General features: G+C 72.2%; 109 protein-coding genes (1 of these 109 cut by a window edge). 64 read left to right on the top strand and 45 right to left on the bottom strand.

Translation table 11 applies throughout. The features are described from left to right. The 3 genes from ABD126_RS24070 to ABD126_RS24080 form a co-directional block, all read left to right on the top strand. Window positions 1–167: the final stretch of a hypothetical protein gene (locus ABD126_RS24070; RefSeq protein ID WP_343936154.1), read on the top strand. The gene continues 868 nt to the left of window position 1, outside the view; 167 of the gene's 1035 nt are visible here — the last part of the coding sequence; its start codon lies beyond the left edge, outside the window; the stop codon is at window positions 165–167. Window positions 168–463: 296 nt separating this feature from the next. Continuing rightward, complete coding sequence (locus tag ABD126_RS24075) at window positions 464–1102, top strand: GntR family transcriptional regulator (protein ID WP_343936155.1); 639 nt, start codon at window positions 464–466, stop codon at window positions 1100–1102. Between the two features lies 1 nt (window position 1103). Next, on the top strand, window positions 1104–2099 hold the full coding sequence (locus tag ABD126_RS24080; RefSeq protein WP_343936156.1) for a 1-aminocyclopropane-1-carboxylate deaminase: 996 nt from the start codon (window positions 1104–1106) through the stop codon (window positions 2097–2099). 89 nt (window positions 2100–2188) lie between these two features. Here ABD126_RS24080 and ABD126_RS24085 read toward each other — a convergent pair whose 3' ends face one another. Next, window positions 2189–6745, bottom strand: a complete 4557-nt coding sequence (locus ABD126_RS24085) for an ATP-dependent helicase (RefSeq protein WP_343936157.1) — start codon at window positions 6743–6745, stop codon at window positions 2189–2191. 249 nt (window positions 6746–6994) lie between these two features. Between ABD126_RS24085 and ABD126_RS24090 the strand changes: the two genes are divergently transcribed. Together ABD126_RS24090 and ABD126_RS24095 are read left to right on the top strand one after the other, a co-directional pair. Next, window positions 6995–8893, top strand: a complete 1899-nt coding sequence (locus ABD126_RS24090) for an Hsp70 family protein (RefSeq protein WP_343936158.1) — start codon at window positions 6995–6997, stop codon at window positions 8891–8893. 50 nt (window positions 8894–8943) lie between these two features. Beyond that, window positions 8944–10179: an MFS transporter gene (locus ABD126_RS24095; RefSeq protein WP_343936160.1), complete on the top strand. Its 1236-nt coding sequence runs from the start codon at window positions 8944–8946 to the stop codon at window positions 10177–10179. Between the two features lie 184 nt (window positions 10180–10363). Here ABD126_RS24095 and ABD126_RS24100 read toward each other — a convergent pair whose 3' ends face one another. Next, complete coding sequence (locus ABD126_RS24100; RefSeq protein ID WP_343936161.1) at window positions 10364–10831, bottom strand: winged helix-turn-helix transcriptional regulator; 468 nt, start codon at window positions 10829–10831, stop codon at window positions 10364–10366. Between the two features lie 93 nt (window positions 10832–10924). On the opposite strand from ABD126_RS24100, the gene ABD126_RS24105 reads away from it, so the two are divergent. The 3 genes from ABD126_RS24105 (at window position 10925) to ABD126_RS24115 (ending at window position 13126) form a co-directional block, all read left to right on the top strand. Beyond that, window positions 10925–11119 (top strand): DUF3046 domain-containing protein, encoded by a 195-nt coding sequence (locus ABD126_RS24105; protein WP_309112877.1) that lies wholly within the window; start codon window positions 10925–10927, stop codon window positions 11117–11119. Window positions 11120–11291: 172 nt separating this feature from the next. Continuing rightward, the gene (recA, locus tag ABD126_RS24110; protein WP_337726069.1) at window positions 11292–12332 is read left to right on the top strand and encodes a recombinase RecA; all 1041 of its coding nucleotides are present in this window, start codon (window positions 11292–11294) and stop codon (window positions 12330–12332) included. Between the two features lie 299 nt (window positions 12333–12631). Then, complete coding sequence (locus ABD126_RS24115; protein WP_343936162.1) at window positions 12632–13126, top strand: regulatory protein RecX; 495 nt, start codon at window positions 12632–12634, stop codon at window positions 13124–13126. Here ABD126_RS24115 and ABD126_RS24120 read toward each other — a convergent pair. Continuing rightward, complete coding sequence (locus ABD126_RS24120; RefSeq protein WP_343936164.1) at window positions 13111–13794, bottom strand: YqeB family protein; 684 nt, start codon at window positions 13792–13794, stop codon at window positions 13111–13113. The two genes, ABD126_RS24115 and ABD126_RS24120, sit on opposite strands and share 16 nt — an antisense overlap. 84 nt (window positions 13795–13878) lie before the next feature. Between ABD126_RS24120 and ABD126_RS24125 the strand changes: the two genes are divergently transcribed. After that, the gene (locus ABD126_RS24125; protein WP_343936165.1) at window positions 13879–14508 is read left to right on the top strand and encodes an HAD family hydrolase; all 630 of its coding nucleotides are present in this window, start codon (window positions 13879–13881) and stop codon (window positions 14506–14508) included. Window positions 14509–14629: 121 nt separating this feature from the next. Here ABD126_RS24125 and eda read toward each other — a convergent pair whose 3' ends face one another. Beyond that, complete coding sequence (eda, locus tag ABD126_RS24130; RefSeq protein ID WP_343936166.1) at window positions 14630–15250, bottom strand: bifunctional 4-hydroxy-2-oxoglutarate aldolase/2-dehydro-3-deoxy-phosphogluconate aldolase; 621 nt, start codon at window positions 15248–15250, stop codon at window positions 14630–14632. Beyond that, window positions 15247–17112, bottom strand: coding sequence for a phosphogluconate dehydratase (edd, locus tag ABD126_RS24135; RefSeq protein ID WP_343936167.1), 1866 nt, complete (start codon window positions 17110–17112; stop codon window positions 15247–15249). The genes eda and edd overlap by 4 nt, the downstream gene beginning before the upstream one ends. Before the next feature lie 226 nt (window positions 17113–17338). Here edd and ABD126_RS24140 point away from each other — a divergent pair, with 226 nt between their 5' ends. The 4 genes from ABD126_RS24140 (at window position 17339) to ABD126_RS24155 (ending at window position 21127) form a co-directional block, all read left to right on the top strand. Beyond that, window positions 17339–17629, top strand: a complete 291-nt coding sequence (locus ABD126_RS24140) for a hypothetical protein (RefSeq protein WP_121221819.1) — start codon at window positions 17339–17341, stop codon at window positions 17627–17629. Window positions 17630–17732: 103 nt separating this feature from the next. After that, window positions 17733–18494: a hypothetical protein gene (locus ABD126_RS24145; RefSeq protein WP_343936168.1), complete on the top strand. Its 762-nt coding sequence runs from the start codon at window positions 17733–17735 to the stop codon at window positions 18492–18494. Window positions 18495–18504: 10 nt separating this feature from the next. After that, a complete protein-coding gene (locus tag ABD126_RS24150; RefSeq protein ID WP_343936169.1) occupies window positions 18505–20376 on the top strand; it encodes a fumarate reductase/succinate dehydrogenase flavoprotein subunit in 1872 nt (623 codons plus the stop codon). Window position 20377: 1 nt separating this feature from the next. Further along, window positions 20378–21127, top strand: coding sequence for a succinate dehydrogenase/fumarate reductase iron-sulfur subunit (locus ABD126_RS24155; protein WP_343936170.1), 750 nt, complete (start codon window positions 20378–20380; stop codon window positions 21125–21127). Here ABD126_RS24155 and ABD126_RS24160 read toward each other — a convergent pair. The 8 genes from ABD126_RS24160 to ABD126_RS24195 all read right to left on the bottom strand — a co-directional run bounded on the left by ABD126_RS24160 (window position 21079) and on the right by ABD126_RS24195 (window position 29145). After that, window positions 21079–21786 carry a ferritin-like domain-containing protein gene (locus tag ABD126_RS24160; RefSeq protein ID WP_343936171.1) on the bottom strand — a complete coding sequence of 236 codons (708 nt, stop codon included), beginning with the start codon at window positions 21784–21786 and terminating at the stop codon, window positions 21079–21081. The genes ABD126_RS24155 and ABD126_RS24160 overlap by 49 nt on opposite strands. Before the next feature lie 65 nt (window positions 21787–21851). Further along, entirely contained in the window at window positions 21852–22835 is a 984-nt protein-coding gene (locus ABD126_RS24165) for an ADP-ribosylglycohydrolase family protein (protein WP_343936172.1), read from the bottom strand. 11 nt (window positions 22836–22846) lie between these two features. After that, a complete protein-coding gene (locus ABD126_RS24170; protein WP_343936173.1) occupies window positions 22847–23806 on the bottom strand; it encodes an outer membrane protein assembly factor BamB family protein in 960 nt (319 codons plus the stop codon). A 143-nt stretch (window positions 23807–23949) separates the two neighbouring features. Next, on the bottom strand, window positions 23950–24309 hold the full coding sequence (locus ABD126_RS24175) for a cytotoxic translational repressor of toxin-antitoxin stability system (protein ID WP_343936174.1): 360 nt from the start codon (window positions 24307–24309) through the stop codon (window positions 23950–23952). Between the two features lie 65 nt (window positions 24310–24374). Then, complete coding sequence (locus ABD126_RS24180; protein WP_343936175.1) at window positions 24375–24791, bottom strand: prevent-host-death protein; 417 nt, start codon at window positions 24789–24791, stop codon at window positions 24375–24377. Between the two features lie 179 nt (window positions 24792–24970). Beyond that, complete coding sequence (locus ABD126_RS24185) at window positions 24971–27805, bottom strand: vitamin B12-dependent ribonucleotide reductase (RefSeq protein WP_343936176.1); 2835 nt, start codon at window positions 27803–27805, stop codon at window positions 24971–24973. A gap of 96 nt (window positions 27806–27901) precedes the next feature. Next, window positions 27902–28357: a transcriptional regulator NrdR gene (nrdR, locus tag ABD126_RS24190; protein WP_343936177.1), complete on the bottom strand. Its 456-nt coding sequence runs from the start codon at window positions 28355–28357 to the stop codon at window positions 27902–27904. Window positions 28358–28653: 296 nt separating this feature from the next. Then, window positions 28654–29145 (bottom strand): LysM peptidoglycan-binding domain-containing protein, encoded by a 492-nt coding sequence (locus ABD126_RS24195; protein WP_343936179.1) that lies wholly within the window; start codon window positions 29143–29145, stop codon window positions 28654–28656. Window positions 29146–29363: 218 nt separating this feature from the next. Between ABD126_RS24195 and lexA the strand changes: the two genes are divergently transcribed. Further along, window positions 29364–30062: a transcriptional repressor LexA gene (gene lexA, locus ABD126_RS24200; RefSeq protein WP_425542871.1), complete on the top strand. Its 699-nt coding sequence runs from the start codon at window positions 29364–29366 to the stop codon at window positions 30060–30062. Between the two features lie 458 nt (window positions 30063–30520). Here the strand turns inward: lexA and ABD126_RS24205 are convergent, their stop codons facing one another. Genes ABD126_RS24205 through ABD126_RS24215 form a run of 3 tightly spaced genes read right to left on the bottom strand, consistent with a single transcriptional unit; the run spans window position 30521 to window position 33536 of the window. Beyond that, the gene (locus tag ABD126_RS24205; RefSeq protein WP_343936180.1) at window positions 30521–31561 is read right to left on the bottom strand and encodes a hypothetical protein; all 1041 of its coding nucleotides are present in this window, start codon (window positions 31559–31561) and stop codon (window positions 30521–30523) included. 4 nt (window positions 31562–31565) lie between these two features. Next, window positions 31566–33008 carry a GTPase HflX gene (gene hflX, locus ABD126_RS24210; protein WP_343936181.1) on the bottom strand — a complete coding sequence of 481 codons (1443 nt, stop codon included), beginning with the start codon at window positions 33006–33008 and terminating at the stop codon, window positions 31566–31568. Window positions 33009–33050: 42 nt separating this feature from the next. Continuing rightward, window positions 33051–33536 carry a helix-turn-helix domain-containing protein gene (locus tag ABD126_RS24215; protein ID WP_343936182.1) on the bottom strand — a complete coding sequence of 162 codons (486 nt, stop codon included), beginning with the start codon at window positions 33534–33536 and terminating at the stop codon, window positions 33051–33053. 45 nt (window positions 33537–33581) lie between these two features. Here ABD126_RS24215 and ABD126_RS24220 point away from each other — a divergent pair, with 45 nt between their 5' ends. Continuing rightward, entirely contained in the window at window positions 33582–34808 is a 1227-nt protein-coding gene (locus tag ABD126_RS24220; RefSeq protein WP_343936304.1) for an MFS transporter, read from the top strand. Window positions 34809–34847: 39 nt separating this feature from the next. Here ABD126_RS24220 and dapF read toward each other — a convergent pair whose 3' ends face one another. From dapF to ABD126_RS24235, 3 genes are read right to left on the bottom strand one after another with little or no spacing between them, the layout of a single operon-like run. Continuing rightward, window positions 34848–35651 carry a diaminopimelate epimerase gene (gene dapF / locus ABD126_RS24225; RefSeq protein WP_425542872.1) on the bottom strand — a complete coding sequence of 268 codons (804 nt, stop codon included), beginning with the start codon at window positions 35649–35651 and terminating at the stop codon, window positions 34848–34850. 10 nt (window positions 35652–35661) lie between these two features. Further along, window positions 35662–36564 carry a tRNA (adenosine(37)-N6)-dimethylallyltransferase MiaA gene (gene miaA / locus ABD126_RS24230; protein WP_343936184.1) on the bottom strand — a complete coding sequence of 301 codons (903 nt, stop codon included), beginning with the start codon at window positions 36562–36564 and terminating at the stop codon, window positions 35662–35664. Window positions 36565–36568: 4 nt separating this feature from the next. Next, entirely contained in the window at window positions 36569–37258 is a 690-nt protein-coding gene (locus ABD126_RS24235; RefSeq protein WP_343936185.1) for a class III extradiol ring-cleavage dioxygenase family protein, read from the bottom strand. A gap of 183 nt (window positions 37259–37441) precedes the next feature. On the opposite strand from ABD126_RS24235, the gene ABD126_RS24240 reads away from it, so the two are divergent. After that, the gene (locus ABD126_RS24240) at window positions 37442–38764 is read left to right on the top strand and encodes a DUF349 domain-containing protein (protein WP_343936186.1); all 1323 of its coding nucleotides are present in this window, start codon (window positions 37442–37444) and stop codon (window positions 38762–38764) included. A gap of 56 nt (window positions 38765–38820) precedes the next feature. Here the strand turns inward: ABD126_RS24240 and ABD126_RS24245 are convergent, their stop codons facing one another. Together ABD126_RS24245 and miaB are read right to left on the bottom strand one after the other, a co-directional pair. Beyond that, window positions 38821–39294: an Rv2732c family membrane protein gene (locus tag ABD126_RS24245; RefSeq protein WP_343936187.1), complete on the bottom strand. Its 474-nt coding sequence runs from the start codon at window positions 39292–39294 to the stop codon at window positions 38821–38823. Continuing rightward, a complete protein-coding gene (gene miaB / locus ABD126_RS24250) occupies window positions 39291–40760 on the bottom strand; it encodes a tRNA (N6-isopentenyl adenosine(37)-C2)-methylthiotransferase MiaB (RefSeq protein WP_425542873.1) in 1470 nt (489 codons plus the stop codon). The genes ABD126_RS24245 and miaB overlap by 4 nt, the downstream gene beginning before the upstream one ends. Window positions 40761–40818: 58 nt before the next feature. On the opposite strand from miaB, the gene ABD126_RS24255 reads away from it, so the two are divergent. Continuing rightward, window positions 40819–41778, top strand: coding sequence for a TAXI family TRAP transporter solute-binding subunit (locus tag ABD126_RS24255; RefSeq protein WP_343936189.1), 960 nt, complete (start codon window positions 40819–40821; stop codon window positions 41776–41778). Window positions 41779–41781: 3 nt separating this feature from the next. Here ABD126_RS24255 and ABD126_RS24260 read toward each other — a convergent pair whose 3' ends face one another. Together ABD126_RS24260 and ABD126_RS24265 are read right to left on the bottom strand one after the other, a co-directional pair. Further along, a complete protein-coding gene (locus tag ABD126_RS24260; RefSeq protein ID WP_343936190.1) occupies window positions 41782–43158 on the bottom strand; it encodes a sensor histidine kinase in 1377 nt (458 codons plus the stop codon). 1 nt (window position 43159) lies between these two features. Then, a complete protein-coding gene (locus tag ABD126_RS24265; protein WP_343936191.1) occupies window positions 43160–43834 on the bottom strand; it encodes a response regulator transcription factor in 675 nt (224 codons plus the stop codon). A gap of 163 nt (window positions 43835–43997) precedes the next feature. On the opposite strand from ABD126_RS24265, the gene ABD126_RS24270 reads away from it, so the two are divergent. The 4 genes from ABD126_RS24270 (at window position 43998) to ABD126_RS24285 (ending at window position 47322) form a co-directional block, all read left to right on the top strand. Beyond that, on the top strand, window positions 43998–44726 hold the full coding sequence (locus ABD126_RS24270) for an amino acid ABC transporter ATP-binding protein (protein WP_343936305.1): 729 nt from the start codon (window positions 43998–44000) through the stop codon (window positions 44724–44726). Window positions 44727–44792: 66 nt separating this feature from the next. Beyond that, window positions 44793–45680, top strand: coding sequence for a glutamate ABC transporter substrate-binding protein (locus ABD126_RS24275; RefSeq protein WP_343936192.1), 888 nt, complete (start codon window positions 44793–44795; stop codon window positions 45678–45680). A 71-nt stretch (window positions 45681–45751) separates the two neighbouring features. Then, on the top strand, window positions 45752–46426 hold the full coding sequence (locus tag ABD126_RS24280) for an amino acid ABC transporter permease (protein WP_343936193.1): 675 nt from the start codon (window positions 45752–45754) through the stop codon (window positions 46424–46426). Next, window positions 46423–47322 (top strand): amino acid ABC transporter permease, encoded by a 900-nt coding sequence (locus ABD126_RS24285; RefSeq protein WP_343936194.1) that lies wholly within the window; start codon window positions 46423–46425, stop codon window positions 47320–47322. The genes ABD126_RS24280 and ABD126_RS24285 overlap by 4 nt, the downstream gene beginning before the upstream one ends. 56 nt (window positions 47323–47378) lie before the next feature. On the opposite strand, the gene ABD126_RS24290 is transcribed toward ABD126_RS24285, so the two are convergent. After that, complete coding sequence (locus tag ABD126_RS24290) at window positions 47379–48464, bottom strand: Rv2629 family ribosome hibernation factor (RefSeq protein WP_343936195.1); 1086 nt, start codon at window positions 48462–48464, stop codon at window positions 47379–47381. Window positions 48465–48512: 48 nt separating this feature from the next. Between ABD126_RS24290 and ABD126_RS24295 the strand changes: the two genes are divergently transcribed. The 8 genes from ABD126_RS24295 to ABD126_RS24330 all read left to right on the top strand — a co-directional run bounded on the left by ABD126_RS24295 (window position 48513) and on the right by ABD126_RS24330 (window position 56263). Next, a complete protein-coding gene (locus tag ABD126_RS24295) occupies window positions 48513–49238 on the top strand; it encodes an EcsC family protein (RefSeq protein WP_343936196.1) in 726 nt (241 codons plus the stop codon). 67 nt (window positions 49239–49305) lie between these two features. Further along, window positions 49306–50520 (top strand): MFS transporter, encoded by a 1215-nt coding sequence (locus tag ABD126_RS24300; protein ID WP_343936197.1) that lies wholly within the window; start codon window positions 49306–49308, stop codon window positions 50518–50520. Between the two features lie 178 nt (window positions 50521–50698). After that, window positions 50699–50836: a hypothetical protein gene (locus tag ABD126_RS24305; protein ID WP_343936198.1), complete on the top strand. Its 138-nt coding sequence runs from the start codon at window positions 50699–50701 to the stop codon at window positions 50834–50836. Between the two features lie 34 nt (window positions 50837–50870). After that, window positions 50871–51053 carry a hypothetical protein gene (locus ABD126_RS24310; RefSeq protein ID WP_343936199.1) on the top strand — a complete coding sequence of 61 codons (183 nt, stop codon included), beginning with the start codon at window positions 50871–50873 and terminating at the stop codon, window positions 51051–51053. A gap of 174 nt (window positions 51054–51227) precedes the next feature. Then, window positions 51228–53915, top strand: coding sequence for a helix-turn-helix transcriptional regulator (locus ABD126_RS24315; RefSeq protein WP_343936200.1), 2688 nt, complete (start codon window positions 51228–51230; stop codon window positions 53913–53915). Between the two features lie 49 nt (window positions 53916–53964). Beyond that, window positions 53965–54498 (top strand): NADPH-dependent FMN reductase, encoded by a 534-nt coding sequence (locus ABD126_RS24320; protein ID WP_343936201.1) that lies wholly within the window; start codon window positions 53965–53967, stop codon window positions 54496–54498. After that, window positions 54495–55787, top strand: coding sequence for an MFS transporter (locus ABD126_RS24325; RefSeq protein ID WP_343936202.1), 1293 nt, complete (start codon window positions 54495–54497; stop codon window positions 55785–55787). The genes ABD126_RS24320 and ABD126_RS24325 overlap by 4 nt, the downstream gene beginning before the upstream one ends. A gap of 47 nt (window positions 55788–55834) precedes the next feature. Continuing rightward, window positions 55835–56263, top strand: a complete 429-nt coding sequence (locus ABD126_RS24330) for a CBS domain-containing protein (RefSeq protein WP_343936203.1) — start codon at window positions 55835–55837, stop codon at window positions 56261–56263. Between the two features lie 76 nt (window positions 56264–56339). Here ABD126_RS24330 and ABD126_RS24335 read toward each other — a convergent pair whose 3' ends face one another. Continuing rightward, window positions 56340–56867, bottom strand: a complete 528-nt coding sequence (locus ABD126_RS24335) for a CGNR zinc finger domain-containing protein (RefSeq protein WP_343936204.1) — start codon at window positions 56865–56867, stop codon at window positions 56340–56342. Window positions 56868–56949: 82 nt separating this feature from the next. Here ABD126_RS24335 and ABD126_RS24340 point away from each other — a divergent pair, with 82 nt between their 5' ends. Next, on the top strand, window positions 56950–57600 hold the full coding sequence (locus tag ABD126_RS24340; protein ID WP_343936205.1) for a maleylpyruvate isomerase family mycothiol-dependent enzyme: 651 nt from the start codon (window positions 56950–56952) through the stop codon (window positions 57598–57600). A 31-nt stretch (window positions 57601–57631) separates the two neighbouring features. On the opposite strand, the gene ABD126_RS24345 is transcribed toward ABD126_RS24340, so the two are convergent. Then, window positions 57632–58855 carry an MFS transporter gene (locus ABD126_RS24345; RefSeq protein ID WP_343936206.1) on the bottom strand — a complete coding sequence of 408 codons (1224 nt, stop codon included), beginning with the start codon at window positions 58853–58855 and terminating at the stop codon, window positions 57632–57634. A 63-nt stretch (window positions 58856–58918) separates the two neighbouring features. Here ABD126_RS24345 and ABD126_RS24350 point away from each other — a divergent pair, with 63 nt between their 5' ends. From ABD126_RS24350 to ABD126_RS24360, 3 genes are read left to right on the top strand one after another with little or no spacing between them, the layout of a single operon-like run. After that, window positions 58919–59677 carry a Tat pathway signal sequence domain protein gene (locus ABD126_RS24350; protein ID WP_343936207.1) on the top strand — a complete coding sequence of 253 codons (759 nt, stop codon included), beginning with the start codon at window positions 58919–58921 and terminating at the stop codon, window positions 59675–59677. Continuing rightward, a complete protein-coding gene (locus ABD126_RS24355; RefSeq protein ID WP_343936208.1) occupies window positions 59677–60615 on the top strand; it encodes a DUF3500 domain-containing protein in 939 nt (312 codons plus the stop codon). The genes ABD126_RS24350 and ABD126_RS24355 overlap by 1 nt, the downstream gene beginning before the upstream one ends. Next, the gene (locus ABD126_RS24360; protein WP_343936209.1) at window positions 60612–61244 is read left to right on the top strand and encodes an endonuclease V; all 633 of its coding nucleotides are present in this window, start codon (window positions 60612–60614) and stop codon (window positions 61242–61244) included. Before ABD126_RS24355 ends, ABD126_RS24360 begins: the two co-directional genes overlap by 4 nt. On the opposite strand, the gene ABD126_RS24365 is transcribed toward ABD126_RS24360, so the two are convergent. Both ABD126_RS24365 and ABD126_RS24370 read right to left on the bottom strand, forming a co-directional pair. Beyond that, on the bottom strand, window positions 61232–62497 hold the full coding sequence (locus tag ABD126_RS24365; protein ID WP_343936210.1) for a 6-phospho-beta-glucosidase: 1266 nt from the start codon (window positions 62495–62497) through the stop codon (window positions 61232–61234). The genes ABD126_RS24360 and ABD126_RS24365 overlap by 13 nt on opposite strands. Then, on the bottom strand, window positions 62494–63360 hold the full coding sequence (locus ABD126_RS24370; RefSeq protein ID WP_343936211.1) for a LysR family transcriptional regulator: 867 nt from the start codon (window positions 63358–63360) through the stop codon (window positions 62494–62496). Before ABD126_RS24370 ends, ABD126_RS24365 begins: the two co-directional genes overlap by 4 nt. A 70-nt stretch (window positions 63361–63430) precedes the next feature. Between ABD126_RS24370 and ABD126_RS24375 the strand changes: the two genes are divergently transcribed. Both ABD126_RS24375 and ABD126_RS24380 read left to right on the top strand, forming a co-directional pair. Continuing rightward, entirely contained in the window at window positions 63431–64324 is an 894-nt protein-coding gene (locus tag ABD126_RS24375; protein WP_343936212.1) for an alpha/beta hydrolase, read from the top strand. Window positions 64325–64326: 2 nt separating this feature from the next. Further along, window positions 64327–65475, top strand: a complete 1149-nt coding sequence (locus ABD126_RS24380) for an MFS transporter (protein ID WP_343936213.1) — start codon at window positions 64327–64329, stop codon at window positions 65473–65475. On the opposite strand, the gene add is transcribed toward ABD126_RS24380, so the two are convergent. Further along, a complete protein-coding gene (add, locus tag ABD126_RS24385; protein WP_343936214.1) occupies window positions 65450–66457 on the bottom strand; it encodes an adenosine deaminase in 1008 nt (335 codons plus the stop codon). The genes ABD126_RS24380 and add overlap by 26 nt on opposite strands. Before the next feature lie 160 nt (window positions 66458–66617). Between add and ABD126_RS24390 the strand changes: the two genes are divergently transcribed. The 3 genes from ABD126_RS24390 (at window position 66618) to ABD126_RS24400 (ending at window position 70532) form a co-directional block, all read left to right on the top strand. Continuing rightward, complete coding sequence (locus ABD126_RS24390; RefSeq protein WP_343936215.1) at window positions 66618–68459, top strand: Xaa-Pro dipeptidyl-peptidase; 1842 nt, start codon at window positions 66618–66620, stop codon at window positions 68457–68459. A gap of 93 nt (window positions 68460–68552) precedes the next feature. Continuing rightward, window positions 68553–69305: a peptidoglycan DD-metalloendopeptidase family protein gene (locus ABD126_RS24395; RefSeq protein WP_343936216.1), complete on the top strand. Its 753-nt coding sequence runs from the start codon at window positions 68553–68555 to the stop codon at window positions 69303–69305. Between the two features lie 198 nt (window positions 69306–69503). Beyond that, window positions 69504–70532 (top strand): DUF4192 domain-containing protein, encoded by a 1029-nt coding sequence (locus tag ABD126_RS24400; RefSeq protein WP_343936217.1) that lies wholly within the window; start codon window positions 69504–69506, stop codon window positions 70530–70532. Between the two features lie 180 nt (window positions 70533–70712). On the opposite strand, the gene ABD126_RS24405 is transcribed toward ABD126_RS24400, so the two are convergent. From ABD126_RS24405 to ABD126_RS24430, 6 genes are all read right to left on the bottom strand, one after another. Beyond that, window positions 70713–71858: an RNA polymerase sigma factor gene (locus ABD126_RS24405; protein WP_343936306.1), complete on the bottom strand. Its 1146-nt coding sequence runs from the start codon at window positions 71856–71858 to the stop codon at window positions 70713–70715. Window positions 71859–71863: 5 nt separating this feature from the next. Beyond that, a complete protein-coding gene (locus ABD126_RS24410) occupies window positions 71864–72271 on the bottom strand; it encodes a YciI family protein (protein ID WP_343936218.1) in 408 nt (135 codons plus the stop codon). A 178-nt stretch (window positions 72272–72449) separates the two neighbouring features. Then, entirely contained in the window at window positions 72450–74675 is a 2226-nt protein-coding gene (locus ABD126_RS24415) for a prolyl oligopeptidase family serine peptidase (protein WP_343936219.1), read from the bottom strand. Next, a complete protein-coding gene (gene galE, locus ABD126_RS24420; protein ID WP_343936220.1) occupies window positions 74675–75640 on the bottom strand; it encodes a UDP-glucose 4-epimerase GalE in 966 nt (321 codons plus the stop codon). The genes ABD126_RS24415 and galE overlap by 1 nt, the downstream gene beginning before the upstream one ends. An 18-nt stretch (window positions 75641–75658) precedes the next feature. Further along, entirely contained in the window at window positions 75659–76831 is a 1173-nt protein-coding gene (gene galK / locus ABD126_RS24425; protein WP_343936221.1) for a galactokinase, read from the bottom strand. Beyond that, window positions 76828–77520: an iron-dependent transcriptional repressor DtxR gene (locus ABD126_RS24430; protein ID WP_343936222.1), complete on the bottom strand. Its 693-nt coding sequence runs from the start codon at window positions 77518–77520 to the stop codon at window positions 76828–76830. The genes galK and ABD126_RS24430 overlap by 4 nt, the downstream gene beginning before the upstream one ends. A gap of 61 nt (window positions 77521–77581) precedes the next feature. On the opposite strand from ABD126_RS24430, the gene ABD126_RS24435 reads away from it, so the two are divergent. After that, complete coding sequence (locus ABD126_RS24435) at window positions 77582–78430, top strand: sulfurtransferase (RefSeq protein ID WP_343936223.1); 849 nt, start codon at window positions 77582–77584, stop codon at window positions 78428–78430. Between the two features lie 36 nt (window positions 78431–78466). On the opposite strand, the gene ABD126_RS24440 is transcribed toward ABD126_RS24435, so the two are convergent. Continuing rightward, the gene (locus tag ABD126_RS24440) at window positions 78467–79084 is read right to left on the bottom strand and encodes a DUF3558 domain-containing protein (protein ID WP_343936224.1); all 618 of its coding nucleotides are present in this window, start codon (window positions 79082–79084) and stop codon (window positions 78467–78469) included. A gap of 164 nt (window positions 79085–79248) precedes the next feature. Here ABD126_RS24440 and ABD126_RS24445 point away from each other — a divergent pair, with 164 nt between their 5' ends. The 13 genes from ABD126_RS24445 to ABD126_RS24505 all read left to right on the top strand — a co-directional run bounded on the left by ABD126_RS24445 (window position 79249) and on the right by ABD126_RS24505 (window position 92986). After that, complete coding sequence (locus ABD126_RS24445; RefSeq protein WP_343936225.1) at window positions 79249–80439, top strand: acetoin utilization protein AcuC; 1191 nt, start codon at window positions 79249–79251, stop codon at window positions 80437–80439. Between the two features lie 4 nt (window positions 80440–80443). Next, window positions 80444–83095, top strand: a complete 2652-nt coding sequence (locus tag ABD126_RS24450) for a bifunctional acetate--CoA ligase family protein/GNAT family N-acetyltransferase (protein ID WP_343936226.1) — start codon at window positions 80444–80446, stop codon at window positions 83093–83095. Window positions 83096–83291: 196 nt separating this feature from the next. After that, complete coding sequence (locus ABD126_RS24455) at window positions 83292–84119, top strand: glutamate ABC transporter substrate-binding protein (protein WP_343936227.1); 828 nt, start codon at window positions 83292–83294, stop codon at window positions 84117–84119. A 58-nt stretch (window positions 84120–84177) separates the two neighbouring features. Beyond that, window positions 84178–84957, top strand: a complete 780-nt coding sequence (locus ABD126_RS24460) for a GntR family transcriptional regulator (RefSeq protein ID WP_343936228.1) — start codon at window positions 84178–84180, stop codon at window positions 84955–84957. 219 nt (window positions 84958–85176) lie between these two features. Continuing rightward, complete coding sequence (locus tag ABD126_RS24465) at window positions 85177–85695, top strand: SigE family RNA polymerase sigma factor (protein ID WP_343936229.1); 519 nt, start codon at window positions 85177–85179, stop codon at window positions 85693–85695. After that, window positions 85685–86689, top strand: a complete 1005-nt coding sequence (locus tag ABD126_RS24470; RefSeq protein WP_343936230.1) for a hypothetical protein — start codon at window positions 85685–85687, stop codon at window positions 86687–86689. Before ABD126_RS24465 ends, ABD126_RS24470 begins: the two co-directional genes overlap by 11 nt. 342 nt (window positions 86690–87031) lie before the next feature. Beyond that, a complete protein-coding gene (locus ABD126_RS24475) occupies window positions 87032–88150 on the top strand; it encodes a TIGR03364 family FAD-dependent oxidoreductase (RefSeq protein ID WP_343936231.1) in 1119 nt (372 codons plus the stop codon). Next, the gene (locus ABD126_RS24480; RefSeq protein ID WP_343936232.1) at window positions 88147–88794 is read left to right on the top strand and encodes a phosphonatase-like hydrolase; all 648 of its coding nucleotides are present in this window, start codon (window positions 88147–88149) and stop codon (window positions 88792–88794) included. Before ABD126_RS24475 ends, ABD126_RS24480 begins: the two co-directional genes overlap by 4 nt. A gap of 3 nt (window positions 88795–88797) precedes the next feature. Continuing rightward, window positions 88798–89802, top strand: a complete 1005-nt coding sequence (locus tag ABD126_RS24485) for a 2-aminoethylphosphonate ABC transporter substrate-binding protein (RefSeq protein ID WP_343936233.1) — start codon at window positions 88798–88800, stop codon at window positions 89800–89802. Between the two features lie 23 nt (window positions 89803–89825). Beyond that, window positions 89826–90872 (top strand): ABC transporter ATP-binding protein, encoded by a 1047-nt coding sequence (locus ABD126_RS24490; RefSeq protein ID WP_343936234.1) that lies wholly within the window; start codon window positions 89826–89828, stop codon window positions 90870–90872. After that, window positions 90872–91690, top strand: a complete 819-nt coding sequence (locus tag ABD126_RS24495; protein ID WP_343936235.1) for a 2-aminoethylphosphonate ABC transporter permease subunit — start codon at window positions 90872–90874, stop codon at window positions 91688–91690. The genes ABD126_RS24490 and ABD126_RS24495 overlap by 1 nt, the downstream gene beginning before the upstream one ends. Next, window positions 91668–92465 (top strand): ABC transporter permease, encoded by a 798-nt coding sequence (locus ABD126_RS24500; protein ID WP_343936236.1) that lies wholly within the window; start codon window positions 91668–91670, stop codon window positions 92463–92465. The genes ABD126_RS24495 and ABD126_RS24500 overlap by 23 nt, the downstream gene beginning before the upstream one ends. 194 nt (window positions 92466–92659) lie before the next feature. Continuing rightward, a complete protein-coding gene (locus ABD126_RS24505; protein ID WP_343936237.1) occupies window positions 92660–92986 on the top strand; it encodes a hypothetical protein in 327 nt (108 codons plus the stop codon). Between the two features lie 406 nt (window positions 92987–93392). Here the strand turns inward: ABD126_RS24505 and ABD126_RS24510 are convergent, their stop codons facing one another. The 5 genes from ABD126_RS24510 to ABD126_RS24530 all read right to left on the bottom strand — a co-directional run bounded on the left by ABD126_RS24510 (window position 93393) and on the right by ABD126_RS24530 (window position 97501). After that, window positions 93393–93860, bottom strand: coding sequence for a hypothetical protein (locus ABD126_RS24510; RefSeq protein ID WP_343936238.1), 468 nt, complete (start codon window positions 93858–93860; stop codon window positions 93393–93395). Continuing rightward, entirely contained in the window at window positions 93860–94423 is a 564-nt protein-coding gene (locus ABD126_RS24515; protein WP_343936239.1) for a hypothetical protein, read from the bottom strand. Before ABD126_RS24515 ends, ABD126_RS24510 begins: the two co-directional genes overlap by 1 nt. A 60-nt stretch (window positions 94424–94483) precedes the next feature. Further along, the gene (locus tag ABD126_RS24520; RefSeq protein WP_343936240.1) at window positions 94484–95638 is read right to left on the bottom strand and encodes an RtcB family protein; all 1155 of its coding nucleotides are present in this window, start codon (window positions 95636–95638) and stop codon (window positions 94484–94486) included. 97 nt (window positions 95639–95735) lie between these two features. After that, window positions 95736–96539 carry an ABC transporter permease gene (locus ABD126_RS24525; protein ID WP_343936241.1) on the bottom strand — a complete coding sequence of 268 codons (804 nt, stop codon included), beginning with the start codon at window positions 96537–96539 and terminating at the stop codon, window positions 95736–95738. After that, window positions 96536–97501, bottom strand: a complete 966-nt coding sequence (locus ABD126_RS24530; RefSeq protein WP_343936242.1) for an ATP-binding cassette domain-containing protein — start codon at window positions 97499–97501, stop codon at window positions 96536–96538. The genes ABD126_RS24525 and ABD126_RS24530 overlap by 4 nt, the downstream gene beginning before the upstream one ends. 100 nt (window positions 97502–97601) lie before the next feature. On the opposite strand from ABD126_RS24530, the gene ABD126_RS24535 reads away from it, so the two are divergent. Further along, a complete protein-coding gene (locus ABD126_RS24535; RefSeq protein WP_343936243.1) occupies window positions 97602–98030 on the top strand; it encodes a GNAT family N-acetyltransferase in 429 nt (142 codons plus the stop codon). Here ABD126_RS24535 and ABD126_RS24540 read toward each other — a convergent pair. Then, the gene (locus ABD126_RS24540; RefSeq protein ID WP_343936244.1) at window positions 98027–99049 is read right to left on the bottom strand and encodes a hypothetical protein; all 1023 of its coding nucleotides are present in this window, start codon (window positions 99047–99049) and stop codon (window positions 98027–98029) included. The two genes, ABD126_RS24535 and ABD126_RS24540, sit on opposite strands and share 4 nt — an antisense overlap. Before the next feature lie 121 nt (window positions 99050–99170). Here ABD126_RS24540 and ABD126_RS24545 point away from each other — a divergent pair, with 121 nt between their 5' ends. From ABD126_RS24545 to ABD126_RS24560, 4 genes are all read left to right on the top strand, one after another. Continuing rightward, entirely contained in the window at window positions 99171–100025 is an 855-nt protein-coding gene (locus ABD126_RS24545) for a helix-turn-helix domain-containing protein (protein ID WP_343936245.1), read from the top strand. Continuing rightward, on the top strand, window positions 100022–100201 hold the full coding sequence (locus ABD126_RS24550) for a DUF397 domain-containing protein (protein WP_343936246.1): 180 nt from the start codon (window positions 100022–100024) through the stop codon (window positions 100199–100201). The genes ABD126_RS24545 and ABD126_RS24550 overlap by 4 nt, the downstream gene beginning before the upstream one ends. Before the next feature lie 565 nt (window positions 100202–100766). Further along, a complete protein-coding gene (locus tag ABD126_RS24555; RefSeq protein ID WP_343936247.1) occupies window positions 100767–101591 on the top strand; it encodes a pentapeptide repeat-containing protein in 825 nt (274 codons plus the stop codon). 10 nt (window positions 101592–101601) lie between these two features. Further along, window positions 101602–101811, top strand: a complete 210-nt coding sequence (locus ABD126_RS24560; RefSeq protein ID WP_343936248.1) for a hypothetical protein — start codon at window positions 101602–101604, stop codon at window positions 101809–101811. Window positions 101812–101946: 135 nt separating this feature from the next. On the opposite strand, the gene ABD126_RS24565 is transcribed toward ABD126_RS24560, so the two are convergent. From ABD126_RS24565 to ABD126_RS24575, 3 genes are read right to left on the bottom strand one after another with little or no spacing between them, the layout of a single operon-like run. Continuing rightward, window positions 101947–103440 carry an aldehyde dehydrogenase (NADP(+)) gene (locus ABD126_RS24565; protein WP_343936249.1) on the bottom strand — a complete coding sequence of 498 codons (1494 nt, stop codon included), beginning with the start codon at window positions 103438–103440 and terminating at the stop codon, window positions 101947–101949. Next, the gene (locus ABD126_RS24570; RefSeq protein ID WP_343936250.1) at window positions 103437–104249 is read right to left on the bottom strand and encodes an NAD-dependent epimerase/dehydratase family protein; all 813 of its coding nucleotides are present in this window, start codon (window positions 104247–104249) and stop codon (window positions 103437–103439) included. The genes ABD126_RS24565 and ABD126_RS24570 overlap by 4 nt, the downstream gene beginning before the upstream one ends. Before the next feature lie 48 nt (window positions 104250–104297). Then, window positions 104298–105080, bottom strand: coding sequence for an IclR family transcriptional regulator (locus ABD126_RS24575; RefSeq protein ID WP_343936252.1), 783 nt, complete (start codon window positions 105078–105080; stop codon window positions 104298–104300). A 122-nt stretch (window positions 105081–105202) separates the two neighbouring features. Between ABD126_RS24575 and ABD126_RS24580 the strand changes: the two genes are divergently transcribed. Genes ABD126_RS24580 through ABD126_RS24610 form a run of 7 tightly spaced genes read left to right on the top strand, consistent with a single transcriptional unit; the run spans window position 105203 to window position 112154 of the window. Beyond that, a complete protein-coding gene (locus ABD126_RS24580; RefSeq protein WP_343936253.1) occupies window positions 105203–106531 on the top strand; it encodes an ABC transporter substrate-binding protein in 1329 nt (442 codons plus the stop codon). 5 nt (window positions 106532–106536) lie between these two features. Next, window positions 106537–107481 (top strand): carbohydrate ABC transporter permease, encoded by a 945-nt coding sequence (locus tag ABD126_RS24585; protein WP_343936254.1) that lies wholly within the window; start codon window positions 106537–106539, stop codon window positions 107479–107481. After that, window positions 107478–108353, top strand: a complete 876-nt coding sequence (locus ABD126_RS24590; protein WP_343936255.1) for a carbohydrate ABC transporter permease — start codon at window positions 107478–107480, stop codon at window positions 108351–108353. Before ABD126_RS24585 ends, ABD126_RS24590 begins: the two co-directional genes overlap by 4 nt. Before the next feature lie 8 nt (window positions 108354–108361). Beyond that, on the top strand, window positions 108362–109264 hold the full coding sequence (locus ABD126_RS24595; RefSeq protein ID WP_343936256.1) for a 5-dehydro-4-deoxyglucarate dehydratase: 903 nt from the start codon (window positions 108362–108364) through the stop codon (window positions 109262–109264). Next, window positions 109261–110517, top strand: coding sequence for a glucarate dehydratase family protein (locus ABD126_RS24600; protein ID WP_343936257.1), 1257 nt, complete (start codon window positions 109261–109263; stop codon window positions 110515–110517). The genes ABD126_RS24595 and ABD126_RS24600 overlap by 4 nt, the downstream gene beginning before the upstream one ends. After that, on the top strand, window positions 110514–111626 hold the full coding sequence (locus ABD126_RS24605) for a hypothetical protein (RefSeq protein WP_343936258.1): 1113 nt from the start codon (window positions 110514–110516) through the stop codon (window positions 111624–111626). The genes ABD126_RS24600 and ABD126_RS24605 overlap by 4 nt, the downstream gene beginning before the upstream one ends. A 51-nt stretch (window positions 111627–111677) precedes the next feature. Continuing rightward, window positions 111678–112154 (top strand): hypothetical protein, encoded by a 477-nt coding sequence (locus tag ABD126_RS24610; protein ID WP_343936259.1) that lies wholly within the window; start codon window positions 111678–111680, stop codon window positions 112152–112154. The last annotated feature ends 25 nt before the right edge of the window (window positions 112155–112179 follow it).

Below are 112179 nucleotides of genomic sequence, written 5' to 3' on the forward strand. Positions count from 1 at the left end.
CGCCCGAGCCCCGCCACTGGTGCGTCGACCCGAGCACGGTCACCGTGCGCGGCCGGATCGCCTACCCGTTCCCGATCGCGGGTGCGCCCCGGTCGGCGGGATCGGGCCGCTGGCACACGGTCGCCCCGGACGGTTCCGCCCTCCACTTCTGGGCGCTGGCCGACTGACGTCAGCGGACGTCGAGGGCGGCCACGGTGCGCAGTTCGCCGCGCCCGCGGCGGACGTCGCCTCGGTGGACGCCGGGGTGCGGTAGGTGGACCGGTCGGTCAGTTCCAGGCTCAGCGACCTGGCGACCAGCGCCCACACCGACAGGGCGCAGGCGAGCAGACCGCCGGGCACGCCGAGCCGGGGCGCGCAGTCGCGGGCCGGGTTGCCGCCGTCGAGGCAGCCAGTACGCGAGCGACCGGCGAGGCGGCCGTTCGGGGTGGCGGTGCGGCGGGCGGGTGGTCTACAGTGCCGCAGCATGCAATATATCAGTCGGGCGCTGTACCGTGACCAGGCGCTTTCGGCGATCCGCGACGCGATCCTGGGTGGCGACCTCGCGCCCGGCGAGGCGATCAAGGACGTCGAGCTGGCCGAACGGCTCGGGCTGTCGCGCACGCCGGTTCGCGAGGCGCTCGCCCGACTGGTCGACGAAGGGCTCGTGGAGTCCAAGCCGCACAGCTACACGCGCGTCACGCCGTTGCGCACGGCACCCGTGCGGGACGCTTTGGCTGTCGTCCAAGCGATGCACGCACTCGCCGCCCGCTTGGCCGTGCCGCGCATGAAGGACGCCGACCTGGTCGCGATGCGCACGGCCAACGCGCGGTTCGCCGCCGCGCTGGACGCCGGGGACGTGCCGGCGGCGCTCGCGGCGGACGACGAGTTCCACGGCGTGGCCGTGCGGTGCGGTGACAACTTCGCCGTCGCCGCCACGATCGACCGCTACACACCCCTGGTGCGCCGGCTGGAACGGCTCCGGTTCGCCGGTTCGACCGGGCGGCACTCCGTGGTGATGCACGACGAGATCGTCTCCGCGTGCGCCGCGGGCGACGCCGACCTGGCCGCGGACCTGGTCGAGCGGAACTGGGCGACCCTGTTCGACCTGCTGGAGGAGAACTGACATGGCGCTGCGCGACTTCCCCCGCTACCCGCTGACCTTCGGCCCCTCACCGGTGCACCCGCTGGAGCGGCTGACCAAGCACCTCGGTGGCGCGTCGGTGTGGGCCAAGCGGGAGGACTGCAACTCCGGGCTCGCCTACGGCGGCAACAAGACCCGCAAGCTGGAGTACCTGGTGGCCGACGCGCTCGCGACCGGGTGCGACACGCTGGTGTCCATCGGCGGCGTGCAGTCCAACCACACCCGCCAGGTCTCTGCCGCGGCGGCGCGCGCCGGGCTGAAGTGCGTGCTGGTGCAGGAGAGTTGGGTGGACTGGCCGGACGCGGTGTACGACCGGGTGGGCAACATCCTGCTCAGCCGGTTGATGGGCGCCGAGGTGCGGCTGGTGGAGGCGGGGTTCGGCATCGGCGTGAAACCCGCGTGGGAGCAGGCGATCGAGGACGTCCGCGCGGCCGGCGGCAAGCCGTACCCGATCCCGGCGGGGGCGTCGGACCACCCGTTGGGCGGGCTCGGGTTCGCCGGGTGGGCGGCGGAGGTGGAGCGGCAGGAGGTCGAATTGGGCGTGCGGTTCGACACGATCGTGGTGTGCTCGGTGACCGGCAGCACGCAGGCCGGGATGGTGGCCGGGTTCGCCGGCGCCGACCGGCGGGTGGTCGGGATCGACGCGTCGGCGGAGCCGTGCGACACGCGGGCGCAGATCACGCGCATCGCGCAGGCCACCGGCAAGCTGCTGGAGGTGGAGGTCGCCGAGTCCGACGTGGTGCTGGACGAGCGGTTCCACGAGGGCATCTACGGCGTGCCCGGCGAGTCCACCGTGGACGCGATGAAGCTCGGCGCACGCCTGGAGGGCATGATCACCGACCCGGTGTACGAGGGGAAGTCGTTGGCGGGCTTGATCGAACTGGTGGCCTCCCGCGAGATCCCGCGCGACTCGACGGTCCTGTACGCCCACCTGGGCGGCCAGCCCGCGCTGAACGCCTACAGCAGCCTGTTCCGGTAGCCGCCGGCACAGAGGACTGCCGACGCCGGTCGGTCACCGGTGCCGGAGGTCATGGGCCGTGTGACCGAGGGCACCCCCGGCTCTCCGATCTACGCGCGTAGGCGGAGGCCCTTGGGTGTCGCGCGGAAACCCGCCTCCTGGAGGATTCCGGCCAGTCGGGAGCCGAGGGCGATCTCGCCGTCGGCGCGTTGGACCGCGAGTTGGCCCAGCCAGCCGTCGCGGACCGCTCTGCCCAGTGCCTGGGCCGCGGCGCGGAGGACGGCTTCGTCTTCGCTGAACGACAGCAGGGAACGGCCGCCGCGTTCGACGTACAGGGTGGCCTGGCCGTCCACCAGCACGGTCAGGGCACCGGACTTGCGCGCCGGGCGGTGCTTGCCCTCGCCCACCGGGTCGGGCCAGGGCAGGGCCGCGCCGAACGGTTGCGCCGGGTCGGCGGCGGCCAGGACCACCGCCTCCGGTGTGCCCGTGTGCTCCTGGCCCGGCGGCCGGGACAGGGCCCGCAGGCGGTCCACCGCGCCGCGCGCCGCGAACTGGGCCGCGCCCAGCCCCTCGACCACGTAACCGCGCACCACCTGGCCGGACTCCTCCATCGCGCGCAGCACCCGGTACACGCCGGAGAACCCGCCGGTCACGCGCTCGGTGTCCAGCGCGCCCCGGGTCAGCACGCCGTGCCGCTCCAGGAACGCCTCCGCGCGGGCGTGCGCGCGCCGGGTCGGGTCGGTCGCCGGGACCACGGCCAGCGACCAGCGGCCGGCGACCGTGGGCGGACCGGTGCGGCTGGGCATGTCCGGCCGGCCGGCGCGCATCCTCGCGTACCGGCCGCGCGGGGCGGCGCGCTTGGGCTTGTGCGCGGTGCCGCCGCCCGCCACCAGGGCGCGCAGCGGCGCCAACGTGTCGTTGGTGACCACGCCCGCCCACACCAGGTCCCACAGCGCGCCCACAACCTCGCCGTCGGTCGTCGGGCCCTGGAGGGTCACGCGGTCGACGATCTGGCGGAAGAACAACGCACCGCCCGCCAGCGTCTCGACCACGGCCCGGTGCAGCGGCGAGTCCGGGGCCGCCTCGGGCACCAGGTCGGGCAGCAGCAGGTCGGCCACGTCCGCCGGGGCGAGCGCGATCCACCCGTCACCACCGGCCAGCGACCCGCAGCCGGTCCACGTCACCTCGCCGGACGCGGTCAGCTCGTCCAGCAGCGCCGGCTGGTAGCCGGGCAGCCGGGCGGGCAGCACCAGGGACTCCACCGCGCTGGCCGGCAGCGGCGCGCCCGCCAGTTGCTCGACCACCGCGTACACGTCGTCCACGGTCGGCGCGGCGCGCAGCCGGCGACCCACGCCGTGCCACGCGGGCAGGAACCGGCCCAGCGCCTCCGGCTCCACCGGCTCGACCTCGGCCCGCAGCCGCGCCAGCGACGCCCGCCGCAGCCGGCGCAGCACGTCGGCGTCGCAGTACTCGGTGTGCGTGCCGCCCGGCCGCAGCTCGCCGCGCACCAGCCGCCCGGTGGCCGCCATGCGCTCCAGCACACCGGTCACCACCGCGACGCCCAGCCCGAACCGCTCCGCCGCCTGCGCCGCGGGGAACGGCCCGTGTGTTCGCGCGTACCGCGCCAGCAGGTCGCCCAACGGGTCGGCCACCGGCTCGGTGAACGCCTCCGGCACGCCCACCGGCAGCGCCACGCCCAACGCGTCCCGCACCCGGCCCGCGTCCTCGATCGCCAGCACCCGGTCCTCGCCGGCGACGCGCACCCGGATCGCCCGCCGCGCCGCCACCAGCTCGACCAGCCACTCCGGCCGCACACCGCGCTCCGCCGCCTCCGCCTCGGACAGGTCGCCGAGGAACCGCAGCAGGTCGGCCGCGCCCTCCACGTCCCGGGCGTGCCGGTCGGGGACCAGCCGTTGCAGCGACCGCTCGACCTCCTCGACCACCTCCGGGTCCAGCAGCTCCCGGATGGCCTCGGAGCCGAGCAGTTCCGCCAGCAGCGTCGAGTCCAGCGACAGGGCCGCCGCCCTCCGCTCGGCCAGCGGCGCGTCGGCGTCGTAGAGGAACATCCCGACGTAACCGAACAGCAGGCTGCGCGCGAACGGCGACGGCGCCGGTGTCTCCACCTCCACCACGCGGACCCGCCGCGCCCGCACGTCCGCCATCAACTCGCGCAGCCCGGGCACGTCGTACACGTCCTGGAGGACCTCGCGCATCGCCTCCAGCACCACCGGGAAGCTCTCGTACTTCGCCGCCACCGACAGCAGTTGCGCCGCCCGCTGCCGTTGCTGCCACAGCGGTGTCCGCCGCCTCGGATCACGCCGGGGCAGCAGCAGCGACCGGGCCGCGCACTCCCGGAACCGGGCCGCGAACACCGCCGACCCGCTCACCTCGGCGACCACGACCTGCTCGACCTCCTCGGGGTCGAGCAGCACGTCGTCCGCGCCCGCCACCACCGGCGCGCCGTCGAGGTCCACCGCGTCCGGCAGGCGCACCACGATCCCGTCGTCGGAGTGCGCCGCCTGCACCTCGATGCCGCGCCGCTCGCGCAGCCGGGCCGCGATCGCCAACGCCCACGGCGCGTTGACCTGCGCCCCGAACGGGGAGTGCACCACCAGCCGCCAGTCGCCCAGCTCGTCGCGGAACCGCTCCACCAGCACGGTCCGGTCGTTGGGGACGTGCCGCGTGGCCTCGCGCTGCTCGCCCAGGTAGGCCAGCAGGTTGGACGCGGCCCACTCGTCCAGCCCGGCGTCCGCGGCGCGTGCCCTCGCCGAGTCGGCGTCCATCGTGGACACCTCGCGGAGGAACCCGCCCAGCGCCCGCCCCAGCTCCAGCGGACGACCCGGCGCGTCGCCCTTCCAGAACGGCATGCGCGCCGGCTGCCCCGGCGCGGGTACCACGATCACCCGGTCGTGGGTGATGTCCTCGACCCGCCAGGACGACGTGCCGAGCAGGAACGTGTCGCCCACCCGCGACTCGTAGACCATCTCCTCGTCCAGCTCGCCCACCCGCGAGCCCGGACCGCGTTCCGACGGCGGCGTCATCACCGCGAACAGGCCGCGGTCGGGGATGGTGCCGCCCGAGGTGACCGCCAGCCGCTGCGACCCCGGCCGCCCGCGCAGCTCCCCGGTGATCCGGTCCCACGTGATGCGGGGCCGCAGCTCGCCGAACTCCTCGCTCGGGTAGCGGCCCGCCAGCATGTCCAGCACCGCCTGGAGAGCCGACTCGGGCAGCGCGGCGAACGGCGCCGCCCGCCGCACCAACCCGGCCAGTCCCTCGACGGTCCACGGCTCCATCGCCGTCATCGCCACGACGTGCTGCGCCAGCACGTCCAACGGGTTGCGCGGGTACCGCACGGCCTCGATCGCGCCGTCCCGCATGCGTTCCGCGACCACCGCGCACGACACCAGGTCGCCCCGGAACTTCGGGAACATCACCCCGCGCGACACCGCGCCCACCTGGTGCCCGGCGCGGCCGACCCGTTGCAGCCCGGACGCGACCGTGGGCGGCGCCTCGACCTGCACCACCAGGTCGACCGCGCCCATGTCGATGCCCAGCTCCAGCGAGGACGTGGCCACCACGCACGGCAGCCGCCCCGACTTCAGCTCCTCCTCCACCACGGTCCGCTGCTCGCGCGACATCGAGCCGTGGTGCGCGCGGGCGATGGTCGCCGAGCGCTGGGTGCTCACGCCGGACTGCCCGATCGCCTCGGCCGGGAAGCGGTCCAGGTCCTGGGCGAGTCCGGCGGCCTCCTCGGCCAGCTCGTTGAGCCGGGAGGTGAGCCGTTCGGCCAGCCGGCGCGAGTTGGCGAACACGATCGTGGACCGGTGCGCGTGGACCAGTTCGAGGATGCGCTGCTCGACCGACGGCCAGATCGACGCCCGCTGCTCCGCGCCCGCCGCCGACCCGGACACCTCGCCGGTCGGCTCGCCCAGCACCGACATGTCCTCGACCGGGACCTCGACCCGCACCTCGATGGTCTTGGCCGTCTTGGGCTGCACGACCCGCACCGGCCGGCCGCCGGCGAGGAACGCGCCGACCTCCTCGACCGGCCGGACCGTGGCCGACAGCCCGATCCGCTGGGCGGGCCGTTCGAGCAGCGCGTCCAGCCTTTCGAGGGACAACGCGAGGTGCGCGCCGCGCTTGGTGCCCGCGACGGCGTGGACCTCGTCCAGGATCACCGTCTCGACGCCGCGCAGCGACTCGCGGGCCGAGGAGGTGAGGATGAGGAACAGCGACTCGGGCGTGGTGACCAGCACGTCCGGCGGTCGGCGGGCGAACGCGCGGCGGTCCTCGGCCGGGGTGTCGCCGGTGCGCATGCCGACGGTGATCGACGGTTCGGGCAGGGACAGGCGGTGCGCGGCCTGCCGGATGCCCGCGAGGGGTGCGCGGAGGTTGCGCTCGACGTCGACGGCCAGGGCCTTGAGGGGGGAGACGTAGAGGACGCGGCAGCGTTTCCCGGGATCGTCCGGCGGCGGCGTGGACGCCAGCCGGTCGAGTGCCCAGAGGAAAGCGGCGAGCGTCTTGCCGGACCCCGTGGGTGCGATGACCAGGGCGTGCTCACCCGCCGCCGCCGCTTCCCACGCGCCCACCTGGGCGGAGGTGGGCGCGGCGAACGCCCCGGCGAACCACTGCCGGGTCGCGGGGGAAAACGCGCCTGAAATCTCCATGCCAACCATCTTGAACGAGGGGTACGACAATTTCCGGTTGTGGCGACCGGGGGCGGCAGCGCGCGGGCTGCCCGCCACCTCAGCGAGGCCGCGTCGGCTTGTCGCGTCAGGGTTCTCGACGATCAGTTTTTCCGATCGTCGAGAACCCTGACGCGATGAGCCGACTTTCGAGCGGCCTCGCCGCGACGCCGGAGGCGGCGCCATCCAGCACAGTACGATCAGCGCGGTTCTCGACCGAAGGGGTGAGGCGTGCGCGTCCTGTCCATCGACCTGGGCACTTCCAACACCGTCGCGGTGCTCGCCGCGCACGGCAGGCCGCCCCGGGTTGTCGAGGTGGACGGGTCCGCCACCATGCCCTCGGCCGTCTACTGCGAGGAGGACGGCTCGCTGGTCGTCGGGCGCGACGCCGAGCGGCGGGCCCGGTTGGACCCCTCGCGGTTCGAACCCAACCCCAAGCGGCGGGTGGACGACGGCATGCTGCTGCTGGGCGACAACGTCGTCCCGGTCACCGACGCGCTGGCCGCCGTGCTGCGCCGCGTGCTGGAGGAGACCACCCGGCAGCTCGGCGGCGAGCCGCTGGACGAGGTCCGCCTCACCCACCCCGCGCAGTGGGGTCCCACGCGCCGCAACGTGCTGCTGTCCGCGGCCCGGCTCGCGGGCGTGACCTGCGACATCGTGCCGGTGCCCGAACCGGTCGCCGCCGCCTCCCACTACGCCTCGCTGTCCGTCGGCCAGGCGCTGGCCGTCTACGACCTGGGCGCGGGCACGTTCGACGTCGCCATCGTCGGCGCCACCCAGAACGGCTTCACCGTGCTCGCCGAGGACGGCCTGCACGACCTGGGCGGTCTCGACGTCGACCAGGCGCTGTTGGAGCACGTGGGCCGCCAGGTGTCCCACCGCGACCCGGCGGGGTGGCAGCGGTTGCTGCGCCCGGAGACCACGGCCGACCGGCGCGCCCGCCGCGCCCTCCAGGAGGACGTGCGGGCCGCCAAGGAGTCGCTGTCCCGGCACGCGCACACCGAGGTGCCGATGCCGGAGCCGTTCGAGGACGTCCTGGTCAACCGGTCGGACCTGGAAGCGCTGATCCGCCCCAGCATGCTGCGCAGCGTGGAGTTGCTGGCGGCCACGATCCGGTCCACCGGCATGGCCCCCAACCAGCTCGCGGGCATCTACCTGGTGGGCGGGTCGAGCCGGATCCCGCTGGTGGCGACCATGATCGCCGAGCAGGTGCGGGTGGTGCCGACGAGCCTGGACCAGCCGGAGACCGCCGTCGCGCTGGGCGCGCACCACGTGCCCAAGGACGGCATCACGCCGCGCTCCAAGGACCCGGTGAAGGTGTCCAACGAGCCGCCGACGGTGGTCACCAAGCCGGTGACCGGGCCGAACCCGGTCCAGAACCCGGCGCAGAGCGGCCCGTACCAGGTGAACCCGGGGGCCAGCGGCCCGTACCAGGTCAACCCGGGCGTGAGCGGGCCCTACCAGGTCAATCCCGCGGCCAGCGGTCCCTATCAGGTGAACCCGGCGGTCAGCGGGCCCTACCAGGTGCAGCAGCAGTTCAACTTCCCGAGCGTGTCCCCGCGCGCCCAGGAGAAGAAGTCAACCAAGAACGTCTACCTCGCCGTCGGCGCGGCAGTGGTGCTCGTGCTGGCCGTGGTCGGCGGCATCTTCCTGTTCAACGGCCCCGGCGAGCTGACCGCGCAGGACTGCAAGAACGACACCACCAAGGACGACAAGGGCTTCACGGAGTGCCTGCGGCGGCTCGCGGGCACCATCCCGGACACCAGCACGTGCAAGGCGGGCGGTTCGGCGGGCGTCTCGGGCATCGCCGAGATCAAGGGCACGGTGGTCAGCTGCGCCCTCAAGGACGACTACTCGGTGCAGTACGTGCTCACCGAGACCGTCACGGGCGCACAACAGAGCGCGGACGCGTTGGCGCGGTCCTTGAAGACGGACATGGTCGAGGCGGAGTGGGGCGGCAACGGTCTCAAGGGCAAGTACCGGGCCACCGCCAACGGCGGCGTGGGGCTGCTCGCGTTCACCGCGGACAACCTGCCGTTGCTGGGCATCGTGACCAAGAGCAGCGGTGACGACGTGAGCGCCGACAACGTCGCCGACTTCTTCGAAAACACCGTTCAGCCTGGTACCTGACCCGGACGGGGGCTGCGCCGCCACCCGCCGCCCTGGCACGATCCATGATCATGACCGCAGTCGAGGTGGTGCAGCGCAGGGTGCTCCGCGTGCTCGCGGCCACCCAGGTGCTGGGCGCCGCGGGCGTCACCATCGGCCTCGCGGTCTCGACCCTCCTCGCCGCCGCGCTGTCGGACTCCGACGCCGTGGGCGGCCTCGCGCAGACCGCGGCCGTGGTCGGCGCGGCCGTGTTCGCGGTGCCCGCGGCCCGGGTCGCCATGCGGCACGGACGCCGGCCCGCGCTGGTCTTCGGGTACGCCGTGGGTGCCGTGGGAGCGGTGCTGGCCGCGTGCGCCGTGGTGCTCCGGTCGTGGCACGTGCTGCTGCCCGCCCTGGTCCTGTTCGGGGCCGCCACCAGCGCGAACCTCGCCGCCCGGTACGCCGGCGCCGACCTGGCCGACCCGCGCGGACGGGCGCGGTCGGTGGCCCTCGTGGTGTGGGCGGCGACGCTGGGCGCGGTCGCCGGGCCGAACCTCGCCGACCCCGCCGGGCGGTTCGCGGTGACCCTCGGCCTGCCCGTCGGCTCGGGCCCCTACCTGCTGTCGGCGGCGCTGTTCGGGCTGGCGGCCCTGGTGGTGGCGCGGCTGCTGCGCCCGGACCCGTTGGTGGTGGTGCGGGACGCTGTAGTGCCCGCGCACTGCGCCGGGGGAGTGGGGGACACGCGCGGGTCCGGTGCGGTGTGGCGGTCGCTGCCCGGCGGCGCGAAGCTCGCGTTGGGCGGCATCACCTTGTGCCACACGGCGATGGTCGGGCTCATGTCCATGACACCGGTGCACATGGACCACGCGGGGTCGTCGCTGCGTGTTGTAGGGGTCGTCATCAGTCTGCACGTGGCCGCCATGTACATCGCGAGCCCGTTGTTCGGGTGGATGGCGGACCGGTTGGGCCGCGTGTCGGTGCTGGCGATCGGCGCGGCGCTGGTCGTGGCCGCGTCGGGCATCGCGGGCATGGCCCCCGCGCACGGCGCGCCGCAGCTCGCGGCCGGGTTGACGTTGCTGGGTTTCGGCTGGTCGGCGGGGCTGGTGGCCGGGTCGGCGCTGCTCACCGAGTCGGTCGCGGTGGCGGACCGGCCCGCCGCGCAAGGGCTGTCCGACCTGTGCATGAACGTCGGTGGTGCCGTGGGCGGCATCACGGCGGGCGTGGTGGTGACGGCGTGGTCTTACGCCGCGTTGGGGCTGCTGGTGGGCTTCACCGCGTTGCCGCTGCTGGTCGTGTGCTTGTTCTCGTCCTTGCAGCGGGTGCGTTGATCAGCGGTTGCGGTTGTGCCACCAGGCGCGCAGACCCACCACGAGCGCGGCGACGAGGCTCGCGAAGATCAGGATCTGGCCGATCGGCGAGGACAGGCCGGTGGGGTCTTCCATGCCTGTGAGGTTAGCGCGGTGTGGTCGGCGCGCGGCGGCGGCGAACCCGCGCGCGGCGACCGGTCCCGTTCTAGCGGTTCACCTGGACGACGAGGTCCTCGGCGGACAGGTCGTCGCCGCGGTCGTTGGCCACCTGCACCCGCACGGGTGAACCGGTCGTGTCGACCACGCGCAGCGGAGGGCCGTCACCCTGGAGGTGGCGGTCGCCCCACTGCATCAGGGCCAGGACGATGGGGAGCAGGTCGCGGCCCATCTCGGTGAGCGCGTACTCGTGCCGCGTGCGCTGTCCGGGCTCCTGGTAGGGGCGCTTCTCGAACACCCCGAGTTCGACCAGTTCGCGCAACCTGGCCGCCGCCGACGCCTCGGTGACGCCCACGCGGGTGGCGAAGTCGTGGAACCTGGTCGTGCCGTAGAACGCCTCGCGCAGCAGCAGGACCGCCGTCCGGTTGCCGATGGCGTCCATCGCCTTGCCGATCGAGCACCGCGTGGCGCGCCAGCGGTCCCGGTCGGCCAGGGGGCCGTCCAAGGTCATCGCCATGCGTCGAGCGTACCAACTGGCTTTGTGGCGCTATAGCCAGCGATCCGCGCCCGTGCGTCGGAGCCGTTCTTCGTGCGCGCTAGCCTGGGGCCGATGCGCAACACGGTGTTCCGCAAGCTGATGGCGAACGAGTTCGGCGAGGTCCGGGCGGAGATGGTGGCCAGGGACCACGTCCTGTCCGCCCTCGGCGGTCGCACGCCGGACCAGGCGCTGGACGCGGGCGTGCCGGCCAAGGAGATCTGGCTCGCGGTGTGCGACGCGTTCGACGTGCCGGAACACCGCCGGTGACCGCGCGTGTCGGACAGGCGGTCGAACACCTGTTCGGCTATAGTGCCCAGCACGACCGGGTGATGCATCCCCGCAGGTGACCCGGCCCCGCCGAAAAATGTCGTACCCCGCCCGTAACGTCGGCCCCGACATCGCAACGGCGAACCCGCAGACTCAACGAGGTGGACTCCAGATGGCACAGGCACCCGACCGGGACAAGGCCCTCGAACTGGCCCTGGCCCAGATCGACAAGCAGTTCGGCAAGGGCTCGGTCATGCGGCTCGGCGAGGAAGGCCGCGCCCCGATCGAGGTGATCCCCACCGGCGCGATCGCGCTCGACGTCGCGCTCGGCATCGGCGGCCTGCCCCGCGGCCGGGTCGTGGAGATCTACGGGCCGGAGTCCTCCGGTAAGACGACGGTCGCGCTGCACGCCGTGGCCAACGCGCAGCGCAACGGCGGCATCGCGGCGTTCGTCGACGCCGAGCACGCGCTGGACCCGGACTACGCGAAGAAGCTGGGCGTCGACACCGACGCGCTGCTGGTCTCCCAGCCCGACACCGGCGAGCAGGCGCTGGAGATCGCGGACATGCTGGTCCGCTCCGGTGCGCTGGACATCCTCGTGATCGACTCGGTGGCGGCGCTGGTGCCCCGTGCCGAGATCGAGGGCGAGATGGGCGACAACCACGTCGGCCTCCAGGCGCGTCTGATGAGCCAGGCGCTGCGCAAGATCACCGGTGCGCTGAACTCCTCCGGCACCACGGCGATCTTCATCAACCAGCTGCGCGAGAAGATCGGCGTGATGTTCGGCTCGCCGGAGACCACGACCGGTGGCAAGGCGCTGAAGTTCTACGCGTCGGTGCGCCTGGACGTGCGGCGCATCGAGACGCTGAAGGACGGCGGCGAGCCGGTCGGCAACCGGACCCGCGTCAAGGTCGTGAAGAACAAGGTCGCGCCGCCGTTCAAGCAGGCGGAGTTCGACATCCTCTACGGCCAGGGCATCTCGCGCGAGGGCTCGCTCATCGACATGGGCGTGGACCAGGGCATCCTGCGCAAGTCCGGCGCCTGGTACACCTACGAGGGCGACCAGCTCGGCCAGGGCAAGGAGAACGCGCGGAAGTTCCTGCGCGAGAACCCCGACGTGGCCAACGAGATCGAGAAGCGGATCAAGGAGAAGCTCGGCATCGGGGCGACCCTGGAAGCCGACGACGCCGCGCCCGCGCCGGTCGAGTTCTGAGGCTCAAGGAGCCGGGCCGCCGCCGGGCTCCGGTGCGCGGTGCCGGCCGTGGCGTGCCGGCGGTGCGGGCCGTGGTGTGCGGTGCGGGTGGCAGCGCGCCGGTGGCGGTGCGGGGTGCCGGCCGCGGCGTGCCGGGTGTGCGGGGCCGGTGGCAGCGTGCCGGTGGTGTGCGGTGCCGGTGGTGGGAGGCGTGAGCGGTGACTGAGACCTCGTCCGGGGGTCGGGGGCGGTTCGGTGGCTCTCGGCGGCGCGGTCGGTCGGCTGAGGGGTCTGGTGGTTCCCCGGAGTCGGCCGCGCCGGTGGACCCGGTCAAGGAGCAGCGCAAGGCGACCGACATCTGCTACGCGTTGCTGACCGCCCGCGCCCGGACCCGCGTGGAGTTGAAGGACGCCCTGCTGCGCAAGGGCATCCGCGAGGAGACCGCCGAACTCGTGCTCGCCAAGTTCGACCGGGCCGGGTTGATCGACGACGCCGCCTTCGCCGAGGTGTGGGTGCGGTCCCGGCACGCGCACCAGGGGCTGGGGCGGCGGGCGTTGGTGCAGGAGTTGCGGCGCAAGGGCGTGGCCGACGAGGTCGCGGCCGAGGCGCTCGCCGCCGTGGACGACGAGGCGGAGCAGGAACGGGCCCGGGAGCTGGTGCGCAAGAAGCTGCGCACCATGTCCGGTGTGGACGAGCAGGCGAAGCTGCGTCGGCTGGTGGCCGCGTTGGCGCGCAAGGGCTACGCCGAGGGCATGGCGTACCGGGTGGTGCGCGACGAGCTGAAGGCCGAGGTGGAGGACTACCTGCCGGACTGACCGGTCAGCCGCCAGAACTGGCGCTTGCGGTCGTCCCGCACGACCACGCCCAGGCGGGCCAGTTCGGTGCGCAGCTCGCGGGCGTCGTCCGCGTCGCTCTTCTTCAGGGCCTTGGCCCTGGCCTTGAGCAGGGCGTTCACGGCGGGCGGCAGGTCGGGCAGGTCCTCGACCCAGCGGCGGAACTCGTCGCGGTGCGGGTCGGCGTCCAGCCACGGGTAGCCGTGGGTCTGGAACGCGTCGGCCACCGCGCCGGCGGGCAGGTCGTGGGACTCGCGGGCCAGCTCCTCGGAGATCCGGCCCAGCACGACGAGCTTCTTGTCGTCGAAGAACACCGCGGAGATCTCGGTGCGGTCGATCGTGCGCGGCGTGCCGCCGCGGGTGAGCGTGAGGGTCTCGTCGGTCACCTCGACGGTGAGGCGTTCGTGCGCGGCCCAGGCGGCGAAGAACAGGCCGACCGCCGCGCCCAGCGCCAGCGAACCGACCGTGTCCCACGGCTCGGGGATCGAGTCGATCAGCCTCAGCGGACCGCGGAACGGTATCCAGGGCAGGGACAACAGCCACCCCGCCGCGGCCTGAACGCCCCACAGCAGACCGGCTCCGACGACCGGGAAACCCATCCACACCACGCCGACCTGCCAGCCGGGTTCGGCGACCGTGGTCGTCCGCATGTCCCCACCCCTCCCCGAGTGCGGTCCAAACCTAGCGCAGCGCGCATGGCAGGCTTGGCGGAACCGGGATCGTGGGGGAGTGCCGTGAAGCACGTGGTGTGGGACTGGAACGGAACGCTGCTGGACGACACGCACGCCGTGCTGCACGCGGTGAACCGGGTGTGCGGCCGGTACGGCCGGGCGGCGCTGACGCTGGACGAGTGGCGCGCGGTGTTCAGCCGGCCGCTGATCGCCTGCTACGAAGGGCTGCTCGGCCGGGCGCTGTCCGAACGGGACTGGGCCGACATCGACCTCGTCTACCACGTCGAGTACCGGGCGCTGCTGGACACGTGCGGCCTGGCGACGGGCGTGCCGGACCTGCTGCGCACGTGGTCCGGGACGCAGTCGCTGCTGTCGATGTGGTTCCACGACGAGCTGGTGCCGCTGGTCGAACGGCTGGGGCTCGCGGGTCTGTTCACGCGGGTCGACGGGCTGCGCGTGGACGTGGGCGGCGGGTCCAAGGCCGAACACCTGGCGGAGCACTTGGCGCGGCAGAGGCTGGACCCGCGGGAGGTGGTGGTGATCGGTGACGTGGTGGACGACGCCGAGGCCGCGCGGCACGTCGGTGCGCACGCGGTGTTGGTGACCACCGGGGTGGGCGACCGGGTGAAGCTCGCGGCGACGGGGATGCCGGTGGTCGACTCGATCCCCGAAGCGCTCGCGCTCATCGCCTGACCCGCGCGGACAGGACCTGGAAGAGCGGGACCCGGAAGAGCGGGACCTGGAAGGGCGGGACCGCCCGCGTGGGTGCCTCCCCCGAGCGAAGGCACCCACGCGGGCGGTCGGACAGCGGCGGTCAGAGGGACGCGGCGGCCTTGGCCAGGGACTCGATCCGGGCCCAGTCGCCGGCGGCCAGGGCGTCCTTCGGGGTCAGCCAGGAGCCGCCGACGCAGCCCACGTTGGGCAGCGCCAGGTACTTCGGCGCGGTCTGCGGGGTGATGCCGCCGGTCGGGCAGAAGCGCAGGCCCGGCAGCGGACCGCCGACCGACTTGAGGTAGTCCGCGCCGCCCGCCGCCTCGGCCGGGAAGAACTTCAGCGCCGTCAGGCCGCGTTCGGCGAGCTTCATCGCCTCCGACACGGTCGCCGCGCCCGGCAGGAACGGCAGGCCGGTGTCCTCCACCGCGTCCAGCACGCGGTCCGTCGAACCCGGCGTGACCAGGAACGACGCACCGGCCTTCAACGCCTGCTCGGCGTGCTCGGGCGCGGTCACGGTCCCCGCGCCCAGCACGATGTCGGGCACCTCGGCCGCGATCCGCTCGATCGCGGGCAGCGCGGCGGGCGTGCGCAGGGTCAGCTCGATGACCCGGACGCCCCCGCGCAGCAACGCCTGCGCCAGCGGCACGGCGTGGGCCGCGTCGTCCAGCACGACGACGGGGATGACGGGGGACAGCTCCAGCAGATCGTTGCTGGTGGTCACCGACTTACCTCCTGGTTGAACTGGCCCGCGAAGTGCGAGGCCGCGATCGGTCCGAACACGCTGGCGCCCCGGTCGGCCGGTCCCACGGCCCGGCGCAGCGCGCCGAACAGCTCGCGGCCGGTGCCGGTCCACGCCTGCGCGTCCGGCGGGAAGTCCACCAGGTCGCGCCCGGCCAGCTCCGCCGGGTCCACGAGCGCCTCCAGCGTGCCGGTCTCGGCGTCCACGCGCAGCACGTCGCCGTCGCGCACCCGCGCCAGCGGACCGCCCACGGCGGCCTCGGGCGTGACCTGGATGGCGGCCGGGACCTTGCCCGACGCGCCGGACATGCGGCCGTCGGTGACCAGGGCCACCTTGAACCCGCGGTCCATCAGCACGCCCAGGGCCGGGGTCAGCTTGTGCAGCTCGGGCATGCCGTTGGCCTGCGGGCCCTGCTGCCGCACCACGACCACGACGTCGCGCTCCAGCTCACCGGCCTGGAACGCCGCGCTGAACGCCTCCTGCGAGGTGAACACCCGCGCCGGCGCCTCCACGACCCGGTGCTCGGGCGCGACCGCGGACACCTTGGTCACCGCACGCCCGAGATTGCCCGACAGCATCCGCAGCCCGCCGTCGGCCGCGAACGGGTCCGACACCGGCCGCAGCACGTCGGTGTCCAACGAGTGGTCCGGGCCGTTGCGCCAGGTCAGCGCGCCCTCGATGAGCACCGGCTCCTTGCGGTAGCGGTTGAGGCCGAAGCCCGCCACGGTGTGCACGTCCTCGTGCAGCAGGCCCGCGTCCAGCAGCGTGGAGATCAGGAACTGCACGCCGCCGGCGGCCTGGAAGTGGTTGATGTCCGCGCTGCCGTTGGGGTAGACGCGGGCCAGCAGCGGCACCACCGAGGACAGGTCGGCGAAGTCGTCCCAGCCCAGCTCGATGCCCGCGGCGGACGCGATGGCCACCAGGTGCATGGTGTGGTTGGTCGAACCGCCGGTGGCCAGCAGCGCGATCACGCCGTTGACCACGGCCTTCTCGTCCACGACCCGGCCGATCGGCGTGTACTCGTCGCCCCGGCTGATCTCCACCGCCCGGCGCGCGGCCTCCTCGGTCAGCGCGCGGCGCAGCTTCGTGCCCGGCGGGACGAAGCTCGCGCCCGGCAGGTGCAGCCCCATGACCTCCACGACGAGCTGGTTGGAGTTGGCCGTGCCGTAGAACGTGCAGGTCCCGGGGCTGTGGTAGGACGCGGCCTCGGCTTCGAGCAGGTTCTCCCTGCTCGCCTTGCCCTCGGCGAACAGCTGCCGGACCCGCGCCTTCTCCTTGTTCGGCAGGCCCGAGGCCATCGGCCCGGCGGGGACGAGGATGGCGGGCAGGTGCCCGAACGACAGCGCCCCGATCAGCAGGCCCGGCACGATCTTGTCGCACACGCCCAACAGGACGGTCGCGTCGAACATGTCGTGCGACAGGGCGATGCCGGTCGCCATCGCGATCACGTCCCGGCTGAACAGCGACAGCTCCATGCCCGCGCGGCCCTGCGTGATGCCGTCGCACATCGCCGGCACCCCGCCGGCGAACTGCGCGATTCCGCCTTGAGCGCGGGCCGCGTCCTTGATCCACGCCGGGTACTCGTTCATCGGCTGGTGCGCGGACAGCATGTCGTTGTAAGCCGACACGATGGCCACGTTCGGGCGACGCAGCGCACGCAGCGCTTCCTTGTCGCCACCCGTGATGCCCGCGAAACCGTGCGCGAAGTTGGAGCACGCGAGGTCGCGCCGGACCGGTCCCTCGACGTGGGCCGCGTCGAGTTTGTCCAGGTAGGCGGATCGACCGGCGGCGCTGCGGGCGGCGATGCGAGCCGTCACTTCGGCGACGACGGGATGCACGCTCATGGTTCGCTGTCTCCCGGGTGGTGATCACGGGCCGTGGTGGGGCCCGGTGGGACGGCAGCGCTGGCGTCGCACGGACGGACGTGACAGCACACACACTATGTCACGACACATGATCGTCACAAAACCGATTCAGTGGGTGAGACGCGACGCGACGACTTGTGGTGCTTGTCACAGACGCCCGGAGCGGGCAGAGTCGGCACACGGACCCCCAAGGGAGGTGCTGACCATGACGGCCTCGGAGATCGTGGAACTGCGCCGCGTGCTCGGCCAGCTTCGCCAGTGCGTCGGTTCACTGCGGTCGCGCTACGGCGACGTCGCGTCCGTGCAACGGCTCGCGAACGACGTCGAGCGCATGGACATCGACGCGACGGAGTTGCTCGACCTGGACAGCACACCCCGGCAGCGCGAGGCGCCCAGGGTGGAACGGGAGGTCGTCGTCGTGCCCGACACGCCGTACGACCCGAAGCTCTGGCACGACGCCGACGACGAAGGTCTGGGTGGCTACCGCCACACCTGAGCGCAACACAGGCCGGCCCCCGCGACTCGACGCGGGGGCCGGCTTCGGTTTTTCCCGAACTGTCTTACGTCCCCGCCACAGCGAAGTGGAACCGAGGTGAGGTATGAGGGCGCAGATCGCCCAGCGCACGTTGCGGACGGACCGGTGGTGGCTACCGCCGCTGGTCACGTTCACCGGCCTGCTGCTGATCTCGATCTACGCGGCGGTGCGCACGTTCATGGGCGACTTCTACTGGGTCGACGAGTACCGGTACCTGACGCCCATGTACTCACCGTGCCTGAGCGAGGAGTGCCTCCCGGCCGCCGCGCACTTCGGCCGGCCGCTGCCGGAGCTGCCCGGGTTCCTGACGCCACCCGTGGTGATCATCCCGTTCCTGCTCGGGTTCCGGGTGACCTGCTACTACTACCGCAAGGCCTACTACCGCGCGGCGTGGCTGTCGCCGCCGGCGTGCGCGGTCGCCGAACCGCACGGCAAGTACACCGGTGAGACCCGGTTCCCGCTGATCGCGCAGAACCTGCACCGGTACTTCTTCTACGCCGCCTCGATCCTGCTGCTCATCAACGTCTACGACGCGTTGTACGCGTTGAGCGCCGGGTTCGGGCTGGGCAACATCGTGCTGCTGGTGAACGTGGCGCTGCTCGGCGCCTACACGCTGTCGTGTCACTCGTGCCGGCACATCGCGGGCGGGCGGCTCAAGCACTTCTCCAAGCACCCGGTGCGGTACTGGATGTGGACGCGGATCTCCAAGCTCAACGCCAAGCACATGCAGCTCGCGTGGGCGTCGCTGATCTTCGTCTGCGTGACCGACCTCTACGTCGCGCTGGTCGCGTCCGGCGCCATCACCGACCTTCGCATCATCGACTGAGGAGCTTGTCTTGCCCGAGGTGGAACGGCATTCGTTCGACGTGCTCGTGATCGGCGCGGGTGGCGCGGGTCTGCGGGCGGCGATCGAGGCCAGGGAGCACGGGATGCGCACGGCGGTGCTGTGCAAGTCGCTGTTCGGCAAGGCGCACACGGTGATGGCCGAGGGCGGCATCGCCGCGGCGATGGGGAACGTCAACTCCAACGACAGCTGGCAGGTGCACTTCCGCGACACCATGCGCGGCGGGAAGTTCCTGAACAACTGGCGCATGGCCGAGTTGCACGCCAAGGAAGCCCCGGACCGCGTGTGGGAGCTGGAGACCTACGGCGCGCTGTTCGACCGCACCAAGGACGGCCGGATCAGCCAGCGCAACTTCGGCGGCCACGAGTACCCGCGCCTGGCGCACGTCGGCGACCGGACCGGGCTGGAGCTGATCCGGTCGTTGCAGCAGAAGGTCGTGTCGCTGCAACAGGAGGACTTCGCGGCGACCGGCGACTACGAGTCGCGGCTGAAGGTCTTCCAGGAGTTCACCGTCACCGACCTGGTGCAGGACGACGGGGCTGTGGCCGGCGCGTTCGGCTACTGGCGCGAGTCCGGCCGGTTCGTGCTGTTCGAGGCGCCCGCGGTGGTGCTCGCGACCGGCGGCATCGGCAAGTCGTTCAAGGTGACGTCGAACTCGTGGGAGTACACCGGCGACGGGCACGCGCTGGCGTTGCGCGCCGGGGCGTCGCTGATCAACATGGAGTTCATCCAGTTCCACCCGACCGGCATGGTGTGGCCGCCGTCGGTGAAGGGGATCCTGGTCACCGAGTCCGTCCGCGGCGACGGCGGCGTGCTGCGCAACTTCGACGGCAAGCGGTTCATGTTCGACTACATCCCCGAGGTGTTCAAGGACAAGTACGCCGACAACCCCGAGGAAGCCGACCGCTGGTACACCGACCCCGACAACAACCGCCGCCCGCCGGAGCTGCTGCCCCGCGACGAGGTGGCGCGGGCGATCAACTCCGAGGTCAAGGCCGGGCGCGGCACCGAGCACGGCGGGGTGTTCCTCGACGTGTCGACGCGGTTGCCGGCCGAGGAGATCACCCGGCGGCTGCCGTCGATGCACCACCAGTTCAAGGAGCTGGCCGACGTCGACATCACCGCGCAGCCCATGGAGGTCGGGCCGACGTGCCACTACGTGATGGGTGGCGTGCAGGTGGACCCGGACACCGGCGCGTCGTCCGTGCCCGGGTTGTTCGCGGCGGGCGAGGTGTCCGGCGGCATGCACGGCTCGAACCGGTTGGGCGGCAACTCGCTGTCCGACCTGCTCGTGTTCGGCCGGCGGGCGGGGGAGGGCGCGGCGAACTACGTCTCCGGGCTCTCGTCACGGCCGGTGTGTTCGGACGACGCGGTGGCCCAGGCGCAACGCGTCGCGGTGGAGCCGTTCTCGCGTGAGGGCGGGGAGAACCCGTACACGCTGCACATGGAGTTGCAGCAGGTGATGAACGACCTCGTCGGCATCATCCGCAAGGCCGACGAGATGGAACAGGCGTTGAAGCGGCTCGACGACCTCAAGCGGCGGGCCGAGACGCTGTCGGTCGAGGGGCACCGGCAGTTCAACCCCGGGTGGCACCTGGCCCTGGACCTGCGGAACATGCTGGTGGTCAGCGAGTGCGTGGCGCGCGCGGCCTTGCTGCGCACCGAGAGCCGCGGCGGCCACACCCGCGACGACTACCCCGGCATGGACTCGTCGTGGCGGCGGAAGTTGTTGGTGTGCAAGGCCTCCGGTGGCGAGGTGTCGGTGGAGGAGGAGCCGCAGATCCCCATCCGGGACGACCTGTTGGCCCTGTTCGAGCACAGCGAGTTGCAGAAGTACCTGACCGCCGAAGAACTGGAGGGCTGACATGGGGTACCAGGGGCGGTTCAGGGTGTGGCGCGGTGATGCGGACGGGGGCGGCCTGGAGGACTTCACCGTCGAGGTGAACGAGGGCGAGGTCGTGCTCGACATCATCCACCGGTTGCAGGCGACGCAGGCCGCGGACCTGGCCGTGCGGTGGAACTGCAAGGCGGGCAAGTGCGGCTCGTGCTCGGCGGAGGTCAACGGCCGGCCGCGGCTGCTGTGCATGACGCGGATGTCGGTGTTCGCGGAGGACGAGGTGGTGACCGTGACGCCGATGCGCACGTTCCCCGTCATCCGCGACCTGGTGACGGACGTGTCGTACAACTACGAGAAGGCACGCGAGATCCCGGCGTTCCAGCCGCCGAAGGGCGTCGCGCCGGGGGACTACCGGATGTCCCAGGTGGACGTCGAGCGGTCGCAGGAGTTCCGGAAGTGCATCGAGTGCTTCCTGTGCCAGAACACCTGCCACGTCATCCGCGACCACGAGGAGAACAAGGAGGCGTTCTCCGGACCGCGTTTCCTGATGCGCGTGGCCGAGCTGGAGATGCACCCGCTGGACGAGGCGGACCGCGTGCAGGCGGCCCAGTCCTCGCACGGCTTGGGTCTGTGCAACATCACGAAGTGCTGCACGGAGGTGTGCCCGGAACACATCAAGATCACCGACAACGCCCTGATCCCGATGAAGGAACGCGTCGCCGACCGCCGCTACGACCCGATCGTGTGGCTGGGCAACAAGCTGTTCCGGAGGTCGTGAGTCGCTTTCAGGGCGGTCTTGAACTCCTTGATGACCTCCACGGCGAACCCGCGTCGCGTCACCCCCAGGTGGCGCAACGCGGGGCCGTGGTCCCAGCAGACCGTGGCGAGCGCGCCCAGGAGCAGGAACCACCAGATCGCGTGGGCGGCGCGGGGGACCTCGCCGCGCAGGCGCCGGCAGTGGAACGGCACGTGACGGCGTTCGTCGGCGAGGATGCGGCCGGCGACTTCGCTGGTCAGCGGGTCGTTGACGCCGTCGCGCAGGGCTCGGTAGTAGCCGAGCGCCACGACTTCGGCGATCAGCAGCACCATCAGCTCCAGCCGCAGCCCCAACGCCCGCCGCAGCCGCACGAACACCGCGTCGGTCCAGTGCCCGTCCAGCGTCTTCGCGCCGGCGGAGCGCAGGAGCAGCGCCAACATCCGGGCGTGGTTCTGCTCCTCGGCGACGAACATCCGCACCGCCCGCGCGTAGCCGGGGTCACCGGCCGCCTTGGCGATCAGGTTCGCCCCGTCGCCGGCCTCGCCGACCTGGAACCGCTGGACACTGGCCACCACGGCCGGTGCCATCACGGCACCGCGGGCGAAGTCCGGGTCACCGGTCTCCTGCCGTCGCCGAGCTTGCTCCTCGAAGTCCCGCACCCACTCCTCGAACCCGTTCACGCCTCCACCGTGCCGGACGGATGTGGAGATCGAGTGGAGGTTCCGGGTGGGTTTCTCGGCCCTCCCTAGTCCCAGAGGCGGCCGAAGCGGGCCAGTTCGGCACCGTACTCGATGCGGTGCTGCCAGTCCTCCGGCCACGCCTCGAAGCCGTGGCACGCGCCGGCGAACGCGCCCGCCAGGCAGGCGATCGAATCCGAGTCGCCCGACGTCGTCGCCGCCCGGCGCAGCACGCGGACCGGGTCGTCGGGGAACAGCAGGAAGCAGTGCAGGGCCGTGCCCAGCGCCTCCTCCGCCACCCACCCCTCGCCGGTCGCCCGGCACGGGTCCTCCTCCGGGTCCGGGTGCGCCAGGGCCGAGTCCAGGTTGTCCAGGACGCGCAGGCACTCGTCCCAGCCGCGGGCGATGAAGTCCTCCGGGGTGGTCGCGGCGGGACCGGTCCACAGGTCTTCGAGCCAGTCGACGTGGTAGGTGGTGCGCTGCTCGTGGGCGCGGGTGCGCAGGGCGGCGGGCAGGTCGCGCGGGTGCAGGCCGTGGCGCAGCCAGTGCACGGCGAACGCGGTCAGCTCCGACGCCGCCAGCGCCGTCGGGTGGCCGTGCGTGAGCGCCGACTGGAACTGCGCGACGGCGGCGCGCGTGTGGTCCTCCCAACCGTGCACCAGCCCGACCGGCGCGACGCGCATGTTCGCCCCGCACCCCTTGGACCGCCGCCGGCTCGCCTCCGTCCAGGACAACCCGGTGGCCAGCCGTTCGCACGCCTCCAAGCAGGTCAGGCCGGGCGCGCGGTTGTTCTCCGGGTCGCGCCACCACTCCACGAAGTGCTCGCGCAACGCCGCCTCGACCGGCTCGGGCCACGGCACGACGTCCGCCAGCGCCCGCGCCACCGCCAACGTCATCTGCGTGTCGTCGGTGACCTTGGCGGGCTGCCCCTCCAGGTCCGCCGGCCCGCCCGCCCCGAACCGCCGCTCGATCTCGGCCACGGACAAGAACTCCGTCGCCGCCCCCAACGCGTCCCCGTAAGCCAAACCGAACAAACTGCCACTGGCCTTCACGACTTCCCCCTCTACAGCCCCGGCGACAAACTAGCCGAGACGGCGAGCAGGGCGCCCTTGGTCACGAGCAATCCGGAAGGTTCCAGCGCGGTGATCCGCCGGGCGACCTGAACGCGCCCGCGCACCCGCCCGTCGCGGTCGAGCCGGAACAACGTCCCCGCGAGCGCGGCCACCACGAACCCGTCCGCCACCGCTCGCACCCCGCTCACCAGCGGCTGCCCGACGTCGAACCGCCACCCGAGGCGACCGTCCCCGACAGTCGTGTAGCCGCCGGCCCGTTCACGCAGCCACACCAGCCCGCCGGCGACGACCGGCGCGTCCTCGGTCAGGTCGTGCCCGGCCCGGACGACCTCGCGAACCCCGGCCGGCCCCACCTCGACCACCGACCGCGCCCCGCACCGCACCAGGAACCGGTCCGAACCCACCGGCGTGAACACCGCCGCGTGGTCCGGGGAGGCCAAGGGCTCCGGCAACGACCAGACGGCCACCTCCCGCAGGTCGCGGTCCACCAGCCGCACCTCGGAACCGCCACCGACCAGGAACCCGTCGCCAACCGGCGCGGGCCACACGCTGCGGACGTCCGCCGTGGCCAAGAGCCGCCCGGTCCCGACGTCGAACGTGCGCAACGGCGTGTACCCACGCCACCCGCCCACCAGCACCGTCCGCCCGGCGACCACGAGGTGCCCCACGTACCCGTCCAGCTCGACGGTCCACTCCCGCCGCCCGGTCGCCACGTCCAGGCACACCAACTGCCAGGGACTCTGCGGCAACACCAGGCACCGAGGCCCGTCCACCACGACCGCCCGCGGCCAGGTGCCGACCGGCACGTCCCACCGCACCGACCCGTCCACCGCGTCGAGGCACACCAACCGGGTGCGCCGCTCGTGCACGACGACGCACCCGTCCCCCACCGCCACCCCGGACACCTGACCGGACTGGTGCAGCGGCCGTTCCCACCTCAACTCGAACACCGGTGCAGTCCAGCAACCGACCGACCGTCCAGGCAACCGAAAAGCGGGGAGCCCGCCGCAGCGAACCCCCCGCTCCCCATCGACTACGTACTGGTGGAGTGCACTTATTCGTATAGTGCGCTGTTCATCCGGCTGCCACTTGATCAGCTGCCTTCGGTCCAGTAACGCTGGAGTCTGGCGATCGCCTCGTCCTTGCTCATGCCGGCCACCTCGGACTCGGCGAGGCCGACCCGCGTGATCAGCATGTGCACGAGGTCCGCAGGCAGGGCTGCCGCCGGCGGCTCAGGCGTCCCGCGACCAGGTTTGACGCCATCCCGCACGCATGACCAGAACGCCGGTTCGTCGACTTCGAGTTGATCGCGGAGGATGTGCTTCCAGATGCTCTGCCCGTAGCCGGTGCGGTCCACCGGGTGCGAGACGCGGGTGCGCAGGATCCTGCCGTCGACAAGATCGAGTTCGTAGCTGACGTGATGCGTCCCGGTTCGACCGCGGGCGTCGCGCACTCGGCGCCATTCCTCGACTTGGCAGAACGCCTCGTGATCCCTGCGCGTCGGCTGCGGCCAGGAAGTCACCGCGCGGAACCGACGAGCCAGTCGCGCAGCTGCTCGTCGTCGCTGAGGCTGATCAGTTGCACCAATCCCCAGTTGTCGCGGTGGTTCGGCGCGTTGAGCAGGCGCTCCTGCCAGTCTTCCGCGTACTCCCGCAAAGCGTCGACCATCTCGGTGATGGCCTCGTCGAACGACGCGCCATCAGCGGCGACCGGCAACCCCGGGATGAACACCGACCAGCCGTCGGCCTCCGGGACGACCTGGGCACGTGAGGGAACGATCGATGCGAGGAAGTGGCGCAGCCGCTTGACGTCCACGACCGCTGTCGTGGCCGAGTCACGTCGAACGGTGGCAACTCGGCCGGTCTCCGCAGCGTCCAGCAAGTCCTTCAGGTGCGTGCGAGCAGCGGAGTAGCTGTCGAAGTGAACACCAGACATGCCGGCCTCCCCAAGGTGGTCCCAACAAGCATGCCCCCGCAGTCCGAGTACGTCAAGTACGTGACGTACTCAGACGAGAGTTTGCGGTGAACCGGAGCGGCCAGTGAGAACGGCAGAGCCGGGGCGACGACGTCACCCCGGCTCTGGCCAGGTATTTCACCTGCTCAAGGCGCTCAGGGTCAGCTGCAACCGGAGGTCGAGCCGCAGCCCTCGCACAGGTAGCAGGAGCCGGCCGGGCGCATCTTCGTGCCGCACGTCATGCACAGCGGCGCGTCGGCGGTCGTGCCCAGGTGCAGTTCGAGCAGTTCCGTGGAGCTGCCGACCTTCACGTCCGCGGACGCCGACTTCTTCTCCTCCACCGCCGGGGTGGGGGAGGAGTCGACCGACGTGCGCAGGCCCTCCAGGTCCACGTCCGAGCCGCTGCCGTAGTCCTGCGACACCTGCGCCGTGCGCTCGTCGGCGGTGAAGATGCCCAGCTGCGCCCGCTTCTCGAACGGCAGGTAGTCCAGGGCCAGGCGGCGGAACAGGTAGTCCAGCACGCTGGTCGCGATCCGCACGTCCGGGTCGTCGGTCATGCCCGCCGGCTCGAAGCGCAGGTTCTGGAACTTCGAGACGTAGAACTCCAGCGGGATGCCGTACTGCAGACCCACCGAGATCGACATCGAGAACGCGTCCATCACGCCGGCCAGCGTCGAACCCTGCTTGCCCAGCTTGACGAAGATCTCGCCCAGGCCGTCGTCCGGGTACGAACCGGCGTGCAGGTAGCCCTCGGCGCCGCCCACGGTGAACGACACCGTCTGCGACGGGCGCTTCTTCGGCAGCCGCTTGCGGACCGGCCGGTACTCGACGACCGTCTCCGGCGCCTTGGTCTCCGAAGAGGACTTCGCCGACTTGCCCGCCGACAGCGGCTGGCCGACCTTGCAGTTGTCGCGGTAGATCGCGAGCGCCTTCAGGCCCAGCTTCCAGCCCTGGTAGTAGATCTCCTCGACGTCCTCGACGGTCGCCGACTCCGGCATGTTCACCGTCTTGGAGATCGCGCCCGAGATGAACGGCTGCACCGCGGCCATCATCCGCACGTGGCCCATCGGCGCGATGGAACGCTCACCCATCGCGCAGTCGAACACCTCGTAGTGCTCCTGGCGCAGACCCGGGGCGTCGACCACGTGGCCGTGCTCGCCGATGTACTCGACGATCGCCTCGATCTGCTCCTGCTGGTACCCCAACGCCTTCAGGGCGCGCGGCACGGTCTGGTTGACGATCTGCATCGAGCCGCCGCCGACCAGCTTCTTGAACTTCACCAGCGCCAGGTCCGGCTCGATGCCGGTCGTGTCGCAGTCCATCATCAGGCCGATGGTGCCGGTCGGGGCCAGCACCGACGCCTGCGCGTTGCGCCACCCGTTCTTGGCGCCGACGAGCTGACCCTCCTGCCACACCCGCGTCGCCAGCTTCTGCACCTGGGCGTCGTTGGCGTGGTAGGTGCGGATCAGGTCGTTGGCCGCCGCGTGCTTGCGGATGACCCGCTGGTGCGCCTCGGCGTTGCGGGCGTAACCCTCGTACGGGCCGACGATCCCGGCCAGCTCCGCGGACCGCTTGTACGCCACGGCCTGCATCAGCGACGTGATGGACGCCGCCAGCGCCCGGCCGCCCTCGGAGTCGTACGCGTGACCGGTCGCCATGAGCAGCGCGCCCAGGTTCGCGTAGCCGATGCCCAGCTGGCGGAACTTGCGGGTGGTCTCCGCGATCGGCTCGGTCGGGAAGTCCGCGAAGCTGATGGAGATCTCCATCGCCGTGATCACGAACTCGACCGACTTCGCGAACAGCTCCGCGTCGAACTGGCCGTCGTCCTTGAGGAACTTCATCAGGTTCAACGACGCCAGGTTGCAGCTGGAGTTGTCCAGGTGCATGTACTCCGAGCACGGGTTCGACGCGGTGATCCGGCCGGACTCCGGCGTGGTGTGCCAGTCGTTGATCGTGCCGTCGTACTGGATGCCCGGGTCGGCGCACTCCCACGCCGCCTGCGCCAGCTTGCGGAACAGCTGCTTGGCGTCGACGGTCTCGATGACCTCGCCGGTCAGGCGGGCGCGCAGGCCGAACTGGCCGCCGTTCTCGTAGGCGTGCATGAACTCGTCCGACACGCGGATCGAGTTGTTCGCGTTCTGGTACTGCACGGACACGATGTCCTTGCCGCCCAGGTCCATGTCGAACCCGGCGTCGCGCAGCGCGCGGACCTTGTCCTCTTCGCGCGCCTTGGTCTCGATGAACTCCTCGACGTCCGGGTGGTCCACGTCGAGCACGACCATCTTCGCCGCGCGACGCGTCGCGCCACCGGACTTGATGGTGCCCGCCGACGCGTCCGCGCCGCGCATGAACGACACCGGGCCGGACGCGGTGCCGCCGGAGGAGAGCAGCTCCTTCGAGGACCGGATGCGGGACAGGTTCAGGCCCGCGCCCGACCCGCCCTTGAAGATCAGGCCCTCCTCGCGGTACCAGTTGAGGATCGACTCCATCGTGTCGTCCACGGCGAGGATGAAGCACGCGCTGACCTGCTGCGGCGAGCTGGTGCCCACGTTGAACCACACCGGCGAGTTGAAGCTGAACACCTGGTGCAGCAGCATCCACGTCAGCTCGTGCTCGAACACCTCGGCGTCCTTGCCGGACCCGAAGTAGCCGTGCTTGACGCCCGCCTCGACGTAGGTCTTCACCACGCGGTCGATCAGCTGGCGCAGGCTGTGCTCGCGCTGCGGGGTGCCCACCGCGCCGCGGAAGTACTTGCTGGTCACGATGTTGGTCGCGTTGACCGACCAGAAGTCGGGGAACTCCACACCGCGCTGCTCGAAGTTGATCGAGCCGTCGCGCCAGTTCGTCATGACGACGTCGCGGCGCTCCCAGGTCACCTCGTCGTAGGGGTGCACACCCTCGGTGGTGTAGACGCGCTCCACCTTCAGGCGCTGCTTGTCCCCCGCGCCGTTCTGGGTGGCGGTCTTCTTGCTGGAGCCGCCAACGGTCTCCGTCATTCCCCGTTCCTCTTTCTTCCGCTACTCGAAATGCCTGGGGGCGGCCGACGTCCGGGCTCGAAGTCCGGAAACGGCCGCGGGAAGTCTGTGGAGTGCTTATTCGGAGTGCTGCGCGTTGCGCAGGTCCGCGATCTCCTTCTCGAAGTCCTCGACCGACGAGAAGGACCGGTAAACGCTGGCGAAGCGCAGGTAGGCGACTTCGTCCAGCTCTCTGAGCGGTCCGAGGATCGCGAGCCCCACCTCGTGGCTCGGGATCTCGGCGCACCCGGTGGAGCGGATCGACTCCTCGACCCGCTGGGCCAGCAGCGACAGGGCGTCCTCGTCCACGGGCCGGCCCTGGCACGCGCGCCGGACGCCGGTGACCACCTTGTCCCGGCTGAACGGCTCGGTCACGCCGGAGCGCTTGACCACCGCGAGCACCGCCTCCTCGACGGTGGTGAAGCGGCGCCCGCAGCTGGAGCAGGAGCGTCGGCGGCGGATCACCTGGCCCTCGTCCACCTCGCGCGAGTCGACCACGCGGGAGTCCGAGTTGCGGCAGAACGGACAGCGCACGACTGGCTCACCCCTCCCCGGCGCAGCACCCATCGCGTCAGCCCACGTGAAGGGGAAACCCACAACCTGTGGACTAACTACAACGGTGTAACCACTAGATGTAGGGGTCAACCTATGCCCGTCGCCTAGATGGCGCAAGCTGAGCCCGGCGTGTCGCGGCCGGCTCTGTCGAGTGAACCTCGACGCACGACGCACCGCGACTCGGCGGTCACGGGGAGGCGTCGGCGGCCGGACACGACGCGGGCCGGCACCCGCACAGGGTGCCGGCCCGCGACCGGAGGTCGGTGAGGAGGGGGTCAGCCGTCGGTGCGCCCGTCCGGGACGACGAGCGACTGACCGGGCTTGATCGAGGGGTCGGCGAGCCGGTTCAGCTCCTTGATGCGGACCACGACCGCCTCGGGGTCGCTGTCCGGCGCGGTGCGCTCGGCGATGTCCCAGAGCGTCTCACCCACCTGGACGTGCACGACGCTGGTGCGTTCGGGGACCGAGGCGGCGCCGGAGGCGAACAGGTAGAGCACGCTGAGCGTGACGGCCGCGAGGACGGCGACGGCGGCGTAGCGGGCGAACTGGACGGCCGGGCGCTGCTCGCGGACGGTGCACGCGGCGGCCTCGGGCGCGGTGGCCACGGCGAGCGGCCGGGGGCGCGGCGTCGTCGGCCGGCGCTGGTCGATCCGGAAGCTGCGCAGGACCCTCGGTCCGGGCGGGAGGGGTTCGCCACGCCGCACGTCCTCGGCCACGGCGCCGTCGACGAGTTCGAACCCGCTCCGCGTACCGACCACCACCGCCATGACGTCCTCCCGTCGCAGGTCAAACGATCATGATCGAACTCATGTTCGATCGAACGTCCGTGCGAATGTCTACCACTTCGACCGGCGGAACGGGAAGGACACGCCGACACTTACTTCGAACAGGTGTTTGATCTGGACAACGAGTGCGACTACCTTCACAACCGAAGATCGACGTACAGCCGGCCTGGGCGATCGGGACCGGTGAGGAGGGAAGCACTGTGGCTCGCAAGACCAATGACGACCTGCGCATCGCCGATGTGCCCTCCGTGCCCGAACCCGCGGACATCGCGGGCAACGCGGGACTGACCCTGCGCCAGCGCAAGGTGCTCGACGTGATCCGGGACTGGCTGGACCGGTTCGGCTACCCGCCCAGCGTGCGGGAGATCGGCGAGGCGGTCGGCCTCACGTCCACCTCCTCGGTGGCCCACCAGCTGCGCGCGCTGGAGCGCAAGGGCTTCCTGCGCCGCGACCCGAACCGGCCGCGCGCGGTGGGCGTGCTGCCCACGGAGATCGTGACCGGCCTGGACCCGGCGTCCAAGCCGACGCCCGCCTACGTGCCGATGCTGGGCCGGATCGCCGCCGGTGGTCCGATCCTGGCGGAGGAGGCGATCGAGGACGTGTTCCCGCTGCCCCGCGACCTGGTCGGCGAGGGCGAGGTGTTCCTGCTCAAGGTCGTCGGCGACTCGATGGTGGACGCCGCCATCACCGACGGCGACTGGGTCGTGGTGCGCCAACAGCCGACCGCCGACAACGGCGACGTGGTGGCGGCGATGATCGACGGCGAGGCCACGGTGAAGACGTTCAAGCGCAAGGACGACCACGTGTGGCTGCTGCCGCACAACCCGGCTTACGAGCCGATCCTGGGTGACGAGGCGACCATCCTGGGCAAGGTGACGGCGGTGCTGCGCCGGCTCTGAGGCCGGGCGGTCCGGCTGGTCGGGCGGGTCGAGAGATCTTACCCGATCGAGTGACATGCAGGATTCGGAACCGATCGGCGACTCGGGCGTCCCGTGAAGTAGGAGGAACGCGGGAGGCGGGAGGGGCCGGTCGGTTCCGGCACGTCCGGGCACGGGTTCGGCTGGGTCCGGCGAGGGCTGCGGCGCGGCGAGGGCTGCGGCGCGGCCGGCACTGCGGTGCGAGCGCGGCGTGGCGAGGGCTGCGGCGAGGCGAGGGCTGGGTCCGGCGAGGGCTCGGGCGCGGCCGGCACTGCGGTGCGAGCGTGGGCGTGGGCGTGGCGTGGGCCTGGGACGCGGCGCGGGCGTGGGCGTGGCGCGGCCGGCACTGCGGCGCGGCCGGCGGCGGGGTGCCGTGGGTCGGCGCGGCCGGCGGCGGGTGGCGTGGGTCAGCGCGGCAGGTGGCGGCAGCGCGGCGTGGGTCAGGTTCGGCGGCGGGTGCGGGTGCGGCGGACGCCGAGCCAGACCAGGGCCAGTGCGGCTGCGCCCGCGGCGATGACGGCCCACGGGGAGATGTCGCTGCGGTCGGCGGCCGGCGCGGGGGAGGCTGCCGTGTCGCCGGTGCCCTGGGGTGGTGGGGGCGTGGTCGTCGTGGGTGCGGGGGCGGCCAGGGCTGCTGCGCCGGGTACCGCGCGGATGGTGGAGCGGGAGGCGTTGGGGGCGAATTCCGTGGCCGAGAGCAGGGTGCCGTCCGGGTCGAAGGCGATCGCCTCGCCCTGGGGCTCGTTGGGCAGCGGGACGCGGACCGGGTCCGATTCCAGCGCCTTGGCCAGGTCGCCGTCGTCGGGCACCGGGAACAGGTACGCGTCGGTGTAGGTGCGCAGCGCCGCCACGCGGCCGTCGTGGGACATCGCGCCGCCGGTCACCAGGCGGGTCACCACGGTGCTCTCCAGCGGGCCGCCGGGGGTGTCGGTGCCGCGCATGGACACGCGGGCCACCTGCTCCAGCGGGGTGGGGGCGGCGTCGGACAGGTCGGCGGTCGGGCGGTAGACCAGGGCCGAGCCGATGGGTTCCTTGGTGACGATGTGCGGGACGCCGCGGGCGTCCAGGAGCAGCGCCTCGGCGTCGTGCTTGCCGTCCGGGTAGGTCAGGCGGAACAGGCGGGACGTGCCGTCCGGGGAGATCGCGTGCAGCGCCACGGTCTCGCGGGTCTTGCCGTTGTCGCCGGTGTCGGCCAGCCACACGGTGCCGTCCGGCGCCAGGGCCAGGTCCTCGACGTCGTACGGGTTCGCGGGGGCCGTGATGGTGCGGGTGACCCCGCACGACCGGTCCAGGACCTGCACTTCCACGCGACCCGGGTCGCTGTCGTTGACGGCGAACCACTCGTCGCCGTTCGACGCCAGGCCCGACAGCTCGGCCAGCTTCGGCGAGGTGAGCGCGCACACGTCGGCGACGGCCGGCTCCGCCGAAGCGGGACCGGCCGTCAGGACGAGTGCGGCCAGGGCCGCCAGTGGCGCGCGCAAGGGATCAGGCGCGGCTTCCGTTCACGGCGAACTGCTCCAGCACGCCCGCCAGGTCGGGGCGCACGCGAGCGCTCAGCTCGGTGCCCTCCTCGGTGTGCCGCTCCTTGAGCACCTCGCCCTCGCGGTGCACGCGGGCCACGATCTCGCCGCGCGCGTACGGCACCAGGGCGTCCACCACGACCTCGGGGCGCGGGATCAGCGAGGCGATGCGCTCGCGCAGCTCCCCGATGCCCTCGCCGGTGTGCGCCGAGACGAACACCGCCGTGGGGAACAGGTGGCGCAGCCGGGCCAGGCCCAGGTCGCCCACCGCGTCGATCTTGTTGACCACCAGCAGCTCGTGCGGCATCGAGTCGTGCCGCTCGCTGATCTCCGAGATCACCTCGCGGACCGCCGTGACCTGCTTCTCCGGCATCCCGTCGGACCCGTCGACCACGTGCACGAGCAGGTCCGCGTCGGCGACCTCCTCCAGCGTCGACCGGAACGCCTCCACCAGCTGGTGCGGCAGGTGCCGGACGAAGCCGACGGTGTCGGTCAGCGTGTAGGGCAGGCCCTCGGGGGTCTGGGTGCGCCGCGTGGTCGGGTCGAGGGTGGCGAACAGGGCGTCCTGCACCAGCACCCCCGCCCCGGTCAGGGCGTTGAGCAGGCTGGACTTGCCCGCGTTCGTGTACCCGGCGATGGCCACGTTCGGCACCGCGTTGGCCACCCGCGCGCCGCGCTTGGTCTCCCGGATGACGCTCATCGCCGCGATCTCGCGCCGCAGCTTGGCGATCCGGGCGCGGATGCGCCGGCGGTCGGTTTCGAGCTTGGTCTCACCGGGACCGCGCAGGCCCACGCCGCCGTTGCCGCCGCCGGCGCGACCACCGGCCTGCCGGGACAGCGACTCGCCCCAACCGCGCAGGCGCGGCAGCAGGTACTGCAGCTGCGCCATCTCGACCTGGGCCTTGCCCTCCTTGGTCGAGGCGTGCTGGGCGAAGATGTCGAGGATCAGCGCGGTGCGGTCGATGACCTTGACCTTGAGCTTCTCCTCCAGCTGCCGCAGCTGGCCGGGGGACAGCTCGCCGTCGCAGATCACCGTGTCCGCCCCGGTGGCGATCACGACGTCGCGCAGTTCGGCGACCTTGCCGGAGCCGATGTAGGTGGCCGGGTCGGGCCGGTCGCGCCGCTGGACGAGGCCTTCGAGCACCTCGGAGCCCGCGGTCTCGGCGAGCAGCGCCAGTTCGGCGAGCGAGGCCTCGGAGTCGGCCGCCGTGCCCTCGGTCCACACGCCGACCAGCACGACGCGCTCCAGGCGGAGCTGCCGGTACTCGACCTCTGTGATGTCCTCCAGTTCGGTGGACAACCCGGCGACGCGGCGGAGCGCGGCGCGGTCGGCGAGGGCCAGCTCGCCGGTGGACAGCTCGGCTTCGTGGTCGAGCCAGTCGTTGCTGTTGTGCGTGTTTTCCGTCATTTGCCCTTCATCGTCGCATGTCCCGCCGCCGGCGCCGAGTGGTTAATCGCCTGGGTACACCGCCAGGTAGATCGCCACACGCTCCCCTTCCGGGTCGTCCGGTTCAGCGGCCAGCTCATCCAACAACGTGCGGAGACGCCGTTTTAGTTCCCGGGCGTTCACCCTCGTCACCAGGCGTGTCTGGTCGACCCGGTCGTGGCCCAGCTCGGCCACCTCGGACAGGAACGCCTGGAGCATCGCCTCGCCCTTGGCGTGCGGGTCGACGCCGGACAGCCGCCAGGACAGGCCGGTGGACAGGTAGGGGATCTCCCGCGCGCCGCGGTTGCCGGTGCGCGCGGGCTGGGGTTCGAGGAAGCCCGTGGCGACGAGTTTGCGCACGTGGTGGAGGGTCGTGGCGGGGTCGCGGCCGAGGCGTTCCGCGATCTCCTTGTTGGTCATCGCCCGGTCGTAGGTGAGCCGGATGATGCGCAGCCGCACGGCGGAGGCGAGGGCGGCGGCTTCGGCCTCGGTGGCGGGGCGTCTCTGCACGGGTCCAGAGTAAGTGATTGACACTTTCCAATCACTCCCGCGAGACTGCTGCGCGTGTCCCTGTGGTCCCACCGCGACTTCCGCCTGCTCTGGGCAGGCGACACCATCAGCTACTTCGGCGCGTCCGTCGGTCGGGTCGTGCTGCCCCTGCTCGCCGCGGGCACCCTCGCGGCGACGCCGTTCCAGATGGGGCTGTTGACGGCGGCGAACACCGCCGCGTTCCTGCTCATCGGCCTGCCGGCGGGCGTGTGGGTGGACCGCATGCGGCGACGCCCGATCATGCTGACCGCCGACTTCGTCCGCTTCGGGCTGCTGCTGTCCGTGCCGCTCGCGTGGTGGCTCGGCGCGCTGACCCTGGTTCACCTGATCGTGGTAGCCCTGCTGGTGGGCGCGGCCACGGTCATGTTCGACATCGCCTACCAGTCGTACCTGCCGGTGCTGGTCGGGCGGGACCAGTTGGTCGAGGGCAACGCCAAGCTGACCGCGAGCCAGTCCGTGGCCGAGGTGTCCGGGCCCGCGGTGGCCGGTGGTGTCGCCCAGGCGGTGGGCGCGGCCAACGGCGTGCTGGCCACGGGCGTCGGCTACCTGTGTTCGGCGCTGTTCCTGATGCGGATCCGCACGCACGAACCCGAACCGGTGAGGTCCGCGAAGCCCGATCTGGTGGCGGAGATCGGCGAGGGGTTGCGTTTCGTGTTCGGCAACCGGTCGTTGCGCGCGATCGTCGGCACGACCGGCACGGCGAACTTCTTCGGCGGCATGGGGACGGCCGTCATCGTGCTGTTCCTGGCCCGGACGCTGAACCTGTCCGACGGCGTGATCGGGCTGGTCCTGACCTCGGCGGGGCTGGGCGGCGTGCTGGGCGCGCTGACCGCGAACCGGTGGAACAAGCGGTTCGGCCAGTTGCGGGTGATCTGGCTGGTCATGCTGGTGACCCAGCCGTTCGGCCTGCTGATCCCGCTGGGGGCGGCGGACTGGCGGCTGGTGTTCGTGTTCGTCGGCGACCTGGCGGTCGCGTACGGGGCGATCGTCTACAACATCGCGCAGGTCAGCTACCGGCAGTCGATCTGCCCGGACCACCTGCTGGGGCGGATGAACGCGTCGATCCGGTTCGTGGTGTGGGGTTCCATGCCGTTGGGCGGCCTGGTCGGCGGTGTGCTGGGCGGGCAGTACGGGATCGTGTCGACGTTGTGGCTCGCGATGGCCGGTCAGGCGCTGGCCGTGCTGTGGGTGCTCTTCTCGCCGCTGCGGGCGCGGGAGGCCGTGGCGGCCTGATCGTCGTCGGGCGGGTGGTCGTGTCGCCGCTTCACGGCGTCAGAGGGCGTCCCACCACGCCTGGTCCAGCTCGCCGCGCGCGAGCAGGACGGCCGGGCCGGTCAGGGTGGAGGTGTCCTCCTCGATGACGACCGAGACCTGTCCACCGGGGACGTCCACAGTGGCCTTGCCGGTGCGCTGGCCGGTGCCGTGCAGCCACGACGCGACCGCCGCGACCGTGCCCGTGCCGCACGAACGGGTCTCGCCGACCCCCCGTTCGTGGACGCGCATGCGCAGAGCGCCGTCACCGAGCACGTTCACGTACTCGACGTTCACCCCGTTGGGGAACACCGCGGCGTCGAACTCGGGGGTGTCGCGCAGCAGGTCGAGGGTCGCGACCGGGGTGGTGGTGACGCACGCCAGGTGCGGGTTGCCGACGTCCACGGCCACGCCGTCGAACGACGCCGCGCCGAGCGTGGTCGAGGACGTGCCGAACACGCGGGCCGGGCCCATGTCGACCGTGACGGTGCCGTCCTCGTGGGCGATGACGTGCCGCTGACCGGCGCGGGTGCCGATGGTGGACTCGCCGGTCGGGATCAGGCCCTCCGACACCAGGTAGCGCACGAACACGCGGACGCCGTTGCCGCACATCTCGGCGATGGAGCCGTCGGCGTTGCGGTAGTCCATGAACCACGGGCCGAAGTCGGGGCGCACCACCCGCAGCACGCCGTCCGCGCCCAGGCCGCGCTGCCGGTCGCACAGCGCCCGCACGCGCTCCTCGGTCAGGTCGAGCAGACCGTCCGGGTCCGGCAGGACCACGAAGTCGTTCTCGGTGCCGTGCCCCTTGAGAAATTCGACGCCCACGCCCACCAGGCTACTTCGCCACGAGCCGCAGGACGTCGTCGGCCAACCCCGGCGCGGCGGCGTCGAACCACGTCACCCGCCGGTCCCGCCGGAACCACGACCGCTGCCGCCGCACGAACCGCCGCGTGGCCCGCGCGGTCTCCTCGGCCGCCGCCGCCAGGTCGCACTCGCCGTCGAACGCCGCGAGCACCTGCTGGTACCCCAGCGCCCGCGACGCCGTCCGCCCTTCGCGCAGGCCGCGGGCCTCCAGCTCGCGCACCTCGGCCACCAGCCCGGCCGCGAACATCCGCTCCACCCGCAGGTCGACCCGCTGGTCCAGTTCGGCCGCTTCCCGGTCCAGTCCGACCAGCACCGTGCCGTAGCGGGCGGGACCCGGCTTGGGCAGGGTCGCCGAGAACGGCTGCCCGGTCAGCTCGATGACCTCCAGCGCCCGCACCACGCGCCGCCCGTTGGACGGCAGGATCGCCAGCGCCGCCGCCGGGTCCAGCCGCGCGAGCCGGTCGTGCAGCACCCCGGCACCGACCGCCGCCAGCTCCTCCTCCAGCCGGGACCGCACCGCCTCGTCGGTGGCGGGGAACACCAGGTCGTCCAGCACGGCCTGCACGTACAGCCCGGACCCGCCGACCAGGACCGGCACCCGTCCCCGGCCCAGGACGTCCTCGATCGCCGCACGGGCTTCGCGCTGGTAGACGGCGACGTGGGCGGTCTGGGTGACGTCCAGGACGTCGAGCTGGTGGTGCGGCACCCCCCGCCGCTCGTCCGGGGACATCTTGGCGGTGCCGATGTCCATGCCCCGGTAGAGCTGCATCGAGTCGGCGTTGACGACCTCCCCGCCCAACTCGACCGCGAGCCGCACGGCGAGGTCGGACTTGCCGGTCGCGGTGGGGCCGACGACGGCGATGGGCGCGTTCACGCCGCTAAGCCTCCCAGACGGCCACGTGGTACCCGACGCCGAAGGGCGCCGAGAACTCCGACCGCGTGCACCGCCACGGCCCCGGCACGCCCGCCAGGACCTGCCACGCCGCCCGCCCGGCCGCGCCCAGTTCGTCGGCCACGACCGGGTCCAGGGCCTTCAGCGCCTCGGCGTCGGCGTGCACGAGCGCCGCGCGCACGCCATCGTCGAACGAGCCCGCCCGGTCGTCGGGCCTGCCCACGGCCTGCTCCCCGTGCCGGTGCGACCCGTCGCCCAGCACCAGCAACGCCCGGTTTCCCGAAGCTCCCAGCTCGGCCCCCAGCGCCACGCAGTCGGCGGTGGGCAGGTCCGGCGGCACGAGGTGGACGCGCACGCTGCGTGCGCCCGCGTGCTCGCGCAGCCACCCCGCCACCAGGGCGGGCAGGGGCATCGCCGGTTCCACAGAGGACGGCTCCGCCGAGAGCGAAACGGGCACGTCGACGCCGAAACCGAGAAACGATCCGGCAACGTTTTCCAGCACCCGCGGACCCGTCGGGTCGGCCGCGACGGCGGTCCAGTCCAGGTCGTGGGCGGCCAGGTCGCGGGCCGCGGCGAGGCAGGCTGCCCGCACCGCTTGGGTTTCGGCCACCGCGCCACCCACGAGTTCGGGCACCAGCAGGGGCGGGTGCGGCACGACGGCGACACGCGAGATCATGGCGGCCCACGCTACCCATCAGCCACCACCAGTACCGATGCGAGCCCTGACCTGTTTGAATGCGCGCGGGGTACTGGGGACTATTGAGGAGTCGCGGTACCCGGGTGCTGGGCCCCGCCGTAGGCGGGGCGCCCGTGGTCGGCACGGGCACCACGAAGTGGGCAGGCGAGGAGGAAGCCGGCGATGACGGAACACGAGACGACACCGGAAGCCACTGGCGACAGTGGCACGGGGGCGGTGGTCGAGGAGACGCGGACGGTGAGCGCACCTCCGCCGGTCCCCGTGGCGTCGGACCACCCTGACCGCTGGGGGCGCGTGGACGAGGACGGCACCGTCCACGTCAAGACGGCGGACGGTGAACGGGTCGTCGGTTCCTGGCAGGCGGGGGAGCCCGCCGAGGGCCTGGCGCACTTCGCGCGCCGGTTCGACGACATCCGCACCGAGGTCGAGCTGCTGGTGACGCGGCTGACCTCCGGCGCGGGCGACCCCAAGCACGCGCTGACCAGCGCGAAGCACGTCCAGGAGAGCCTGAAGGACGCCGCGGTCGTCGGCGACCTGGCCGCCCTGTCCGCGCGGGTCGAGTACGTCCTGGTGCTCGCCGAGCAGGGCCTGGAGGCCGCGAAGGCCGCCAAGGACGAGGCCCGCGCGCAGGCCGGCGCCCGGAAGCTGGCGCTGGTCGAGGAGGCCGAGGCGCTGGCCGCGGAGTCCACCCAGTGGAAGGCCGCCGGCGACCGCCTGCGGGCCATCCTCGACGAGTGGAAGACCATCCGGGGCGTCGACCGCAAGACCGACGAGCAGCTGTGGCGGCGGTTCTCCAAGGCGCGCGACGCGTTCAACCGGCGGCGGGGCTCGCACTTCGCCGACCTGGACCGGCAGCGCGGGGTCGCGAAGAACCGCAAGCAGGAGCTGGTCGAGGAGGCCGAGAAGCTCGTCGAGTCCGACGACTGGGGTCCGACCGCCGGCCGCTACAAGGACCTGATGGTCGAGTGGAAGGCGGCGGGCCGCGCCCCGAAGGAGGCCGACGACGCCCTGTGGCAGCGCTTCCGCGCGGCGCAGGACGCGTTCTTCGCGCGCCGGTCGGAGGCCTTCAGCGAGCGGGACGCGGAGTTCGCGGCCAACGCCAAGCTGAAGGAGGAGCTGCTCGCCGAGGCCGAGCACATCGACCCGAGCCACGACCTGGAGGCGGCGCGGCAGCAGCTCTACCGCATCCAGGAGCGGTGGGACGCGATCGGCAAGGTCCCGCGCGAGCGCGTGCGGGAGCTGGAGGGCAAGCTGCGCGCGATCGAGGAGAAGGTGCGCGGCGCGGTCGACGCCCAGTGGCGGCGCTCCGACCCCGAGGCCGAGGCGCGGGTCGCGCAGTTCCGCGAGCGGGTCGAGCAGTTCGAGGCCCAGGCGGCCAAGGCGCGGTCGGCCGGTGACAAGCGGCGGGCCGAGCAGGCCGAGGCGCAGGCCAAGCAGTGGCGCGAGTGGCTCGCGGCGGCCGAGCAGGCCGTGGCCACCCGGTAGGTCGAAGCAGCACGGAACGGGCCCCTCCCCGCCGCGGCGGGAAGGGGCCCTTCTCGCTACTGGAGCGCGGGGCGGGAAGCGGCGATCTTGAGCCACTTCACCAGCAGCACGACGATCGCGATCACGGCGACGACCAGGCCCGCGCCCGGTCCCGGACCCGGCTGGTGACCCGTGGTCGTCTGGGTCATCCAGATCGACAGGACGCCGCTCACCGACGCGGCGAAGGACGCCAGGGCGCTCAGCCACGCCAGCGCCCAGCGGCGCACGGCCAGGGCGGCGGCGGGGAACAGCACACCGGCCACCAGCACCGCGTACGAGAACACCTTGGGCATCGCCGGCGCCTCGCCGAGCAGCACCCGCAGCCCGGTGTCCTCGCCCACCCACGGCAGCACGAACGACACCAGGACGGCCAGGACGGCCACCGCGATCAGCATCGCGCCCGCGCCCGGGTCGAACCGCTTGGCCGCCGAACGGCCGACGCCGTCGATCTCCGCGCGCAGGCCGGCCAGGTCCTCGGGGTCGTCGCTCATGCGACCGTGCACCCGCCCGTCGCGGCCGGCAGCGGCTCCGGGGCGCCGAACTTCGGCAGGCCGAGGGTCACACCCGCCGTCTTCGGCCGGATGCCCGCCTCCGAGCGGTCGCCGGCCTTGGTGCGGCGGTGGCTGATCAGCGGGCCGTCGGCGATGAGGTTGTGCGGGGCCGCGTAGGTGATCGCGGTCTCGACCACGTCACCCGGGCGGATGTGGGTGTCGCCCGGCGCGAAGTGCACCAGGCGGCCGTCGCGGGCGCGGCCGGACAGGCGGTGGGTCTCGGCGTCCTTGCGGCCCTCGCCGTTGGCGACCAGGACCTCCACCGTGCGGCCGACCTGCAGCTTGTTCTGCTCCCAGGACATCTCGTTCTGCAGCGCCACCAGCCGCTCGTAGCGCTCCTGCACGACCTCCTTGGGCAGCTGGTCGGGCAGCGTCGCGGCGGGCGTGCCGGGGCGCTTGGAGTACTGGAAGGTGAAGGCGCTGGAGAACCGGGACTCGCGGACCACGTCCAGCGTGGCCTGGAAGTCCTCCTCGGTCTCGCCCGGGAAGCCGACGATGATGTCGGTGGTGATGGCCGCGTCCGGCATGGCCGCGCGGACCTTGTCCAGGATGGACAGGTACTTCGCGGAGCGGTACGAGCGGCGCATCTCCTTGAGCACGCGGTCCGAGCCCGACTGGAGCGGCATGTGCAGCTGGTGGCACACGTTCGGCGTCTCGGCCATCGCGGCGATGACGTCGTCGGTGAAGTCCTTAGGGTGCGGCGAGGTGAAGCGGACGCGCTCCAGGCCGTCGATGCCGCCGCACGCGCGCAGCAGCTTGCCGAACGCGAACCGGTCGCCGAACTCGACGCCGTAGGAGTTGACGTTCTGCCCGAGCAGGGTCACCTCCAGCACGCCCTCGTCCACCAGCGCCCGCACCTCGGCCAGCACCTCGCCGGGCCGGCGGTCCTTCTCCTTGCCGCGCAGCGACGGGACGATGCAGAACGTGCACGTGTTGTTGCACCCGACCGACACCGACACCCAGCCCGAGTAGGCCGAGTCGCGGCGGGCGGGCAGCGTGGACGGGAAGGTCTCCAGGGCGTCGAGGATCTCGACCTGGGCCTCGCGGTTGTGCCGGGCGCGTTCGAGCAGCACCGGCAGCGACCCGATGTTGTGCGTGCCGAAGACCACGTCCACCCACGGGGCGCGCTTGACGATCTCGCCCTGGTCCTTCTGCGCCAGGCAGCCGCCGACGGCGATCTGCATGCCCGGGTTGGCGGCCTTGGCGGGCGCGAGGTGACCGAGGGTGCCGTAGAGCTTGTTGTCGGCGTTCTCCCGCACCGCGCAGGTGTTGAACACCACGACGTCGGGGGTCGCGTCACCCTCGGCGGGCGCGTAGCCGGCGTCTTCGAGCATCCCGGCCAGGCGCTCGGAGTCGTGCACGTTCATCTGGCAGCCGAACGTGCGGATCTGGTAACTGCGGGTCACTCCCACCCCATCCTTCCGTCGGGTCCAGGGTAGAGCGTGGACGTGCGACGATGCGCGGGTGTCGGGAGTGCTGCTGCGGGTGCAGGCGGCCGGGGCCGTGTTGGCCCTGGCCACGATGTCGCTGACCGCGTGCGGCGACGAGTTCGACCACGTCAAGCTGACCATGGCCGCGGGCAGCGACTCCGGGGTCTACCACCGGCTCAGCGGCGCGCTGGCCGACTCGTGGACCCGCGACCCCGGCATCCCGCACCCCCAGGTCGTCGTCACCGCCGGGTCGGTGGACAACCTCGACCGGCTGGCCGCCAACACCGCCCAGGTGGGCTTCTCGGCGGCCGACGCGGCGGAGCGCGCCCACAACGAGGGCAAGGGCCACCGGATCTCCGCGCTGGCCCGCATGCACGACGACTACCTGCAGGTCGTGGTGCGCGACGACATCCCGGCCACCAAGCTCACCGACCTGCGGGGCCTGCGCGTCTCGCTGGGCGCGCCCGACTCCGGCGTGCTGGTCATCGCCGAACGGCTGCTCCAGTCCGCCGGCATGTCGCCGACCACCGACCTCCAGCCCCGCTACCTCGACCTCAACGCCACCACCGACGCCATGCGCGACGGCTCGCTGGACGCGTTCTTCTGGTCCGGCGGCGTCCCCACCACGGGCGTGCGGACGCTGGCCACCACGGTCAAGATCCGCATGCTGGACCTGAGCGACGTGCTGCCGCGGCTGCGCGCCCGCTACCCCGTCTACGGGTCGGCCACCCTGCCCGCCTCGGCCTACGAGCTGCCCGGCGGCCCGGTCACCAAGCCGGTCACCACCCTGGTCGTGCGCAACTTCCTCCTGGTCAACGACACGATGTCCGACGACGTGGCGGAAGCGCTGCTCAGAGGCCTGTTCGGGGCGCAGGACGCGATGGTGGCGGCCAGCCCGGTGGCCCGGTCGATAGAGGTCCGGTCGGCCATCGAGACCACGCCGATCCCGCTGCACCCGGGCGCGATGCGCTACTACCGCGACGTCAAGGTCTGAGGCTCACACCGCCGGGAACGTGACGCTGACCCGCAACCCGCCCTCCGGGGGCAGCGACAGCTCCACCGACCCGTCCACCCGCTCCACGATCTGCCGCACGATCGCCAGCCCCAACCCGGAACCCTGGATGTTCTGGTGCGCAGGCGACCGCCAGAACCGGTCGGTGGCCCGCTCCAACTCCTCCGGCGCCAGCCCCGGCCCCTCGTCGCACACCGACAGCCGCACCACCCCGTCGCGCCGCCGCACGTCCACCCGGACGAGCGTGTCGTCGGGCGCGAACTTCAGCGCGTTGTCCAGCAGGGCGTCCAGCACCGCCTCCACGCCGCGCGGCGGGGCCAGCGCCCGGCCGCCGCGTTCGCCGTCGAGCACCAGGTGCACCGAGCGGGCCGCGGCGGCGGCGTTCCAGGCCGACAGCCGGCCCGCCACGGCCTGGTCCACGTCCACCGGCAGCGGGTCCACCGACGGGGCGGCGGCGCGGGCCATGGCCAGCAGCTCGTCCAGGATGCGGTTGAGCCGGTCGGCCTCGTCCAGCGCGGCCACCTGGTGCACCTCGGCCTCGCCGGAGACGTGACCCTCCAGGTTGGACAGCCGCAGCTTCAACGCGGTCAACGGGTTGCGCAGCTGGTGCGAGGCGTCGGCGACGAACGCCCGCTGCGCGGCCAGCACGTCGGTCACGTTCGCCGCCATCTGGTCGAACGACCGCGACAGCTGCCGCAGCTCCGGCGGACCCGACGCCGACCCCACCGGCTCCACGGCCCGCCCGGACACCACCGACGCGAGCAGCCTGCCCGTGGCGTCGTCCAGCGCCCGCACCGGCCGCAGCGTCCAGCGCACCAGCGGCAGCGCGGCGAACACGCCCAGCGCCAGCACCAGCAGGCTCGCCACGAGCAGTACCGACCACCACAGGGCGACCTCGCGGCGGGTCTTGTCGGTGGGGGAGAAGGTGACGATCGCGCCGCGCACCTCGCCGTCGGCCAGCACCGGCTCGGCCAGCACCAGCTCGACCCGGTCCCACGGCATGAACAGCGCCGGCGCGGTCGGCTGCCGGCCCGCCAGCGCGCTGTCCACCAGCTCCCGCACGCCGTCCGGCGACACGTCCACCGGGCCGGACGCGGCGACCACCGTGCCCGACCGGTCCAGCAACGCCACCTTGATCCCGTACAGCTCCTGGTAGCGGACCAGCTCGCGCTCCATCACCGCCGGTTGGTCGTCGATGAGGGGACGCTGCGCGACCGACGCGAAACGCGCCGTGTCGGTCAGCCGGTCCAGGAACATCTCCTGCTGCTCGGTCGCCGCGACCCCGCGCCCGAGCGGCACGCCCATGCCGACCAGCACCAGCACCACCAGGGTGAGGACGATCCCGAGCAGCCGCGAGCGCATGTCAGCCGGTCACCGACAGCCGGTAGCCGACGCCGCGCACCGTCTCCAACAGCGACGGCCGCCCGAGCTTGGTGCGCAGGGTCGCCACGTGGACGTCCAGCGTCCGGTTCGCCCCCGCCCACGTCCGGCCCCACACCTCGGCCAGGATCCGCTCCCGCGTGCACACCGCGCCACCCGCCGCCACCACCAGCGCCAACACCTGGAACTCCTTGCGCGACAGCGCCACTGGTTCACCCGCCACGGTGACCTCGTGGCGGGCCAGGTCCACCCGCACGTCGGCCACCTCGAACACCTCCGTGCCGGTGCCGCCGACCCCGACCGGGTCGCCGCGCCGCCGCCGCACCGCGTGCACGCGCGCCACCAGTTCACCGACGTCGTAGGGCTTGACCAGGTAATCGTCCGCGCCGGCGTGCAAACCGAGGATTCGGTCGTCGATTTCCCCGCGGGCCGACACGACGATGATGGCGACGTCACTCGCAGCCCTGATATTGCGGCAGAGCGTGACCCCGTCGATATCCGGCAGACCCAGGTCGAGCAACACCACGTCGATACCGGCCAACCGATCGAGCGTCCCCCGACCGGTTGCCTGTCGGTCTACGCTGAAACCCCGCCGTGTCAGCGCCGGGACCAGTGCTTCTGCCACGCGGTCGTCGTCTTCGACCAACAGCACGCGCACCGGCGTCCTCCCGAGTTATTGTCGCCTGCCTGTGACAGAGTTGAGACCCTAAGTCTTGCTCAACCGCCTGGACTGGTGTGGTGATTCACACCTAGGTTTCCCGCCATCGCTCTCCGAGCCCCGACTGGAGGATCTGATGACCGCCCCCACACCTGCTCCGCCGATGATCCGGATGGCGGGCGTGGACAAGTTCTTCGGGCCTCTCCACGTTCTCAAGCAGGTCAACCTCGAAGTGCCCAAGGGGCAGGTCGTCGTCGTGCTGGGGCCGTCGGGCTCGGGCAAGTCGACCCTGTGCCGCACGATCAACCGCCTCGAACCGATCAACGCCGGCACCATCGAGGTCGACGGCCAGCCGCTGCCCTCGGAGGGCAAGGAGCTGGCGCGCCTGCGCGCGGACGTCGGCATGGTCTTCCAGTCGTTCAACCTGTTCGCGCACAAGAGCATCGTGGACAACGTGATGCTCGCGCCGGTCAAGGTGCGCAAGACCCCGTCGGCGCAGGCCCGCAAGACGGCCATGGAGCTGTTGGAGCGGGTCGGCATCGCGAACCAGGCGGAGAAGTTCCCCGCCCAGCTCTCGGGTGGGCAGCAGCAGCGGGCGGCGATCGCCCGCGCCCTGGCGATGAGGCCCAAGGTGATGCTGTTCGACGAGCCGACCTCCGCGCTGGACCCGGAGATGGTCCAGGAGGTGCTCGACGTCATGACGACCCTGGCCCGCGAGGGCATGACCATGCTCGTGGTCACCCACGAGATGGGCTTCGCCCGCAAGGCCGCGGACCGGGTGATCTTCATGGCCGACGGCGAGGTCGTCGAGGACTCGACGCCCGAGGACTTCTTCTCGGCACCGAAGTCCAACCGCGCGAAGGACTTCCTTGGCAAGATCCTGACCCACTGAAGTCCCTTTGACCGCGGCGCTCAAGCCTGGCGCCGCCAGACCCCGACGAAGAGCAGGAGTAAGACGATGAGGGTTCGCACCCTTGCGGTGGCGCTGCTGGCCGGCGGCCTCGCCCTGACCGCGTGCGGCAAGGAGGGGACCCCGGGCGGGTCGACCCCGGCCCCGACGCAGCAGGTCGCCACCGACGTGAAGGTGGACGGCTCGGAGACGTTCAAGAAGATCCAGGCCCGCGGCAAGGTCGTCATCGGCGTCAAGGAGGACCAGCCGGGCCTGGGCTACAAGGACCCGACCAGCGGCAAGTACAGCGGCTTCGACGTCGAGATCGCGAAGCTGATCGCCGCCAAGCTCGGCTACGGCGACGACAAGATCGAGTACAAGGCGATCGCCTCCGCCGGTCGCGAGCAGGCGCTGATCAACGGTGACGTCGACTACTACGTCGGCACCTACACCATCAACGACAAGCGCAAGCAGCAGGTCTCCTTCGCCGGCCCGTACTTCACCGCCGGCCAGGACCTCCTGGTGAAGAAGACCGACAACTCCATCACCGGCCCGGAGACCCTCAAGGGCAAGAAGGTCTGCTCGGTCACCGGCTCGACGCCGATCCAGAAGGTCAAGAACGAGGGCCTGACCGAGGCGTCGAACATCGTCGAGCTGCAGAACTACTCGCAGTGCGTGCAGCAGCTGGAGCAGGGCGCGGTCGACGCGGTCACCACCGACGACGCGATCCTCAAGGGCTACGCGGCCCAGCAGCCCGACGTGTTCAAGGTCGTCGGCAAGCCGTTCTCCAAGGAGCCCTACGGCATCGGCCTGGCCAAGGACGACAAGGCCCTGCGCACCAAGGTGAACGACATCCTGGAGGAGGCCATCACCGGCGGCCAGTGGGAGAGCATCTACAACGCGACCCTCGGCAAGTCCGGCTCGCCGGCCACCAAGCCGGTGCTTGAGCGGTACTGACCTCCCGGTGGTCGCCCCGCCCCTGCGCGGCGGGGCGACCACACCCCCGACCCCACTAGCCGAGGAAGACGATGGACGTCCTGCTCGACAACCTCGACCTGTACGGGCCGGGGTTCCTCAACACCATTGAGCTGTTCCTGATCGCCGCGGTCGGGTCGCTGGTGTTGGGCACGGTCCTGGCGATGCTGCGCGTCTCGCCGGTCCCCATCTTCCGCGTGGCCGGCGCGCTTTACGTCACGATCGTGCGCAACACCCCGTTGACGCTGGTGTTCTTCTTCTTCGCCTTCGCGTTCCCGCTGCTCAAGATCGTGGACGCGGAGACGTTCGGCGGCTCGGCGTCGCGCTACTACTTCACCGCCGCGCTGATCGCCCTGATCCTCTACACCTCCGCGTTCGTGTGCGAGGTGGTCCGCTCGGGCATCAACACCGTGCCGGTGGGCCAGGCGGAGGCGTCCCGCGCGCTGGGCCTGACCTTCGGCCAGATGCTCGGCTCGGTGGTCCTGCCGCAGGCCACCCGCGCGGTCGTGCCGCCGATGATGAGCACCATGATCGCGTTGTTGAAGAACACCACGATCGCGGCCGGTTTCTCGGTGTTCCAGGCGGGTTCCATCAGCGCCAACCTGGCCGAGCGCGGCGAGAGCCAGCTCATCGGCCTCGCGTGGGTGGCGCTGTTCTTCGTCGTCCTCGTGATCCCCATGACCCTGCTGCAGCGCAGCCTTGAGAAGCGGTGGAGCGTCGCCCGATGAGCGCCTCGGTCCTCTTCGACGTCCCCGGCCCGAGGGCTCGCCTGCGGTACCGCCTCTACGCGGTGCTCGGCGGGATCGTCCTGGCCGCCGGGCTCGCCTTCGTGATCTACCGGTTCGCCGACAGCGGCCAGTTCTCCGCGCAGAAGTGGTCGTGGCTGGAGTACGAGCAGGTGCAGTTGCGCCTGCTGTCGGCGCTGGGCAACACGCTCAAGGCCTTCGTGGTCGGCGCGATCCTGGCCATGCTGTTCGGCGCGATCTTCGCGGCCGGCCAGCTCTCCGACCACAAGCTCATCCGGGTGCCGTCGCTGGTGGTCGTGGAGTTCTTCCGCGCGGTCCCGCTCGTGGTCCTCATCTTCATCTCCCACTACGGCTTCGGCGTCGGCGCGTCGCTGGACTCGTGGGTGGGCGGCCTGACCGGCCTGACCATGGGTGGCGCGTTCTACTCGGTCGTGATCGGCCTGACCCTCTACAACGGCTCGGTGCTGGCCGAGGTGTTCCGGGCGGGCGTGCTGTCGCTGCCCCGGGGGCAGAGCGAGGCGGCGTACGCCCTGGGCATGCGCAAGACGCAGGTGATGAACCTGGTGCTGCTGCCGCAGGCGGTCCGGGCGATGCTGCCGGCCATCATCAGCCAGTTGGTGGTGCTGCTGAAGGACTCGGCGCTCGGCTTCATCATCGAGTACGAGGAGCTGCTGCGCGAGGCCCGCTACCTGGGCGGCATCTTCGAGTTCGGCCGGCCGCTGGTGCCCATCACGATCGTGGTGGCCGCCGTCTACATCGCGATGTGCCTGCTGCTGACGTGGCTGGCGAACACGCTGGAGAAGCGCAACCGGCGCAACAAGAAGGTCGTGGAGATCGAGGCCAAGCCCGCCGAGGACGTGGTCGCGGCGGCCGTCTGACCGCAGGCGTGGGGAAGGGGCGGGACCCGCGCGGGTCCCGCCCCTTCCGCGTGTGGTCAGGTGTGCCGGAGCAACGCGCCCACGCCCTCCCACAGGCGGGCCTCGTCGGTGATCACGACCTCCGCGCCGGTGACGCCGGCCGCCGTCGTCAGCACCTCGTCGGCCGGTTGCCGCTCGACGTGGTCCACGCCGAGCGCGCGCAGGTCGGACTCCCGGACCGCGACCTGGGCCGGGTCGTCGCCCGCGAACACCATCCGGTCGCCCAGCGGGGTGCGGTTGGCGATCAGGAGCGCGGCGACGTTGGCCTCGCGCAGGGCCGCCACGACCTTCTCCATGCCCTGCACCGCGAGACCGCCGTCCCGGTTGGACTCGGCGGTGAAGCGCTCGACCACCTCGTGCTCCCGGCTGTAGCGGTGCTGGGCGACCAGGGAGCGGACGGCGGCGTCGAACGCCTCGTCGTCGGCTCCGTCGGCCAGGCTCGCGCCCTCGACCTCCACCAGGACGTCGCGGCAGCGTTGGCTCAGTTCCTCGCGGACGGCGGCACGGGCCTGGACCTCGCCGCCCAGGATGAGCAGCGGGGCGTTCAACCCCTCGACCAGGGTCTCGGCGGCCTCGGCCACGCGGGCCGCGTTGCGCTGGGCGGTCTCCTCGACCGCGTTCTGCATGCGCTTGTGGGACCACCCGCCGCCGCCGACCTTGTGCAGCGGGTGCTGGTCGCCGCGCACCTCCGTCGACGTCTCCACCCGCCCGTCGTGGGCGTGCAGGTCCGCGCCGGCCCGGTCGGCGACCACCACCACGTGCGGCACCTGCGGTTCGATGAGGCTCGCCAGCGGCAGCAGGTTCGGGCGGCGGGACCAGCGGGCCGAGTCGGCGGCCGGTGGTCGCGGCAGCGGCCGGTCGAGCAGGAGCCGCCCGCCGGCGGCGATGAGCGCCCGGCCGGCCTTGCCCACGGCGGGCTCCCGGGCCGCCGCGTCCATCGCGCGCAGGGTCTCCTCGTCCGCGCCCTGTCGCGCCAGGTCGTCGCGCAGCCCGCGCCAGCGCAGCTCCAGCGCTTTGGCCGCGTCCTCCGTGTCGTGCGAGGCGTCCAGGTAGACCGAAGCGAACGGTCCGCGCTCCCGGAGCACCTCTCCCAAGGTGGACATGTCCATGGGTGTCGGCTACCCGCTGCACCACCGCGTAACCTCGGTGTCATGGCCGACGAACGCGGTGCGCCGGCGAAGGCGCAGCAAGGAGCCGTGGACCACCTGCTCAAGGTCGGCATCGAGGGCTTCGGCCCGTTCAAAGGCGCCCACGCGATGGCGTCCGACCTGCTCGACCGCGGCCTGACCAGGGACGAGGCGGTCCGCAACCTGATCCGCACGCACGTCGCCGCCGCGGGCATCCAGGGGTTCGCCACCAACATCGGCGGGCTCATCACCCTCCCGGTGACGCTGCCCGCCAACGTCGCCGCCGCCTACCTGGTCCAAACGCACCTGGTCGCCTCGATCGCCGCCGTCTACGGCCACGACCTGGAAAGCGACGAGGTGCGCACGGCGATCCTGGTGTGCCTGCTGGGCAACGCCGGCACCGAGGTGCTCAAGAAGGCGGGCATCAAGGTGGGCGCGAAGCTCACGATGAACCTGATCGAGCGAATCCCGGCGCAGCTCATCCGGGAGATCAACAAGCGGGTCGGGTTCACGCTGCTGGCCAAGTACGGCACGTCGAAGGGCGCGATCACGCTGGCCAAGGGCGTCCCGCTGGTGGGTGGCGTGATCGGCGGCGGGTTCGACGCGGTGACCACGCGGGCGGTGGGCGGTTTCGCGCGGCGGTTCTTCGCCGAGCGCGCCGAGGTGCCGTTCGTGGTGGAGGGCCGGGTCGTGGAGGGCGCGGTCGTCGAGGGTGAGGTCGTCGAGGAGCGGCGCGCCGAGCTGGAGTGATTGGCCCAAGTTCTCGGGTCGGTCGTGGCACTTCTCGTGGGCCAATCGTCCGCTTAGCGTCGTCGGCATGGGAACGACTAAGCGGCTCGCGCTGGCGCAGGCGGTCAACTCGGTGGGCGACGGCGCGTTCTACGTGTCGTCCGCGCTGTTCTTCACGCGGGTCGTCGGCCTGTCCGTCGCGCAGGTCGGGTTCGCGCTGACGCTGGCCTGGGCGGTCGGCGCGGTGGCCGGCGTCCCGCTGGGGCAGTTCGCCGACCGGTTCGGGGCGCGGCGGACCGCGGTCGCGCTGGCCGTGGTGACGGCGGTCGCGTTGGCGTTGTTCCTCGTGGCGCGGTCGCTGCCGGCGTTCCTGGCGGTGGCGTGCCTCTACACGTCCGGGCAGAGCGGGTCGCAGGCCGCGCGGCAGGCGTTGCTGGCCGGGCTGGTCGAGCCGGAGCGGCGGACGCGGGTGCGGGCGGTGCTCCAGTCCGTGCTCAACGCCGGGCTCGCGGTCGGCGCGGGACTGGGCGCGGTCGCGCTGCACCTGGACACCCCCGCCGCGTACCTGGCCGTGTTCGCGGTGGACGCCGCCGGGTTCGTGGTCGCCGCGCTGGTGCTGCTCGGCCTGCCGGAGGTGGTGGTCCGGGTGTCCGGGCCGAAGCGGGCGGGGGTGCTGCGGGACCGGCCGTACGCGGTGGTGGCGCTGTTGAACGCGGTCGTCCTGCTCTACATGCCGATGCTCAGCCTGGTCGTTCCACTGTGGATCGTGCAGCGGACGGACGCGCCCGCGTGGGTGGTCGGCGCGTTGTTCGTGCTCAACACCGGCGCGGTCGTGGTGGGTCAGGTGCGGTTGGCGCGCGGGGTCACGGACCTGCGCACGGCGGTGCGGTCGGTGCGGCGGGGCGGTGTGCTGCTGCTGGTCTCGTGCGGGGTGTTCGCGCTGTCGGAGGGGCGCGGCGCGGGGGTCGCGGTGGCGGTGCTGGTGGTCGCGGCGGCCGTGCAGGTGGTGGGGGAGATGCTGCACGGCGCGGGGTCGTGGGAGATCGGGTTCGGGTTGGCGCCGGCGGACAAGCAGGGGCAGTACCAGGGGTTCTACGGCACGGGCACGGCCGTGGCGCGGACGGTCGGGCCGCTGCTGCTGACCACGCTGGTGCTGGGCGGCGGCGCGGTGGGGTGGCTCGTGCTGGGCGGGCTGTTCCTGGCCGCCGCGCTGGCGATGGGCCCGGCGGTGCGGGTTGCCGCGCTGCGCGGTGATCTTGATCGCGGAAACAAATCCTTGGCATCCGCGCACGGGACGCGCTAACGTCATCGGCATGTTCTTCCAGATCTGAGGTTTCTCCTCCTCCGCGCCGCACGCGAGGCCTCGCGCCCGTGCCGAGCGCTTCTCTTCCTGGTGGCCCTAGCGGCTCTGTGACGACCTTTCGCGGTCGTATGCCTTTGCACGCCTCGAATTCGGATGAGGAGGCGGTCGCATGCCCACCATGCGCACTGAACAACACCACGACGCCCTGCCGACCAACCGGAAGGCCCGTCGTGCCCAGGGCGCGGCCCAGCCGCGCTTCGGCGGGGGGCGGCTCGTCGTCGCCAACCCGCGCCAGTACGCCATGCGGCGTCGCTGACCAGCGACAACGCCACACCGAGGGGATTCGACCGATGATCGACCGCAACGACGTCCCGGCCGAGGGCGAGCAGCCCGAGCAGGAGCCGGAGCACGTGCCCAACCGCCGCGAACGCCGCGGCCACGCCCAGAAGAACGCGGGCGTGAACAAGATCCCCGGCCGGCCGCAGCAGGCGAACTTCGTCGGGCGCAGGCTCTTCCGCCGCAACGGCGGCTGAGCGCGCCGCGGCCTGCGGCCCCCGATGTCCATTGTGGCATCGGGGGCCGACAGTTCCCCGCGCGGAACGGCCATTCGGCACCGCCGGCACCGCGCTCATCACGCGGTGCCGGCGGTGTGCTCGCATTTCCTTCTTCCTTTGTGCCGCGCGGAATTCGTCTAGGCTCGTGGCGTCATGAGCGCACAGCGGGTGAGCCCGGTCCTGGTGGGTCGGGCGGAGGAGGTCGCGCGGCTGGGCGAGGCGTTCGCCGGCGCGCCCGCGACCGTGCTGCTCGGCGGTGAGGCGGGGGTCGGGAAGTCCCGGCTGGTGGCGGAGTTCGTCGCCGGGCTGGACGCGCGCGTGCTGGTCGGCGGGTGCGTCGAGCTGGACGGGTTGCCGTTCGCGCCGTTCGTGGCCGCCCTGCGCGGGATCGGGTTGGGCGAGCGGGAACGGGCCGACCTCGCGCCGCTGGTGCCGGGGCTCGAACCGCGCCCGGGCGACGAGGCGCGGCCTCGGCTGTTCGAGGGCGTGTTGGCGCTGCTGGCGCGGCTGTCCGAGCACCGGCCGGTGGTGCTGGTCGTGGAGGACGCGCACTGGGCCGACCGGTCCAGCCGTGACCTGCTGGACTTCCTGGTGCGCAACCAGCGCGCGGTGCCGCGGTCGTTGATCGTGGTGACCCACCGGACCGACGAGACGAGCCGTCCGCTGCGCGCGGTGCTGGCCGAACTCGGGCGGCTGCCGTGGGTGCGGTCGCTCGGGCTGGGGCGGTTGTCCGCCGCGGACGTGCGGCGGCAGGTGCGCGAGATCCTCGGCGACGAGCCCGATCCGGAGCACGCGCGCACGGTCTTCCGACGCAGCGCGGGCAACCCGCTGTTCGTGGAGGCCCTGCTGGACGGGTCCGCCGGGCGGTCGTTGGCCGAGCTGCTGCTGGGGCGGGTGGACCGCCTGGGTCCGGACGCGGTCGCGATCGTGCGGGCCGCCGCGGTCGGCGGTGCGCGGGTCTCCCACGCGGTGCTCAGCGAAGTCGTGGACACGACCGCCATCCGGTCCACTGTGGACGGTGGTGTGCTCGTCGTGGACGGCGACGGGTACGCGTTCCGGCACGCCCTGATCCGCGACGCCGTGTGCGCGGACCTCCTGCCCGGCGAACGGGCGGACCTGCACGCCCGCTACGCGCGTGCCCTGCCCGGGGACGCCGCCGCCGAACTCACCCACCACCGCCACGCCGCCGGCGACCTGACCGGCGCCGTCGAAGCCGCGTGGCGCGCGGCCGACACCGCCCGCCGCGCCCTGGCCTACGCCGAGCAGTTGGCGATGCTGGAACGGGTCCTGGCGCTGTGGGAGCACGCCGGGCACCTGGGCGTCGACCGGAGCACCGTGCTGGAGAACGCGGGCGAGGCCGCGTGGCGGGCCGGCGAGGACACCCGGGGCGTCGAGCTGACCACGGAACTGCTGGCGTCGCTCGACCTCGACGCCGAACGCGTCCGGTACGCGGCGGTCCTGGAGCAGCGCGCCCGCATGCTGGCCCGCCTGGGCCGCCCGGAAGCCTTGGACGACCACCGCCGCGCGGTGGACACCGTGCCCGAGGGCCACGCGATCCGCGGCTACCTGCTCAACTCGCTGGCCGGCCGCCTGATGGAGGTGCCGGCGCCGGAGGAGGCCCGCGCCGCCGCCGAACGGGCCCTGGCCGCCTCGCACCACGCGGGCGACGACCCGTCCGAGGCCGCCGCCCTGATCACCCTGGCCGTGCTGGACGCCCGCGAAGGCGACCTGGACGCCCAGCTGCCGCGCCTGGCCAGGGCGGCGGCGATCGCCGAATCCGTCGCCGCGCACCAGATCCGGCTGCGCGCCCTGCGCTGGGAGTCGTCCCTGACGGAGGCGTTCGGCAGGCTGGAGCGGGCGGAGGCCCTGGCCCGCCACGGCCTGCGCACCGCCCGCGAACTGGGTCTGGCGAGATCGGCCGGCGTGGAGCACGCGGTGGCGCTGGCGATGGCCCAGGTGGCGGCCGGCAAGTGGGACGAGGCGGTGGACTGCGTCGACCACGCCCTCGACCACGCGCCACCCCCGAACCACCACGCCCACCTGCTGTGCCTGAGGGGTTACGTGGACCTGCACCGCGGCGACCCGGACCGCGCGGAGTGGGCCGTGACCCGCGCCCACGACCTGGTCGGCTCGGGCTTCAGCCAAGACCCGCTGCTGCTCACCCGCCTGACCGCCGAGATCCGCCTGGCCCAGGGCCGCGACCCCGCCGACGTCCTGCTGCCCGCCCTGCGCCTGCCCCACCTGGCCCACGCGTCCCGCTTCGCCTGGCCCCTGCTGGTGATCGCCCGCCGCGCCCGCCTTGTCGGTACCCCGTGGGACGATCTTGTCGGTACCCCGTGGGACGATGGAGACGGGGGCCGGAGGCCGCTGCCGGTCGTCGGGCCGGTGCAGCGGGCGTGGTCGCTGACCTTCCACGGCTCACCCGAGGCGGTCCCCGCGTGGGAGGCCCTCGACCAGCCCTTCCACCTCGCCTCCGCCCTCCTCGACCACGCCGCTCAGGACCCCAGGGCCCGCGCCGACCACCTCCGCCGCGCCGTCACGCTGGCCGAAGCCCTCGGGGCCGAACCCCTGCGCGCCCGTGCCGCCGACCTCGCGCGCCGCGCCCACGTGACCCTGACCGGCGAAGGCGCCGCCAAGCGCGACTCCTTCGGCCTGACCGCCCGCGAGGTGGAGATCCTGCGGCTGGTCACCGACGGCCTGGCCAACCGGGAGATCGCCGAACGCCTGTTCATCTCGGCGAAGACCGCGAGCGTGCACGTGTCGAACATCCTCGGCAAGCTCGGCGTGGCCAACCGCGTCGAGGCCGCCGCCACGGCACACCGACTGGGGCTGTTCGAATAGGGCTGTTGCCCGATGTGCCGCCGGACGCCTTAGACCGACCGTCGTGGGCATGACGATCACGATCCTGGGCATCGCGGGCAGCCTGCGCGGCGAGTCGTTCAACCGCAGGCTCCTCGCCGCCGCCCGCCACGAGCTGCCGCCCGGCGCGGAACTGGCCGTGTGGGACGACCTGGCCGCCGTGCCCCCGTTCGACGAGGACGCCGAGGAGGCGCCGGGCGAAGCCGTCACCGGGCTGCGCAAGGCCGTCGCCGAAACGCGTGCGGTGCTCATCGCCACTCCCGAGTACAACAACTCCCTTCCCGGACAGCTGAAAAACGCACTCGATTGGGCGTCCCGCCCGTACGGCGCCGGTGTGCTGACCGGCAAGCCCGCCGGGGTGATCGGGGCGAGCCCGGGTCCGCGCGGCGCGGTCACCGCGCAGGCCGACGCCCGCCGCGTGCTGGCCGCCGCGGGCGCGCTGGTGGTGCCCGGCGAAGTCGCGGTGGGGGACGCGGTCCGCCGGTTCGACGAGCGCGGCCGGCTGCTCGACCACGACCTGCGGACCGCGTTGGCCGACCTGCTGAAGGCGCTGGTGGGCGCATGACCCGCTGGGGCGCCGTGCTGGCGGTGGCGCTGTCGGTGGTGCTCGCCGCGCTGGACCTGACCGCCGTCGTGGTGGCGTTGCCGGTGATGGGGGAGGACCTGGGCGCGGGGCCGACCGTGACCCAGTGGGTGCTGCACGCCTACAACCTGCCGATGGTCGCGTTGAGCATCCCGGCCGGACGCTGGCTGGACCGCGCCGGGCACCGGCCCGCGTTCCTGCTGTCGGTCGTCGGGTTCGGGGTGGCCAGCCTGGCGATCGCGCTGGCCCCGACGGCCGGGCTGGTGCTGGCGGGCCGGGCGGTGCAGGGCCTGTTCAGCGCGTTGATCGGCGCGGTGACCATGCCGGTGATCGGCGCGGCGGTCCACCCGCGGCACCGGGGGCGGGCGATGAGCCTGGTGCTGACGCTGATCCCGGTGAGCGGGGTGGCGGGGCCGGCGCTGGGCGGGGTGCTGACCGACACGTTCGGCTGGCGGTCGGTGTTCCTGATCAACGTGCCGGTGGTGCTGGTGGCGGTGCTGGTGGGGCTGCGGACGATCCCGCGCTCGGAGCGGGGGCTGCCGTGGCCGGGCCGGCGCCTGCTGCTGGAGGCGGCGGTCGTCGGCGTCGGGGCGACGGCGCTGTTCGTGCACGTCTACCTGGCGCCGGTGGCGGTGCTGGCGCTCGTGGTGTGGCTGCGGCTGCCGGAGGCGCGGCCGGTGCGGGACATGCTCCGCCGGCCCCGGCTGGGGCCGGCGCTGGCGGCGATGCCGTTGATCATCGTGGGCATAGCGGCGCTGAACTTCGTCGTGCCCTACCTGATCGCCGACCGGCCCGCGGTGGTGATCGGGCTCGCGGTGCTGTCGATGTCGGCGGGCATGGCCGTGTTCTCACCGGTCGCGGGCGTGCTGGCGGACCGGTTCGGCGCGGTGCCGGTCGCGGCGGTCGGGGCGGTGGTCGCCCTGGTCGGCACGGCGCTGCTGCTGCCCGTGGACGCCACGACCCCGACCGCCGACCTGGTCTGGCGGCTGGCGGTGCTCGGCGTCGGCCACGGCCTGTTCGCCGGCCCGAACGCCGCCGCGATCCTCGCCGAGACCCCGCCGGACCTGGTCGGCACGTCCGGCGGCCTGACCTCCCTGCTGCGCACCCTCGGGTTCTCCGCCGGGCCGGCGCTCGGCGCGGCGATCGGAGCGTTCACCCCCACGGTCGTGGCGTTGCTGGTGGTCACGGCGCTGGGCATCACCGCGTCGGCCGCACAACTGCGGTGGTCCCATCGGGCGGATGATCTGCCGCTGGAGCGCCGGGCGAACTAGCCTGAGGTGGGTAGCACCGGATCTGGCCGGGATCAGGGAGGCGCCACATGAGGATCGCTGACGTCCTGCGGACCAAGGGCTCGGCCGTCGCGACGGTCGGGACCAGAGCGACGGTGGCGGAGCTGGTGGCCGCCCTCGCCGAGCACAACGTGGGCGCGATGGTCGTCGTCGGACCGGACGGCATCGCGGGGATCGTGTCCGAACGGGACGTCGTGCGCAGGCTGCACGACCGCGGCCCGGCGCTGCTGGACTCGCCGGTCGAGGACATCATGACGCCCGAGGTGTTCACCTGCTCCCCGAAGGACTCGGTGGAGAGCCTGTCGGTGCTGATGACCGAACGCCGCATCCGGCACGTGCCGGTGGTGGCCGACGGTGGGCTGGTCGGCATCGTCAGCATCGGTGACGTGGTGAAGAGCCGGATCAGCCAACTCGAAGAAGACCAGGACCAGCTCACGGCCTACATCGTCCAGGGCTGACCGACCGGCGGCGTCGCGTCCCGCGTGACGCCGCCGGTCGCGTGCGGTGGGCGTGCGGGGGCGTCGTGTGGCGCCGCTAGTCGCGGGTGCGGTGGTAGTGGCGGCTGACGCGGGCCCGGTTGCCGCACGACGGTTTGCACCACTGCTGCTTGGGGTGGGTGCGCACGAAGTAGCGGATGCAGCGCGGGGACGGGCACGCGCGCAGGTCGTCGCGCTCGGTGCCCGCCAGGAGTTCGATCGCGGCCGTGGCCAGGTCGGCCAGGAGGCGGTCGCCGGGCGCGGCCGTGTCCACGTGGTGCAGCGTCGGCGGGGTGCCCCACCGCAGTTGGGCGGCCCTCGGGGCGGCGGCCGCGGCGGCGTTGACCGTGCGCAGGGCCTCGTCCAGCGGGCGCAGGTACGGGGTGTCGATGCGGGTGCCGGCCTCCGCCGCGTGCGCGAACAGGGAGCGGACGGCCCACCTCAGGTCGGTGACCGCGCGCAGCAACTCTTCCGTGGCGGGCACGCCCGACCACGCTTCGAGTGCCTCCACCGACGACAGGGTGTCGTCCAGTCCGCCGTGGCCGTCGTGCCGGACCGTGGCGGCGAACTCCAGCGCGCGGTTCATCCTCCCCATCCTAATGGACTTCAGCGGCCTCACCCGCTAGGTTGCCTAACGGTTGAAGCCATCGATCCCATTAGGGGGAACCGTGACGATCACTGGGGACGCGCTCGACGCGCACCGCCGGCTCGCCGTGCTGGTCGCCGACCTGACCGACGACCGGGTCCGCGAACCGTCCGTGCTGCCCGGCTGGACGCGCGGGCACGTGCTGGCGCACATCGCGGGCGTCACGGAAGCCATGGCCCGGCAGGCCGAGAACGAGGGCCTCAAGTTGGAGCCCTACCCCGGTGGCCGGGCGGCCCGGGACGCGGCGATCGAGGAGCGGGCCGGGCGGTCGGCGGCGGAGCACCGGGCGGCGATCGCGGCGGCCGTCACGCGGCTGGAGGAGGCCTGGGCCGGCGTCCGCGACTGGTCGACGCCCGTGGCCTACCGCGACGGCACGCTGGAGGACACCGCGCACGCCGTGTGGCGGGAGGTCGAGATCCACGCGTTCGACCTCGGCCTCGGGCCGGTCACCTTCTCGCCCGCGTTCTGCGAGCACGCCGTGGACTTCCTGGCCGCTCGGGTCCCCGACGGCGTCCGCCTGACCCTGGTGTCGCCCGGTCGCGAGTGGACGATCGGGGCGGGCGAGCCGCACGAGCTGCGCGGCGAGGCGACCGACCTGGTGGTGTGGCTGGCCGGGCGCGAGCCGCTGGGCGAGGTCAGCGGGACGCGACCGGCGCTGGACCCGTGGCCGTAGGAGCCCCGGCGTCCCCGCGCCGCCCACCACGTCAGGCGGCGGGCGGATCGGGGAGCAACTCCAGGTCCCGGATGGCGCGGACCCGGGTGATCAGCACCGCCTGCACCACCAGGCCCGCCACGGCGATCCACAGCGCGGTGCGGTGGTCGAAGAGGCCCGCCAGCAGGCCGCCCAGCGGCGCGCCCACCACGATCATGGCCCGGTTCAAGGAGCGGATCGTGGCGTTCATCCGACCCTGGAGGTGGTCGGGCGTGATGGCCTGCCGGTAGGCCATCTCCGGCGGGCTGCCCGCGCCCACGCCGAAGCCCCACACGAGCTGCGCGGCCGACAGCAGGACCAGCCCGGTCACGGTCGAGTCCGCGAACGGGACCAGCGCGTAGGCCACCGGCGTCGACCACTGGCCCAGCAAGATCACCCGCCCCGGACCGCCCAGCGGCACCGCCAACCGGTTGGACAGCGACGCGCCGACGACCGTGCCGACCCCGCCCACCGCGAACGCGATGCCCAGCTCGAACGCCGAGAACCCCAGCACCTCGTACCCGAACACCAGGAACACCGTCGCCGCCAGCCCGGCGAACAGGAACCACATGTGCCCGGTGACCGCCATCGGCCGCAGCACCGGGTGCCGGTACACCCACGCCAGCCCTTCGCGCAGCTCGCGCCGCAGGTTCCGGCGTTCGGGCGGCACGACCTCCTCCTTGACGCGGATGGTGGCCAGCACCAGGCCCGACAGCAGGTAGGACACCGCGTCCACGAGGATCGCCAGCGGCGCGCCGACGGCCGTGACCAGCACGCCCGCCAGGGTCGGCCCGGCCGTCTGCGCCGTCGCCCGGGTCTGCTCCATGCGGGCGTTGGCGGTGGTCAGCCAGGTCGCCGGCACGAGCTTCGGCAGGAACGACTGGTGCGCCGCGTCGTACCCCAGCGACAGCGTCCCGAACACCGCGACCAGCGCGAACAGCACCGGCAGGGTCAGCGCGCCGACCGCGTGCAGCACCGGCGCCAGGCCCAGCACGGCGAAGCGCGCCAGGTCCGCGCCGACCAGGATCGGCCACCGCCGGTACCGGTCCACCACGACGCCCGCCAGCAGGCCGAACAGCAGGTACGGCACCCACGGCATGGCCCGCAGCAGCCCCACCTCGAACTCTGACGCGGCCAGGTCGTCCATCGCCAGGACGGCCAGCGCCAGCGTCGTGATGTGCGTGCCGACCAGCGACACCGTGTCGGCGGCCCAGAACCGCAGGAATGCTCTTGTCAACTCGCCCCCTCAGGCCACAAGCTTGCCGGACCGCCGCGTGGTTTCGTGGCGGAAGGAGACGACGTGGCACCGACCCGTCGTTCAGTGCTGGCAGGCATCGCGGCGTCGCCGCTGCTCATCGGGGGTGGAGTGGCGCACGCGGCCACGTGGCGGCGCAAGTGGTCCGCTCAGGGCGGCTTGAGCGCGTTCGAGAGCATCGAGGACGACCGCGCGGACTCGCACCCCGGCGTCCAGCACATCTACACGCAGGGCAGCGACTACCGGTTCGACATGCACACGGTGGACCGCGACACGTCCACCGACCGGCAGCGCAACGAGGTCGCGGGCATGCGCACCAACGGCGCGAACGTCAACCTCTACCAGGGCGAGACGTGGCGCTTCACGTACTCGATGTTCATCCCCGGCTCGTTGCAGGCGACGACCACGTTCACGCACATCATGCAGACCAAGATGCCCGGTGTCGGGTCCGCGCCCGTCACCGTGATGTCGTTGCGCCGCACCAACGGCGTGCAGAAGATCGAGTTCAAGGTGGTCGAGGGCAACGTGCTGGTCGGCAACACCGACCTGGCGCCGCTGCACGACAGGTGGATCGACACTTCGGTGGAGATCCGCGTCGGCGACGGCACGTCCGGCCGCGTCCGGTGGGTGGTGCGCAGCGGCGGCACGACCGTGCTGGACAAGACCCGCACCGGCGTGGACACCTGGCTGGGCGACCGGTTGCGCCCGAAGTGGGGCATCTACCGGTCGTTGGGCGACACCTCCGGGTCGCTGAAGAACTGCCACCTGCTGCTGCGGAACCTGGCGGCGGATAAGTTCGAGTGATGCTGCACGAGATCGCCGAGGCCACCCGCCGGCTGTTCGACCTGCTGGACGAGGGGCAGCGCGCGGCGGCGGTGCGGGACGTCACCGACGACGACCTGCGCCGCAGCTGGGCCTACACGCCCGGACCACGTCCCGGGCTGGTCCTCGGCGATCTCGACCGCGCCCAGCGCAAGGCCGTGCACGGGCTGTTGGCCTGCGTGCTCAGCCCGCACGCCTACGCGCAGGCGGCGGCGGTGATGGCGTTGGAGGACGTGCTGGACGACCGCGAGGCCGGGCGGCGCGACCGGCACCAGGGCGACTACTGGACCGTCCTGCTCGGCGAACCGGGCTCGGACGAGCCGTGGGGCTGGCGCGTCGAGGGGCACCACCTGTCGGTGAGCGTGGTGGTGGCCGACGGGCGCGTGTCGGCGACGCCGTTCTTCCTGGGCGCGAACCCGGCGCGGGTGACTTACCGGGGCCGGACCGTCGCGCAGCCCCTGCGGCTGGAGGAGGAACTCGCCCGCGAACTGCTCGACCGCATGGGCCGCACGGCCCGCGGCCTCGCCGTCGTGTCCGACCGCCCGCCACCCGACCTCTACACGGGCAACTCGCCGCACGTCGGCGACATCGAGCCGCAGGGCGTCACGCCGGCGCAGCTGGACCGGGCGTCCCGGGGCCTGCTGGTCGGGCTGGTGCGCTACTACCTCGACCGCCTGCACAGCGACCTGGCCGACGAGGAGTTCGACCAGCTCGACCTGGAGCGCCTGCACTTCGCGTGGCAGGGCTCGGCGTCGCGCGGCGCCGGCCACTACTACCGCGTGCAGGGGCCGGACCTGCTCATCGAGTACGACAACACGGCCAACGACGCCAACCACGCGCACTCGGTGTGGCGCAGGCGGTCCGGCGACTTCGGCGACGACCTGCTGGCCGCGCACCGGGCGGCGGTGAGGCACGAGTGACGCCGGAGGAGGCGGTCGCCGGACAGGAGCGGCTGCGGTCTTTCGTGCGTGCGGAGACCGATCCGGGGTTCACCGTGCGGCACGTCGCCGGGCTCGACGTCGCCTACGCCGACGACGACCGGGTGGTCGGGGCAGTCGTGGTGCTCGACGCGGCGACGCTGGAGACCGTGGACACGGCGGTGGTGGCCGGTGTCGCCGACTTCCCGTACGTGCCGGGGCTGTTCGCCTTCCGCGAGCTGCCGACGTTGCTGGCCGCGCTGGACCGGTTGACCGTGCGGCCGGACCTGCTGGTGTGCGACGGGCAGGGCTTGGCGCATCCCCGGCGGTTCGGGTTGGCCTGCCACATCGGGGTGCTGACCGACCTGCCCAGCGTCGGGGTGGCCAAGACGCCGATGGGCACGTTCGACCTGCCCTCGGACGAGCGCGGCGCGTGGACCGACCTGGTGGACGACGGCGAGGTGGTGGGCCGGGCGTTGCGGACGCGGACCGGGGTGAAGCCGGTGTTCGTGTCCGTGGGGCACCGGATCGACCTGGACCGGGCGTGCGCCGAGGTGTTGCGGCTGTGCGAGGTGCGGTTGCCGGAGACCACGCGGCGGGCGGACGCCCTGGGGCGGGCTCACCTGAGGTAGGCCAGCTCCGGGTGGCGGTCGAGGTAGGTGTCCAGGAGGCTCTTCGCGGTCTTGGTGGAGTCCACGAGCGGGTGCAGGCCGAACGCCGCGAGCGCGGCCGGGTAGGTGCCTTCGAGGACCAGCCGGTCGATCGCCTTGACCGTCTGCACCAGACCGGCGGCGTGACCGGGCAACGGGCTGACCGCGTTCGGCCGCGCACCGCCCTGGTCAACCGTGCACGGCACCTCAACGACCGCCTCGGAGTCCACTGTGGACAAGGTGCCTCGGTTGCGGACGTTGAGGATCAGGTCGGCACGCTCGTCGTTGGCGATGGCGCGCATGAGCATCAAGGCGACATGCTCGTACCCGCCGCCTTCCAACGAGTCGCGCTCCTGCTTCATGTAGGTGGCTTCCCGTTCGAGCCGGGTGGTCTCCCAGTCGACTTCACCGTTGTAGAAGCGCTGTTGCTGCGCCAGCAGAAACGCGCCCCGGTCGTCACCCAGGGCGTCACGCGTGTCGTAGTAGTAGTGCAGGTACTCGTTGGGAATGACCCCCAACGCCCGCAACCACTCGGACCCGAACAGTCGCCCTTCCTCGAACGACCGCAACGCGTCGTCGTCGGCCAACAGGCGGGGCAACAGGTCCTCCCGCTCGACGTGCACGCCTTGCAACCAACCGAGGTGGTTCAGCCCGGCGTAGTCGAACCGGGCGTCCTCGACGCCCAACGCCCGCGCCACCCGCCGGCACAGGCCGTAGGGGGAGTCGCAGATCCCGATCACCCGGTCACCGAGGTGCGCGGCCATCGCCTCGGTCACCAGCCCGGCGGGGTTGGTGAAGTTGACGACCCACGCCTGCGGCGCGACCTCGGCGACCCGCCGGGCGATCTCCCGCGCCACCGGAACGGTCCGCAACCCGTAAGCGATCCCGCCCGCGCCGACGGTCTCCTGCCCCAACACCCCGTGCGCGTGCGCGACCTGCTCGTCGATCGCCCGCCCGGCCAACCCGCCGACCCGGATCGCGGAGAACACGAAGTCCGCACCCCGCAACGCCTCGTCCAGATCGGTCGTCGCCGACACGCGCGGCCCGGAACTGTCGGTACCGCGTGGGACGATGGAACCGGGGGCCGGAGGCCGCCCCAACACCTCCCGCACCCGGGCCAGCCGCGCCGCGTCCACGTCGTGCAGCACCAACTCGTCCACGAGACCGTCGCCCACCAGCGCCCGGTGCACCAGAGGCACCCGGAACCCGCCACCGCCCAGGACCACGAGCCTCACAGCGCACATCCTGCCTCGCCGAGCAACCCGATGAACGCCCGGGTGAGCGGGTCCGGCTCCTTGTGGCCGTACGCGACCAGCGTGCGCCGCACCGGCGGGTCCACCCGCAGCACCACCCCGTCGAACCGCTCCGGCAGCACGTTGCGCGGCACCAGCGCCGGCCCCAGGCCCGCCGCCGCCAGCACGGGCGCCGCCGCCGTCTGCTCGGTCCGCACCGCCGCCCACGGCTGGAACCCGCGCTCCCGGCACGCCGCGTCCACCAGGTCCGCGAGCCCGTTGCCCGGCGCGTAGTGCACCCAGCCCTCGTCGGCGAACACCCGCAGGTCCACCGGCGAGGTCAACCCGCTGTCCGCCGGCACCACGACCACGAACTCCTCCACCCCGAGCGGGTGGGTGAACCCCGGCCAGCCCGGCGGCTCCGGCCCGATCGCCACGTCCGCCTGCCCCTCGGTCATCGCCTCGCGCAACTCGTCGGTGTGCCGGTGCTCGAACAGCCTGATCCGCACGTCCGGGTGCCGCGCCCGCCACGCCCGCAACACCGGCGGCAGCACGCCCAGCGTCAACGAGTACAGCGTGGCCACGTGCAGCTCGCCGCACTCCAGGCCGCCGGCCCGCCGCGCCGCCGTCAACGCCCGCTCGGCGTCGGCGAGCGCCTGCCGCGCGAACGGCAGCCACGCGCGACCCGCCGGCGTGAGCCGCACCGTGCGCGGCAGCCGGTCCAGCAACGGCGTGCCCACCGCCTTCTCCAACGCCCTGATCTGGTGCGACAGCGCCGGCTGGGTGACGTGCAGCAGCTCGGCGGCCCGCGTGAAGGACCCTTCGTCCACGACCGTCACCAGGTACTCGAACTGCCGCAGAGTCATGAACGCAGTTTATATCGACCAGTAGATCTATGCCTTGGACTTATGGGTGACACCCGCGCACGATCGGATCATGGCACTGAACGACCAAGCCCGCGCCGTCCTCGACAAGACCGCCGGCGCGGCACCCCTGGAGACCCTCACCGCGTTCGAAGCGCGCCAGGCCGGCCTCGGGTACCTGGAACTCCAGGGGCCCAAGGAGCCGGCTCGGGTGGAGCACCTCTTCATCCCCGGCCCGACCGCCGACCTGCCCGCCCGCGTCTACTACCCGGAGACCGGCGAAGGTCCCTTCCCCGGCATCGTGTTCCTGCACGGCAGCGGGTTCGTCATCCTCAACCTGGAGGTCTACGACGTGGCCCTGCGCGCCCTGGCCAACGCCACCGGGCACGCCGTCCTCGCCGTCAACTACCAGAAGGCCCCGGAACACCCGTTCCCCGTGCCGCTGGACGACTGCCGCGCCGCCACCGAGTGGTTCCTGGACCACGCGGAGGAGTTGAACGTCGAGAGCCTCGGCATCATGGGCGACAGCGCGGGCGGCACCCTGGCGGCCGTGCTCGCGCACGAGTTCAAGGACCGCCTCAAGTTCCAGGTCCTGGTCTACCCGCCGCTGGACACCGACTTCGAGACCGAGTCCTACGTGGACAACGCCCGCGGCTTCGGTCTGGAGCGCGAAGGCATGCGCTGGTTCTGGCGGCAGTACCTGGGCGACCGCGAGGCCACCGCCGAAGCCGCCCCGCTGCGCGCCACCGACTTCACCGGCCTGCCGCCCACGTTCGTCGCCACCGCCGAGCACGACCCGGTCCGCACGGACGGCGAGCGGTACGCGCGCGAGCTCCAAGCGGCCGGCGTCCCGGTGCGGCTGCGCGGGTTCACGGGCACGATCCACGCGTTCCTGCTGATGGACGGCGTGCTGGACGAGTACCGCGTGCTGCTGGCGGAACTGGCCGACTGGCTGGGGGAGCGGTAGCGATGCCCCTCGCACTCGTCGCGCTGGCCATCGGCGCGTTCGGCATCGGCACCACCGAGTTCGTCATCGTCGGGCTGCTGCCGCAGGTGGCGGCCGACCTCCAGGTGTCCATCCCGGCCGCCGGCCTGCTGGTGTCGGGGTACGCGCTGAGCGTCGTCGTGGGCGCTCCGCTGATCACGGCGTTGGGCTCGCGGGTGCCGCGCAAGCGTTTGCTCGTCGGGCTGATGGTGTTGTTCATCCTCGGCAACCTGCTGTGCGCGGTGGCCGACAGCTACCCGTTGCTGATGCTCGGGCGGGTCGTGGCGGCGTTGTGCCACGGGGCGTTCTTCGGCGTGGGCGCGGTGGTGGCGTCCGGGTTGGTCGCGCCGGACCGGCAGGCGCGGGCGATCGCGCTGATGTTCACCGGCCTGACCGTGGCCAACGTGCTGGGCGTGCCGATGGGCACCGCGTTGGGGCAGGAGTTCGGCTGGCGGTCCACGTTCTGGGCGGTGACCGCGCTGGGCGTGGTGGGTCTGGTCGGCATCCTGGTGCTGGTCCCGCCGCAGCCGGCGTCGGACGGGTTGCGCGGTGAGCTGGAGGTGTTCCGCCGGCCGGGGGTGTGGCTGGCGCTGGGCACGACGGCGCTCGGGTTCGGGGCGGTGTTCGCGTCCTTCACCTACATCGCGCCGATGATGACCGAGGTCGCCGGGTTCTCGCCGGGCGCGGTGACGTGGCTGCTGGTGCTGTTCGGGGCCGGGCTGTGCGTGGGCAACGTGCTCGGCGGCCGGGCGGCGGACCGCAGCCTGATGCCCAGCCTGTACGCGATCCTGGCCGTGCTGGCGGTGGTGCTGGCGGTGTTCGTGTTCACCGCGCAGTCGCAGGTGCTGGGCGCGGTGACCATCGGCCTGCTGGGCGTGGCCGGGTTCGCGACCGTGGCCCCGTTGCAGAGCCGGGTGCTCCAGCAGGCCGAGGGCGCGCCCGCGTTGGCCTCGGCGGCGAACATCGCCGCGTTCAACCTGGGCAACGCGGCGGGCGCGTGGCTGGGCGGCGTCGCCATCGACGCCGGGTTCGGCTACACCGCGCCGAACTGGGTCGCCGCGCTGATGGCGGTGGCGGCGCTGGGCGTGGCGGTGGCGGGCGGCCGGGTCAGGACCCCTGTTCCACTGCGGTGATCGCGGCGAGGAGTTCGGCCTTGAGCTCCGGGGAGGCGAAGCCGGCGTGCACGCCCGCGCGGGCGAGGTCGGCCAGCTCGCTCCGGCCCAGGCCGAACCGCTCGTGGCACAGCAGGTACTCGGCGTTGAGGTCGGTGTGGAACATGCCGGGGTCGTCGGTGGCGAGGGTCACCGGCACCCCGGCTTCCAGCAGCCGGGGCAGCGGGTGGTCCTCGATCCGGCCCACGGCGGCGGTGCGCAGGTTCGACGTCGGGCACACCTCCAGCACGATCCCGTTGTCGCGCAGGTGGGCCAGCAGCTCCGGGTCGCGCACGGCGGCGGTGCCGTGGCCGATCCGCTCCGCGCCCAGGTCGCGCAGGGCCTCCCAGATCTGGTCCGGACCGGTCGTCTCGCCCGCGTGCGGCACGCTGCGCAGCCCGGCGTCCCGGGCGATGGCGAACGCCTCCCGGAACGCCCGGCGCGGCGCGTCGGACTCGGCGCCGCCCAGGCCGAACCCGACCGTGCCCGGCGGGCGGTGGTCGACGGCGTAGCGGGCGCTGGTCACCCCGAAGTCCCGATCCCACGTGCCGGGAACGTCGAACACCCACGCCAGTTCGACGCCGTGCTTCGCCCACGCCTCCGCCCGGCTCGACGTCAGCGCCTCGTCCAGCTCGTCGGGCGCGATGCCGGCCCGCAGGTGGCTGGTCGCGCTGACGGTCACCTCGGCGTAGCGGACGTTGCGCCGCGCCTGCTCCTCGGCCAGCCCGACCACCAGGGCGGCCACGTCGTCGCCGGTGGTCACCAGGTCGTTGACCTTGGCGTACACGTCGATGAAGTGGGTGAAGTCGGTGAACTCGTAGAACGCGCGCAGGTCGGCCTCGTCGGTGGGCACGCCCCGGTGCGGGTGCCTGCGGGCCAGGGTGAGGACGGTGTCGGGGGAGGCTGACCCGACGAGGTGGACGTGCAGCTCCACCTTGGGCAGCGCGGCGATGAATTCACGCATGGCCCGGGCGAGTCTGCACACCCGGTCGGCGCTGGTCAAGCCGCCGATCGTCGGGTGTCGCGTGGTTGTCCACAGTGGACTTGACGCCTACTTGACACGTCTTGCGCCTCAGGGGAAAGGTCTGCGCAAAACCTGTCGTGGACATGATGGGGGAACTGCCGTGAAGGGTGTTCGGAGAGCCGCGGTGCTCGCGGCTCTGGTGACGCTGCCCCTGGGAACGCTGCCCGTGGTCGCTTCGGCCGCGGAAGGCCCGGTCTTCAAGGACGGCGAGGCGCAACCCGTCTTCGACCCGAAGGACGTGGTCAAGGAGAGCGTGTGGGTCCGCGCGCCGGTCGACAGCGACCGAGACGGGCGGGACGACGAGGTCTACACCGAGGTGGTGCGCCAGAAGGCCACCGACCGGGGGCTGAAGGTCCCCGTGGTGTTCTTCAACAGCCCGTACTTCTCCGGCGGCAACGACGTGGCCAACCACAACGTCGACGTCGAGCTGTACGTGCCCAACCGGCACGGCGGCTACGACAAGCGGGACGGGTCGCTGCTCAAGGCGCAGGCGGACGAGCGCATCGCCGCCGCGGTCGGGCCCAACGCCGGTCCCATCCGGTCGGGCCGGTACGAGGACTACTTCATCTCGCGCGGCTTCGCGATGGTGTACGCGGAGTCGTTGGGCACCGGCAAGTCGTCGGGCTGCCCGACCTCGGGTGGGGTCAACGAGACCATCGGGTCCAAGGCGGTCGTGGACTGGCTCAACGGCCGTGCGACGGCCCGCAACGCCGCCGGCGCGGACGTGAAGGCGACCTGGACCACCGGCAACACCGCGATGATGGGCGTGTCCTACAACGGGACCCTGCCCAACGCCGTGGCGTCCACCGGTGTCGAGGGCCTGAAGGCGATCGTGCCGATCGCGGCGATCTCCAGCTGGTACGACTACTACCGCGCCGACGGCGCCGTGGTGGCGCCCGGGACGTTCCAGGGCGAAGACCTCGACGTGCTCGCGGAGTACGTCTACACGCGGGCCGACCGCGAGATCTGCAAGCCGGTGATCGCCGAGATCGCCCGCAAGCAGGACCGCGTGACCGGCGACTACAGCGCGTTCTGGGACGAGCGGAACTACGTCAAGGACGCCGCCAAGGTCAAGGCCGCGGTGCTCGCCGTGCACGGCCTGAGCGACTGGAACGTCAAGGTCAAGCACGTGCACCAGTGGTACGAGGCGCTGAAGAAGCACGGCGTCGAGCACAAGATCTGGCTGCACCAGTCCGGGCACACCGACCCCGACACGCTGCGCTCGGCCGAGTGGCGGCGCACGATCAACCGGTGGTTCTCGCACTACCTGTACGGCATCGACAACGGCATCGAGAAGGAGCCGAAGTCGACCATCCAGCGCGAGGACAAGTCGTGGGTGGACGAGGCCGAGTGGCCCGCTCCGGGCACCGCGTCGGCGCGGCTGTTCCCGTGGGCCGGCGGTTCGGCCAAGGGGGCGCTGCGGTCGGAGTCCGTCCCGGGGCACGCGGTGGTGGAATCGCTGCGCGACGACTCGTCCAAGCTCGCCGACGACCTGGTGGACCTGTCCAGTTCCGGTAACCGCCTGTCGTACGCGACGTCTCAAACGGCGACCGATCTGCGCCTTTCGGGTGTCGCGCGGGTGAACCTGGCGATCTCGTTCGACCGGCCGGCGGCCAACGTGACCGCGCTGCTGGTGGACCGCGCGCCGGACGGCACGAGCCACATCATCACCCGCGGGTGGACCGACCCGCAGAACCGGGTGAGCCCGTCCCGGACCAAGCCCATCGCCCCTGGTCACACGTACCGGGTGGAGGTGGAGCTGGAGCCGCAGGACTACGTGGTGAAGGCCGGTCACAAGGTCGAGTTCGTGCTGCTGTCCAGCGACTACGACTACACCTTGCGGCCCAAGCCGGGTGCGGGGCTGTCGATCGACCTGACGGCGACCTCGGTGGAACTCCCCGTGGTCGGCGGGCGGGAGGCGTTGCGCCGTTCGGTTGGTTAGGAAGTAATTCACGAACTGTCTAGCTGGTGAGTCTTCCACTTGACGGCTGGGCGTGGTCCGATCACCACACCCAGTCGTCAAGGAGGTTGGCAGATGCGCCGCGTCTTAGTCACCGCCCTCGTCGCGCCGCTCTTCGGCCTCGCCCTCACCGCGGGCGAGGCCGTGGCGGCTCCGGCCTTCCAGTTGCCGTTCCCGTGCGGGCAGGTCTGGGAGGGGCAGACCCGGACCAACCACAGCCCGCCCAACTCGATCGACTTCAACCGTTCCGGTGATGACGGTGACCCGGTCGTGGCGTCCGCGGGCGGCACCGTGACCAGGGTGGCGAACGAGGGCAGCGTCAGCTACGGCCGGTGGATCGAGATCGACCACGGCAGCGGGTGGCGGACCCGGTACGCGCACCTGTCCGCGCAGCGGGTGTCCGTGGGGCAGACCGTGCGGATCGGGCAGCAGATCGGCAACGTCGGCTCGACCGGCGGTTCCACCGGGCCGCACCTGCACTACGAGCAGCGGCTCAACGGTGCGGACGTGAAGATCGTGTTCAACGGCTCCCAGGCGTACTACTGGGGGACGCGCAGCTACACCAGCCGCAACTCGTGCAGCGGGGCGACCGGGACGGTCAACACCAGCGGCTCGTCGCTGACCGTCCGGTCGGGGCCGGGCACGAACTACGCGTCCGTCGGTTCGGTGGCGGACGGCGCCACGGTGACCATCCGGTGCCAGGCGGTGGGCGAGTCGATCACCGGGACGTACGGCACCACCAACCTGTGGGACCACATCGGTTCGGGCTACATCTCGGACGCTTACGTCTACACCGGCTCTGACGGCCGAGTAGCCCCAGACTGCTGACCCTTCACTCCCTCTAAGCCGCCCCGGCACTCTGAACACGCCGGGGCGGCTTAGCTTTGCGCAGCATTTGCTTCCTCCACCCCTTTGCGACCGCTCCCGTGGCCCTTTCGTGGTCCCTTTCGGGTGACAAGCCGAAGTTGTCCACAGGCCAATCCTCCCTCCTCGCTTTCCGGTTTCCGGCCGGCCAGAGTCGATCACATGACGACTTCAGTGAACTTGGCCGGCGATGTCCGTTCCCCGGGCGAATTGATCGCAGCACTGCCCCACCTGATCGGTTTCCACCCGACCGACTCGGTCGTGCTGGTGGTCCTGGTCGGCCAGGCGGTGGAACAAACCCTGCGCGCCGACATACCCCCACCGCACGACGACCGCAGGGTCGCCCGCCACCTGGCCGCGCCGCTGTTGCAGTACCCGAACCGCCGCCGGGTGGTCGCCTTCGTGGTGGGCGGCGGCAGCGGCGACCCACCCGAACGACTGCCCCGCGAACACCTGGTAGCGCACGTGGAAGCCGCGCTGGCCTACGTGGGTGTGCCGGTGGCGTGCGCGATCTGGACCCCGGCCACCGCCTGCGACGCCCCGTGGTTCAACTACCACGACCTGGGCGACGAGGGCACCGTCCCGGACCCGTCCGCCACGCCCCTGGCCGCGCTCGCCGTGTCCCGCGGCATGATCACCTACCCCGACCGCGAAACCCTGGCCAACACCCTGACCCCGGACCCGGAACCCGCCCTGACCCGCCGCTCCGCCGCCCTGGACCGCCTGGTGGCCGAAGCGGAGGCGACTTCCTACGACGACCCGGCCACGTCCCTGCGCCACCGGGCGCTGGTCCAGGCGGAGGTGGTGCGGGCGGGAACCCGGAAACGCCCGCTGACCGACTCCGAGGTGGCGGCCCTGGCGTTCGCCCTGTCCGACCTGCTGGTCCGCGACGCCAGCCTGGCGTACGCCGTGGGCGAGCACGCGCGGTCGGCGGAGGCACTGTGGGCGGAACTGACCCGAGCCACACCGTTGCCGGAACGCGCCGAGCCGGCGACCCTGCTCGCTTTCTCGGCGTACATCAGAGGAGACGGGGCTTATGCGGCAATAGCCTTGGACAGGGCCCAGGAGGCGCAACCGGGCCACCGCCTGGCCCGCCTCCTGAGAATGGCGCTGGACAACGGAATGCCACCCGGCACAGTCCGCCAACTGGCAGAACGAGCAGCCGACCTGCCCTTCCCCGAGCGCATCTGACACCGGGCAGGGAACCGCCGAAATCGCACAACCGCCGGTCGCACAACCGCCGGTCGCCCACCCACGGCCGCCCCCACCGCCACGCCGCCGTCACCACAGGCGGCCGGCTCGGCGGTTGGCGTGGCCTGGCGGCCGTCTCCCTCAGCCCTGGGCGGCTTCCCAGCGGTTCGGTTCCGCCCCTCACTCCGGGCGGAGGGCGTTGAGGCGGGCGGCTTGGCGGGTCAGGTGGGCTCGTTCGGCCAGGTTCGGGGCCTTGTGGGCGGCCTCGGTGTAGAGGTGGGCCGCCGTCGTCAGGTCGCCGGCTCGTTCGTGCAGGTGAGCCGCCACCGCGGTGTGGCGGGGGAGAGAGGTGTCCAAGGGCGCCAGGGCGGCCAGGCCCGCCTGCGGGCCGTCTGCCTCGCCGATGGCCACGGCGCGGTTGAGGCGGGCCACCGGGCTGTCGGTCAGGCGGACCAGCTCGTCGTACCACTCGACGATCTGCACCCAGTCGGTCTCCTCGGCCGTCCGGGCGTCGGCGTGCAGGGCGGCGATGGCCGCCTGGGCTTGGAACTCGCCCAGGCGGTCGCGGGCCAGGGCCGCTTGGAGCACCCGCACGCCCTCGGCGATCAGGCCCGTGTCCCAACGGGTGCGGTCCTGGGCGGCCAGCGGGACCAGGGAGCCGTCCGCGGCGGTTCTCGTGCCCCGGCGGGCGTGGTGCAGGAGCATCAGCGCCAGCAGCCCGGCCACCTCCGGGTGGTCGATCGCCGCGGCCAGCTGCCTGGTCAGGCGGATGGCCTCGGCGGCCAGGTCCACGTCGCCCGAGTAGCCCTCGTTGAAGACCAGGTAGAGCACGCGCAGCACGGTGGCCACGTCGCCGGGCTGGTCGAAGCGGACGCCGGCGACCGTCCGCTTCGCGCGGCTGATCCGCTGCGCCATGGTCGCCTCGGGCACCAGGTACGCCTGGGCGATCTGGCGGGTGGTGAGGCCGCCGACGGCGCGCAGGGTCAGCGCGACCGCCGACGACGGGGTCAGGGAGGGGTGAGCGCACAGGAAGTACAACTGCAACGTGTCGTCCACGGCGGGCGCGGGGCCGGGTGGGGGTTCCTCCTCCACCGCGTCCTCGCGGCGGCGGCGGGCGGTGTCGGCCCGGGTGGCGTCGAGGAACTTGCGCCACGCCGCGGTGACCAGCCAGCCCTTGGGGTCCAGGGGCGGGTCGGCCGGCCACACGCGGACGGCCTCGACCAGGGCGTCCTGCACCGCGTCCTCGGCCGCCGCGAAGTCGGCTCCGCGGCGGACGAGGATCGCGAGCACGGCCGGGGTGAGGCTGCGCAGCAGGGACTCGTCCATCGAGGTCACTCGGTGATGGTGGGAGGGGAGGCGTAGAAGGGGCGCAGTTCGAGCCACTCGTGGATCGGCTTGCCGCCGGCGCCGGGGGCGGCCGACAGCTCCCCGGCCAGCTCGACCGCGCGCTCGTAGCTGTCCACGTCGATGACCATCCAGCCGGCGATGAGGTCCTTCGTCTCGGCGAACGGGCCGTCGGTCACCGGCGGGCGACCCTCGCCGTCGTAGCGGACCCAGGTCCCCTCGGGGGCGAGGGCCTGCCCGTCGACGAACTCGCCGGTCTGCTCCAGCCGAGCGGCGAAGTCGCTCATGTACCGCACGTGCGCGGAGATCTCCTCCGGCGTCCACTTCTCCATCGGGACGTCGTTGACCGCCGCCGGAGCGCCGCGGTAGTGCTTGAGCAGCAGGTACTTGGCCATCGTCGTTCTCCTCGGTGTCCTCGCGACCCATTGTGGTCGCGTTCACCTCTGGGACGGAGCGGCGCACCGGATCTCGACATCACCGCCGAAGATTTTTTCGACGGGATCGAGCCGGACCCGCGGACGAGCGCGCCCGCGCCACGCCCCGGGTGGCGTGGCGCGGGCGCGACCGCGGACGTCAGAGCAGCTCGGGGCGCTTCCAGGGCTCGCCGAGCACGTGTTCGGCCAGGAACGCGAACACGGTCTCGTACCAGACCTTGGTGTTGCCCGGCGTCAGGATCCAGTGGTTCTCGGTCGGGAAGTACAGGAACTTCGCCGGCACCCCGTGCCGCACCAGGTCGAAGAACAGCCGCTGGCCCTCCCCGACCGGCACCCGGTAGTCCTTGTCGCCGTGGATCACCAGCATCGGCGTCTTGATGTCGGCGACGCGCAGGTGCGGTGAGTTCGCGCGCACCCGCTCGTCGTCGCGCTGCGGGTCGCCGACCTCGCGGATCCAGTAGTAGGAGCTGTCCGTGGTGCCGGTGAACGCGTCGAGGTGCCACAGCGACGCGTGCGTCACGATCGCCTTGAACCGGTCGGTCTGGGTGGCGATCCAGTTCGACATGTACCCGCCGAACGAGCCGCCCATCGCGGCGGTCCGGCTGTCGTCGACGTCCGGCCGCCGCACGGCCACGTCGGTGATCGCCATCAGGTCGGTGTAGGGCTTGGCGCCCCAACTGCCCCAGCCGGCCTGGATGAACTCCTGGCCGTACCCGAGCGACAGCGCCGGGTCGGGCAGCAGCACGGCGTACCCGCGCGCGGCCATCAGCCACGGGTTCCACCGCCAGCTCCAGGCGTTCCAGCTCATGATCGGACCGCCGTGCACCCACAGCAGCAGCGGCGCGGGGTTGTCCGCCGAGCAGCCCGTCGGCAGCACCAGCCACGCCCGCACGGTCCGGCCGTCCTCCACGACGGTCGAGACCTCGGTCAGCGTGCCGGGCAGCGACTCCACGGCACCGGGCGCGGGCAACGCGACCGGGTGCTGGTCCGCGCCCGTCAGGTCCAGGCGAACCGGCCGCGGCGGGTGGTCCCACGCGCTGCGCAACGCGTAGACGTGGTCCCGACCCACGATGACCTCGCTGTACGCGCCCGACGCGGTCAGCCGGACCACCTCGCCGGACGCCAGGTCGAGCCGGAAGACCGGCTGGTGACCCCGCTGCGCGGCGGTGAAGTAGACGGCCGTGCCGTCCGGCGCGACGACCGGGTGCTCGACCTCCTCCACGAAGTCCGGCAGCAACTCGGCGACCTCGCCCTCCAGGGAGATCCGCACCAGGGCGTTGCGCCACGTCCGGTCACCGGTGGAGTCCAGCGCGCGCACCGCGACCACGCCCGACGAGTCGGGCAGGAACGCGACCTGGCCGAACGAGTGCCCGTCCCGGTCGGCCAACACGCGGCTGGACGACCCGTCGGCGGCGACCAACCGCAACCGGACCCGAGCGCCGTAGGACGCGCTGACCTCGACCCGCTCGGTGTGCACGACCCACCGGCCGTCGGGGCTGATCACGGCGGCGTCGTCCAGGCGCGCCGCCGACTCGGGCGTGAGGTCGACCAGCGCGGCGGGATCGAGGCGCTCGCCGGCGGAATCCGCGGAACCGGCCACACCGGCCACACCGGCCACAGTAGAACCGGCCACAGTGGAACCGGCCGCCGAGCCCAGGCCGGCCGCCGCCGTGGAGCCGGCCGCAGTGGAGCCGGCCGCAGTGGAGCCGGCCGCAGTGGAGCCGGCCGCAGTGGAGCCGGCCGCCGAGGCCGAGCGGGCCGTCGTGTGCGCGTCGGGCAGCGTGCCGGTCAGGAGGCGCGGGTAGGCGGGGCCGAGGTCGGCGTCCCAGTACCGGACCGGGTAGGACTCGTGCAGGATCGCCGTCACGCCCGCGTCCTCGCGGGCCTTGCGCAGCTTCGCGTCCTCGGTGAACGCGCCGCCCGGGTGGGCGCCCGCCGTCAGCAGCAGCGTGCCCGACTCGCCGGCCACCACGACCCGGTCCACGCCGCCCGCCGGGCGGAACAGCTCCCGCGCCTCACCCACCGGCGGCAGCAGCCACAGCGCCGTCTTGTCCTTCGTGGACCCCGGGTCGTTCGGCTTCGCTTGCTGGTCCGGCCTACCCGAAAGGAAGAGAAGATCACCCGACGGCGTGAACACCGGGTTCGACTCGCCCTTCGCGCCGCGCGTCAGGCGGCGGGCCGGGCGGGTGCCGGTGGGGTCGATCTCCCACAGCGCGCCCTGCCACGTCTTGCCGTCCGGGGCCAGGTCCGCCACGACCGCGACCAGGCGCGTGCCGTCGGGGGACAGGGCCAGCGACCCGACCCTGGGCATCCGGGTGTAGGCGGTCAGGTCGGCGAAGTCCTCCGCTGCGATCGCCGCGCCCATCAGGCCCCCTGCGACCGGGACCGGGTGAACTCCCACGCGTCGCGCACGATGCCGGCCAGGTCCACCCGCTCCGGCTTCCAGCCCAGCTCGGTGCGCGCCTTCTCGCTGGAGGCCACCAGCACCGCCGGGTCGCCCGCGCGGCGCGGCGCGACGTCGGCCGGGATCTCGTGGCCGGTCACCTCGCGGCAGGCCTCGACGACCTGCTTGACCGTGAAGCCGAAACCGTTGCCCAGGTTGTAGATCCGGTGCTCGCCCGCCGTCGCCGCGCCGATCGCCTTCACGTGCGCGTCCGCGAGGTCCACCACGTGGATGTAGTCGCGCACGCACGTGCCGTCCTCGGTCGGGTAGTCGTCGCCGTACATGGCGACCTTCTCCCGCGTCCCCGACGCGACCTGCAGCACGATCGGGATCAGGTGCGTCTCGGTGGCGTGCCGCTCGCCGAACCGGCCGTACGCGCCGGCGACGTTGAAGTACCGCAGGGACACCGCCGCCAGGCCGTGCGCCGCCGCGTACCCCGTGATCGCGTGGTCGATCGCGAGCTTGGTCGCGCCGTAGGTGTTGGTCGGCCGGGTCGGCGCGGTCTCCGGGATCGGCACCTCGTCCGGCTCGCCGTAGCAGGCCGCGGTCGAGGAGAACACCAGTCGCGGGGTGCCGTGCTCCAGCATCGCGTCCAGCAGCGTCAGCGCCGTGCCGACGTTGCCGTGCCAGTACTTCGCCGGGTCCTGCATGGACTCGCCGACCAGCGACTTGGCCGCGAAGTGCAGGACGCCGTCGAAGCCCTCGGCCAGCACCTCGCCGATGACGTCGTTGATGTCGCCCTCGATGAGCCGGACCCCGTCGGGGACCGCGTCGGCGTGCCCGGTCGACAGGTCGTCGAGCACGACCACCTCGTGACCCGCCTCGACCAGTCGAGCCGCGCACACGCTGCCGACGTACCCGGCACCGCCCGTCACGAGCAGCTTCACCGTGATCCCCGCTTTCCTCTACTCGTCCGTGAAATCGTCCCGGCCCGCGCCCGCCGAGGGCACCGCCGGGAAGGTCCTCGGGGCGGTCCAGCCGCGCCGCGCGTACGCCGCGAGCACGGTCCGCACCACCTCGTCGTGCCGTTCGACGGGCGTCAGCGCGATCGCCGAACCGCCGAACCCGCCGCCGACCATCCGGGCGCCCAGGGCGCCCGCGGCCAGCGCGGCGTCCACCGCGACGTCCAGTTCCGGGCAGGACACCCGGTAGTCGTCGCGCAGGCTCTCGTGCGACGCGGTCAGCAGCGGCCCCAGTTCCGCCATGCCGCCCGCGCGCAGCACGTCCACCGAGCGCAGCACGCGCTCGTTCTCCGCCACCACGTGCCGCGCCAACGGCTTGAGCCGGTCCGGCAGGCGGTCCACGTCCGCGGGGCCCGCGTCCCGCAGCGCGGGCACGCCCAGCAGCGCCGCCGCCTCCTCGCAGCCCGCCCGGCGCGCGCCGTAGCCGCCGTCGAGGTTGGAGTGGTGGGCGCGGGTGTCGATCACGAGCACTTCCAGGCCGGACGCCGCCGCGTCGAACGGCACCTGCTCGGCCTTGCCCGACCGCACGTCCAGGAACAGCACGTGCGCCTCGGTGCACAGCAGCGACGCGGTCTGGTCCAGCAGACCGGTCGGCGCGCCCACGAAGTCGTTCTCCGCCCGCTGCACCCAGCGGGCGATCTCCGGCCGGTCCTCGGGCACCCCGGCCAGCCCCAGCAGGGCCAGGGCCACCGCGCACTCCAGCGCGTGCGAGGACGACAGCCCCGCGCCGGCGGGCACGTCACCCGCGATCACCAGGTCCGCGCCGGAGGTGACGCCGTGTCCGCGCAGCACCCAGGCGACTCCCGCCGGGTACGCGGCCCACCCGGTCACCGCGCCGGGCTCCAGCGCGGCCACCTCGACCGGCTCGGCGCGCTGCACGCCGCCGTCGTCGCCGAGGGTGGCCACGGTCAGCAGGCCGTCGGCGCGCGGGGACGCGGCCACGGCCGTGCGGTTGGGCAGGGCGAAGGGCAGCACGAACCCGTCGTTGTAGTCGGTGTGCTCGCCGATCAGGTTGACCCGACCGGGCGCCGACCACACACCGCGCGGGGCGGCGCCGTGCAGGCGGCCGAACGCCGCCGCGGCCCGCCGTGCCTGCTTCTCCCGCCCCAGGCTCACCTGGCCTGCACCAGGACCGCGTGCGCCACGGACGGGTCGAGCTCGGCCGTCGTGCCGTTGCCGCGGACCTGCACCACCTTCGCGCCGCCCATCGAGTCGACGTCCACCGTGCCGCCCGGCACCACGCCCGCCGCCTTCAGCTCGGCCATCAGGTCCGGGTCGAGCTGCACGTGCTCGGCGATCCGCCGCACCTCGACGCGACCGCCGCCGCGCCGGGCCACCTCGTCCACGCGGACCAGGTCGGACTCCGCCGGCGGGGCCGGGTCGCCGTCGCCCAGCTTGTCCAGGCCGGGGATGGGGTTGCCGTACGGGGAGGTGGTGGGGTTGCCCAGGAGCTTGACCAGCTTGCGCTCGACGGCCTCGCTCATGACGTGCTCCCAGCGGCACGCCTCGCTGTGCACGTGCTCCCACTCCAGGCCGATGATGTCGACCAGGAGGCGCTCGGCGAGCCGGTGCTTGCGCATGACCGCGATGGCCAGGCTCCGGCCCTGCTCGGTCAGCTCCAGGTGGCGGTCGTCGGCGACGACGACCAGGCCGTCGCGCTCCATCCGCCCCACGGTCTGGCTCACCGTGGGACCGCTCTGGCCGAGCCGCTCGGCGATGCGGGCGCGCAACGGCACGACGCCCTCTTCTTCGAGCTCGTAGATCGTGCGGAGGTACATCTCCGTGGTGTCGATGAGGTCGTTCACACCCGCTCCCCTTCGTATGGTGCCAATGCTAGTCGCCCGGTGAGGGGTGCAGGATGGTGCCGTGCATCCATTGATCAGCACCGAAGCCCTGGTCTCCGCGCTCGCCGACGCCGCTGGGCCGGTCGTGGTGGACGTCCGCTGGCGGCTGGGCGGACCTCCCGGACGTCAAGACTACGAGGTCGGGCACATCCCGGGCGCGCACTACCTCGACCTGGACACCGACCTCTCCGCCGCGCCGGGCGAAGGCGGGCGCCACCCGCTGCCCGCGCCGGACGACCTGCAGCGCGTGCTTCGCTCGATCGGGATCGACCAGGGTCACCCGGTCGTGGTGTACGACGGTGGTGACGGGTCGGTCGCGGCGCGCCTGTGGTGGCTGCTGCGGTGGGCCGGGCACCGCGAGGTGGCCGTGCTGGACGGCGGGTTCGCGGCGTGGGTCGCGGAGGGCCGGCCGGTGACCGCGGAGGTCCCGCCGGCGACCGAGGGCGACATCGTGGTCAGGCCCGGCGCGATGCCCGTGGTGGACGCCGACGAGGCCGCGGCGCTGGCCCGCGAGGGCGTGCTGCTCGACGCCCGCGCCGCCGCCCGCTACCGGGGCGAGACCGAGCCGGTGGACCCGCGCGCGGGGCACATCCCGGGCGCGGTGAACGCCCCCTCGACCGAGCACGTCGGCGCGGACGGCCGCTGGCAGGCCCCCGCGGCGCTGGCGGAACGGTTCCAGGCGCTGGGCGTGCGTGACGGTGCGCGCGTGGGCGCTTACTGCGGGTCGGGCGTGACGGCGTCGTCGGTCGTGCTGGCCCTGGAGGCGGCCGGCGTGACGACCCCGGACGAGCCGGCCGAGCTGTACGCCGGCTCGTGGTCGCACTGGTGCGTGGACCCGTCCCGGCCGCTGGCCACCGGCCCCAACCCCTGATCCACGCGACCCCGCCCTGCGAGGCCGCCGTCGAACTCAGGCGTTGGGGATCTTCTCGAAACCCTTGGTCGCGAGCTTCAGGGCCGCCTCGCAGGGCTTGCCGCTGTCGTCGATCGGCGTGACGTTGGCGGTGAAGGCGGGGGTGAGCCCGACGGTGCCCGGCTCGTCCAGCACGACCACGACGGTGCAGGAGCCGCCCTCCTCCTGCACCTCGTACGCGGTGTTGCCGCCGATCTCGAACTCCCGGCGCTCCTGGTCGTCGGTGGTGTCGAAGCCCACCCGGAACAGCACCAGCGTGAACGGCTCGTCGGTGCTCTGCACGCAGCCCGGGTCGCCGGGCTTCCGGGCGCCGACGGCCTCGGCGACGTCCTGCGGCGTGAGCAGCTCGCAGCTGTCGTAGCCCTCGGACTTCTTGCGCGTGCCGACCTTCACGCTCCCGCCGGAACTGCCCGGCTTGGTGACCGTGGTGCTCACCGCCGTCTTCCGCCCGCTCGTGGACTCCTTGGTCGCGCTGGGCTTGCCGGACGTCGTCTTGGCGGCGCTCGACCCGCCCGCAGCCGGCTTCGCGGAGCCGGTGACCGTCGTGGCGCACGCGGACAGGCCGAGCACGAGGGCCAGCGCCAGCGTGGCCGTGAGGGTGGTGGAGCGTCGCATGTCCTGTCTGACCCCGTTCCGACGCGCGGGGTTCCATCCTGGGTGAACGCGTTCCGCCCCGGCCCGTCGCGGCAGACTCTAGGACCTGCCGCGACGGTCGCACGTCGGGAGCGGCCAACCTGTGATCACACCACCGGTGGGCGCGTGCATTAGGTTCCGGAGGCATGGGCGCCGAAGAGGTCACCGCCACCGCCGCCGTCGTGTGGGACGAGTCGTTCCTCGGCTACGACCTGGGCGGCGACCACCCGTTGAACCCGGTCCGGCTGGACCTGACCGTCCGGCTCGCGACCTCGCTGGGCGTGCTGGACGGCGTCGAGACGCTCGCGCCGCCGCCCGCGACCGACACCGAGATCGAACGCGTCCACGAGCCGTCCTACCTGTCCGCCGTGCAGGCCGCGCCGATGGCCGCCTGGGACGTCGGCCACGGCCTGGGCACCGCCGACAACCCGGTGTTCGAGCGCATGCACGAGGCGTCCGCGCTGGTCGTGGGCGGTTCGCTGGCGGCGGCGCGGCGGATCGCGTCCGGGGAGGTCAAGCGGGCGGTGAACATCGCGGGTGGCCTGCACCACGCCATGCGCGACCACGCCGCCGGGTTCTGCGTCTACAACGACTGCGCGGTGGCCATCTCGTGGCTGCTGGACAACGGCTTCGACCGCATCGCCTACATCGACTCCGACGTCCACCACGGCGACGGCGTCCAGGACGCGTTCTACGACGACCCGCGCGTCCTGACCGTCTCCCTGCACCAGAACCCGCTGAGCCTGTGGCCGGGCACCGGCCGCCCCTCCGAGCTGGGCGGACCGGGCGCGGAGGGCACCGCGGTGAACCTCGCCCTGCCGCCGGGCACCCGCGACCCGGGCTGGCTGCGCGCCTTCCACGCGACCGTCCCGGCGCTGCTGCGGAGTTTCCGGCCGCAGATCCTGGTCACCCAGTGCGGCGTGGACACCCACCGCGAAGACCCGCTGGCCGACCTGGCGCTGTCGGTCGACGGGCACCGCGCGATCTACCGGACCTTCCGCGACCTGGCCGAGGAGATCACCGGCGGGCGCTGGCTCGCGCTGGGCGGCGGCGGGTACGAGCTGGTCCGCGTCGTGCCCCGGTCCTGGACGCACCTGCTGGCCACCGTGCTGGACCGCGACGTGGACCCGGCCACCCCGCTGCCCGCCGACTGGGTCGCCGACACCGCCCGCCGCGCCCCGAACTGGCCGCTGCCCACCACCATGTCCGACGACGCCGACGTGGCGTTCGAACCGTGGGGCGGCGACGCGGACACCCCGCTGGACGCCGCCGTCCGCGAGACCCGCCGCGCGGTGTTCCCGCTGCACGGCCTGGACCCCGACGACCCGAGGGACTGACCCGGTGGACCCGTACGACTACCCGCGGACGTGGGAGGCCGACGTCGTCCTGAGCGACGGCGGCACCGTCCACCTGCGCCCGATCACCCCCGACGACGGCGAGAAGCTGCTGGCCTTCCACGGCCGGCTGTCCGAGCGGACCCGCTACTTCCGCTACTTCGGCCCGTACCCGCGGATGCCCAAGCGGGACGTCGAGCGGTTCACCACCGTCGACCACGCCGACCGGGTGGCGTTCGTCGCCCTGCTGGGTGACGACATCGTGGCCGTGGGTCGCTACGACCGGCTGGGTGGGGGCGACAGCGCCGAGGTCGCGTTCGTCGTGCAGGACGAGCACCAGGGCCGGGGCCTCGGGTCGATCCTGCTGGAGCACCTGGCGGCGGCGGCCCGCGAGCGCGGGCTGAGCCGGTTCACCGCCGAGGTGCTCGCGGAGAACGGCCAGATGGTGCGGGTCTTCCGGGACGCCGGGTACAAGGTCAGCCGCGCGTTCGAGGAGGGCGTCCTGCACCTGGAGTTCGACATCGACCCGACCGAGGAGTCGGTGGCGGTGGCGCGGGCGCGCGAGCAGGCGGCCGAGGCGCGCAGCGTGCACAACCTGCTGCACCCGCGGTCGGTGGCGGTGATCGGCGCGTCGACCGACCCGACCAAGATCGGTCACGCGGTGCTGGCGAACCTCCTGGAAGGCGTCTTCCACGGGCCGGTGTACCCGGTGAACGCCGAGCACCGGTCGGTGCGCGGGGTCCGGGCCTATCCGTCGGTGCTGGACATCCCCGACGACGTGGACCTGGCCGTGGTCGCGGTGCCGGCGGCCGGCGTGGACGAGGTCATGGACGCCTGCCTGGCCAAGGGCGTGAAGGCGCTGGTGGTCGTGACCTCGGGCTTCGGGGAGACCGGGCCGGGCGGGTTGAGCGCCGAGCGGCGGCTCGCGGCGGAGGCGCGGGCGCACGGGATGCGGGTGGTCGGGCCGAACGCGTTGGGCGTGCTGAACACCGAGCCGTCGGTGCGGCTGAACGCGACCCTCGCGCCGAGGTTGCCGGGACGGGGGCGGACCGGGTTCTTCTGCCAGTCCGGTGCGCTGGGGACCGCGATCCTCGCGGCGGCGGCCGAGCGCGGGTTGGGCCTGTCGACGTTCGTGTCGGCGGGCAACCGGGCGGACGTGTCCGGCAACGACATGCTCCAGTACTGGGAGACCGACCCGGCCACGGACGTGGTGCTGCTGTACCTGGAGTCGTTCGGCAACCCGCGCAAGTTCGCGCGGCTGGCGCGGCGGTTGGGGCGGACCAAGCCGATCGTGGCGGTGAAGTCGGGGCGGCACGCGGTGTCCCCGGCGTTGGCGGCGACCGGCGTGCAGGTGGACGAGTCGTCGGTGCAGGCGTTGTTCGAGCAGGCCGGCGTGATCCGGGTGGAGTCGCTGGCCCAGTTGTTCGACACGGCATTGCTGCTGGCCCACCAGCCGCTGCCGGCCGGGCCGCGGGTGTCGGTGGTCGGGAACTCGACGGCGATCGGGCTGCTGGCGGCGGACACGGCGCTGGCCCAGGGGTTGGAGCTGGCCGGGCCGCCGGTGGACGTCGGCGCGCAGGCCGGTCCGGAGGTGTTCGCGGCGGCGGTCCGGGACGCCCTGGAGAACCCGGACACGGACGCGTTGGTGGTCGTGTTCGTGCCGCCGCTGGCGGTGCCGGGGGCGGCGTTCGCGCGGGCGCTGCGGGAGGTGGCGGGGACCAAGCCGATCGTCTCGACGTTCCTCGCGGTCGAGGGCGTGCCGGACGAACTGGCGGTGCCCGGCCCGGACGGCGCGCCGGGGCGCGGGTCGGTGCCGTCCTACCCGAGTCCGGAGCGGGCGGTGCTGGCGTTGGCGCGGGCGGCCCGGTACGCGCGGTGGCGGGCCGAGCCGCAGGGCCACTTCGTGCGGCCGTCCGGGATCGACGCGGTGGCCGCGCAGGCGCTGGTGGACGGGTTGGACCTGGTCGAGGAGCGCCGGGTCGACGACGAGACCGCGGTGCGGCTGCTGGCGTGCTATGGGGTCGAGGTCGTGCCGTTCCGGGTGGTGCGGTCGGCGGAGGAGGCCGTGGCGGCGGCTGCCGCGCTGGGGTACCCGGTGGCGTTGAAGTCGGTGGACGAGCGGTTGCGGCACCGGACGGACCTGGTGGGCGTGCGGCTGGACCTGACCGGTGAGGACGCGGTGCGGTCGGCCTACGACATGCTGGCCGAGGTGTCCGAACGGTCCGATGTGTACGTGCAGCGCATGGCTCCCAAGGGGATTTCCTGCGTGGTGGGACTCCAGGACGACCCGTCGTTCGGCACGTTGGTGTCGTTCGGGCTGTCCGGTTTGGTCAGTGACCTGTTGGGGGATCGGGCATATCGGGCGGTGCCGTTGACCGAGACGGACGCGCGGGCGTTGGTGCGCGCTCCGAAGGCGGCTCCGCTGCTGGCGGGCTACCGGGGTGGGGAATCGGCCGATCTCCCGGCGCTGGAGGAACTCGTGCTGCGGTTGGCGGCGTTGGCCGAAGATCTTCCCGAGGTGCGGGAGTTGGCGTTGGAACCCGTGCTGGCCAGCGCGGCCGGGGCGTTCGTGACCAGCGCCCGGTTGACGTTGGGGCCGCCGCCGTCTCGTCACGACACCGGGCCGCGGCGGCTGCGGTCGCCCGGTGGGGGCCGGTAAGGCGAGTGCGGATTTTGCCGGAATGTCGGGTGGGTGGTGGAAAAATCACTGCTCCCGCGTTACGGCGATCTCCAGGTTGATGCGCAACTGTCACCCTTGACCGATCCGGAAAGGGTCAAGTTCGGCTCGACTATGGACGGAAAACCTTTCGCCGCTTAGGTTTCCGACATCTTTCGAGGACCCGAAAAGGGGAAGAATGGCACTGGCATCGCTGCGCGCCCTCGCTCTGGTGTGCTCCGCCGCGCTGGTCCTGGCCTCGTGCTCCTCCGGCGACGACACGACCCTCGTCGGCAAGGCGACGTCCAACAAGCTGACGATCGCCGTGGCCTACGACCAACCCGGTCTCGGCGTGCGCCGGCTGGACGGCGTCTACAAGGGATTCGACGTGGACGTGGCCCGGTACGTCGCGAAGGAACTGGGCGCGGACGAGTCGAAGGTGAAGTTCATCGAGGCCACGCCGTCGCAGCGCGAGCAGCTGCTCACCAGTGGCACGGCGGACCTGGTCGTCTCCAGCTACTCGATCACCGAGAAGCGCAAGGAGGTGATCGACTTCGTCGGGCCGTACTTCATCGCCGGGCAGGACCTGCTGGTCCGGTTGTCCGACACGCGGATCACCGGTCCGGAGTCGCTCACCGCCGGGATCCGGCTGTGCTCGGTGGAGAACACGACCTCGGCGCAGTACGTGAAGGACCAGTTCGCGCAGTCCGTGGAACTGGTGAACTACCCGAACTTCAGCGACTGCGTCACCGCGCTGCTGGCCGAGCAGGTGGACGCGCTCACCACCGACGACGTGATCCTCGCGGGCTACGCCGCGCAGAACCCCGAGCTGCTGAGGGTGGTGGGGAAGCCGTTCAGCGAGGAGAAGTACGGCATCGGCATCCGCCGCGGGGACGCCGCCGGCAAGGCGAAGGTGACCGCCGCCGTCCAGAAGATGATGGACACCGGCGAGTGGCGCAGGTCACTGGAGGCCAACGTGGGGCAGTCCGGTTACGCCATCCCGGAGCCGCCCAAGATCAGCTCGTGACCCGGGACCCACTCCGATAGCGGTCTGACCGGCGGGTTCGAGGTCGTAGGCTCGCCGGGTGCCTGCTTCGCATTTCGCGCCCCAGTACCGAGCGGACGGACCGGTCCGCGCCGGTATCCCCGAGCACGGTCGCATCCCGCGCTACTACGCGGTGAAGACCGAGCTGCTCTGGCTCATCGAGGCGCTGGGGGAGGGGACGGCGCTGCCCTCCGAGCGGGAGCTGGCCGAGCGCTACTCCGTGTCGCGCGTGACGCTGCGGCAGGCCGTGGGCGAACTGGTGCTGGAGGGCAAGCTCCAGCGCCGGCAGGGGTCGGGCACCTACGTGGCCCCGCCGAAGCTGGTGCAGCCGCTGTCGCTGGTCAGCTACACCGAGGGCATGCGCCGCCAGGGCGTGGACCCGGCGCGCAGCGTCATCACCGTCGAGCACCTGCCGGCGGACGACGTGCTGGCGCGGGACCTGCGGATCGAGCGCGGTGACCAGGTGGTGCACCTGGAGCGCGTGCTGCTGGCCGACGAGGAGCGGGTGGGGCTGGAGTCGACCTACCTGCCGGAGGCGCGGTTCCCGACGCTGCTGGAGGTGTTCGACCCGACGACCTCGCTGTACGCGTGCCTGACCGACCGGCTGGGGGTCGAGTTCGCGGAGGCGGAGGAGCGGGTGGAGACCGTGCTCGCGACGCCCCGGGAGGCGTTGCTGATCGGCACGAACCCGGCGCTGCCGATGCTGTTGCTGCACCGCGTGTCGCACGACGACGACGGCGTGCCGATCGAGCGCGTCCGGTCGCTGTACCGGGGGGACCGGTTCAGCTTCGTGGCCCGGTTGCGGGCCGAGGGGCGTTGATCGGGTAGAGCCGCGCCTGCGCGCGCACGGTCGTCGTCACGTGGGCGACCGGGGCCGCTGAGGCAGGCGCTTGGGCGTTCAGGCCCCGGCGGAGCAGCCGGTCGGGCCGGCGACACCACCACAGGCACGGTCACCACCGACCGGGGTCTCCCTTCGGCGTGCAACCTCCCGGGGGCCGACCGCGTTGTTAGCCCGTCCAAGATCTGCGGGAGGATGCCGGTGGCCGGTTTCGATCAAGACTTCGCCGACTTCTACTCGGCGCGGTTCGACGCGGCGCGGCGCACCGCCTACGCGTTGTGCGGCAACTGGCTGGAGGCCGAGGAGCTGGCCCAGGGGAGCTTCGTCCGGCTCTACGCGAAGTGGCCGCGCGTGGCCGGCGGCAACGCGGAGGGCTACCTGCGCACCACCCTCGTCCGGCTCTTCCTCGACACCAGGCGGCGGGGCCGCGCGAAGGAGCACCTGGTCGCCGAGACGCCCGAGCGGCCGGAGCACTCGCGGGACCTGGCGCGCGTCGACGAGCAGCAGTCGCTGCTGGCGGCGTTGCAGGACGTGCCGCCGAGGCAGCGGGCCACGCTCGTGCTGCGCGTCGTCCACGACCTGCCCGTCGAGCAGGTCGCCCAGGTGCTGCGGTGCTCGGCGGGCACCGTCAAAAGTCAACTGTCACGAGGGATGCAGGCGTTGCGGGCGGCGTACCGCGAGGCCGACACAGCGGAGCGGAGCGTGCGGGATGTGGGATGACGACGACCTCGGGACCGCGCTGCGGGCCGAACTGGCGCGGCAGACCCCGCCGACGGCCCGTGGCGGGCTGGACGACGCGGTCGCCCGGGGCCGGCGGCGGCGTCGGCGCCACCGGTTCGGCGCCGCGCTGGCGACGATGACCGCGGTCGCCGGGGTGGCCTCGGTGGCGGTCGGCGTGGGAGCCCTGCCTTCGGGAGGGCAGGACGTCGGCGCGTCCGGGACGTCCGCGACGGGGACGTCCTCGACCGAAGCGCCGTGGCCGCGGGCCGACCTGCCGACGCGCCCCCCGCACACCACGTGGACCCCGGCGCCGACCGCGCGACCACCGGCCGGCTGGCCGACCGGGCCGGCGCCCAGGTGCGAGGTCCCCGACCCCACCGGCCGCGACCTGGACAGCGTCCGCGGCGACCTGGCGGACTTGCAGGGCCGGGTCAGGGGGCTCGTGGCCGAGGTGATGGGGGTGTCGTTGGACAGCCGCGTCACCGGCATGTCGGTCCCGAGGCCGAGCAACAGCTCGGGGATCGTGGCCGATGTCCCGTCGGTGGACCTCCTGATCGAGCGGAGGCGGCCGGCCACCGGGTCGAACACCGGCACCGGGTTCGACTACACCGTCCACGTGGCCGACACCGGCGGTGTCGGCAGCCTGGTGCTCACCTTCGGCCGGTTCACCGGTGATCCACTCACCGCGGCGGACGAGCAGGCCTACGACCTGGGCAACTGCCGGCCACCGAAGCGGCACGTGCTGGCGGACGGGACCGTGTTGCAGATCTACGACGTGGCGCCGAGCGACCCGTTCGCGTCGCTGGACCAGACCCTGCGGATCTACCTGCCGGACGGACGGCTGCACTCGGTGTCGGTGCGCAACTTCAGCGGCTGGGACTTCGCCACCAACCGGCAGGACCCCGCGCGCCCGCACCGGGTCGGCCCCGGCCGGCCGACGCTGCCGCTGACGGAGGCGCAGCTCGCCGAACTGGGTCTGGCCCTGGTGGGCTGACCCTCGGTGACCTGCTCGCCGACGACGGCAGGCGGGGCTGGGGACCAGCGGGGCGGACGTGGGAGTCGAACCGGGTCATGGAGTTCACCCGCGCCTGACGGGGGAGGCCCGGGGAGGCCCGGGGAGGCTCGGGAGGCCCGGGGAGGCTTGGGGGGCGGGGAGGCTAGGGGGCCCGGGGAGGCCCGGGGGGCGGGGAGGCTCGGGGGCCCAGGGAGGCCCGCACCGGGGGTGCGGGCCTCTTTTCGTAACGGGCAGGTAACTCATCTAGTCCACATGTGGAGTTCATCTGCGTGTTCCTGCGCGGACATGGGTGGTTCGCTGCGACAACGCACCGTTCCCGGCGTGCGAGTGCTCATTGTCGGTGGCGGCGTGCTCGGGACCATGCACGCCTGGCAGGCCGTCGAACGCGGTCACGAAGTGGTCCAGCTAGAACGGGAACCCGAGGCCCGGGGAGCCTCGGTGCGCAACTTCGGCCTGGTGTGGGTCGGCGGCCGGGCGGCGGGCGCCGAGCTGGACGTCGCCCTGCGGGCCCGGGAGCTGTGGGAGCGGGTCGGGGAGCGGGTGCCGGGGATCGGGTTCCGGGCCAACGGGTCGCTGACCGTGTTGCGGACGCCGTTGGAGGTGGCCGTCGCCGAGCAGACCGTCGGGCGCGACGACGCGGCGCGGCGCGGGCTGCGGCTGCTGGACCCGGCGCGGGCGAGGGAGCTGAACCCCGCGCTGCGCGGGGACATGCTCGGGGCGCTGTGGTGCGACCGGGACGCGGCGGTCGAGCCGCGGGTGACCCAGCCGGCGCTGCGGGCCTTCCTGGCGGCGTCCGGGCGGTACACCTGGTTGCCCGGGCGGGAAGTCCGGTCCGTGTCGGCCGGACGGGTGGTCGACGACCGGGGTGACGAGCACCGCGGGGACGTGGTCGTGCTGTGCACGGGCGCGTGGCTGGGCGGGCTGGTCCGCGAGCTGGCCGGGGACGTGCCGGTGCGCCGGGTGCGGTTGCAGATGATGCAGACCGAGCCGTTGGACGAACCGCTGACCACGTCGGTGGCAGACGGCGACAGCTTCCGCTACTACCCCGCCTACCGGGGCGCCGCGCTGGACGCGCTCAACCGCGACCAACCCCAGCCCGAGGTGGCCCGCGCGCACGCCATGCAACTGCTGGTGGTGCAGCGCCTCGACGGCGGCCTGACCATCGGCGACACCCACGGCTACGACGAGCCGTTCCCGTTCGACACCGAGGACGAGCCCTACCGGCACCTGACCGGGGTCGCCGAGGCCCTGCTCGGTCGTCCGCTGCCGCGCGTGCGGCGGCGGTGGGCCGGCGTCTACGCCCAGTGCCGCGACACCACCCAGGTCGTGCACCGCCGCGAGGTGGAGCCGGGCGTGTGGCTGGTGACCGGGCCCGGCGGGCGCGGCATGACGTGCTCGCCCGCCATCGGGTTCGACACGGCCGAGGCGGTGGGCCTGTGACAGCGCTGGTGGTGCTCGACATGGCCGGCACGACCGTGCTGGACGACGGCCTGGTGGAGCGCGCCTTCCACGCCGCGCTGCCCGACGCGACGCCCGCGATGGTGGACCACGTCCGCGCCACGATGGGCCAGTCCAAGATCACCGTGTTCCGGGGGCTGTTGGCCGACGAAGACCTGGCGCAGCGGGCGAACGTGGCGTTCGAAGAGGCCTATGCGGGACTGGTGGCGGACGGGTTGTGCGCGCCGGTGCCCGGTGCGGAGCAGGTCATCACCGACCTCCGCGCGAGGGGCGTGAAGGTCGCCTTCACCACCGGGTTCGCCCGCACGACCCAGCGGCAGATCCTGTCCGCCCTGGGCTGGACCGACCTGGCCGACTTCACGACCACCCCGGCCGAAGCCGGTCGGGGCCGTCCCTACCCGGACATGGTGCTCGCCGCCGTGCTCGGGCTCGGCCTCACCGACGTCCGCGACGTCGCCGTCGTCGGCGACACGCCCTCCGACGTCCTCTCCGGCCTGCGTGCGGGCGCCCGCGTGGTGGCGGGCGTGCTCACCGGGGCCGGTTCCCGCGCCGAGTTGGCAGGCGTGGGCGCGACGCACGTCCTCGACTCGATCCGCGACCTCCCCGCCGTCCTCGAAGGGTTGTAAGCCATGCTGCGCAAGGTTCTCGCCGTCGGGCTCCTGCTGCTCACCGCCGCCTGCGGCGGCACCGCGGGCGGCAGCGCCGACGCCGACAAGACCGTCACCGTCTACACCGTCGACGGCCTGGCGAACTGGTACGGCAAGCGCGCCGAGGAGTTCAAGGCCAAGACCGGCGTCACCGTGCGGCTCGTGGAGAGCGGCTCCGGCGAGGTCGTCACCCGCGCCGAGCGGGAGCGGGCCAACCCGCAGGCCGACGTCCTGGTGACGCTGCCGCCGTTCATCCAGCGGGCGGCGAAGGCCGGGCTGCTGGCCGACCACACGCCCGCCGACGCCGACAAGGTCGCCGACCGGACCGGCCAGTACACCGCGGTCGTCAACAACTACCTGAACTTCATCTACAACCCGAAGCTGGCGCCGTTCGCGCCGAAGACCTGGCAGGACCTGCTGGACCCCCGGTTCAAGGGCAAGCTCCAGTACTCCACGCCCGGCCAGGCCGGCGACGGCACCGCGGTCCTGCTCCAGCTCAAGCACGTCTACGGCGACCAGGGCGCGCTGGACTACCTCGCCCGGCTGGAGGCCAACAACGTCGGCCCGTCGTCCTCGACCGGCAAGTTGCAGCCCAAGGTGTCCAAGGGCGAGATCTTCGTGGCCAACGGCGACGTGCAGATGAACCTCGCCTCGATCCGGGACGACAAGTCCGAGTTCGAGATCTTCTTCCCGGCGGATGAGAAGGGTGTGCGCTCGACGTTCGCCATCCCCTACTTCGCGGGCCTGGCCGCGGGCGCGCCGCATGCCGACAACGGCAAGAAGTTCCTCGACTTCCTGCTGTCGGCGGAGGTGCAGAAGACGATTCCCACTGATGCTCTGGGGCAGGCGACTCGTGCTGATGTGCCGGCGGAGGGTCGGGTGTCGGAGTTGCTGAAGGGCGTCGAGGTGTGGCAGCCGGACTGGACGGCGGTCGTCGCGACCCTGGACGCCGACATCGCCGCCTACACCAAGGCCGTCGGGCGATGACGCCGGCCGTCGAGCTGCGGGACGTGTCTGTCCACTTCGGACGGACCGTTGCGCTGGAGGGCCTGGGCCTGTCGGTGGCGGCGGGGGAGACCCTGGCGCTGCTCGGGCCGTCCGGGTCGGGCAAGTCGACCGCGTTGAAGGCCATCGCCGGGTTCCTGCGGCCGACGTCGGGGCGGGTGCTGCTGGGCGGGCGCGACGTCACCGACCTGCCGCCCAACCGGCGCGGGCTCGGGGTCGTGGTGCAGAGCTACGCGTTGTTCCCGCACATGAAGGTGTTCGACAACGTGGCCTTCGGGCTGCACGCCCGGCGGATGCCGCGTCGGGAGGTGGCGGCCCGGGTCGCCGAGGTGTTGGACCTGGTCGGGATGGGGTCGTTCGGCGGGCGCTACCCGCGGCAGTTGTCGGGTGGGCAGCAGCAGCGGGTCGCCATCGCGCGGGCGCTGGCGATCCGGCCGCCGGTGCTGTTGCTGGACGAGCCGTTGTCGGCGCTGGACGCGGCGTTGCGGGAGGAGATGGTCGCCGAGCTGCTGCGGTTGCGGGCGGAGTTGCCTGGTACGGCGGTGGTGTACGTGACGCACGACCAGGGTGAGGCGTTGGCGTTGGCCGATCGGATCGCGGTGATGCGGGATGCCCGGTTGGTCGAGGTGGGGGCTACCGAGGCCTTGTACCACCGGCCTGCGGAGTCGTTCACGGCGTCGTTCCTGGGGGCTTCGAACCTGATTCCGGTTGAGGTGGTGGACGCCGAGACGGTTCGCGTGGGGGGCGTGTCGGTGAAGGCTTCGGCCAGTGGGGTGGAAGGGCCTGTGGTGTTGGGGGTTCGGCCCCATCGGGTGGGGGTTCGGGAGTATCGCGGGAGTGGGTTGGCGGCTCGGTTGGTGGCCGTGCAGTGGCGGGGGACCGGGTTTCGGCTGGAGTTGGAGTTGGAGCCGGGGCTGGAGTCGGGGGTGGGGCCGGTGCTGGGGGTGGGGCGTCGGGTGCGTGCGGATGTCGTTGATGTGGGTGGGTTGGCGGTGGGGGCGCTGGTGGAGGTGTCCATTCCGGACGGTTGTCCGTTGGTTCGGGTGGCGTGATGCGGCGGTTGGTGTGGGTCCTGCCGCCGGTCGCCGTGTTGGCGGTGTTCTTCGGGTACCCGCTGGTGTTGGTGCTGTGGCAGTCGTTCGTCGCGGACGACGGCGCGGTGGGCTTGCAGACGTGGCAGGCGGTGCTGGGGTCGGCGGAGTTCCAGCGGGCGGTGGTGCGGACGGCGTTGCTGGCGGTGGCGGCCACTGCCGGGTGCCTGGTGCTGGGCGTCTTCCTGGCGCTGGTGATCGCGTTCGCGCCGTTCCCGGGGGTGCGGGCGGTGTCGCGGCTGGTGGACGTGGTGCTGGCGTTCCCGTCGTTCCTGATCGCGTTGGCGTTCACGTTCCTGTACGGCAGCGCCGGGGTGCTGAACGCGGTCCTCGGGGACGGGTCGGTGGACTTCCTGTACTCGCCGTGGGGCGTGTTGCTGGCGGAGATCACGTTCTACACGCCGTTCGTGATGCGGCCCGCGTTGGCGGCGTTCAGCCAGCTCCCGGGTGCTCAGCTCGACGTGGCCGCGAGTCTGGGCGCTTCGCCGCTGAGGGTGCTGCGGCGGGTCGTGCTGCCGGACGCCCTGCCGGCGTTGGCGTCGGGGGCCTGTCTTGTGTTGTTGCTGTGCATGAACGAGTTCGGGATCGTGCTGTTCGTCGGTGCGAAGGACGTCATCACGCTGCCGATGCTGGTCTACACGAAGGCGATCGTGACGTTCGACTACCCGGCGGCGTGCGTGGTGGCGGTGGTGAACGTGGTGTTCTCCGGTGCTTTGTACGCGCTGCACCGGTGGGTGTTCGCGAAGGGAGCGGGCCGTGCTGCTGTGGACGCGGCGTAGTCGGGCGGTCGCCGTCGCGGTGTTCGCGGTGCTGTTCTCGGTGGTGGTGCTGGCGCCGTTGGCGATGATCGTGCTGGCGTCGGTGGCCGGGTCGTGGAACGGGGTGCTGCCGGCTGAGCTGACCGGGGAGCACCTGGCTGGGGCGGTGCGCGGGGACGCGGTGGCCAGTGCTGTGGTGAGTGCGCAGACGGCCGTTGTCACGGCGTTGCTGGCTGTGGTGCTGGGGACCTGGTTGGCGTTGGGGTCGGCTCGGGCTCCTGTCGTGGTGCGGCGGGTGTTGGATGCGGTTGCCCACCTGCCGTTGGCCGTGCCCTCGGTGGTGGTGGGGCTGGGGTTGCTGGTGGCGTTCAGCAGGCCGCCGTTGCTGCTCAACGGGACGCGGTGGATCGTGCTGGTGGCGCACCTGGTGATCTTGCTGCCGTTCACGTTCAGCGTCGTGTCGGCGGCGCAGCGTCGCGTGGACCCGGTGCTGGCGGCGGTGGCGTCGAGCCTGGGGGCCTCGCGGATGCGCGTGCTGTGGCGCGTGCAGGTGCCCGTGCTGTTGCCCGCGATGTCGGCGTCGGCGTCGCTGGGGCTGGCGCTGTCGATGGGGGAGGTCGGCGCGACGATCATGTTGTACCCGCCGGACTGGCGGACGCTGCCGGTGAGCGTCTTCGCCTTGACCGACCGGGGGCAGGTGTTCGCGGCTTCGGCGTCCACGGTGCTGCTGTTGGGGATCACGTTGGCCGGGTTGGTGGCGTTGGGGGCGGTGCGGATGCGTGCGGCCGAGAGGTGATGTGGGGCGAGAGGTGAGGTGGGGCGAGAGGTGAGGTTCGGAGGTTCGGAGGTTCGGAGGCCGAGCGTTAGCGAAGTGTGTCCGAGTAACGCCCATTGGCAGGCGTCGCCTCGGGCAGGTGCGAAGCTATCGTTGGTTCCTCTGAAGTGAGTCTCCCTCAACCCGCAACGGCGCGGGGGAAGCGGGGGTGCGCCGTGACGTTCAAAGAGGAGTTCCTGGCGGAACTCGAAGACTGCCTGCGCGGCTACGGCGCGGTGCCCGTCCTGGACCCGGGTGCGCTGGCGCGGTTCATCGAGTACGTGCGCCTGTTGCCGGAGGACGACGCCCGGCTGCGCTGCCTGGACGGGGTGGACCAGGGGTCCGGGTCGTTCTGGAACAACCCGGCGGTGTGGTGGGAGGCGGTGCCGCGGTTCGGGCTGGTGGTCACGGACTGCTCGGTGCTGTTGGACCGGATGTTGGACGAGGCGATCAGTGACGAGATCGACGTCCTGGAGATGGAGATCCGCGAGCTTCCGGGGTGAGGTGGGCTTGGCGCCCTCAAGAGCGAAAAGCGAAAGCGAAGAGCGAAGAGCTAAGAGCTAAGAGCTAAGAGCTGAAAAGCGGCGCTCGCCGCGCGGCAGGCCCCCGGGGGGTGGAAGGGCGTCGGTTCGTTCCCCGTACGGCCTGCCGGAGGCAACCACCCTTGGGTCTTGTTTGCAACCGGTGAAGCGTGGTTGCAAACAAGACCCAAGCGCGGTTGGGCTGCGCCCAGGCCGTACGGGGAACGAACCGAGGCCCTTCCTGTGGCTGGTAGCCCGTGGCGCCTGCGGCGCGGTGGCGTCTTGGGGCGGCGGGTTGTGGGGGTCGCCCGTGGTGCACCCGGGTCGCCGGACGCACCACGGGGGGACACATCCCACTTGGAGTTTTCCAGTTGGAACTGTCTTGCTGTTACACGGACAGCAGTCGGTCGAAGAACGCGCGGTAGCGGCGGAGGGCCTTGCGGAGTTCCTCCGTGTCCACCTGTTCTCCCTGCTGCCACTGGCCCTCCAGGGAACGCTTGTGGTCGGCGAAGGTCGTGGCCAGGCTTTGGACCACCTGGGCCACCAACTCGTCCGCTCGGCGCACCGCGTCCCTCGGGTCGTCCACGAAGTCCGACTGGAGGGCCCGCCACTCGGTTCGGAACCCGTCTGCCTCGGTCGAACCGAACAGCGGCTCGGTGTCGGAGCGGTCCGTCGTGGGCTGCTCCGGGTGGGCGTACTGCTCGGCCGGCTGTTCCTGTCGGTCCTGGTGCGGAACGTCGGTGTCGGAGTAGCCGGTCGGTTCCTGCTCGTAGTCCGCCACCGGCTCCCGGTACTCGGGGGCGTGCTCGTCGTGCCTCCGGTTGGCGAAGTCCTCGGTGGTCAGCCGCTCGGTCATCAGCGCGCTCCTTCTTCCCTGCGGTCGTCTTCGCGACGGTGCAGCAGGTCCTCGAAAAGCGTGCGGTAGTGCACCATCGCCGCACGCAGGTCCTCGGTGGACGCCTCGCCCCGGTCCTGGCGCTGCGAGATCGTGTGCGCCTCGCGGTAGTGCTCCAGCGTGTTCGCGTGCTCGACGGACAGCAACGCCTCGCGGCGCTCGTACCCCTCGGTGGGGTAGCCGCGCTCCGCCATCAGGTCGGTCACCAGGCGGTCCGCCTGGGTGACGGCCTCCTGCGGCGAGTCGACGAACCGCTCCTGGATGCGCGACCAGTTGCGGGCGTAGCTCTCCCTGGTCACGGGGGTCAGCGGGCGGAGTTCGAGCTTCGCGTGCTCACGCTCGCGCTCGACCAGTTCACGCTCCGCGGCCATCCGGTTGTCGCTGCGCTCGACGGCCCGGTCGTACTCGGGGCCGAACCGCTCGCGCAACCGCTTGCGCTGCAAGAAGAATCGCGACAGCAATGCGACCGCTGCCACGACGACCAGCACGACGACGATGACGCCGATGAGGGTGCCGGTGGACATCTGTGGCCTCCTTGGCTCGGATGTCCACCGGGTTCCCACGATCGAGTGAGGGCGAAACACCTACCCCTTGACGCAGACGACCTGCTTGAGCCGCGTGACGACCTCCACCAGGTCGCTCTGCTGCGCGATCACGGTGTCGAGGTCCTTGTACGCGCCCGGGATCTCGTCCACGACGCCCGCGTCCTTGCGGCACTCCACCCCGGCGGTCTGGGCGGCCAGGTCGTCGGCGGTGAACGTCTTGCGCGCCTTGGTCCGGGACATCTTCCGGCCCGCGCCGTGCGACGCCGACTCGAACGAGTCCGGGTTGCCCAGGCCGCGCACGATGTACGAGCCGGTGCCCATCGAGCCCGGGATGATCCCGAGTTCGCCCTTGCGGGCCCGGATCGCGCCCTTGCGGGTCACCAGGACGTCCTCGCCGAAGTGGTGCTCCTCCGACACGTAATTGTGGTGCGCGCTGATCGGCTCGTCGAAGGTGGTGTGGGGGAAGTGCTGTCGCAGGACGTCGGTGACGAGCTTGAGCATGGTCGCCCGGTTGCGGCGCGCGTACTCCTGCGCCCAGTACAGGTCGTGCCGGTAGGCCGCCATCTCCGGCGTGCCGGACAGGAACACGGCCAGGTCCGGGTCGGGCAGGCTCTCGTTGTGCGCGAGCTTGCGCGCGACCTCGATGTGGTGCTGCGCCAGCTGGTTGCCGATGCCCCGCGAACCCGAGTGCAGCATGACCCACACCCGGTCGTCGGTGTCGAGGCAGACCTCCAGGAAGTGGTTGCCGCCGCCGAGGGTGCCCAGCTGGCGCAGGGCCTTGCCCTGGTCCAGCGTCGGCACGAGGCGGTCGAAGCCGTCCCAGAAGGCGTCGGGCGCGACGACCGGCTCCTTGTGCATGGCGAAACCGACCGGAACGGCCTTCTCCAGCGCGCTGCGCAGGTGCCGGAGGTCGGCCGGCAGGTCGTTCGCGTGGAGAGAGGTGCGGACGGCGGTCATGCCGCACCCGATGTCCACCCCGACCGCGGCCGGGGACACCGCGTCCTTGAGCGCGATGACGGAGCCGACGGTGGCGCCCATGCCGTAGTGCACGTCGGGCATGACGGCAACGTGCTTGACCGCCCAGGGGAGGGCGGAGATGTTGCGCAGCTGTCGCAGCGCCTGCTCCTCGACCTCGTCCGGGTTGGCCCACAGCCGGATGTCCACGCGGGAACCGGCGATCGTCGTTGCGGTCATGGCTCAAGGCTAGGTCGGCCCGCGGTGGCCCGCGATCGGATTACGCCGTGGTCAGGGGGCGAGGCGGGCCGGGCGGAAGCCGCCCGGCCCTTCCCCGCTAGCGGCTGACCGCCCTGCGGTACTGGCGGATCGCCAGCGGAACGAAGACGACCAGGAAGACCACGACCCAGATGAGCGTGGTCAGCACCGGGTGCTGGAGCGACCAGACGTCGGCCTTCGGGAACGCCGGGTTGGTGTTGCCGAACAGCTCGCGCGCGGCGGCGGTCACGGCGGACACCGGGTTCCACTCCGCGAAGACCTTCAGCGGGCCCGGCAGGTTGCTCTCCTGGACGAAGGTGTTCGCGATGAAGGTCAACGGGAAGATCGCGATGAAGCTCGCGTTGTTGAACACCTCCGGGCTGCGCACCATCAGGCCCACGATCGCCATGCCCCACGACAGCGCGTAGGCGAACAGCAGCAGCAGCGCGAACCCGGCCAGCGCCTCGAAGAACGACGAGTGGATGCGCCAGCCGACCAGCAGCCCCGTCAGCGACATCACGACGATGACGATGACGTTGTTCAGCAGGTCCGACGTGGTCCGCCCGATCAGCACGGCCGACCGCGCCATGGGCAGCGACCGGAACCGGTCGATGACGCCCTTCTGGATGTCCTCGGCCAGGCCGCTGCCGGTGATGGTCGCGCCGAACACGACGGTCTGGGCGAAGATGCCCGCCATCAGGAACTCGCGGTAGTCCATGCCGGGGATCTCGATCGACCCGCCGAACACGTACGCGAACAGCAGCACGAACATGATCGGCGACAGCGTCGAGAAGACGATCAGGTCCGGCACGCGCTTGATCTTGATCAGGTTGCGCTTGGCGACGACCGCGCCGTCACCCAACGCCTGCACGATGGTGCTCATTCCCCCTGCTCCTCCTGCTTCTCCTCGGCCGCGTGCCCGGTGAGCGTCAGGAACACGTCGTCCAGCGTGGGCCTGCGCAGACCCACGTCGAGCACCTTGATCGCCTCGCCGTCCAGCCGCCGGATGCCCTCGACCAGCACCTCCGACCCGCCGGACACGGGCACGGTGAGCCGGTGGCCCCGCTCGTCCACCACGATCTCGCCGATCGCCAACCCGCCGAGGACCTCGCGGGCCTTGGCCACGTCCTGCGCGTCGCCGACCGACAGCTCCAGGCGCTCGCCGCCGACCTGGGCCTTCAGCTCGTCCGCGGTGCCCAGCGCGATGACGTGGCCGTGGTCGATGACGGCGATCTTGTCCGCCAGCCGGTCGGCCTCCTCCAGGTACTGGGTGGTCAGCAGCAGCGTGGTGCCGCCCGCGACCAGCTCCTCGATGACGTCCCACATGCCGAGCCGGCTGCGCGGGTCCAGGCCCGTGGTCGGCTCGTCCAGGAATAGCACCTTGGGTGTGGCGACCAGCGCGCCCGCCAGGTCCAGCCGGCGGCGCATGCCGCCCGAGTAGCCCTTCACCGGCCGGTCGGCGGCCTCCACGAGGTCGAACCGCTCCAGCAGCTCGCGCGCCCGTTCGCGGCTGCGCTTCTTGCCCAGGTGGTAGAGCCGGCCCACCATGTCGAGGTTCTCGAACCCGGTGAGGTTCTCGTCCACGGCCGCGTACTGGCCGGACAGGCCGATCTGCCGGCGCAGCTCCTTGGCGTCGGCGACGACGTCGAGGCCGCAGACGGTCGCCTTGCCCTCGTCGTGCTCCAGCAGGGTGGTGAGCACGCGCACCGTCGTCGTCTTGCCCGCGCCGTTGGGCCCGAGCAAGCCCATGATGGTGCCTTCCGGCACCACGAGGTCGAGGCCGTTGAGGGCGACGACCGATCCGTAGCGTTTGACCAGTCCCTCGGCCACGATCGCATCTGCCATGGGGTCATCATGGCCTCGCGGTACGACAATTCGGCGGTATTTTTCACCCGGTCAGCGCAAACTCGTCCCTGACCAGCGGTTTTCGTAACCTTCCGTCAACATGGAGGGCGTGACGATCACGCGAGCCTCCACATCGGACCTTCCTACCATCCTGCCTTTGGTGCGGGAGTTCTACGAGATCGACGGGCACCACTACGACGAGGCGTTCGTGACGGCCGCGCTGGAGCCGTTGCTGGCCGACGACCGGTACGGGCAGGTGTGGCTGTTCGACAGCGGGTACGCGGTGCTCACCTGGGGCTACTCGCTGGAGTCGGGCGGGCGGGACGCGTTGCTGGACGAGTTGTTCGTGCGCAACCGGGGCGGCGGTGTCGGTGGTGCGGTCCTGCGCGCGTTGGTGGACCAGGCGCGCAAGGCCGGCGCGCGGAAGATGTTCTTGGAGACCGAAGCGCCGAACGACGCCGCCCGCCGGTTCTACGGTCGCCACGGGTTCGAAGCCGAGACGTCCACTTGGCTCAGCCAGGTGCTTTAGACCAGGAGCTGGTTGCGCAGTTCGGCGTCACGGAGGATGGGCAGGACGGACGAGTCGAGCACCCGGGCCGCTCCGGGTGCTTCGGCGAGCCGCAGCATCGCCTGGCAGACGTCGGCGAGCGGTTGGCCGCGCACGGTGAGCACCGCTTCCAGCATCTGCTCCGCAGCACCCCGTTCGCGCCCCTCGGCCCACTTGTGGAGGGCCATGACGACCACGCGGTGTGCCTGCTCGCGTCCCTGCGTCAGCACCGGCCGGTTCAGGTCGAACACCTCGATGGTCGCCCGGCCCTTGTCGGTCAGCCCGACGTACTGGCCCAGAGCCGGGGTCGGCAGCAGGTGCTCGAAGGGGTCCTCGACGGTCGGGTCCACCAGCAGCGGCGTGCCGTCGGCGGCCACCGGGAACCGGTCGCGCTTGAGGTTGCTGTTGCACGTGGCGCAGGCGGCGCCGGTGATCACCCACACCTCCACCAGTTCGGCGCGCAGCCGCTGCGCCCGTTCCGAGTTCGGGGTGTCCAGCCCGAACAGGTCCGACAACACGGCGTCGTCGCCGCTGCCGTAGACGATCCGCTCGTACAGCGCCCGGTCCACCGCGAGGCCACGGTGCGGTAGCCGTCGCTCATCTCGCGCAGCGGGAACCGGTGCCCGCCGCTGTCCACCCACAGCCCGTCGGAGTCCACGCCGCGGATGCGGTAGTCGTCGGGCAGCAGGCCGTCGCGTCGCCAGCCGGGACACCGGGCCCAGGCTGGACATCAGCCGCTGCGCGTCGGGCGTGCCGCCGACCATGCGCCGGAAGGGTCCGTACGCGGCGCAGAACCAGCCGGTGGGGTTGTCCTGCCACGGGCCCCGGGTGGCGGCGGTCTTGCTGCCCTCCAGCTTCTCCCGCAACGACGGCTGGAGCCCGCGGTGGCCGCGCCGGTCCTCCTCCGGCGTGGTCCACACCAGGCCCGCCCACAGCTCGCCCGACGGCCGGCGGCCCTTGCCCGACCACCGCTCGGCGCGCTCGTCCTGGGTGAACCGCACCTTGTGGCGGTGGCATCTTATGGGGTGCGTATGCATCTTCTTAGAGCCCGAACGAGTGAACTGAAATTCCTTCGCCGGACCACTAGGGTGTTCGCAGTCTTTTCACGAGGAGCGAGGGCGAATGGCAGCGGTCCAAACCCGACGCAAGCGCAAGCTGGGGCAGTTCCTCAACGCACTGCGCAAGCGCGCCGGCAAGACGGAGATCGACTACCACGCGCTGACCCGCAAGACGCAGTCGACGTTGTCCCGGATGGAAAACGGTTACATCAGTCCGAGTTGGACCGAGCTGAGCGCGCTGCTGGCGCTCTACGGGGCCACCGGCGAGGAGCGGCGCGAGGCGGAAGCCCTGTGGGAGGACGCGAAGCAGGATTCCACGCGCCTGGCCAACGCCGCCGCGTTCACACCCGAGGCGCGCACGTACGCGCGGCAGGAGGCGGACGCGACCGAGGTGCGGACCATCGAGATGATCGTCATCCCGGGCCTGCTCCAGACCGCGGCGTACGCGGCGGCGATCCGCCTGGCGGGCCGGCGCTTCGTGGACGCGTCGGTGTCGGTGGAGCAGGCCGTGGCGGCGCTGGCGAGCAGGCAGCGCCGGCTGCCCGGGCTGAAGCTGCACGCGGTGATCGACGAGGCCGCGCTGCACCGGGTGGTCGGCGGACCAGAGGTGATGGTTGCGCAGTTATCGCACCTTTTGGACATGTCGAAGCAGACCAACATCACGATCCAGGTGATCCCGTTCGGCGCCGGGGCGTACGGGACCATGTCGGGCGGCGGCGCGACCGCCCTGTTGTTCGAGGAAGGCGATCCCTCCACCGTGTACCTGGAGTACGCCGGCGGTGGGAAGTGGGTCGACAACCCTGCCGATGTGGAGAAGTACCTGCTTCACTTCCAGGACATGGCCGGCGAGGTCGCTCTCCCGCCCAAGGACTCGGCTTCGCTGATCAGAGAACTGGCAACCGCACTGAAGGAAACATGAACACGAAGAAGACGTGGCGTAGAAGCTCGTATTCGGGCGCGGCCAACAACTGCGTCGAGCTGGCGGTCGGCCCCACGACCGCGGTTGTTGTTCGTGACAGCAAGAAACCCGGGCTGGAACTGACCTTTCGGGACGGTCCGTTCCGGGCGTTCCTCTCCGCACTCCGCCAAAGCTGACCGATTCTCACGATTCCGCCGCCGCCGCCCGCGTTCGCCCGCGGGCGGTGTCGTCCGGGTCGCGCTAGGCCGGTCGAGTGACGCGGGGGCCACGGTCCATTGAGGACCGAATGACTCCATGTGCGTGATTCCGCAGGTTTCTCGGCAGCGGTGACTTCGGATGTGGTCGTTCGGCCGTCGAATTGTTGTGGCGTCACGGGGTTCGAGATGTGACGCCGCCACGGTTTGCGCCGTCCCGGGCCGCCGGCGGTGCCCAGGCTTCGCTCTGAGAAGTTGTGTGTCATAGCAACTCTCTCGCGGGAGTTGATCGGCGAGACCTCGCTGGATCTTCATAGTCTAAAGTGGACTGTCGTGTAGGCGTCCTATGTGGACATTAATGGTGTGTTGGTCGTGGTGGGGGCGGTGGTGGCGCTGGGGTTGACTGAGCGTGTTCGGAGCCACCCGGGAGTGCGGTTTTAGTTACCCGGTCGGGTGATGAGCGGCGCTTTGCCGAGAACCGGCCCCGATAGTGGGGCGGGTGGCGACCAGGCGGGGGAGGCGTGGGCGGCGACGGGACTGGGCTCAGGTGTCGGCCCTGGTCTCGGCGTTGGCCGCGGTGGGGGCGTTGGTGTTCACGGCGCTGTCGTTGCAGGCCACGCGGGACCAGATCGGGATCGCGGAGCGCGGTCAGCTCACCGACCGGTACAGCAAGGCGGTCGAGCAGCTCGCCCACGGGCGGTTCGAGGTGCGGCTCGGCGCGGTGCACGCGTTGGAGCAGATCGCACGGGACTCGGGGACGCACCGGGTGGCCGTGGTGTCGGTCCTGACGGCCTTCATCCGCAGCGAGCGGCACATCACGCCCGGTGGCGGGGCGGCGTGCGAGGTGGAGGAGTTCTACGACGTCGGGTCGGCCCGCCACGACGTCCACGCGGCCCTGACGGCCGTGGCGCGCCTGGACGCGGGTGACGACGTGGACCTGAGCCTGTCGTGCCTGGACAGCGCCCTGCTGGTCGGCGCGAAGCTGCGGTGCGCGAACCTCGACGGGACCTTCCTGCGGCACGCGTCGCTCATCGGAGCCGACCTGCGTGGCGCGTCGCTGTCGAGCGCCCGCCTGGACGCCCCGGAGGCGGTGGGGCCGGGCGGTGTCGGCGCGGTCCTGCGCGGGGCGTCGCTGGTGGGGGCGCGGTTGGCGGGGGCGACGCTGCGCGGCGCCGTGTTGGAGCGGGTGGACCTCTCCGGTGCCGACCTGACCGACGCGGACCTGGCGGGTGCCGACCTCGACGGCGCGAACCTGGCCGGCGCGTACGTCCGGGGAGCGGACTTCACCGGCGCGACGCTCGACTTCGCCGCCGCCCTGCGCGCCGGCGCCATCGACGACTACCCGCCCGCGCCGCAGGGGTGCGGGCAGTGAGGAGAGCGGGATGAGCGAGCAGAACTGCCCGAACGGCACCGCCTGGCAGGACGGGTGGTACTACCCGGACCCGCCCGGCGACGGCAGCGGCCTCCAGCAGTACGCGAAGGGCCAGTGCTTCGGCGGAAGACCGGGGACCACGTGGCGCTACAAGCACGCGATCCTGCCACCCGAACCGCCCCACCCGCCGGGCCCCTGGGGTGCGGGCACGCCGGACTGACGCGCCCGCCCGCGCAGGTGGGCCGACCCGCCGCGCCGACCCGCCTGCTCAGGTGGAGTGAGGGCCGGCGGGGGCGGGGCCGTGCGAGGACCACGCCGCCCACAGCGCGCCGCACCCGCCGGGCCGCCTCGGCCGTCAGTGCACGCCCAGCACGCCGTCCACGCGGCGCGGGATGCCCAGCGGGTTGTCCGTGCGCAGCTCCGCCGGCAGCAGGGCGTCCGGCCACGACTGGTAGGTCACCGGGGCCAGCCAGCGCCGGATCGAGGTCGCCCCCACCGACGTGTGCAGCGGGTTGGTGGTGGCGGGCCACGGGCCGCCGTGGTGCATGCCCCACGCCACCGCCACCCCGGTCGGCCACCCGTTGAAGATCAGCCGCCCGGCGACCCCGCCCAGCGCGGACGCGACCGCCCCCGCCAGCTCGTGCTCGTCGTCCGACGCGTGCACGGTGCCGGTCAGCGTGCCCGGCAGCCGGCGCAGCACGTCCGGCAGGTCCTCCGGGTCGGTGTAGGTGACGACGATCCCGGCGGGCCCGAAGTGCTCCTCGGTCAGCTTCTCCAGGTTGTCGGCGAACACGTCCAGCGGCACCTCGAACAGCTTCGGCGCGGCCGTGAAGCCCGCCTCGGGCGCGGTGCCCGCGGCGACCTGCTTGGCCAGGCCCGACGCCACCAGCTCCGCGGTGCCCGACCGGTAGGAGTCCGACATCCGCTCGTTGAGCATCGCGCCGCCGGTCGTGCCGTCGACGGCGGACGCCAGCGCGGGCACCAGCGACTCCGGCGCGAACAGCAGCCCCGGGTTGGTGCAGAACTGCCCGACCCCGAGCGTCAGCGACCCGGCGAACCCGGTCGCCACCTCCTCCGGCCGCGCCGCCGCCGCGCCCGGCAGCACCACGGCCGGGTTCACGCTGCCCAGCTCGCCGTAGAACGGGATCGGGTCCGGCCGGCCCTGCGCGATGTCGAACAGCGCCCGCCCGCCGCCGGTGGACCCGGTGAACCCGACCGCCCGCACCGCCGGGTGCTTGATCAGCGTCACGCCCGCCTCGGTGCCGTACACGATCCCGAACACCCCGTCCGGCACGACCGAAGCGACCACGCGCGCGGTCTCGCGGGAGGTCCCGGGGTGCGCCGAGTGCGCCTTCACGATGACCGGGCACCCGGCCGCCAGCGCGGACGCCGTGTCCCCGCCCGCGACCGAGAACGCGAACGGGAAGTTCGACGCCGAGAACACCGCGACCGTCCCGAGTGGACGGAGCATGCGCCGCAGCACCGGTCGGGGCGGGATGGTGTCCGGGTCGGCCGAGTCCAGCACGGCCTCGACGTAGCCGCCCTCCCGCAGCACCTGGCCGAACAGCCGCAGCTGGTTGGTGGTGCGCTTCAACTCGGTGCTCAGCCGCGGCACGCCCAGCGCCGTCTCGGCGTCCGCCACCGCGACCAGCGACTCGGCGGACGCGTCCAGCGCGTCGGCCACCCGTTCCAGCACGTCCGCCCGGTCCGCCGCCGGCAGCGCGGACCACGCGGGGAACGCGTCCGCGGCGGCCCGCGCCAGCGCGTCCACCCGGTCGTCGGTGGTGGCGGGGATCGGCTCGCCGAACGGCTCCCCGGTCCGCGGGTCGTAGCCCTGCACGACGGTCACCGACCCGCCTCCCGCACAGCCGTGTCGAACTCCGGTCCGCACCAGATGCCGCCCAGGTACCGGTGCGCCACCGAGTCCGGGTCGCCCTCGGGGACGTCCGCGGCGAACACCTCGGAGTCGTCCTTCGGCTCGTAGCCCAGCGCACGCGCTTCGTCCAGGGAGAACCAGCGCCGCGTGTTGTCCGAGACGCCCCACACCACCCGGAACCCGGGCGACGGCGCGGACAGGCACGCCTCGAACAGTCGAGCGCCGTCGTCGGGCGACAGCCACGTGGACAGCATCCGCGCGTCCTTGGGCCGTTCGAAGCACGACCCGATGCGGATCGCGATGACGTCCATGCCGTACCGGCTCGCGTACAGGCTGCCCAACGCCTCCAGCGCCACCTTGCTCACGCCGTAGTAGGTGTCCGGCTGCGGGAACAGGTAGTCGCCCGCCTCGCCCGACGCCCGCTCGTAGAAGCCGACGGCGTGGTTGGAACTGGCCAGGACCACCCGGCGGACGCCGTTGCGGCGCGCGGCCTCCAGCACGACGTGCGTGCCGTTGACGTTGACCTCCAGGATCTGCGCCCAGGGCTGTTCCAGGCTGTGCCCGCCCAGGTGGATCACGGCGTCGACGCCCTCGCACGCTGCGTCCATCGCGGCCTGGTCGGTCACCGAGGCCCGCACGACCTCGACGGCCTCGCCGTCGGCGGCGGGCGGCTGCTCGCCGATGTCCAGCAGCCGCAGGACGCGGCCGGGCGCGGCGAGCCGGGTGCGCATGAGCGTGCCCACCCCACCGGCGGAACCGGTGATCAGGATGCGTTGGGTCACGGAGAAACCTTTCGCTGTGTCTTCGGCGCGCCTCCGGCGGCCTCGCGGTCAGCGGCCGAACTGGCGGAGCAGTTCGGTGATCGTTCGAGCACCGTGCAAAAGCGCGTCCACGACCTGCTTCTCGTGTTCCGGCGTGAGTCGCCCCAGCGGCACCGAGCAGCTCATCGCGTCCAGCACCGGCGAGCGATAGGGGAGAGCCACGGCGAAACACCCCAGACCCGGGGTGTTCTCCTCGCGCTCGTGGGCGTACCCCACGGACCGGAACCCGGCCAGCTGGGTGTGCAGCGCGCCCCGGTCCACCACGGTGTTGGGCGTCAGCGGTGTCAGTTGCGCCGGCAGGATCGCGTCCACCTCCTGCGGTGTGCGGGCGGCCAGCAGTGCCTTGCCCAGGGACGTCGAGTGCGCGGGCAGGCGGCGACCCACGCGCGAGACGACCCGGAGGTGGTGCTCGGATTCGCGGCTGGCCAGGTACACCACGTCGGAGCCGTCGAGGCGGGCCAGGTGGACCGTCTCGTTGATCTCCCGGCGCACCTGTTCCATGACCCGGATCGCGACCTGCACGACCGGGTCGTGGTCCAGGTACGAGGTGCCGACCAGCAGGGCGCGCACGCCGATGCCGTAGGTGCCGCGGGTGGTGTCCAGCTCGACCCAGCCGCGGGCGACGAGCGTCTGCAACAGCATGTAGAGGCTCGACTTGGGGTAGCTCAGCTCGCGGTGCAGCTCGGTCAGCGTCAGCGGGCGCTCCGACGCCGACAGCACCTCCAGCAACTCCACCGTCCGGTCGGCCGATTTGACGGCGTTCGGCCGTGCGGGTGACGCGGGACCAGTCACCTGTCCTCCCCGGTGAGTACTGAGACGCGCTTCTTGACACGTCGCAGTGGCGATTCTTACAGTCCGCCCATCACGTTCACAAGTACGACTCCGTTTCACACATGTGAACAAGGAGGGCGCTCATGAGAACATCCCGCCGGTCCGTCACCGCTGCCGCCGCGCTGGCCGTCGTGGGACTCGTCAGCTCCGCGTGCGGCACCACGTCCTCCGGCGGGGCCCAGGTCCAGCAGGACCCGAACGCGCCGTTCGAGGTGTGGACGCGCAGCACCGAAGCGCCCGCGAAGGTCTACGCGCAGCTCTTCGCCGACTTCGAGCAGAAGACCGGCGTGAAGGTGGACTACAAGCCGATCTTCACCGACTTCGAGAAGCAGTTGCAGCAGCGCGCGGCCTCGAAGGACCTGCCGGACGTGATCATCAACGACACCGGCTCGCTGGGCACGCTCGTCGGGCAGGGCCTGGTCCCCGAGCTGGACCGCTCCTCCGTCGTCGGCAACGGCGACATCGTCGAACGCGCCTGGGAGAGCGCCAAGGGCGCGGACGGCAAGTACTACGGCGTCCCGTTCTCCGCGCAGGCGTTCGTGACGCTGATCCGCAAGGACTGGCGCGAGAAGCTCGGCAAGCCCTTGCCGCGGAACTGGGCCGACCTCGCCGACCTGGCCGCCGCGTTCACCACGCGGGACCCCGACGGCGACGGCCAGGCCAACACCTACGGGATGCTCGTCCCCGGCACCACCGACCGCGGCTACCTGGCCTGGTGGGCGTCGAGCTACCTGCTCCAAGCGGGCGGCGACATCGTCAAGGCCGACGGCGACAAGTACTCCGTCGCCATCGACTCCGCCGAGTCGGTCAAGGCCGTCGAGTGGATCCGCGGGCTGTTCTGCGACAGCAAGGTCGTCGTGCCCGGCGCGCTGACGCTCAACACCAACGACGCGCACGCGTTCTTCGAGTCCGGCAAGGCCGGCATCTACCACACCGGCCCGTACATGTTCGGCCGCTTCGACCAGAAGCTGGGCAAGGACAAGTACGAGGTCATCGCGCCACCGGCCGGTCCGGCGGGCGTCGGGTCGCTGGCCGAGGGCGAGAACATCTACCTCATGGCCGGGTCGCCGCGGGTGGCCGACCAGAAGAAGCTCGCCGAGTTCCTGATCAGCGCGGGCGCGCAGCGGGCCGGCATGGAGGGCGAGACGCAGCCCGTGGTCCGGCTGCCGGTCAACAAGAACGTGGACGTGGGAACCGTCTACCGCGACGCCCGCTGGAACACCGTGGCCAAGCTCTACCAGGACAGCGCGAAGCCGTTCCCGAGCCTGCCCAACTTCCAGCCGTTCCGGCAGCAGACCGCCGAAGGCCTCAACGGCATCCTCGCCACCTGCTCGACCGACGTGAAGGGCGACCTGGGCAAGCTCGCCGAGAACCTCAAGGAGGAACTCGCCGCCCAGGGGATGGCCGGGTGACGGCGGTGGAGACCGCCCGAGACGTGGGGGCGACGGCCAACGGCGGCGGTGCCGTCGGCCCCCACCCCGTGGGGCGGCGCCGCGAGCGCCGCCTCACGGGCGCCACCCCGTGGCTGTTCCTCGCGCCCGCACTGCTGTTGTTCGTGGTCTTCAAGTACGTGCCGATGGCCGAGGGGATCCGGCTCAGCCTGTTCCAGGTGCGGCCGTTCCTGGGTGACCTGTTCGTGGGCATGGACAACTACGTCCGCATCCTGGAGGACGACCGGTTCCGCTCGGCCATCGGCCGGACGTTCCTGCTCGCCGCCGGCCAGACCACCGGGGCGATGCTGATCGGGTTCGCGCTGGCCCTGGTGCTGGAGGGCCACGCCCGGTCGCTGTGGTTCGTGCGGTCGGCGGTGTTCCTGCCGGTGGTCGCGGCCACCGCCGTGATCGGCGAGATCTGGCGGCTGCTGTACTACCCGGCCCCCGAGGGGTTCATCAACAACATCCTGTCGTTCGTCGGCCTCGGTCCGCTGACCTTCCTGGACAGCCCGGACTCCGCGCTCTGGTCGGTGATGGCGGTGGGCGTCTGGAAGAGCGCCCCCTACGACATGGTGCTGATCCTCGCCGGGCTCGCGGGCATCGACCGGCAGCAGTACGAGGCCGCCGAGATCGACGGGGCCTCGACGTGGCAGCGCATCCGGTACGTGACGCTGCCCGCGCTGCGGCCGGTGGTGACGATCCTGCTCACCCTCGCGGCCATCCGGGGCCTGCGCACGTTCACCGAGGTCTACGTGCTCACCGGCGGCGGACCGGCCGGCTCGACCGACGTGTGGATGACCCGCGTGTTCTCGGTGGCGTTCGAGCGCAACGAACTGGGCATCGCGTCGGCGGGATCGGTGCTGCTGTTCCTCATCACCTTCGCGCTGACCGTCACGGTCCAGCTCTACCGGAGGAGGAAGGCCACATGAGCGTCGCGGAGAAGTGCGAGACCGCGCTGGGCTGGCGCTCCGACCGGTCGGCGTGGGTGTCGCGGGGCGTCCGGGTGCTGTTGTGCGTGGGCGCGGTCCTGTTCTTCACCGGGCCGCTGCTCACCATCTTCTCCGGCGCGTTCGACGACAACCCCGACCCCACCCGGCTCTCGGTGGTGCCGGACAACCCGTCGCTGGACAACTTCGCCGCGGCCGGCGAGAACCGGATCTGGCACTACCTGGGCAACTCGCTGATCATCGCCGGCGGCGCGCTGCTGCTCCAGCTCTCGGTCAGCGTGTTCGCCGCCTACGCGTTGGCGCGCAAGAAGTTCCGCGGTCAGGCGATCGTCCTGCTGGCCGTCCTCACCACCATGATGCTGCCCGAGGAGGTGATCGCCATCCCGCTGTCACTGGTGATCGGCGACCTCCCGGTGCTGGGCATCAGCCTCAAGGGCACGCTGCTCGGCGTCATCCTGCCGCTGGGCGCGTGGGGCTTCTCCATCTTCGTCATGACCGAGTTCATGAAGGAGATCCCGGTTGAGATCGAGGAGGCGGCCACCGTGGACGGCGCGGGGGAGCTGCGGATCTTCGCCCAGATCATCCTCCCGCTGTGCAAGCCGGCGCTGGGCGTGGTCGCCGTGTTCGGCTTCAACATGATCTGGGAGCAGTACCTGCTGCCGCTGATCGTGGCCACCGACCCGTCCGACTACACGCTGACCGTCGCCCTGCTGTCGTTGCGCTCCGACGACCAGGTCGGGCCGGGCATCGTGCTGGCCGGGGCGCTGCTGGCGCTGGTGCCGAGCCTGCTCGTGTACCTGGCGCTGCAAAAGTCTTTCCTGCGTGGGATCACCACCGGAGCGATCAAGGGATGAAGGTCGGTATGCAACTCGATGGGGTGCTGTTCTTCCCGGTGACGCCGTTCGACCCGGACGGGGCCGTCGCCGAGCACGTGCTGGCCGAGCACGTGAAGCGCGGGGTGGCGGCGGGCGCGGGCGGGGTGTTCGTCGCGTGCGGCACCGGCGAGTTCCACGCCCTGGACCTCGCGGAGTTCGAGCGCGCGGTGGCCGTGGCGGTCTCCTCGACCGACGGGCGGGTGCCGGTGTTCGCGGGCGCGGGCGGTCCGCTGCCGGTGGCCAAGGCCTTCGCCCGCGCGGCCCGGGACGCCGGCGCGGACGGGTTGCTGCTGCTGCCGCCGTACCTGGTGACCAACCCGCCGCGCGGACTGGTCCGCTACGTCGCCGAGGTGGCGGGCGCGACCGAGCTGCCGCTGATCGTGTACCAGCGCAACAACGCGGTGTTCACGCCGGAGACGGCGGTGGAGGTCGCGTCGCTGCCCACGGTGGTCGGCTTCAAGGACGGCCTGGGCGACATCGACCTGTTGCAGCGCATCGTGCTGGCCGTGCGGGCCGCGGTGGACAAGCCGTTCCAGTTCTTCAACGGCCTGCCCACGGCGGAGCTGACCGTGCCCGCCTACCGGGGCATCGGCGTGGACCTGTACTCGTCGGCGGTGTTCTGCTTCGCGCCGGACATCTCGCTGGGCTTCTACCAGGCCGTGCGCGACGGCGACGACGAGCTGGTCCGCCGCTACCTGACCGAGTTCTACCGGCCGTTCGTGGAGCTGCGCGACCAGGTGCCGGGGTACGCGGTGGCGCTGGTGAAGGCGGCCGTGAGGGCGACCGGCCTGGACGTGGGCGGCGTGCGCCCGCCGCTGCTGGACCCGACCGACGAGCACCTGGCGGAACTGGAGAAGATCGTCGCGGCCGGACGGGAGCTGGCCGCGTGAAGATCACCTCGATCGACCTCACGCCGGTCGCGTTCGCCGACCCGCCGCTGCTGAACTCCGTGGGCTGCCACGAGCCGTGGGCGTTGCGCACGATCGTCGAGGTGCACACCGACGAGGGCGTCTCGGGGCTCGGCGAGACCTACGGCGACATCGGCCACCTGACCCGGCTGCGCGCGGTCGCGCCCGCGCTGGTCGGCCTGGACGTCCACGACCTCAACGGCCTGCACGCCCGCGTCACCGCGGCGCTGGGCGGGGAGACCGGGTCCGACCGGCACGGCCTGACCGGCAAGCTGACCGCCGAGTCCACTGTGGACCGCGTGTTCGCCGCGTTCGAGGTCGCCACGTGGGACATCCGGGGCAAGGCCCTCGGGCGTCCGGTGGTGGACCTGCTGGGCGGCGCTGTGCGGTCCGCCGTGCCGTACAGCGCCTACCTGTTCTACAAGTGGGACGGCCACCCCGGCGCCGAGCCGGACGGGTTCGGCGCGGCGCTCGACCCGGACGGCATCGTCGCCCAGGCGCGGATGCTCGTGGAGCGGCACGGGTTCGGTTCGATCAAGCTCAAGGGCGGCGTGTTCCCGCCGGAGCAGGAGGTCGAGGCGGTCCGGGCGTTGCGGGCGGCGTTCCCGGACCACCCGCTGCGGCTGGACCCCAACGCGGCGTGGACGCCCGCGACGGCGTTGCAGGTCGCCGCGGAGCTGGACGGCGTGCTGGAGTACCTGGAGGACCCGTCGCCGGAGATCGCCGGCATGGCGGAGGTCGCCCGGTCGTCGCCGTTGCCGCTGGCCACCAACATGTGCGTGGTGGCGTTCGAGCACATCGCGCGGTCGGTGGAGCTGGGGGCGGTGCAAGTGGTCCTGTCCGACCACCACTACTGGGGCGGGCTGTCGCGGTCCAAGGAGCTGGCCGCGATCTGCCGGACGTTCGGCATCGGCCTGTCCATGCACTCCAACTCGCACCTGGGCATCAGCCTGGCGGCCATGACCCACCTCGCCGCCGCCACGCCGAACCTCAACTACGCCTGCGACACGCACTACCCGTGGAACTCGGCGGAGGACGTGCTGGTCGAGCGCCTGTCCTTCGTGGATGGCGCCGTGCCGGTGCCGACCGGCCCCGGGCTGGGCGTCGAGCTGGACCGCGACGCCCTCGCGCGGCTGGCCGAGAACTACGAGAAGTGCGGGCTCGTGCAGCGCGACGACACCGGGTACATGCAGCAGCACGACCCGACCTACGAGAGGAAGCGCCCCCGGTGGTGACGACCGTCGCCCACGTCTACCCGTGGGACATCGTCGGTGACCCTACGGCCGTGCAACGGGTGTCCGGGCTCGGCGTGGACGCCGTGGCGCTCGCGGCGGCGTACCACACCGTGCGCGCGGCCACGCCGTTCCACCCCGACCACCGGCTGGTCGACGCCCGGCACGCGGCGTTCTACCTTCCGGTGCGGCGGGAGGAGTTCGGTCGTCTGGTGCCCCTTGAACCGTCCTGGGTGGAGCCGGATTCGTACCGGCGCGCCTCGGACGCTCTGAAGGCGGCCGGGTTGCCGGTGTACGCGTGGACCGTGCTGACGCACAGCAGTGTGCTCGGCGACGCGCATCCGGATCTGGTGGTGCGCAACGCTTTCGGCGACGCCTATCCGTACGCGCTGTGCCCGGCGCAGCCCGACGTCGTGGAGTACGCGCGCGCGTTGGTGTCGGAAGTGCTCGAACTCGGGCAGCCCGACGGGGTCGTGCTGGAGGCGTGCGGCCCGCTGGGGTTCGTGCACGGCGGCCACCACGAGAAGACCGACGGCACGGACTGGACTCCCGTGCAGCAGAAGCTGTTGTCGCTGTGCTTCTGCCCGGTGTGCGCCGAACGGTACCCCGAGGGGACCGCCGAGGCGGTGCGCGCCGGGGTGGACGGGGGAGCGACCTCGGTCGAGGAGGCGTTGGGGGAGTCGGCCCCGGCGGTCCGGGCGGTGCGGACGGCGGTGTCGCGCGACCTGCGGCGCGAGCTGGTGGCGCCGGCCGGTGACGTGCGGGTGGTCGTGCACGCCACGGCCGACCCGTGGGGAACCGGGCCGTTCGCCACGGTGGCCGACGGGATCGGGGCCGACGTGGACGTGCTGACGCTGACCTGCTGGCCGGGGCCGGAGGTGGCGGTGCCCGCGATCGAGGCGTTGCGGGCGTTCGACGTGCGGACGGCGGCTTACGTCCTGGGCCTGCCGCCGCGCGCCGCCGACGGCGACGCGCTGCTGGCGGAGTGGCTCGCCTACGCGAAGGCGGGGGTGGAGGAGTTCCACGTCTACCACGCCGGACTCGCCTCGGCGGCCCGGCTGGATGCGCTGCGGCACGCCGTCCACGGCGTCCGGGATCACCTGAACGGGTAACTGTGAAAAGGGCGGAGCAACCCGGCGCGCGGGCGGCTCCGTCCTTCCGACATGAGAAGCCTAGGAACCGTCATCGGCGCAGGCGCGCTGCTCCTGCTGACCGCCTGCGCTTCGACCCAGCCGTCGGTGGCGCCGGGGAACAGCGGGCCCACGCTGACCACCGCGACGAGCACCCCGCCCTCCTCGGAGGAGCCGGGGTTCGACAGCCCCGTGCCACCGGGCGCCAAGGAGGTGCCCGAGGCGAAGGTCGACGCCGCCGCCGTGCCCGAGGACCGGCCGCGCACCGTGTGGACCGAGGGCGACGGCAGCACCCTCGGCCTGGTCGCGCAGGAAGCGGGCTGCGGCAAGGCCAGCGTGGAGATCGCCGAGCAGGGGCCGCAGGTGGTGAAGGTCGTCATGGTGGAGACCACGCCCAAGGACGCCCAGGTCTGCACGATGGACATCCGCTACCCGCCGCTGACCGCGAAGCTCGACGCCCCGCTGGGCGAGCGCGCCGTCGTGCTGACCACCCGGCAGGACCAGAAGTAGGTCCGCTCGATCGCCCGCCGCCGCC

Source organism: Saccharothrix mutabilis subsp. mutabilis, assembly GCF_039521145.1.
GTDB classification, from domain to species: Bacteria; Actinomycetota; Actinomycetes; order Mycobacteriales; family Pseudonocardiaceae; genus Actinosynnema; species Actinosynnema mutabilis.

What these genes read in the sequence shown, in the direction of transcription:
- ABD126_RS24075 (WP_343936155.1), top strand. Translation starts at nt 464, where the DNA reads ATGCAATATATCAGTCGGGCGCTGTACCGTGACCAGGCGCTTTCGGCG.
- ABD126_RS24080 (WP_343936156.1), top strand. Translation starts at nt 1,104, where the DNA reads ATGGCGCTGCGCGACTTCCCCCGCTACCCGCTGACCTTCGGCCCCTCA.
- ABD126_RS24085 (WP_343936157.1), bottom strand. Translation starts at nt 6,745, where the DNA reads ATGGAGATTTCAGGCGCGTTTTCCCCCGCGACCCGGCAGTGGTTCGCC.
- ABD126_RS24095 (WP_343936160.1), top strand. Translation starts at nt 8,944, where the DNA reads ATGACCGCAGTCGAGGTGGTGCAGCGCAGGGTGCTCCGCGTGCTCGCG.
- ABD126_RS24100 (WP_343936161.1), bottom strand. Translation starts at nt 10,831, where the DNA reads ATGGCGATGACCTTGGACGGCCCCCTGGCCGACCGGGACCGCTGGCGC.
- ABD126_RS24105 (WP_309112877.1), top strand. Translation starts at nt 10,925, where the DNA reads ATGCGCAACACGGTGTTCCGCAAGCTGATGGCGAACGAGTTCGGCGAG.
- recA (WP_337726069.1), top strand. Translation starts at nt 11,292, where the DNA reads ATGGCACAGGCACCCGACCGGGACAAGGCCCTCGAACTGGCCCTGGCC.
- ABD126_RS24120 (WP_343936164.1), bottom strand. Translation starts at nt 13,794, where the DNA reads ATGCGGACGACCACGGTCGCCGAACCCGGCTGGCAGGTCGGCGTGGTG.
- edd (WP_343936167.1), bottom strand. Translation starts at nt 17,112, where the DNA reads ATGAGCGTGCATCCCGTCGTCGCCGAAGTGACGGCTCGCATCGCCGCC.
- ABD126_RS24140 (WP_121221819.1), top strand. Translation starts at nt 17,339, where the DNA reads ATGACGGCCTCGGAGATCGTGGAACTGCGCCGCGTGCTCGGCCAGCTT.
- ABD126_RS24145 (WP_343936168.1), top strand. Translation starts at nt 17,733, where the DNA reads ATGAGGGCGCAGATCGCCCAGCGCACGTTGCGGACGGACCGGTGGTGG.
- ABD126_RS24155 (WP_343936170.1), top strand. Translation starts at nt 20,378, where the DNA reads ATGGGGTACCAGGGGCGGTTCAGGGTGTGGCGCGGTGATGCGGACGGG.
- ABD126_RS24180 (WP_343936175.1), bottom strand. Translation starts at nt 24,791, where the DNA reads ATGTCTGGTGTTCACTTCGACAGCTACTCCGCTGCTCGCACGCACCTG.
- ABD126_RS24185 (WP_343936176.1), bottom strand. Translation starts at nt 27,805, where the DNA reads ATGACGGAGACCGTTGGCGGCTCCAGCAAGAAGACCGCCACCCAGAAC.
- ABD126_RS24195 (WP_343936179.1), bottom strand. Translation starts at nt 29,145, where the DNA reads ATGGCGGTGGTGGTCGGTACGCGGAGCGGGTTCGAACTCGTCGACGGC.
- hflX (WP_343936181.1), bottom strand. Translation starts at nt 33,008, where the DNA reads ATGACGGAAAACACGCACAACAGCAACGACTGGCTCGACCACGAAGCC.
- ABD126_RS24235 (WP_343936185.1), bottom strand. Translation starts at nt 37,258, where the DNA reads ATGATCTCGCGTGTCGCCGTCGTGCCGCACCCGCCCCTGCTGGTGCCC.
- ABD126_RS24240 (WP_343936186.1), top strand. Translation starts at nt 37,442, where the DNA reads ATGACGGAACACGAGACGACACCGGAAGCCACTGGCGACAGTGGCACG.
- ABD126_RS24245 (WP_343936187.1), bottom strand. Translation starts at nt 39,294, where the DNA reads ATGAGCGACGACCCCGAGGACCTGGCCGGCCTGCGCGCGGAGATCGAC.
- ABD126_RS24260 (WP_343936190.1), bottom strand. Translation starts at nt 43,158, where the DNA reads ATGCGCTCGCGGCTGCTCGGGATCGTCCTCACCCTGGTGGTGCTGGTG.
- ABD126_RS24270 (WP_343936305.1), top strand. Translation starts at nt 43,998, where the DNA reads ATGATCCGGATGGCGGGCGTGGACAAGTTCTTCGGGCCTCTCCACGTT.
- ABD126_RS24275 (WP_343936192.1), top strand. Translation starts at nt 44,793, where the DNA reads ATGAGGGTTCGCACCCTTGCGGTGGCGCTGCTGGCCGGCGGCCTCGCC.
- ABD126_RS24280 (WP_343936193.1), top strand. Translation starts at nt 45,752, where the DNA reads ATGGACGTCCTGCTCGACAACCTCGACCTGTACGGGCCGGGGTTCCTC.
- ABD126_RS24285 (WP_343936194.1), top strand. Translation starts at nt 46,423, where the DNA reads ATGAGCGCCTCGGTCCTCTTCGACGTCCCCGGCCCGAGGGCTCGCCTG.
- ABD126_RS24290 (WP_343936195.1), bottom strand. Translation starts at nt 48,464, where the DNA reads ATGTCCACCTTGGGAGAGGTGCTCCGGGAGCGCGGACCGTTCGCTTCG.
- ABD126_RS24295 (WP_343936196.1), top strand. Translation starts at nt 48,513, where the DNA reads ATGGCCGACGAACGCGGTGCGCCGGCGAAGGCGCAGCAAGGAGCCGTG.
- ABD126_RS24300 (WP_343936197.1), top strand. Translation starts at nt 49,306, where the DNA reads ATGGGAACGACTAAGCGGCTCGCGCTGGCGCAGGCGGTCAACTCGGTG.
- ABD126_RS24305 (WP_343936198.1), top strand. Translation starts at nt 50,699, where the DNA reads ATGCGCACTGAACAACACCACGACGCCCTGCCGACCAACCGGAAGGCC.
- ABD126_RS24310 (WP_343936199.1), top strand. Translation starts at nt 50,871, where the DNA reads ATGATCGACCGCAACGACGTCCCGGCCGAGGGCGAGCAGCCCGAGCAG.
- ABD126_RS24315 (WP_343936200.1), top strand. Translation starts at nt 51,228, where the DNA reads ATGAGCGCACAGCGGGTGAGCCCGGTCCTGGTGGGTCGGGCGGAGGAG.
- ABD126_RS24320 (WP_343936201.1), top strand. Translation starts at nt 53,965, where the DNA reads ATGACGATCACGATCCTGGGCATCGCGGGCAGCCTGCGCGGCGAGTCG.
- ABD126_RS24325 (WP_343936202.1), top strand. Translation starts at nt 54,495, where the DNA reads ATGACCCGCTGGGGCGCCGTGCTGGCGGTGGCGCTGTCGGTGGTGCTC.
- ABD126_RS24330 (WP_343936203.1), top strand. Translation starts at nt 55,835, where the DNA reads ATGAGGATCGCTGACGTCCTGCGGACCAAGGGCTCGGCCGTCGCGACG.
- ABD126_RS24335 (WP_343936204.1), bottom strand. Translation starts at nt 56,867, where the DNA reads ATGAACCGCGCGCTGGAGTTCGCCGCCACGGTCCGGCACGACGGCCAC.
- ABD126_RS24355 (WP_343936208.1), top strand. Translation starts at nt 59,677, where the DNA reads ATGCTGCACGAGATCGCCGAGGCCACCCGCCGGCTGTTCGACCTGCTG.
- ABD126_RS24370 (WP_343936211.1), bottom strand. Translation starts at nt 63,360, where the DNA reads ATGACTCTGCGGCAGTTCGAGTACCTGGTGACGGTCGTGGACGAAGGG.
- ABD126_RS24375 (WP_343936212.1), top strand. Translation starts at nt 63,431, where the DNA reads ATGGCACTGAACGACCAAGCCCGCGCCGTCCTCGACAAGACCGCCGGC.
- ABD126_RS24380 (WP_343936213.1), top strand. Translation starts at nt 64,327, where the DNA reads ATGCCCCTCGCACTCGTCGCGCTGGCCATCGGCGCGTTCGGCATCGGC.
- add (WP_343936214.1), bottom strand. Translation starts at nt 66,457, where the DNA reads ATGCGTGAATTCATCGCCGCGCTGCCCAAGGTGGAGCTGCACGTCCAC.
- ABD126_RS24395 (WP_343936216.1), top strand. Translation starts at nt 68,553, where the DNA reads ATGCGCCGCGTCTTAGTCACCGCCCTCGTCGCGCCGCTCTTCGGCCTC.
- ABD126_RS24400 (WP_343936217.1), top strand. Translation starts at nt 69,504, where the DNA reads ATGACGACTTCAGTGAACTTGGCCGGCGATGTCCGTTCCCCGGGCGAA.
- ABD126_RS24405 (WP_343936306.1), bottom strand. Translation starts at nt 71,858, where the DNA reads ATGGACGAGTCCCTGCTGCGCAGCCTCACCCCGGCCGTGCTCGCGATC.
- ABD126_RS24410 (WP_343936218.1), bottom strand. Translation starts at nt 72,271, where the DNA reads ATGGCCAAGTACCTGCTGCTCAAGCACTACCGCGGCGCTCCGGCGGCG.
- ABD126_RS24415 (WP_343936219.1), bottom strand. Translation starts at nt 74,675, where the DNA reads ATGGGCGCGGCGATCGCAGCGGAGGACTTCGCCGACCTGACCGCCTAC.
- ABD126_RS24440 (WP_343936224.1), bottom strand. Translation starts at nt 79,084, where the DNA reads ATGCGACGCTCCACCACCCTCACGGCCACGCTGGCGCTGGCCCTCGTG.
- ABD126_RS24445 (WP_343936225.1), top strand. Translation starts at nt 79,249, where the DNA reads ATGGGCGCCGAAGAGGTCACCGCCACCGCCGCCGTCGTGTGGGACGAG.
- ABD126_RS24455 (WP_343936227.1), top strand. Translation starts at nt 83,292, where the DNA reads ATGGCACTGGCATCGCTGCGCGCCCTCGCTCTGGTGTGCTCCGCCGCG.
- ABD126_RS24470 (WP_343936230.1), top strand. Translation starts at nt 85,685, where the DNA reads ATGTGGGATGACGACGACCTCGGGACCGCGCTGCGGGCCGAACTGGCG.
- ABD126_RS24485 (WP_343936233.1), top strand. Translation starts at nt 88,798, where the DNA reads ATGCTGCGCAAGGTTCTCGCCGTCGGGCTCCTGCTGCTCACCGCCGCC.
- ABD126_RS24495 (WP_343936235.1), top strand. Translation starts at nt 90,872, where the DNA reads ATGCGGCGGTTGGTGTGGGTCCTGCCGCCGGTCGCCGTGTTGGCGGTG.
- ABD126_RS24510 (WP_343936238.1), bottom strand. Translation starts at nt 93,860, where the DNA reads ATGACCGAGCGGCTGACCACCGAGGACTTCGCCAACCGGAGGCACGAC.
- ABD126_RS24515 (WP_343936239.1), bottom strand. Translation starts at nt 94,423, where the DNA reads ATGTCCACCGGCACCCTCATCGGCGTCATCGTCGTCGTGCTGGTCGTC.
- ABD126_RS24520 (WP_343936240.1), bottom strand. Translation starts at nt 95,638, where the DNA reads ATGACCGCAACGACGATCGCCGGTTCCCGCGTGGACATCCGGCTGTGG.
- ABD126_RS24525 (WP_343936241.1), bottom strand. Translation starts at nt 96,539, where the DNA reads ATGAGCACCATCGTGCAGGCGTTGGGTGACGGCGCGGTCGTCGCCAAG.
- ABD126_RS24530 (WP_343936242.1), bottom strand. Translation starts at nt 97,501, where the DNA reads ATGGCAGATGCGATCGTGGCCGAGGGACTGGTCAAACGCTACGGATCG.
- ABD126_RS24535 (WP_343936243.1), top strand. Translation starts at nt 97,602, where the DNA reads ATGGAGGGCGTGACGATCACGCGAGCCTCCACATCGGACCTTCCTACC.
- ABD126_RS24545 (WP_343936245.1), top strand. Translation starts at nt 99,171, where the DNA reads ATGGCAGCGGTCCAAACCCGACGCAAGCGCAAGCTGGGGCAGTTCCTC.
- ABD126_RS24550 (WP_343936246.1), top strand. Translation starts at nt 100,022, where the DNA reads ATGAACACGAAGAAGACGTGGCGTAGAAGCTCGTATTCGGGCGCGGCC.
- ABD126_RS24560 (WP_343936248.1), top strand. Translation starts at nt 101,602, where the DNA reads ATGAGCGAGCAGAACTGCCCGAACGGCACCGCCTGGCAGGACGGGTGG.
- ABD126_RS24580 (WP_343936253.1), top strand. Translation starts at nt 105,203, where the DNA reads ATGAGAACATCCCGCCGGTCCGTCACCGCTGCCGCCGCGCTGGCCGTC.
- ABD126_RS24590 (WP_343936255.1), top strand. Translation starts at nt 107,478, where the DNA reads ATGAGCGTCGCGGAGAAGTGCGAGACCGCGCTGGGCTGGCGCTCCGAC.
- ABD126_RS24595 (WP_343936256.1), top strand. Translation starts at nt 108,362, where the DNA reads ATGCAACTCGATGGGGTGCTGTTCTTCCCGGTGACGCCGTTCGACCCG.
- ABD126_RS24610 (WP_343936259.1), top strand. Translation starts at nt 111,678, where the DNA reads ATGAGAAGCCTAGGAACCGTCATCGGCGCAGGCGCGCTGCTCCTGCTG.